This window comes from Flexivirga meconopsidis, assembly GCF_026162425.1.
Taxonomy (GTDB): Bacteria; Actinomycetota; Actinomycetes; order Actinomycetales; family Dermatophilaceae; genus Flexivirga; species Flexivirga meconopsidis.
This window is the reverse complement of sequence record NZ_JAOBQJ010000002.1, coordinates 1-115,103: the sequence shown is the minus strand read 5'-3', so window position 1 is coordinate 115,103 and position 115,103 is coordinate 1. Positions and strand designations below refer to the sequence as shown.

The following is a 115,103-nucleotide window of genomic DNA, read 5'->3' as shown; positions in this document are numbered from 1 at the left end:
CGGCCGGGAGGCGGCGGCATACGACCGCTTCGTGGGTGGCCGGCGGACGACCGAGACCGCAGCCGAACCCGCTCTCGACACCGCAACTCGGCTCACCGTGCGCGACGCGGTCGAGTCCTTACCCGAACGACACCGGCTGGCCGTGCTGCTGCACTATTTCGCCGATCTGTCGGTCGCACAGGTGGCCAGTCAGGTCGGCAAGAGCGAGGGCGCGGTCAAGCGGGACCTGTATGACGCCCGCCGGCTGCTCGCGCAGTCGCTGGAGGCGGTGCGGTGAGCGAGGAGCCAGAACCCTCCGCGCACGGTGACAGCGTCGCCGAGTTCTTCGCCGAGCAGCGCCGGCAGGTGCCCGCCGAGCCCGGCAACGAACTCGACTGGCAGCGCATCGTGCGCGCGTCCCGGCGTACCGCGCGGCGACGCAACCGGGTCCTCGCGCTGACCGGGGCCGCCGTGGTGGTGTTGGCGCTGTTTGCGATCTGGAGCTGGCAGCGCGAGCCACTCGGTGGCTCGGACGTGCGGCAGGGTCAGGCGATCGCAGGCAACACCGACACGATGCCGACCGGCCGCAGCAGCGGCGAGGGTCAGACCGTGTCGCCGGCGCAGAAGCCGTTCAAGGTGCCGGAGACCTTCACCACCTGGTCGGTTAGCAACGCCGGGCAGGGCACGCTCTATGCGCTGGGTTCGCAGGGTTGCCAAGGCAGCGTCTGCCCGGTGCTGTTGCGGTCGGGCACTGACGGCACGTCCTGGACCGCGGTGCACAACTTCGACAGCACCGACATGTCCGGTGCGACCGGCACCGACGTCCAGCAGATCCAACCCGAGCGTGCCATCACCCAGACCCGATTTGCCACGCCCACAACGGGTTACGTCTTCGGCGGTGACCTGTGGGTGACCCGTGACGGCGGCGCGAGTTTCACCAAGATGTCCCACCCGGGCGGCACCGTGCTCGACGTCGAGATCTTCAACCAGCAAGTTGTCGCGCTGACCTCCGACAACTGCGCGCAGGGGGTGTGCAACGGCCCGATCTACGTCAGCACGTTCGCCCCGTCGGCCACCACCATCGCGGGCGCGGACGCGACGTTCACCCCGAGCACGCCGGTGCGGGCCGGAGACGTCACGGTGCAGAACGGTCAGGTCGTCCTGCAGCTGACCACCGGCGAGGGCAGGTCACCGCTGCCCCCGATGCGCCTGGACGGCGACCGGCTGACGGCCCTGACGGCGCCGCCCGCCTGTGGCCGGTCCCAGCTGCAGGCGGTCACTCCGGCGACCAACGTGTCCGACTCCCTGCTGCTGTTCGCCCTGTGCGACCCGCAACAGGCCGGCAGCTCCACGTCATACACGGTGGTCCGCAGCCGGGACGGCGGCCGGAGCTGGGCGAGCGTGTCGACCGGTTCGCTGACCCTGCCTCGTCTCGGTCAGGTGTGGCTCGCGGCGGCCGATGACAAGCACCTGGTCGCCTCCTCCGGCGGCCCGCGTGACACCTCGGGCGTGCCCGCGGGCAGCGGCGCCGGCAGCCTGGTCGTCTCCGACGACGGCGGCGAAGGATGGGCGCCGGCACGCGGCGGGAGCAACCAGCCGGTTCCGTCGACCGGCTTCGACTGGACCGCCAGCGCGGGTGCGGGCTATTTCTACGCGGTGCCCCGCACCACAAGTGCGTTCTGGATGACCTCCGACTACGGGGCGCGGTGGCGTCTGGTCAACCCGCCGGCATGACCCGGATGGTCGCCGTCAGTCCGGACAACCCTGGCATGCTTCATTCATGACCGGGTACCCGCGCGACTGGGAGGCCGACGTCGTGCTCCGGGACGGATCGGTCGCACAGATCCGACCGATCCGGCCCGGTGACGAGCAGACCCTGCAAGAGTTCCACGATCGGCAGTCGGAGGAATCGATCTACCTGCGGTTCTTCGCCCCGCTGAAACACCTGTCGGATCGGGACGCGCAACGCTTCGCCAACGTGGACTACCGCGAACGCGTGGCGCTGATCGCGGAGTCCAGCGGCCGCATGATCGGCGTCGCGCGCTACGACCGATTGAGCGGACCGGACAGCCCCCGGGCCGAGGTTGCCTTCAACATCGCCGACGACTTCCAAGGGCGCGGCGTGGGGTCGGTGCTGCTGGAGCACCTCGCCGCGATCGGTCGCGAGGCCGGTGTCCAGGAGTTCGTCGCCGACGTCCTGCCGCAGAACAACAAGATGATGTCGGTCTTCACCGAGGCCGGGTACGCCGTCGACCGCCGGTTCGACGACGGTGTCATCGCGCTGTCCTTCCGGATCGAGTCGACCGAGCAGTCCCGGGCGGTGCGCGCCGCCCGCGAGCAACGCGCCGAGGCGGTCAGCATGCACTCGTTGCTGTCGCCCCAGACGGTGGCCGTGGTCGGTGTCAGCGAACGCGCAACCGGCCTGGGCCGCGAGGTGTTCGAGCACCTGCAGGCCGGCGGCTTCACCGGTCGGCTGTATGCCGTGGGAAGTCACGCCCACACCGAACTGCCAGGGGTGAAGGTCTACCTGAAGGTTTACCAACTGCCCGAGCCGATCGACCTGGTCGTCATCGCTGTCCCTGCCGAGCACGTGCTCGAAGTCGTCGCCGAGTGCGCGGCACACCGGGTGAAGGCGCTCGTGGTGCTGTCGTCCGGATTCGCCGAGGCCGGCCCCGAGGGCGAGCAGCGGCAGGCCGAACTCGTGCGCCTCGCCCGCCGGCACGGGATGCGGGTCGCCGGGCCCAACTCCTTCGGGGTGATCAACACCCGCGCCGAGATCCGCCTCAACGCCTCACTCGCCCCCGAGATGCCGCTCGCCGGCCGCTTCGGGCTCTTCGCGCAAAGCGGTGCGCTCGGCATCGCGGTGCTCGACTTCGCCGACCGGCGGGGGCTCGGCCTCACCGACTTCGTGTCGACCGGCAACCGCGCCGACGTGTCCGGCAACGACGTCATGCAGTGGTGGATCGACGACGACGCCACCCAGGCGGTCGGCCTCTACCTGGAGTCGATGGGCAACCCGCGCAAGTTCTCCCGGATCGCCCGGCGGCTCGCGATGAGCAAGCCGGTGATCGTGGTGAAGTCGGGGGTGTCGTCATACGGCGTGCCGCCCGGGCACCGGGTGCGCCCGACGCTCACCTCGCCGGACGCCTTCTCCTCGATGCTGCGGCAGGCCGGCGTGATCCGGGTGGAGAACCTGCACCAGCTTTTCGACGTCGCCCAGCTCGTGGTCAATCAGCCGGTGCCGTCCGGGCCGCGGGTAGCGATCGTCGGCAACTCCCATGCACTCGGGGCGCTCGCGGCGGACGCTGCGGTCAGCTGGCGGCTGGAGGTGACGCACGGCCCGGTAAATCTGCCGGCCTACACCGGGGCCGAGCAGTTGCAGGAGGCCGTGGAGGCGGCGTTCGCCGACCCTGACGTCGACAGTGTCATCACCGTGATCATGCAGCCTGGCATTGTCGAGGGCATTGTGCTCGCACGGGCGCTCGCCGAGGTGGCGGCGCGCCACGAAAAGCCGTGCATCACAACGTTTCTCGGCATCAACGGCATGTCGCAGGAGCTGTCGGCGCAGGCCGATGACGGCACCCGCCGGTTCGTGCCGTCATACCAACTGCCGGAGGACGGGGTGCGCGCGCTGGCCGCGGCGACCCGGTATGCCGAGTGGCGCGCCACCGATCGAGGCACCCCCGTCACTCCCGACAGCGTCGACCGGCCGCGCGCCGAGGCGCTGGTCGACCGCGTGCTGGAGGGCTCGCCCGACGGGCGCCCGCTGCGACCGGAGGAGGTGCGGGAGCTGCTGTCGGCATACGGGATCGAAGTGTGGCCGCAAACCCCCGTCGGGTCCGCGGACGAGGCGGTGGCGGCGGCCGACGCGATCGGCTACCCGGTCGTGGTGAAGTCGGTGTCGCCGCTGGTGCGCACCCAGCCGGTGACCGCGCTGCGCGCGGACCTGCGCCGGCCCGACGCCGTCCGCGAGGCGTTCACCGCGCTGGACGAGCGGCTGGCGCCGCTGCACGCCAATCGGCTGGTGGTGCAACGTATGGCGACACCGGGCATCCCGTGCATCGTCGCGACGGGGGAGGACCCGCTCTTCGGTCCGGTCGTGCGGTTCAGCCTGGCCGGAGCACCGACGGAGGTGATGGGCGACATCGCCTACCGGATTCCGCCGCTGACCGAGGTCGACGTGCGCGAACTCATCAGCTCGGCCAAGGCCGCGCCCATCTTGCGCGGTCGGGGCGGCGGCCCGGCCGTGGACCAGCAGGCGTTGGAGGACGTGGTGGCACGCGCGTCGGTGCTCGCCGAGCAGTTGCCCGAGGTGGCGTCACTGGAGCTCAACCCGGTCAACACCCATCCCGGCGGGCTCGATGTGCTCGGCGCCTCCGTGGTGGTCGCGCCGCCCGAGTCGCGCACAGACTCGGGCAGGCGTTCGCTCCCGATCGCCTGACAACTGCGACAATGGTGCTCATGTCATCGACCAGCAAGCAGATCACCGGGTCGGTCCTGCCGGACCGACTCCTCGCCGACATCGAGCAGGCCGGCTACTTCCCGGCGCTCGTGGCCGACGTGGTCGCGTCCGCGGTGGGCGTCGAACCGGTGGACTCGCATCTGGTGCACGCCGAGACCACGATCGACAACGAGACCGTGCGCCGGCACGTCACGGTGTTGGTGCTGACCGCCACCCGGCTGGTCATCGCGCACGCCGACGACCACGCCCCCAACCCGGAGTCGCCGGTCGCGCACCTCGGGTCGGTCGCGACCGCGACCAGCGAGACGGTGCCGCTGTCTTCGGTGCGGGGTGTGATGCTCGCTCACGTGGTGGCGCAGCCGGAGGGATACTCCGCCGGCGCTCTCGGTCGCGAGGTGACGATGACGATCTCGTGGGGTTCGGTGTCGCGGGTCGACCTGCTGCCGGCAACCTGCGGAGACCCCTCGTGCGATGCCGACCACGGTTACGAGGGTTCGATCACCGGCGACGACATCGCCCTGCGAGTCAGCGCCGACGCCGACGGTGACTCCAACCTCCGGCAAGCGCAAGCGTTTTCGTCGGCACTGTCCGCAGCGATCGGGCGGTGAGCCGCGACGCGCTCGCCCCGTCATACGACGCGGGTGGGCTGGCCGGCGTGCTGCCGCGGGTCGCGGCCTCCCTGGGTGCGCTCTCGCTGCCCGAGCACTGGCAGCCGGCCGACGCACTGCCGCCGGCCCGGCAAGCGATCGTGGTGCTGGCCGACGGATTCGGCGCCGAGCTGCTGCGCCGCCGGTCCGGGCACGCGCCGTTCCTGCGCGCGGTGCTCAATGACCAGCCCGACGACGTCCCGCGGGCGCTGACCGCGGGCTTCCCGTCGACGACCGCCACCAGCATGGGCACTTTCGGCACCGGGCTGCCGCCGGGCGCGCACGGCCTCGTCGGCTACCAGCTGCGGATCCCGGGCACCGACCGGCTCTTCAACGAACTCGACTGGATCGACGGTCCGGATCCGCTGCAGTGGCAACCACATCCGACGATCTTCGAGCGCGTCGCGGCGGCGGGAACGCCGGTCACCATGGTCGGCCCGGGCAAGTTCGACGGATCCGGACTGACCCGTGCCGCGCTGCGGGGAGCCCGCTTCGCCGGCGCGCGCGACCTGCCGACCGCGGTCGACGCCGCGCTCGCGGCCGTGCGTGCCGACGACCGGTCCCTGGTCTACCTCTACTGGGGTGCCATCGACAGCACGGGCCACCAATTCGGTTGCGAATCCTGGCAATGGGGTGACGCGGTCGAGGCGTTCGACGGTGAGATGCGGCGGCTCGCGCGCAGCCTGCCGGGCGGCACCTCGCTCACCGTCACCGCCGATCACGGGATGATCGACCTGCCCGACTCGGCCAAGGTCGACGTCGTCGACGAGCCGGAGCTGACCGACGGTGTCGCGATCGTCGGCGGCGAGATGCGCGCCGCACACCTCTACTGCCGGCCAGGCGCGGCCGCCGACGTACACGCCGCGTGGGAGACGCGCTTCGGCGACGATGCGTGGGTGATGAGTCGCGAATCAGCGGTCGCGGCAGGACTTTTCGGCTCGGTGGCCGACAGCGTGCTGCCCCGCATCGGCGACGTGGTGGTGGCCATGCGGGGCGTGGTCGGTGCGTACGACTCACGGGTCATGCGTCCACGAGTGTCGTCGCTCATCGGGCAGCACGGGTCGCTCACCGACGCCGAACAACTCGTGCCGATGATCCACCTGCGCGCACATTAAGGTTGCCGGTCGTGGCTGAACTCCTCTTCTTCTCCGGCACCATGGACTGCGGCAAGTCGACGTTGGCCCTGCAGATGGAGCACAACCACCGGGCCCGTGGTCGTCGCGGTCTGGTCTTCACCAAGCACGACCGTGCCGGTGAGGCCGTGCTGTCGTCGCGTCTTGGCCTTTCACACGCCGCGCTCGAGGTGCACGACGACCTGGACTTCTGGGATTTGGTCGTCGAGCAGGCGACCGGAGGCCGGGTGATCGATTACCTCATCTGTGACGAAGCGCAGTTCTACACCGCGGTGCAGGTCGAGCAGTTGGCCAAGCTGGTGGACGAAATGCACATCGACGTCTACGCGTTCGGCATCACCGCCGACTTCCGGACCGAGCTTTTCCCAGGATCCCGCCGGCTCATCGAGCTCGCCGACCGGATCCAGGTGCCGCAGGTCGAGGCCCTGTGCTGGTGCGGGCGTCGCGCCACCCACAATGCCCGAGTCGTCGACGGTGACATGGTCGTGGAGGGCGAGCAGGTCGTGGTCGGGGACATCAGCGGAGGAAGCACCGCCACCGTCGAATACGAGGTGCTGTGCCGCCGGCATTACATGCGGCGGATGACCTCTCACGCGGCGCGGGCCCAGGCGGCCTCGCCCGAGGTGCTGCCGTTCGACCTGGACCTGTGCCCGTTGCCCGGCTCCGGGCGGGACGCGGCCGACGCGTCGTCCGACGAGAGTCGGTCCGGCTTGGCATGATGGACGCATGAGTCGCGACGGTCTGTCCGGTCGGCAGCGCCGACGTGCGGAGCGGGATCGCGCGTTCACCGAACCGATCCCCGACACGCCGCGCACCCGGCCGATGCCGCCGCGACCGCGCGAGCGGGCGCAGGACCGGTACGACGCACCACCGCGACGGGTCCAGCCACCGCCGCGGACGCCGCCTGCGTCATACCCGAACGGCGAGGCGCCATACGAGGCGACGGGCGATAAGGCAGCCGACACCGCGCCCTCGGTGCACTCGCGCGCCGACACCGCGCGGGCCGCCGGGCGCGGGGTGAAGCGCGGCGCCGAGGCGATGGCGAAGTTCACCGCCGCCGCGAGCAAGGGCACGGTCCGCGCGGCGCGCAAGGCCAGTGAGGCACAGGGCGCGGGGGAGAGCGGACTGGCCCGGCTCATCCAGGTGCACGCGTTCAGCTCCGCCGGAGACGCCGCGGTTGCGATCGGGCTGGCCGGCACGGTGTTCTTCTCGGTCTCCTCGGCGCAGGCCAAGGGGCAGGTGCTGCTCTTCCTGTGCCTGACCATGCTGCCGTTCGCGATCGTCGCACCACTGATCGGGCCGTTGCTGGACCGCTTCCGGCACGGCCGGCGGTGGGCGATCGGCGCGACGCTGGCGATCCGGGCCTTCCTGTGCTGGGTGCTCGCGCAAGCGGTCGACGACGGATCGGCGTGGCTCTTCCCGGTCGCGTTGTGCGTGCTGGTGTCCTCCAAGGCCTACCTGGTGACCAGGTCAGCCGCGGCGCCCCGGCTGTTGCCCGAGCAACTCACCCTGGTGAAGGCCAACGGCCGGCTGTCGCTGGCCGGTGTCGTGGGGGCCGGGGTGGCGGGTGCGCTGGCCGGTGCGGCGTCAGCGGTCGGCGGTGCCTCCTGGGCGCTGCGGGTGGCCGCGCTGCTCTTCGCGGTCGGCACGGTGCTGGCGATCCTGCTGCCGCCGCGGGTGGACTCCAGCGTGGGTGAGAAGCCGGCGCCGCTGGTCGGGCTGGCGACGGGCGCGGCTTCCAGCCGCGGCATCGGCCCGGCCGTGGTCACGGCACTGCGGGCCAACACCGGCCTGCGCTGGTTGTCCGGATTCCTCACGATCTTCCTGGCGTTCCTGGTGCGCACCCACCCGTTCCCCGGCTGGGAGGACCGCAAGACGCTCGCGCTCGCCCTCGTGCTGGGCGCCGCGGGTGTGGGCAACTCGGTCGGCACCGTGATGGGTGCCGCGCTGAAGATCGCCTCCCCACGGGTCATCGTGCTGGCGACGCTCGTCGCCGACGCAGTGATGGTGGTGATCGCGGCGGTGCACTTCTCGGTGGTGACCGCGGTTGCGGTCGGCTTCGTCGCCGGCGTGGGGCAACAGCTCGGCAAGCTGGCGCTTGATTCGCAGATTCAGGACACCGTCCCGGAGCACATGCGCACCAGCGTGTTCGGCCGGTCGGAGACCCTGCTGCAGTTGTCGTGGGTGATCGGCGGCATCGTGGCCGTCGCCATACCGACCAACGCCGAGGTGGGCATGATTCTGGCCGCGGTCGTGCTGGTCGCGTGGGCGAGCGCCGTGCTGATCTGGAACGCCGGCCGGTCGATCCCGGTGCCGGCCAAGGTCCGTGCTGCCGCACCGGCAGTTCGGCACCCCGGACGCCCGCCGCGTGCCCGGCCGCCGGAGCCGCAGCGCGCCGATGAGCATCACGCGTCGTACGACGTGTCCTACGAGGACAGCGGGCGCGAGCCGTATGCCGACGAGGCCGAAACGATCGGCCTCCGGCGCAGCGAAATCGCCGATCACCGGCTGCCGGGGTATGACGCGCAGCGGCGCGATCGTCGCTGAGGTTGGACCGCTCAGTCGCGGCCCGGCCGCCGGCCGAACATGATGTCGTCCCAGCTGGGCACGCTCGGGCGACCCTTGCGAGCAGCACTCGGACGGTCGGGAATGGCCTCGACCTCATCGTCGTGCGGCTGCGCGACCGGTGCCGGCTCCGTGTCCGGTTCGAACGTCACGGCATCCCGGTCGTCGTCCGGTGCGATGTCGTCAACGGCGACGACATCGTCGGCTTTGTCGGCGTCCGCGTTGTCGGCGTTGTCGACGGTCGCCTCGGCGACGGCTTCGCCCGAAGCACTCGCATCGGGCGCACCGGCACCTTCGGTGTCCTCGGCCGGCTGCACGTCGCTCAAGTCGAGGTCGGCGAACATGTCCGCGGTGCCGGTCACCGGATCGTGGCCGAGCTCCTCGGCCTTCGGCGCCTCCGGTCGGGGGTGCGATCCCGCGGGCGGCGGCCTACCGTCGGTGTCGAGTTGCTCGGGCGGCGCGGCGTCGGCGGGGAACTGCGCGGACTGCGACTGGCGCCCGCGGCTCTTGCGGCGGCGCCCCTTGGTGCGTTCACGCATCGCAGCCATCAGGTCGACGGTCTCGGCGTCGGCCGTCGCCGACAGGCCGGCGTCGGCATCGCGTCGGTCGTGCGCCCGGCCGGCCGGGTGCACGGGCACTGCGGTGGCCGAGCTGGTCGTCCCGCCGCGGACCGTGCGGACCTTCGGCGCGGGCGCGGCGTCGAGTCCGCCTTCGGCCTCGACGTCGTACACCGAACTGTCGCGCACCGGCGCGGCTGCCTGCAACGGACCTGGCGAGGTCTCGTCCTCACCGAGCCAGCGTGCCTCGTCGTCGACCGGTGTCAGGGTGCGGCCGTCGATGCCGAAACGCCATGTCGCGTGCCGCAGTTTGCCGCCGGCGGGGAAGCTGCACTGCACGGTCCAGTCCTGGTCGCTGCTGCGCCAGGAGTCCCAGGTCACGTCGTCGGCGTCGACGCCACGACCGTCGAGCCGGCGCTCGATCCGCTCGCCGAAGGTGCCTTCCTCGCCGCGTCGCGCGGTCGCGTCGGCTACCAGCACCGCCCGGGCCAGGCCGGCGACGTAGTCGCGCTCGGCGCGGATCGGGGCTTCGTATCGGGAGACCTTTTCCACGGTCCAGCCGGACCGTTCGGCAACGTCCTCCAGGGACAGCCCCGAACGCAGCAACGTTTGCACGTCGCGCGGCCGCAGCTCGACCTGTTCGGGTTCGGGCACGCCCGCGTCGGCGAGGGCCCGCGAGCGGTCCCGCCGGATGGCGGCGCGCAGCTCCTCGGTGATGCGCAACTGCGACCGCTCGCCCTCGTCGTCGACGAGCAACAGGTGTTCGCCGTCCTCATGGACGCCGGTCAGGCGCAACTCCCGCATGTGCGTTTCTCCCAAATAGGCCAGTCCTAGCAACCGCAGACCACCATGCCACGCAGGCGCGCGATGGCTCCGCAGGGCGCGCCGAAACCGCGTCCCCGACTCGTCGTAGTCTTCACGGTAGACGCTCCGCGTCCACCCCCAATCTGTGCCCGCAAAGGAGTCCCGCCCCATGTCGTCGCCGATCGCCGAGCCACCGGACGCCACCAAGGGCGACGGCGAGGTCCCGGCGCGCCCGGCATCCCCGGCCGACCCGGTTACCGAGGGCGCGCTCGACCCCGAACCGGCGACCGAGGACGAGGGCCTCGCGGTGCGACCGTATGACGCGATCGTCGTGCTGTCGTTCGGCGGTCCGGAGTCGACCGAGGAGGTCATGCCGTTCCTGCGTCGGGTGACCGCGGGACGCGGCGTGCCGGACGAGCGTCTCGAAGCGGTTGCCGAGCACTACTACGCCCGGGGCGGCAAAAGCCCGATCAACGATCAGACCCGCGCGCTGCAGCAGGCACTGCACGCCGAACTGCGCCGGCGCGGAGTCGCCACCCCGGTGCTGCTCGGTAACCGCAACAGCGAACCGTTCCTGGTCGACACGCTCCGACAGGCGCAGGATGCCGGCGCCCGGCAGGTGCTGATCGTGACGACGAGCGCCTATGCGTCATACAGCTCGTGCCGGCAGTATCGCGAGGACATCGCGGCCGCGCTCATCGAGTTGGCCGACGAGGACCGGCAGCTGGCGGTCGACAAGATCCGGCAGTATGCCACTCATCCCAGCTTCACCCGGGTGAACGCTCGGCTGGTCACCGAGGCGGTCCGTGGCTGCGGCCAGCCCGACGACGACAAGCTCCGGGTGGTCTTCGTGACGCACTCGATCCCGGAGGCGATGGACGACACGTCCGGCCCCGGCGACGGCGAGGGCAACCTCTACGAGCACCAGCACGACGAGATCGCGCACGTCATCCTCGACGAGGCGGGTATAACCCTCGACCGCAACTTGAGTGGCGCGCTGGTCTACTGCTCGCGCTCGGGGTCGCCCAGCCAGCCCTGGCTGGAGCCGGACGTCAACGACCATCTGCGCAGCCTCGCGGCGCAGGGGGTCACCGACGTCGTGGTCGCGCCGATCGGGTTCGTGTCCGACCACATGGAGGTGGTGCACGACCTCGACACCGAGGCCGCCGCGACCGCCGCAGAGGTCGGGCTGAAGATGACCCGCGTGCCGACGGTCGGCACCGACCCCGAGTTCGTGATGGGCCTGGCCGACCTGGTCGAGGAGCGGGCCGCTCAGGCCCGCGGCGAGCAGGTCGAGCTCGTCGGCTGGCCGGGCGCGCCGATGCCGCCGATCTGCGCCGCCGGGTGCTGCCCCAACCTGCGCGCCCACAAACCCGCTGCCTGTGGAATGGACTGACGACGTGGACACCACCCCCGCCCCTTCGGAACTCGTCGCGCTGGAGCAGCTGGCCTGCGACCTGGCGCTGGAGGCCGGTCGGCTCATCGTCGACGAACGCCCGGACCGGCTCGGCGTCGCGGCCACCAAGAGCACCGCGACCGACGTCGTCACGGTGATGGACCAGCGCAGTGAGGAGCTGCTGCGGACCCGCCTGGAGCAACTGCGCCCGGACGATGGGCTGCTCGGCGAGGAGGGCGGTTCGCGGCAGAGCCGATCCGGCATCACCTGGGTGGTGGACCCGATCGACGGCACCGTGAACTACCTCTACCAGTTGCCGGCGTATGCCGTGTCGGTCGCCGCCTGCGTCGGGGACGTGTCGGTGTCCGGCGGCTGGCGGCCGGTCGTGGGCGCCGTCGTCAACCCGATGACCGACGAGCTGTTCCATGCCCGGCAGGGTGGCGGTGCGCACCTGCGGCATGCCGGTCGCTCCGCGCAGCTGTCGGTGAGCAACCAGACCGACCTTGCGCTGTCGCTGGTCGGCACCGGCTTCGGGTATGACGCAGCCAAGCGCCGCAAGCAGGCCGCGCTGGTCGGCGAGCTCATCGACCAGGTGCGGGACATCCGGCGGGCCGGCAGCGCTGCGCTCGACCTGTGCTCGGTCGGCGCCGGCCGCCTCGACGCCTACTACGAGTCGGGCCTCAACGCCTGGGATCAGGCGGCGGGACGGTTGGTCGTGACCGAGGCCGGCGGCGTGGTGGTGGGTCGTTCCGGGGGTGCCCCCGACGCGGACCTGGTGCTGGCCGGTTCCCGGGCGTTGGTCGACCGACTGGCTCCGGTGGTGGACGCCCGCCCGCTCGGCTGAGGACCCCGACTGAGCCAAGGCCCGACCCCGCGTGTCGGGGCCGGCCGCCGATGGGGCACAATCGCCGCCGCTCGGGCACAAAATCGGCCGGTCTGGCGTTATTGCGCCCAAGGACATCAAACGACGCGCCCGGGCAGGCATGAGTGGGCGGACGAGGAGACGGGAAAACCAAGCAATGGCAACAGATTACGACGCTCCACGTAAGTCGGACGACGACATCGACAACGACTCCATCGAGGAGTTGAAGGCACGCCGGGTCGACAAGAACACCGCAAGCGTCGATGTCGACGAGACCGAGCAGGCCGAGGGCTTCGAACTTCCGGGAGCCGACCTCTCGGGCGAGGAACTGTCGGTGCAGGTGATTCCGCGTCAGGCGGACGAATTCACCTGCTCCAAGTGCTTCCTGGTGCATCACCGCAGCCAGCTGGCCAAAGAGGTCGGCGGGCTTCCGGTCTGCACCGAGTGCGCGGCCTGACCGTGCAATCAGTGCGTATGCCGGTGCGGCAGCTCGATCCCGGGCTGCCGCTGCCGTCATACGCCCGGCCGGGTGACGCCGGCGTCGACCTGTACGCCCGGGTGGGCGTCACGTTGGCGCCGGGGCATCGGTCGCTGGTGCCGACCGGCATCGCGATCGCGATCCCGGAGGGCTACGCCGGGTTCGTGCACCCACGATCCGGGCTGGCTGCCCGGCACGGCGTGACGACGCTCAACGGGCCGGGGACGGTCGACGCGGGCTACCGGGGCGAGGTTCAGGTCAACCTGATCAACCACGACCCGCGCGAGTCGTTCACCATAGAGCGCGGCGACCGGATCGCGCAGTTGGTGGTCCAACAGGTCGTGGCGGTGCAATGGGAGCCGGTCGATTCGCTTCCGGACAGCGTCCGGGGTGAGACTGGACACGGAGCAAGCGGCGGCTTCGCCGGTCGCTGAAGGCAAGAACAACAAGACAAAGGGGCACAACGCATCGTGGGACTTTTCCGACGCAAGGCCAAGGACAGCGGCGACCAGACCGCGGTCGCCCAGGTCGATGACGTCGACGCCGCCACCGATGACGACGCCGAGGTGACCGACGCCGAGTCGGTGGACCAGGTCACGGGCGACACCAGCGACACCGACGAGTCCGCAGACGACGCCGCCGACAGCGCGCCGGAGGGACGTCTACCGCGCCCTCACACGGTGGACCGGTCGGAGGGCCCGTTCGATCGTGCCGAGGTCGACGACCTCGACTCGCGGCTCGACTTCGGCTCGCTGGCGATCATTCCCGAGTCGAGCATGGAGATCCGTCTCGACGTCGACGAGTCCGGTCAGGAGATCACTGGCATGACCGTCGTGCAAGGCGAATCCGCCTGCCAGTTGCAGGTTTTCGCCGCCCCGAAGAGCAGTGGTGTGTGGGACGACATCCGTGACGAGATCGCCGACAACCTGCTCGGTGGTGGCGGCACCGCGGAAGAGAAGCTCGGCCCGCTCGGCATCGAACTCCACTCCCGGATGCCCACCCGCGGCCCGGACGGCCGCACCACCTACGCACCGGCCCGGTTCGTCGGCGTCGACGGGCCCCGCTGGTTCCTGCGCGCGGTGCTGTCCGGGAACGCCGCGATCGACGAGGCCGCGGCCGAGCCGCTGCTGGCGTTTCTGCGCCGCAGCGTCGTGGTCCGCGGCACCGAGGCGCGCGCGCCCCGCGAGATGCTGCCGCTGCAGATCCCGCAGGAGGTGCTGGCGCAGGCCGAGGAGACCCCGGCCGACCCGAATGCCAAGCCGGATCAGACCGGCGACAAGTCCGACACCGCCGACGACTTCAAGCCGTTCGAGCGTGGCCCGGAAATCACCGAGGTGCGTTGAGATGAGTTTGAAGACCTCGTTCGGCAAGGTTGCCGACCGGTTGACCCGGTCGGAGACCTCGCTGGAGCGGGACGAATTGCGCGAGGCAGCCAGGAAGCACGGCGCCACGCCGATCTGTGACGCCACTGACCGGTCGATGGCGTCTTGTTGCGGCACCGTCCGCAGCGTCAGCCTGCGGCCGCGCAGTGGCACGGTCCCGGCCATGGTGGTCGACCTGGACGACGGCAGCCGGACGATGAACCTGGTGTGGCTGGGCCGTCGCCGGATCGGCGGCATCGAGCCGGGTGTCTACCTGAAGGTGAAGGGCCGGGTCACCTATCTGAAGGGTGTCCCGACGATCTTCAACCCGGCATACGAGATCAAGCAGGATCGGTAGGACCTACTCGCCGGGCGAGTGGGTGCGGATCTGGTCCGCCGGGCGCCCGGTGAGCACCGCGCCGAGCGACTGCTCGGCCTCCGGTGTCGCAAGCAGCAGCAGTTCGTCGAGCGCCTCGATCGCGTCATACGGGCTGGGCGGGATCGGCACCTCGTCGCGGATGATGCCGACGAGCACGCACTCCGGCGGCAACTCCAGCTGTCCGACCGCGACGCCGACGTTGGGGCTGTCGGCGGGCACGGTGATCTCCACCATCGTGGCCTTGCCCTGCTGGAACTGAAACAGCCGGACCAGGTCGCCGACGCTGACGGCTTCCTCGACCAGAGCGGTCATCAACCGAGGCGTCGAGACCGCGACGTCGACACCCCACGCCTCGTCGAACATCCACTCGTTCTTCGGGTTGTTCACCCGGGCCACGGTGCGGTTGATCCCGAACTCGGTCTTGGCCAGCAGCGACACGACCAGGTTGACCTTGTCGTCGCCGGTGGCGCAGACGACCACCTCGCAGTCCTCGAGCCGCGCTTCGCGCAGCGTGCTGATCTCGCACGCGTCGGCAAGCAGCCAGGCCGCATCCGGCACGGCACGGGTGCGCGCCTCCTCGGCGTACTTGTCGATGATCAGCACCTGGTGACCGCGCAGGATCAGCTCCCGGGCGATCGACCGGCCGACGCTTCCCGCGCCGACGACAACAACACGCATCTGACGATTCTCCTGGTCAGTCGTCGACTGGTTTGGGGGCGGTGAGCAGGTCCTCGATATCGGCCGCCCGGTCGGTCGGCAGCATTAGGTGCAGCAGGTCGCCCTCCTGGAAGACGGTGTCAGCGCCCGGCAGCATCCCGTCGCCGAGGCGCGTCAAGTAGGCCACCCGGCCGCCGGTGCTCTCCTCGATGCGGGTGAGCGGGCTGCCGACCCAGCTCGGGTGCGGCGGGATCTCGGCGAGCATCACCTTGCCGCTGGCGTCGGTGTGCAGCGGCAGCGCGCCTTGCGGCAGCAGCTTGCGCAGCACCTGGTCGCTGGTCCACCGCACCGTGGCCACCGTTGGTATGCCGAGGCGTTCGTAGATCTCGGCGCGGCCCGGGTCGTAGATGCGAGCCACGACGTGCTCGACGTCGAACGTCTCGCGGGCGACCCGCGCCGACAGAATGTTGGAGTTGTCACCGCTGCTGACGGCCGCGAACGCGTAGGCGTCCTTGATGCCGGCCTGGATCAGCGTCTCCCGGTCGAATCCGACGCCGGTGACACGACGGCCTTCGAACGACGGACCGAGCCGCCGGAACGCCGACTCGTCACGGTCGATGACCGCGACTTCGTGGCCGTGCTTCTCCAGGCTCAGCGCCAACGTCGAGCCGACCCGGCCGCAGCCCATGATGACGAAATACACGTCGGAAAAGTTACCGGACCCGGCGGGTCGTTCGTGCCCCGGCTAAGCGGCGGGCAACTGGGCGGCCCGCACGTGCGGCGACGCGAGCGCACGCACGACCAGCAACAAGGTGAGAACGGCCAGCAGCACGATCCCCGCACTGGGCGAGGCGATCGCGGCGCTGCCCGCGACGACGAGGTAGCCCGCCGGCTCGAGGTTGAGACCGAAGTAGAGCGGAGCCAGGAGTCGTCCGGCGACGACATCCCCGCCCGTTTCCTGTCGGATCTTGGCGCGCAGCTTCGCGTAACCGGTGAGCAACGGACCCATCGGCCCGGTGGACACGCCGGACATCGCGCAGCACACCACGAACACCCAGGCGAACGGGACGAGCGCCGCGACGATCTGGAGGCAGGCGGCCACTGCGGATCCCAGGACGGCCACCGCAATGGGCGCCCGCGTGCCGCGCTCCCGGATCCACACGCCGAGCCGGGCTCCGACGAAGAGTCCGCCGAGGTAGCCCGCCATCGCAAAGCCGTACGTCGACGCCGGCCAGCCGTTGCGTTGCACCAGCAACACCCCGCCGACGGTGATCGCGCCGCCGCCGGCCATCGAGGCGACCGACTGGAGCGGATAGGTGCGGATCAGCGTGTGCTCGCCCTTCAGCACCGCCAGGCCCTCGCGCAGGCTGGGACGCGACTCGGCCTGCATCGGCGGTGGCTCCGGCGCCAGCCGTCGCACCCGGGTGAAAATGCCGAACGTGGCGAGGCATCCGCCCGCCCAGCAGGCCGCGGTGACCCAGCGCTGGTCGTCGGCGGCGCCGAGCAGGAAGCCGGCGGTGACCGAACCGGCGGTCTGACCGACCCGTACGACGAGCCGCTCGGCGTCGTTGGCGGCCGCGACCAGTCGCTGCGAACCGGACAGGACGGTTATGTAGCTCTCGCGCGCGGGATCGTGGTAGCCCATCGTCGCGTCGGCCAGCACCCCGATGACGGTCACCACAAGCAGGGTTGCGGTCTGCGACGGCGCCGGCTGCACGGCGAACGCCAGCCACCCGGTCGCGATCAGCAAGCGGGCCAGGCTGGTGGCGATCAACACCTTGCCCGCGCCGAACCGATCGGAGGCAATGCCGCCGAAAAGGAACAACCCGAGTGCCGGCAGGGTGCCGAGCGTCATGATGACGCCGTAGACGAACGGGCTCGCGTTGGTGCCCGCGACCCAGCCGAGGGTGACCAGCCAGAGTGCATCGGCGAACGAGTCGGTGCCGACGCCGCTCAGGAACCACCGGATGCTGCGGACGCCGAAGGCCTCCTGCACGCTGCGCGGGACCACGATGTTCCACCACGAGGACCGCGAAGCGGTCGGGGTGGGCGTCGTCACGCCGGGAGCCTAGGGCTTTGGCGTCATACGCCGCGCTGCGTCATACGCGGCCCTGTGGACAACCCGGGAAGCCGGGGGCTCGCACCCGCCCGCCGAACCGTCGCCGGAAGGTAATGAACCGGCGCACCGGGAAGCCTCGCGGTCGCCGTACACTCTCGCGTTGTGTCTGTGACAGGTCGCGCGGTCAAGCGCCTCGTCGTTGGTCGCGCGATGCGCAGCGACAGACTCGGCGAGACGCTACTGCCCAAGAAGTTGGCGTTGCCGATCTTCGCCAGCGATGCGCTGTCGTCGGTGGCCTACGCGCCGGACGAGATCCTGCTGACGCTCGGCCTCGCCGGGGGCAGCTTCGCCTTCACCCACTCCTGGCAGATCACCATCGCCGTGGTGTGTGTGATGGCCGTGGTCGTCGCGTCCTACCGGCAGAACGTGCATGCCTACCCCTCCGGTGGTGGTGACTACGAGGTCGCCACCACCAACCTCGGCCCCAAAGCGGGCCTGACCGTCGCGTCCGCGCTCCTCGTCGACTACACCCTCACCGTTGCGGTATCGGTGTCCTCGGGTGTGCAGAACGCCGCATCCGCGGCACCGTTCCTGCACGGCCACGAGGTCGAGGTGGCGGTCGCGCTGATCGTCGGCCTGACCGCGATGAACCTGCGCGGCGTGCGCGAGTCCGGCTCGTTCTTCGCGGTGCCGGTCTACTTGTTCATGCTAGGCATCTTCGCGCTCGCGATCGTGGGGGTCGTGCGCAAGCTGCTCGGGGACCTGCCCGCCGCGGAGAGCGCGAAGTTCACGCTCGCGCCACAGCCGGACATGGACACGCTGTCGCAGCTGGCGGTGATGTTCCTGCTCCTGCGTGCGTTCTCCAGCGGTTGCGCGGCGCTCACCGGTGTCGAGGCGATCTCCAACGGTGTGCCGGCCTTCAAGAAGCCGAAGAGCCAGAACGCCGCGACCACGCTGCTGCTGATGGGCGCGATCTCGGTCACCATGCTGATCTCGATCGTCACCCTGGCCAACTGGACCGGCATCCACATCCAGGACCCGGACCGCCCCGGCACCCTGCTGCTGAACGGCAAGCCGGTCGAGAACTACAACGAGGACACCGTGCTCGGCCAGTTGGCGCACGCGGTCTTCCAGGGGTTCCCGCTCGGCATCATCTTCGTCTCGATCGTCACCGGCGTGATCCTGGTGCTGGCCGCCAACACCGCGTTCAACGGGTTCCCGGTGCTCGCCTCGATCCTGGCGCGTGACGGCTGGCTGCCCCGTCAGTTGCACACCCGCGGCGACCGGCTCGCCTACTCCAACGGCATCCTGATCCTCGCCGGTGCGGCCACCCTGCTCGTCGTGGTGTATGACGCAGAGCCCACCCGGCTCATCCAGCTCTACATCGTCGGGGTGTTCGTCTCCTTCACGGTCAGCCAGACCGGCATGATCCGGCACTGGAACCGGCTGCTCGCCACCGAGGAGGACGCGGGCGGGCGGCGCAGGATGAAGCGGTCCCGCATCATCAACGGGGTGGGCGCGGTGATGGCCGGCACGGTGCTGGTCGTCGTGCTGCTCACCAAGTTCACCCACGGCGCCGGGTACGCCGTCGCGGCGATGTTCGTGTTGTTCCTGTTGATGGTGCAGATCCGCCGTCACTACTCGCATGTCGGCAAGGAGCTGTCGCTGGCCGAGGGCATGGATGACCAGCTGCTGCCGTCCCGGGTGCACGCGATCGTGCTGGTCTCCAAGCTGCACAAGCCGACGATGCGGGCGCTGGCCTACGCACGAGCCACCCGGCCGTCGGTGCTGGAGGCGGTCACCGTCGACGTCGACCCCGACGAGACGACCGCGTTGCAGGAGGAGTGGGAGCGTCGGGAGATCCCGATCACTCTCAAGATCATCGCCTCGCCATACCGAGAGATTACCCGCCCGATCATCAACTACGTCAAGGCAGTTCGTCGGGACAGCCCGCGTGATGTGGTGATGGTCTACATCCCTGAGTACGTCGTGGGCCACTGGTACGAGCAGCTGCTGCACAACCAGTCCGCGCTGCGGCTGAAGTCGCGGCTGCTCTTCACCCCCGGAGTCATGGTGGCGAGCGTGCCGTGGCAGCTGCACTCCAGTCAGGGTCAGGAGGGACGCGTCGACGGCCCGGCACCGGGTGCGGTGCGGCGCGGTCGATGAGCGCGCCCCAGCGCGGTCGTGGTCGACGTGATCGACGTCGGCCCAGAAGCCGTGCCAGTCAAGGGGATTCGCTGCTCGGACAGCGACTGACGCTCGACATCGAGGATGTCGCGCAAGGCGGTCACTGCGTTGCGCGGCATGACGGCCGGGTCGTCTTCGTGCGGCATTCCCTCCCGGGGGAGCGGGTCGTCGCCGAAGTCACCGACGGCGGCACCGGGTCCCGCTTCCTGCGCGCCGACGCGGTCGAGATCCTCACGCCTTCGCCCGAACGCCGCCCCGCACCATGCGTGTATGCCGGGCCCGGTCGCTGCGGCGGATGCGACTGGCAGCACACCTCCGCTCGCTTCGGGCGTGAGCTCAAGACCCGCGTGGTGCGCGAGCAGCTGCGCCGGCTGGCCGGCATCGACTGGGACGGTGAGGTCGAGGTCGTCCCGGGTGACGAAGATGGTCAACGCTGGCGCACGAGAGTCGAATTCGCGGCCACCCCACGAGGCCGGATCGGCCTGCGGCGTCATCGCTCGCACGATGTCGTGCCGGTCGACGACTGCCTGATCGCCGTGCCGGAGGTCGCCGCCACCGGGCTGCTCGGTGAGGTGGTCGAGACCGGAGTGACCGGCGTCGACGTCGCGGTCGACTCGTCCGGGGAGGTCGTGGCGATCGACCTGCCCGTCGTCGACGAGGTGCCGAATGTCACCGAACGCGTGCAGGTTCCGGCCGGTGAGCGCAGCTTCGCGGTGTCCGCGCGCGGCTTCTGGCAGGTGCACCCGGGCGCGGCGAGCACGTTCGTCACCGAGGTGCTCGACCGGCTGCGACCGCAGCCGGGGGAGCGGGTGCTCGACCTCTACTCCGGTGTCGGGGTGTTCACCGCGTTCCTGGCCGATGCCGTCGGCACCGACGGCCGGGTGCTCGGCCTCGAAGGTGACGCCCGCGCGGTGCAGGACGGCCAGGCCAACCTGGCCGGACTGCCGCAGGCGAACCTGCAGCGTGCCGACATCGGCCGCGACGGGTGGCAGGCCGCGATCGACGAGCGCCTCGACCGGGTCGACCTGGTCGTGCTCGACCCGCCGCGCACCGGCGCCGGCCGCGAGGTGATGGAACAGCTCGCCGCGCAGGACCCCCGCGCGATCGCCTACGTCGCCTGCGACCCGGCCGCTCTCGCTCGTGACCTCTCCTACGCCGCCGACGCCGGCTACCGGGTGGCCTCGCTGCGGGCCTTCGACGCCTTCCCGATGACGCACCACGTGGAGTGCATTGCGGTGCTCGAACCCAGTGCCTGATTTCCCAGCCGCCGAATTCATCGGATGTAACTGCCACCTCCTGGCCGCCGGCGCACTACCGTCGGCATCATGCGAGGAACCCTGATCCGATTGCTGGCAGCCGGTGCGGTGCTCGGGACGGCGGCCGTCACCCCGCCAGCGGCGCACGCCGACACCGCGGGCCCGCGGCCGACCATCCCGGTGATCTCGCCGACACCGCAGTCCATGACGCGCTCGGGCGGACACGTCCAGCTGGCCGGCGCGGTGCAGCTGGTCACCGACCACGCGACAGATCCGGCCGCGAAGAAGGCGTTGCTGCAGGTGCTCGCCGATCACGGCGTGCGCGACGTCAGCGAGGTGGCACCAGGCTCTGAGCAAGTCGGCGCGGTCACGATCCGCCTCGGCAACGCTCGCCCCGACATACGAAAAGCGTTGGGGGAGACCGAGATTCCCGGCAGGGACGAAGGGTATGCGCTCGTCAGCGGTGGCCGCGACATCACGATCGGTGGTGCGGACGGAGCCGGCCAGTTCTACGGCGTGCAGACCTTCCGGCAGCTGTTCATGACGCCGAATGCCCGCGCCGTGGCGCAGGTGCGGGTCAGCGACTACCCCGCGATGCCGCTGCGCGGCGCGATCGAGGGTTTCTACGGGCAGCCGTGGTCGCAACAGGCGCGCCTCGACCAGCTGGACTTCCTCGGCTCGGTCAAGGCCAACACCTACATCTATGCGCCGAAGGACGACCCCTATCACCGCGACCAGTGGCGCACGCCCTACCCGGCGGACAAGCTTGCCGAGCTGCAGGCGCTGGTTACCCGCGCTAGCGCCAACCACGTGCGCTTCACCTTCGCGGTGTCGCCGGGCAATACGGTCTGCCTCTCCAGTGCCGCCGACCGCGCGGCGATGAAGGCCAAATTCCAGCAGCTGTATGACGCAGGCGTGCGCGCCTTCTCCATCCCCTTCGACGACATCAACTACACCAAGTGGAACTGCGCCGCCGACCAGGAGAAATACGGAGCGCCCGGCCGCGGGTCGGCCGGCGCCGCGCAGGCCGACTTCCTCAACGACATCCAGCGCACCTGGATCGACAAGCACGACGGCACGTTCGCGCTGCAGACCGTGCCCACCGAGTACAGCGACCTGGCCGACTCGGCATACAAGACCGCATTGCGCACGAAGCTCGACCCGGCCGTGGTCGTGCAATGGACCGGCACCGACGTGGTGCCGCCGAGCGTGACCAACGACGATGCCGAGCAGGCGGCGGCCAACTTCGGCCGCAAGGTGTTCCTCTGGGACAACTACCCGGTCAACGACTTCGGTCAGACGAGCGGGCGGCTGCTGCTCGCGCCCTACGCCTACCGCCAGGCGGGGTTGTCGGATCATCTGGCCGGCGTCGTCGCCAACCCGATGAACCAGGCCTACGCCAGCCAGGTCGTCGAGTTCGGCGCCGCTGACTTTGCCTGGAACGACACGCAATACGACGCATCACGCAGCTGGGCCGCCGCGATGTCGGCACTCGCGGGCGGCGACCCGAAGGTCGCGTCGGCGCTGCTGGTGCTTGGTGACATGGAGCATGCGGCCCCGACGTTCGGTCCGAAGCTGTGGCAGCCGCAGGCGCCTGTGCTCGCGGCGAAGATCGACGCCGTCAACGGGGCGACCGGCGCGCGGCGCACCGCCGCGCTGCGCGACCTGCGCGCCTATGCCGTGCGCATCGAGCAAGCGCCGGCGATCATCCGCGGGAGCAAGATCGATCCAGGGTTCCTCACCGATGCCGGCTCGTGGCTGGATGCGATGGAGCACTGGGGTGCGGCGTTGGTAGCCGCGGTCGACGGCGACCGCTCCGCCGCACGGCGCGAGATGGACGCGGCTCGCGCCATACGCGTCGATCCGTCGCCCAACCGCTGGGGTTCGGTCGAGCCCAAGGTCGGCGACGGAGTGCTCGACGTGTTCGTCCAGTCGGTGATCGACTCCGCCGACCAGGGTTGAGCGCGGGCGGCGAGGTGGGAGAATCAGCCTCGGTGGTGGTCGCAGCGCGGCCGGCGAGCAGTTAGGTTCACCTTCACTGACTGGCGCAGGGGCCCTGTGATTCACTTATCTTGACGTCAAGATAAAATGCTTGGTGAAGCAAGAAGAGACTGACGAAGGAGTCGGCGTGAGCCCCAGCACCAACAGTTTCGGAGCGCAGGACACCCTCACCGTGGGTGGGGAGTCCTACGAGATCTATCGCCTCGACAAGGTCGAGGGCAGCAAGACCCTGCCGTTCAGCCTCAAGGTGCTGCTGGAGTGCCTGCTGCGCACCGAGGACGGCGCCAACATCACCAAGGAGCACATCAACGCGCTCGGTCAGTGGGACGAGACCGCCCAGCCGAGCACCGAGATCCAGTTCACGCCAGCCCGCGTGATCATGCAGGACTTCACCGGCGTGCCGTGTGTGGTGGACCTCGCCACCATGCGTGAGGCCGTCGCCGACCTCGGCGGCGACGCCAAGAAGATCAACCCGCTCGCGCCGGCCGAGATGGTCATCGACCACTCGGTGATCATCGACGTCTTCGGCCGCCCGGACGCGTTCGAGAAGAACGTCGAGATCGAGTACGGCCGCAACAAGGAGCGTTACCAGTTCCTGCGCTGGGGTCAGACCGCGTTCGACGACTTCAAGGTGGTGCCCCCGGGCACCGGCATCGTCCACCAGGTCAACATCGAACACCTGGCGCGCTCGGTGATGACCCGGGAGAACGCCGACGGGGTCAACCAGGCCTACCCCGACTCCTGCGTCGGCACCGACAGCCACACCACGATGGTCAACGGCCTCGGCGTGCTCGGCTGGGGCGTCGGCGGCATCGAGGCCGAGGCGGCGATGCTCGGCCAGCCGGTGTCGATGCTCATCCCGCGCGTCGTCGGCTTCAAGCTGACCGGCGAAATCCCTTCCGGCGCAACGGCAACCGACGTCGTGCTGACCATCACCCAGATGCTGCGCGAGCACGGCGTGGTCGGCAAGTTCGTGGAGTTCTACGGCGACGGTGTCGCCTCGGTGCCGCTGGCCAACCGCGCCACGATCGGCAACATGAGCCCGGAGTTCGGCTCGACCTGCGCGATCTTCCCGATCGACGACGTCACCCTCGACTACCTGCGCCTCACCGGCCGCACCGACGAGCACGTCGCGCTCGTCGAGGCCTACGCCAAGGAGCAGGGCCTCTGGCACGACCCGAGCGTCGAGCCGCGCTTCTCCGAGAAGCTCGAGCTCGACCTGTCGACCGTCGTGCCGTCGATCGCCGGCCCGAAGCGCCCGCAGGACCGCATCGTGCTGGCCGACGCCAAGCAGAAGTTCGGCCTGGACGTGAAGAACTACGGCGTCGAGGGCGACTTCCGCGAGGCGCAGGTGACGCCGCCGGAGGGTCCGGCATACGGCCTGAAGGACGGCGCGGTCGTCATCGCCTCGATCACCAGCTGCACCAACACCTCCAACCCGTCGGTGATGATGGCCGCCGCGCTGCTGGCCAAGAACGCCGTCGACAAGGGCCTGACCGTCGCGCCGTGGGTGAAGACCTCGATGGCGCCGGGTTCACAGGTCGTCACCGGCTACTACGAGAAGGCCGGCATGTGGCCCTACCTGGAGAAGCTCGGCTTCTACCTGGTCGGCTACGGCTGCACCACCTGCATCGGCAACTCCGGACCGCTCAACGAGGAGATCAGCCAGGCCGTCCAGGAGAACGACCTCACGGTCGTCTCGGTGCTGTCCGGCAACCGCAACTTCGAGGGCCGCATCAACCCCGACGTGAAGATGAACTACCTGGCGTCGCCGCCGCTGGTCATCGCCTACGCGCTCGCGGGCACGATGAACTTCGACTTCGACAATGACGCGCTCGGGCAGGACCAGCAGGGCAATGACGTCTTCCTGAAGGACATCTGGCCGACGCCGGACGAGGTGGAGTCGACGATTGCCTCCTCGATCGACCGCGACATGTTCATCAAGGACTACGCCGACGTCTTCGCCGGCGACGAGCGCTGGCAGTCGCTGCCGACGCCGGAGGGTGACACCTTCGAGTGGGACGGCGAGTCGACCTACGTGCGCAAGCCCCCGTACTTCGACGGTATGGCGAAGCAGCCCTCGCCGGTCGAGGACATCAAGGGCGCGCGGGTGCTGGCCAAGCTCGGCGACTCGGTGACCACCGACCACATCAGCCCGGCCGGTTCGATCAAGGCCGACAGCCCGGCCGGCAAGTACCTGTCGGAGCACGGCGTCGAGCGCAAGGACTTCAACTCCTACGGCTCGCGTCGCGGCAACCACGAGGTCATGGTGCGCGGCACCTTCGCCAACATCCGGCTGCGCAACCAGCTGCTGGACGGTGTGGAGGGCGGCTTCACCCGCGACTTCACGAAGGACGGCGAGCAGTCGACGATCTTCGACGCCGCGGAGAACTACGCCAAGGCGGGCACTCCGCTGGTCGTGCTCGGCGGCAAGGAGTACGGCTCGGGCAGCTCGCGCGACTGGGCCGCCAAGGGCACCCGGCTGCTCGGGGTGAAGGCCGTCATCGTCGAGTCGTTCGAGCGCATCCACCGCTCCAACCTGATCGGCATGGGTGTGCTGCCGCTGCAGTTCCCGCAGGGACAGAACGTCGAGTCGCTCGGGCTGGACGGCACGGAGACCTTCGACATCACCGGGGTCACCGCACTGAACGACGGCGGTGACGTGCCGGAGACGGTGCACGTGACGGCGACCAAGGCCGACGGTGCGAAGGTCGAGTTCGACGCCGTGGTGCGCATCGACACCCCCGGTGAGGCCGACTACTACCGCAACGACGGCATCCTGCAGTACGTCCTGCGCTCGCTGGTCGACTGACGAACGCGCCTGACACAGGCCAAGATTCGGCGCCGCGGTGGCTTGACCACCGCGGCGCCGCTTTGTTGCGCGCGCGGTTGGTAACGAATTAGTCACAGCCGCGAGTGTGTCGGCCAACACTGGCCGGTAACCCGTCACAGTTACCGCCAGCGAGGATGTTTGTGACGGGGGTCACATGCAACTCCGCGACCCCGTCCCATCCGTCAGTGCGGTGTCGTCAACCCCCGCACGATCCTCGGTCAGGAGCAACGTGCTCACGATCTCCGATCTCAGCGCGCGCTACGGGCGCTCGGTGTCCGCCTTGCGCGGGGTTTCCTTCGAGGTGCCCGATGAGTCGATCGTCGCGGTCCTCGGCAGCAACGGTGCCGGCAAATCGACTCTGCTGCGGGCGATTTCGGGCACGCTCGGTCTGCATGGTGGGCAGCTGACCAGCGGCCGGATCAGCCTGGACGAGCAACGCCTCGATCGCCTGGACCCGGCTGCGGTCGTCCACCGCAAAGTGCTGCAGGTGCCCGAGGGGCGGCAGGTGTTCGGCCGGATGAGCGTCGAGGAGAACCTGCGCGCCGGTGGCCTGGCCACCGAGCCGGGCAAGCGTGCCGCCGCGCGCGCTGCGGTGCTCGAGCTCTTCCCGGTGCTCGGCCAGCGACTCGACCAGGCGGCCGGCCTGCTCTCCGGTGGTGAGCAGCAGATGCTTGCTATCGGCCGAGCCATGATGGCCGAGCCGCGGCTGCTATTGCTGGATGAGCCCTCGCTCGGACTTGCGCCCCAGATGATCGAGCGGATCGGTGAGGTGATCACCGAGATCAACGGCCGCGGCACCGCCGTCCTGCTCGTCGAGCAGAACGCAGCGATGGCACTGCAATTGGCGCATCAGGCCGTCGTGCTCGAGGTCGGGGAGCTCGCCCTCGCCGGAGGCGCGGCCGAGCTCGCGGAGTCCGAGGACGTGCAGCGTCTCTACCTCGGCGGTCAGCTGGAGGCCGACGACGAGCCCGTCCGGCCGGCCCGGGTGCGGCGCACGCTGGGGGTGTGGCAAGGATGAGCGCCGACAGCGCGACAGATCAGCTCGACGACCTGCCCGAGCGCAACGTCCAGCCGCTCGAGATCGACGGTGTGACAGTTGGTTTCGGTGGCATCACGGCGTTGGACGACGTCTCGTTCACGGTGCAGCCACGGACGATCCATGCGCTGATCGGGCCGAATGGCGCGGGCAAGTCGTCGTGCTTCAATGCGATCACCGGTGTCTATCCCGTGCGTAGCGGGCGGATGCGGCTGGGCGATGTCGACCTGACCGGCAAGTCACCTCATCAGGTCACCCGACTCGGCATCGGACGCGCCTTCCAGAACATCGCCCTGGTGGGGGAGTCCAGCGTGCTGGACAACGTCATGCTGGGGCGGTACAGCCTGACCCGCGGCGGATTCCTGTCCTACGGGCTGCGCGCACCGTGGACCATGCGCGCCGAGCGGCGTCATCAGGACCGGGCGGCCGAGATCTGCGACTTCCTCGGCATCGGGTCGCGGTTGCACCAGCGGGCGGGTTCGCTGCCCTACGGCGACCAGAAGCGGGTCGACATCGCACGGGCGCTGGCGGTCGAGCCGACGGTGCTGTTACTCGACGAGCCGGCGGCCGGCATGAACTCGGCGGAGACCGCCGAGCTTGCCGAGCTCATCGAGCAGATCCGGCACGGGCTCGGCATCTCGATCCTGTTGGTCGAGCACGACATGGGACTGGTGATGGGCCTCGCCGACCGGGTCACCGTGCTCGACTTCGGCAAGCACATCGCGGACGGGACGCCGGAAGACGTGCAGCGCGACCCCGAAGTGGTGCGTGCCTACCTCGGCACCACCGCGGACCGAACCGGTGAGAAGGAGGAGCGGGCATGACGACGTTCGTGCAGGCGATCGTCAACGGCCTCGGCGAGGGCGCCGTATTCGCTTTGCTGGCATTGGGTTTCGTGATCATCTACAAGGCGACTGAGACGGTGAACTTCGCACACGGGTCGCTGGCGCTCTTTGGTGGATACGTCATCTACCGGGCCAAGGAGCACCTGCCGTGGTTTCCGTCCGTCGTGATCGGGGTGGTCGCCGCGGCTCTACTCGGCCTACTGATCGAACGACTGCTCCTGTCGCGGGCGAAGAACGCGACACCGGACAGTCTGGCGATCCTGACGATCGGCGTCGACATCGTGATCCTCACCGAGATCACCCGGCGCCTCGGCACCGCCGCGGCGCCGTTTCTCGGCGACCCCTACGACTCCAAGCCGATGCACCTTTTCGGGGCGACCGTCTCGCGCACCTATGTCGTCGCGCTGATCGTGGCACTGCTGCTGATCGGACTGTTCTTCGCGGCCTTCCGCTACACCAACTGGGGCCTTGCGATGCGCGCCCAGGCGGAGAACCGCGAAGCGTCCGCGCTGATGGGCATCCGCAGCTGGCGGGTGACCGCGAGTGCCTGGCTGGTCGGTGGTGGCCTGGCAGGGATCGCGGTGATCTTCTTGGCCACCAACGACATTGGCGGCGGGTCCGGTCTGCTGGCATCGCACACCGTGGCCTTTGCGGCCTTCCCCGCGGCGGTGCTCGGTGGGCTGACCTCGGCCGAGGGCGCGGTGGTCGGCGGCCTGCTCGTGGGGCTCACTGACTCGATCGCATCGCAGTATGTCGATCTCAACTTCGCCAGTGTGGCGGTCTACCTGGTGATGCTCCTCGTCCTGGTCGTCCGACCTGCCGGACTCTTCGGAAGGGTGGAACAAGCTCGTGTCTGAGGCAGTCGAAGCGCCAGTCGTCACCGCGCGTCGCGACCACGAAACTGTGCGCACCGCAGTCAAGTACGCGTTGATCGTCGCCGCGGGCATCGTGGTGTGGCTGCTCCCGGCATACGTGAAGAACGAGTGGCTGGTCGTGCTCATGTGGATCATGACCGGGGCGGTCGGCGCCATGGGGCTGACGATGCTGGTCGGGCAGGCCGGCCAGCTGTCGCTGGCGCACACCTTCTTCCTGCTTGTCGGCGGCGTCGCCTATGCGGTCTTTGCCAGCAAGGGCACCAGCGAATACATCGGATTCGGTTTGCCGACACTGCTTTCCGCGGTGCTCGCCGTCCTGGTCAGCGCCGCGGCCGGTGCGCTGTTCGCGCCGATCTCCGGACGATTGCGGGGCATCTACCTCGGCGTCGCCTCGCTCAGTCTGGTCTTCCTCGGCTTCTGGCTGGCCAATCAGTTGCCGTCGCTGGCCGGTAGCGCCTCGAGCGGTCGCTATGCGCCGTCGCTGAACTTCTTCGGCTTCGACTTCGGGGTGCAGACACCCTCGCTCTACGTGCTGAACGTGCCGATGGGCCAGACCGAGCGCACCTTCTGGTTGTTCGCGGCGCTGACCGCGATCGCCTACGCCCTCGGCCGCGGCGCGATGAACGGCAGAGTGGGGCGCGGCTGGCGTGCGGTGCGTGACAACGAGGCGATGGCCGCAGTGATGGGCGTCTCGGTCGTGCGGCAGAAGGCGATGGCGTTTGCGATCTCCTCGGCATACGCAGGTCTCGCGGGCGTGATGACCGTCTGGTGGTACTCCGGGCTGATGAAACCGGACGAGGCGGTCGACCACGGCACCTACAGCACCACGGTCGCGATCTCGTTCCTCGCGATGTGCGTGATCGGCGGGCTGGGGTCGCTCGGCGGCTCGGTGATCGGCGCGGCTCTGGTCTTCGGCCTGCCGCTCGCGCTCCCGCTCATCCGGTCCGAGGACACCGTCAGCGCCGGTGGCACCGCGTTCACCCCGGTCGTCATCACCAACCTCATCTACGGCGCGCTCATCGTGCTCATCGTGATCTTCCAGCCACGCGGCCTCGCCGGGCTGTGGGATCGGGCAATCCGATTGGTGCGCCGATGAATTCGCCCCGTCATACCTCCAGGAAAGGACTGCGAACATGCGGCTGAAGCGACTGACCACCACTGGACTGGTCACCACCTGCGCGATCGGGCTCGCGCTCAGCGGCTGCAGCGTGAAGGACCCGGAGGCCGGCGGCATCGGCGGTGGGGGCGGTGGCGCCCGCGGCATCAAAACCGACGTCGGCGTCACTGCCGACACCATCACGCTCGGCGCGATGACCGACGAGTCCGGTGTCTTCAAGGTGCTCGGCCTCGGCATCACCCAGGGCAATCAGATGTGGGCCGCCGACGTGAACAAGTCCGGTGGCATCTGCGGTCGCAAGATCAAGATCGTGCCGGCCGACACCGGGTATAGCGCGGAGAAGGCCGTGCCGCTCTACAACCAGCTCAAGGGGCAGGCGCTCGGGCTGGTCCAGCTGATCGGCTCGCCGATCCTCGCGGCGCTCAAGAAGCCGATGGTCAACGACAAGATGGCGGCCATTCCGTCGTCGTGGGCGTCGACCAACCTCGACGTGCCCAACGTCGTGATGGTCGGGCCGACGTACGACGTCGAGATGATCAACGGGCTGAGCTATCTGCAGTCGCAGGGCAAGATCAAGAACGGCGACACGATCGGTCACATCTACGTCGACTCCGAATACGGCAAGAACGGTCTGCTCGGCTCGAAGTACTACGCCAGCAAGCACAAGATGAATGTCGTGCAGGCGCCGGTGAGTTCGACCGCCAGCGACCTGACCTCGGCCGTCACCAAGCTGAAGGGTGCCGGCGCGAAGGCGGTGCTGCTGACCACCACGCCGGCGCAGACCGCCTCGGCGGTCGGTGTCGCCAAAGCGCAGGGTTTGACCGTGCCGTTCTACGGCAGCGGCCCGACCTACACGCCGCAGTTGCTCGACACCCCGGCCGGATCTGCTTTGCTGTCAGGGCAATTCCTCACCGACGCCCTGATGGTGCCGTGGAACAGCACAGTGCCGCAGGCAGCCTCGATCCGATCGCAGTGGACCAAGGCCAACCCGAAGGGCGAGCCGACGTTCGGCCCGATCCAGGGTTACGTGTTCGGGCTGGTGTGGGGTCAGATCCTCCTGCAGGCGTGCTCCGACGGCGACCTGACCCGGGCCGGAGTGCTCAAGGCGGTGCAGAAGGTCTCGGTCGACACCCGCAACCTCACCGCTTCGCTGGACTTCACCTACCCGGGCCAGCCGTCCACGCGGGCGCAGTTCCTGATGAAGCCGGCACGGGTGCCGGGCGGACTCGACCTGGTGCAGCCGCAGGCGTACGTCTCGCAGGAGGCGCTCAGCTACAAGACGCCGTTCCAGAAGTAGCCGCGTCGGCTCACGCGGCGCTGAAATCCTTCGCGCCGTAGTCGGTGATGAGCGACGTGATCAGCTGCGTGTTGAGCTTGAGCGTCTCCGGGGAGATGTTGTCCTTGGTGTCGCACGCCTGGTGATAGCACGGGTCGAACGGTGCGCCGGCGGTGCCGCCCCACTTCTGGGCCTGCGCCTCGGTCTTGTTGCCGAGGTAACCGCTGATGATGCCGGTCGTCGTCAGGCCCTTGGTGTAGAACGGCCCGTGGTCACTTTGAACTCCGAGGAAGGCTTGCTCGGTCTGGATGCCGCGGTCGGCATACCACTTGCTGATGTCGGCGTTGATCTGCTCACCGTTCTTGTTGTCCTCGTAGACGTAGTAGCCGGGGTTGGGCGCGGCGATGCCGTCGAAGTTGAGGTAGCCCTTGAAGGTCGCCCGGTCGGCGGCGGACATGGTGTCGACGTAGTAATTCGACCCCTTCATGCCGCGCTCCTCACCGCCCCAGAAGGCGAGTCGGATCGTGTTGCGAGGCTGTGCGTCCGCGGTCGCGGCAGCCGCCGCGAGCAGCCCGGCGACGCCGGTGGCGTTGTCGCTCATGCCCGGACCCTCCGGGACCGAGTCGTAGTGGCCGCCGAGCATGACGACATCGCCGGTGGTGCCTTTGCGCTCGGCAAAGATGTTCTCCTCGGTGCCGGACAGGAAGGGGAACGACTGTGTCGACACCTCCCAGCCCGCGTCGGAGAGTTGCTGCTTGATGTACGCCGCGGTCGCGCGCGACCCCGGCGAGAGCGCGGCCCGGTTGCCGCCGTTGTCGTCGGCGATCTGCTGCAGCGCGGCGATGTGCTGCATCGGGTCGACGGTCGGGGTGCCGGCCGGGGTGCCGGTCGCCGGGGCGGAGAACGCCGCGGGTACGGCGAGACCGACGGCGGTGGTGGTGGCAGCGGTGACAACAGCGAGGCGGGCTGGACGACGCATGGGAGAGCTTTCTTCCGGGTAGGGAGGTGGCCTGACGTGACGGAGGTTACGTTTCGGTCAGGCGTCCAACCAAGAGTCATCGGATCAATTCTGGGTGGAAGAACAGCCAGCAGAATGCCGGGGCCGGGGAAATCTTTGTCGTTCTTTGACCCAGGACGGTTGTCATTTCCGAGAGGGTGAGGGCGAGCGACCACCGTCGATCAGAGGAGTCGAGAAATGTCCGAGCGTTCGCTGCAGGCCGTATGTCGTAACATCGCACTCAGCCGACGGCAGTTGTTGGGAGGCAGTGTGGCGGCGGGGGGAGCATTGCTGTTCGGTGCAAGCAGCGCGGATGCCGAGGGAAGGTCGCGTCGCTCGCGGCCGGGGCGTCATACCAAGGTCGCTGCGGGATCGCCGCGCCACATCCGGCTGCACCGATTTGCCGGGAGCGGCTGCTGGGCCTCCGGCACTCGGGATGGCGTCACGGTGGGCTCTGCCGGGCTGCGCATCGGCACCCCGACCGGGACCATCGAGTATGCCGATCCGGTGCCGGCCGGATCGCCGAAACGCACCTACGACGTCGCGAGCTGGGTCTCGCCGATGCAACGCAGCGGGTTCGCGCTCACCGAGCTGATCGCGTCGTGGAACGTCGACACCCCGAACGGCACCTGGGTGCAGATCGACGTGCGTGGCCGCGCCGAGAACGGCACCCAGACCGGCTGGTTCGTGCTCGGTCGCTGGTGCCGTAACGACCCCGACCAGGGCGGTGCCATCCGGCGGACCTCGGTCGACGGGCAGGGCACCGACTACGCGACGGTCTGGACCGACACGCTGCACCTGCTGAACAACCACACGCTGACCGAGTTCCAGTTGCGGGTGCAGCTGATGCGCGCCCAGGGGTCGAGCGTGACTCCGACAGTGCGCTCGCTCAGCGCGATGGTCTCTGCGCTGCCCGACGATGCGACGGTGCCGGTGAGTGAATTCACCCTGGGGCGCGAGCGGATCCTCGACGTGCCGACGTACTCGCAGGAGGTGCACGCCGGTCACTACCCGCAGTGGTCGGGCGGCGGGGAGGCCTGGTGCTCGCCGACCTCGTCGTCCATGGTGCTCGCGTCCTTTGGGCTCGGCCCGAGCAAGTCCGACCTGTCTTGGGTGCAACCGCCGGTCGACGGACAGGTCGACTATGCGGCGCGCAACACCTTCGACTACACGTATGACGGGTGCGGCAACTGGCCGTTCAACACCGCGTACACCGGCAGCTACGGCCTGTCGACGTTCGTCACCCGGCTGCGCAGCCTCACCGAGGCGGAGGCGTTCATCGCGGCCGGGATTCCGGTCATCACCGCGGTTTCGTTCGACGAGAGCGAGCTGGACGGTGCCGGCTACTCCACGGCCGGCCACCTGATGGTGCTCGTCGGGTTCGCCGCGAACGGCGATCCGGTGATGAACGACCCGGCGTCCCACCTGAAGCCGGACGACGCCCAGGTGCGAGTGACCTACAAGCGGGCGCAGTTCGAGAACGCCTGGCTCCCGAGCAGCGGCGGCACGGTCTACATCAACCACCCGGCGAGCGTGCGACTGCCCAAGGCGCCCTGGGAAGCCAACTGGTGACGTTGTCGGTCAGCTGAGCGCGAGCGTCAGCGGCAGGGCCACGGTGACTGCCGCACCGATGACGGCCGCGATCGTGTCGAGCCGACGCCACGGTGCCGGCTCGGCCCAGGTGCGGCGTGTCGCCGCGGCGAAGCCGCGCGCGTCCATCGCCATCGACAGTTGGGTGCCGCCGCGCAGCGCGGCGACGAGCAACGCGAAAGTCATGCTCGCGGCCCACGGGATCCGGGCCAGCGGGTTGCGACCCGGCCCGGTGCCACGTGCCCGGCGGGTGCGGTCGAGCTGGTCCCAGACCTGACCGAGGGAGGTGAAACGGGTGAGTGCCGCCGTTGTCGCAGCGACGAATCTGCCTGGCAGTCTTACCCGTTGAGCGAGCTGGTCGCCCAGTTGCGTCGGGTCGACCCATGCCGTCAGCAAGGCACCCGGGGTGGCCAGCACGAGCACCCGGAGCGCGGCTATGCCGGCGTTGTCGGCCTGATTGCCGCCGAGCAGCCAGGTCGACCAGAGCACCGACACCGCGGCGAACGCGACGAAACCCAACCGCCAGAGGACCCCCTTGGTCCACGGCACGAAGACCCCCGCCAACACCGCGTATGACGCAAGCACGATCAGCGCGTGCGGCGTCGTCCGCACCAGGAGTGACCCAAAGACCGGCAGCAACCCCAGCACGAATAGCACGAGCGGATTGGCCTGTGGCAGAAGCCGTTTCACGCTGCGGCCTGTCTGCGAGCCACGGCGATCTCGGTGTCGGCCAGCGCGATCAGATCGGTGTCGTGGGTGGCGACCGCCACCGTCGCCCCGGCCGCCGCCGCGGCAGCACACCAGCCGGCGACCGCGGCCCAGGTCTGCCGATCCTGCCCGACCGTCGGCTCGTCGAGGAACATCGCGGCCGGACGGTGGGCGAGCGCGGCGACCAGGGCGACTCGGCGTTGCTCGCCGCCGGACAGTTGGTAGGGGTTCGCGCCCCCGAGGTCCGACAGGCCGATGAGCTCCAGCAGTGCGTCGACGTCGACACGTCGCCCGAGTTTGCCTGCGGTGAGCGAGATTTCGTCGCGGACGGTGCGCGCGAGGAAGCCGTGCTCAGGGTTCTGCGGCGCCCATCCTGACGCCGCCGCCAGTTGGCGGGAGCGACGTCGCGAGAACGGTGGTTGGGCTCCGGTGATCGTGCCTGCGCTCAACGGTTGCAACCCGGCAAGGGCGGCCAGCAGCGTCGACTTCCCGGCTCCGGACGGTCCCGTGAGGGCGGTGATCGCGCCGGCCGCGAGCCGGGCGGAGGTGTGCTCGAGTGCGCGGGTGCGCACCGTGCCACGCAGCGTCCGCAGCTCCAGGTCGACGGTGATCGAGTCCGCGTCGAGATCGGCGCCGGGGGAGTCGGCTGCGACGAGTTCGGCAGGCACGTCGAGGGGAGCCGGGGCTACGGCACCCGGCATCCACACGCCGGCACGCAGCATGCGCTCGTGCTCGGTGCGGACGAACGCATCCGAAGTGGTGTCCGCGATCACCGCGCCGCGCTCGAGCACGACGACGCGGTCGACGTGCGGCAGCCAGGGACCGATGCGGTGCTCGACCACGAGCATTGCGGCGCCTGTGGATTCGGCGGCGCGCACGATGGCTTCCCGCACGGTGGTGGCGGTCTCGTCGTCGAGCATGCTGGTCGGCTCGTCGAGCAACAGCAGACCGGGCCGCACGGCGAGCACACCGGCCAGCGCGAGTCGCTGCAGCTCACCCCCGGAGAGGGCGGCCGTCGACCGGGCGGTCGGGTAACGCAGCCCGACCGCGTCGAGGCACTCGTGCACCCGCGACCAGATCTGCTCGCGGGGGAGCGAGAGGTTCTCCGGGCCGAAGGCGACCTCGCGGCCGATGGTCGCGGCCACCAGGGAGTCCGCCGGGTTCTGCAGCAACAGACCCGCAGGGCCGTCCACCTCGACCCGGCCCGACAGGTCGCCTGCGACGGTCGTGCCCAGCGCCCCGGCGAAAGCGCGCAACACCGTCGATTTGCCGGCGCCGCTGCCGCCGGCGAGCAGCACGCGTTCGCCCGGAGCGACCGTCAGGTCGAGGTCGGCGATGACCTGCTGTTTGCGGCCGAGCGGCCGCCAGCCGAACCCTTGCAGACGTGCGATCGGTGGCGCAGCCCCCGTCATACCGAACGACGGTCGTGGAACTCCCGGCCCGGGCCGAACGCGTCGAGCGCGCCGGTCGAGGCGAGTGCGCGCACCAGCAGCCAGCCGCCGATGCCCGCGACGACCGCGCCGGACACCGCGAAGAAGCCGAGGTAGGCCAGCTTGTAGTTGAACGTCCAGTAGTCGTAGTAGGACTGCCACTCGTAGAGCACGACCTCGAATGCCGCGGCGAGCGTGCCGGCAGCGGCGGCGATCGTCGGTCCGAAGCGGCGGTAGGCGAAGACCAGGAAGACCAGCTCGGCGCCGATGCCCTGCAGGAAGCCCGACACCATCACACCACCGCCCCACTGACTGGTCAGCAGGTATTCGACATTGGCGCCGATGAGCTCGGTGACGAGGGCTGCCCCGGGACGCCGTACGACGAGCCCGCCCACGACCCCGCCGAGCAGCCAGGGGCCGGACAGCAGGCCGGCGGACGGGGGAAACCCGAACGCCGACAACGTGCTGAGACCGGCGAACGCCTTGCCCCAACCCCAGAAGGCGACGCCGATCGCCACGCCGAGCGTGACCACGGTGACGATGTCGATGGTGCGGTAGGCCAGCAGTGATCGCAGGCCGGACCGGCCGGTCTCGGGCGCGCTGACAGTAGCCATGGTGACTCCCTTCGCCGGTGCTAACCGGAGCAGGTTCGAGGGTCTGCGGCGAACCGCACTCTCAGCGCCGAAGCGCTCCCCTGTCTGTGCAAGATGTGTTTTGCCAATCTAGCAGCGGGTAGTTCCTGCCGGCGGACACGGGCAACCTCCCGCGCCCGCCGTGCGTCTTCCTTGAGCCGGTCGGAAGGCCGCGTAGACTCGACCGACGCTTTAGTTCGTGACCGAAAGGGCCAGGAAGACCAGTGGGACTGCTCGACTCGATTTCGTCACCCCGTGACCTGCGGCGTCTCTCGGCCGATCAGCTGGAGGAGCTGGCCGGTGAGATCCGTGACTTCCTGGTCGAGTCGGTGTCCCGCACCGGCGGTCACCTCGGTCCCAACCTCGGGGTGGTCGAGCTGACGATCGCACTGCACCGCGTCTTCGACTCCCCGCGCGAGAGCATCGTCTTCGACACCGGTCACCAGTCCTACGTGCACAAGCTGCTCACCGGACGACACGACTTCTCCAAGCTGAAGAAGAAGGACGGGCTGTCCGGTTACCCGTCGCGAGCCGAGTCCGACCACGACGTCGTGGAGAGCTCGCACGCGTCGTCGTCGCTGTCCTGGGCGGAGGGCATCGCCAAGGCGCGGGTGATCGCGGGCGAGCCGCAGCGTCATACGGTCGCGGTGATCGGCGACGGCGCATTGACCGGTGGTATGGCGTGGGAGGCGCTCAACAACATTGCGGTCGAGCGGGATCTGCCGCTCGTCATCGTGGTCAACGACAACGAGCGCAGCTACGCCCCGACGATCGGTGGCCTGGCCGACCACCTGGCGGCGCTGCGCACCACCCGCAGCTACGAGCGGATGCTCGACTGGGGCAAGCACGCGCTGCAGGGCACCCCGGTCGTCGGCGAGCTCGTCTACGACACGATGCACGGGGTCAAGAAGGGCATCAAGGACATCGTGGCCCCGCAGCAGGGGATGTTCGAAGACCTCGGCATCAAGTACCTCGGCCCGGTCGACGGGCACGACGAGCCCGCTGTCGAGCAGGCGCTGCGCCGGGCGCGGGCCTATGGCGGTCCGTGCATCGTGCACGTGATCACCCAGAAGGGCCGGGGCTATCAGCCGGCACTCGACGACACCGCCGACCACATGCACGGCATCGGCAAGATCAACCCCGAAACCGGTTTGCCTTTCGAGGTTTCCGGTCGCATCTGGACCGACGAGTTCAACGACGAGCTGGTCCGGCTCGGTGCCGAACGGCCGGACCTGGTGGCGATCACCGCCGCGATGATGATCCCGGTCGGGCTCGACGGATTCGCCGCTGCCTACCCGGACCGGGTGATCGACGTCGGCATCGCCGAACAGCACGCGGTGACGATGGCTTCCGGGCTCGCCTATGGCGGGATGCACCCGGTCGTCGCCATTTACGCGACCTTCCTCAACCGAGCGTTCGATCAGATGTTGATGGATGCAGCACTGCACAAGGCGGGCGTCACGTTCGTGCTCGACCGGGCCGGCATCACCGGCTCCGACGGGCCGTCGCACAACGGCATGTGGGACATGTCGATCTGCTCGATCGTGCCGGGGCTGCGTCTGGCCGCGCCCCGCGATGGTGATCAGGTCAAGACGCAACTTCGCGAGGCCGTCCTGGTGGACGACGCGCCGTCGGTGCTGCGCTTTCCCAAGGGCGACGTGGCCGACCCGATCGAGGCGGTCCGCACCGAGGGCAGCCTCGACGTGCTGCACGACGCCGACGACCCTGACGTGCTTGTCGTGGGGGTCGGCGCGATGTGCCCGACCGCGTTGCAGGTTGCCGAAAAGCTTGCGGCCCAAGGTCATTCGACGATGGTGGTCGACCCGCGGTGGGTCCTTCCGGTCTCGCCCGACCTGGTGCGTCTGGCCGGCACCGTGCGCCACGTCGTCGTCATCGAGGACAATCTGGTGACGTCCGGGATCGGAGCTGCAGTCGGCCATGCGCTGCAGCAAGCACGGGTCGCCGCGCGGCTGCACACGTTCGGTGTGCCGAAGGTGTTCCCCGACCATGCGTCGCGCGGTCAGGTGCTCGAGGCGATCGGGCTGACCCCCGACGTCGTCGGCACCGAGCTCATCGCGCGCCTGACCGCCGCCGAGTGACCACGGGCGAGCAGCCCACCTCGCAGCTGTGGCAGTCGGATGCGTGGCGCCGCGAGGCGACTCGGTGGATTGACGAGGCCCTTGAGCGACGCGGTGTCGTGCGGGTGCCGGTCACACCTCGGCAGCCGAGGGTGCGGGCCTGGTCAACGCAATTGGTGGTCGACACCACCGACGGGCGTCGCATGTGGTTCAAGGCGTCGTCGCCGAGCACATCGCCGGAGCCCGCGATCTACCGATCGTTGGCGGCGGTCGCGCCGGACCGTGTCCCGGAGATGTGGGCCGGTGACGACGAGCACGGCTGGCTGCTGATGGCGGATCAGGGGCCGCTCCTGCGTGAGGTCGCCGACGGTGACTCGATCGTCGGGCTCTGGTCCGGGGCGCTGCGGCGTTATGCGCGGTTGCAGCGGGCCACCGTCGAGGTCGTCGACACCCTCGTCGACGCCGGCGTACCCCATTGGCAGCCGGACGATCTGGTGTCGTGGTGGATGACCGGGCGGGGCGCCGGCCACCGCGAGACGGAGCGACCGTTGCGGGAGGCCGCTGCCCGGCTGTCGTCCGTCGGGCTGCCGTCGACGATCGAGCACAACGACCTGCACGCCGGCAACGTCTTCTGCGCCGACGGCTCGGCCGGTGCCATCCACGACTCCCGGTTCTTCGACTGGGGTGACGCGTATGTCGGAAACCCGTTGGGATCACTGCTGATTGCGCTTGCCGGCCCGGCATACCACTTTGGCATGCCGGCCGACCCCGAGCGCGACGGTCGGCTGGTGCGGGCCTATCTGTCGGTATGGGCGGATCTGGTGCCGAGCAGCCGGCTGCAGGCCGTGCTGCCAGATGCACTGCTGATCGCGCGGCTGGCGCGGGTGCGCGCCATGGAGCGGGCGCTGGAGCGCGCGACGTCGGCGGAGCGGGCCGAGTGGACGCCGCGGGTGATCGACACGACGGTGCGCGACATCGTGCGGGAGACGACTAGCTGAGGCCCATGCCGCGACGCCCGGTCTCGTTGAGCTCACTCTCGGTGAAGCGGCCCTCCCAGTCGCGTTCGTAGTGCTCGGCGGGGAAATCGGCGGGACTGTCGCCGGAACGGAACGCCTCGCGGACCGAGGCTGCGTAACGCGCGTTCTTGGGGCACCACGGCGCGGCCGGGATATACATGACGTTTCCCCAACCCTGTTGATCCACAACAGAATCCACGCCGTGCACCAGGTCGCAGTGCCACCACACGGAGTCGCCCGCCTGCACGTCGGGTATGCCGCAGGTCGCTTCCATCAGCAACGGGTGCCACTTCCAGTTGACCGGGAACGCGCGGCCGATGTCGACTCCGCACATCTCCTCGCCCGGCACGTCGTCCAGCAGCGGCCGCAGCATGAGGTAGGCCATCGCCTCCGGGATCGGGACCGCGTGCAACACGCCCTGGTCGTGCGCCATGTCCGACAGCGCGGTCCAGCCCTGGAAGGTGCGGAAGGCCGAGCACATGGTGCTGCCCGGGTATTGCGCGCCGTCGGTGCGGTGGGCCGCGTCCCACGGGTCGTAGCTCTCGACGTCGCCGTCGAAGAGGTGCCGGAAGGCCTGCTGATAGCTCTGGGTCATCCAGAGGTCGAGAGTGCCGGGGTCGAGGTGGGTGCCGAGGCCCGCGGAGTCCGCGCCCGGCGGCCGGCGGCGAATGCGGTCCGGGTAGAGGCTGTCGCGGTCGGGGTCGAACCACGTGCGCCCCTCGGAGTCGTGCTTCCAGACGCTGTTGAGGAAGGCCTGCACGGTGGCCATCCGGTCGCTCTGCCGGGCTTCCATCTGCGGGTGTGACCAGTAGATGGGGTAGATCTCGGGGGCGGAGTCGACGCTGTCGAAGAAGTCGTCGCCCGGGCCGCGGTAGTGCTCGAAGAACTCGTTGCGCTCGACGTAGTCGACGATCTGGGCGTCCCAGGCGAGTGCCTGCTCGCGCGGGAAGTGACCGCGTATGACGGCGCACCCGCGCCGGCGGACCTGGTCGCGTAGTCCGTCGAGGTCCTTGCCGTCCGCGATCTGGTCGAATTCGATGATCGGCCAGGGGTTTTCGCCTCTGTCGCGCAGCTCGTGCAGCTCGGCGACTCGCGCCTCGACGGTTCGCTCGATGACCTCGAACACTTCCTCCGGAGTGCGCCCCGATGCCTCGATCCGGCGACGGAGGGCGTGCTTGACGTGTCGGACGGCACCGGCCAGATCGGCGGGCGGCTCCTCCCAGTGCGGCAGGGCAGGCTGCGAAGTTGTCGAGGTCATGCGTCGTGTCCTTTGTTAGGTGCCCTTACAAAAAGCTAAGATAGGCGTGCTGGACCGGACCCCGCAAGCCGATGAAGGGATGCCCCGTGGTGGCGACTGCCGGACGAGACGTGGTGCGCGCGCTCACCGACGAGCGTGTCGTGACTGCGTTGATCGATCGCGGCGCGCAGTCGCGCGCCGACCTTGCGGCGGCTGCCGACGTCTCGCGGCCCACCTCGTCGGAGAGTGTGCGGCGGCTGGTCGAGCTCGGGGTGGCGCGTGAGACGACGCAGGCGCGGCAGGGTGCGGGCCGGGCCGGCAACCTGGTCGACCTCGGCCCGGCGGTCGGCACGGCGCTCAGCGTGGTGGTCGCTCCCGACGGCGTGACCACCGAGGTGCTGGACGTGCGTGGCCAGGTGGTGGCCGCACGGCGGATCAACCTGCGTGGCACGGCGATGCGGCCGAGTGCTGCCGTGCGGCGGGCCCTGCGTGGGCAGGGCGGCGGTCCCTATGTCGCCGCGACGGTGAGTGTGGCCGATCCCGTCGATCGCACGACGGGACGTGCGGTGGAGCTCGCGGATGCGCCCTTCCTCACCGGGTCGCTCGACCCGCGCAAGCTGCTTGCGGGCCTGGTGACCGGCCCCATCGAGGTCGACAACGACGTCAACTGGGCGGCCCGTGCCGAGCTGGCCGCGGGTGCGCCCGACGATTTCGCCTACCTCCACCTCGGCGAGGGCCTCGGTGGCGCGATCGTCAGCGACGGCGCGATCGTGCACGGCGGCCGCGGGCTGGTCGGAGAGGTTGCGCACATCGTCGTGGCGGGTCCGCGGGGCAAGGCGATGCCGCTCACCGAGGTGTTTGCCAAACTTGGTCTGCGTCAACATGATTCGACGGCCGTTGACGTCTCTGCGGTGCTGCGCCTGCTCGATCGTGACCCGGGCCGGGTGGTGCGGGCGCTCGCCGGCGTGGTTGCCGGAGTCGTTGCCTTCGCGGACCCGAGCGAGCTGGTGATCGGCGGCCCGTGGGCTGTGCCGGTGGTGGCGCCGCTGCGGGCGGAACTCTCGTCATACCCGAGGGAGGTGGTGGTGCGCGAGGCGCGGGTGCCCGACGACGCACCATCGCGCGGGGTGCGCGACGGTGCGATCGCGTTGCTGCGAGAGCGTGTGCTGGAGCAGGTGCGTGGCACGCTGGGGCCATGAGCAGGACTGATGTGTCGACGGTCGCCTTCCCGCCCGGTGACCTGCCATCGGGGCGGGTGGCGAAACGGGCGCTCTTCCTGCCCGGGCGCGCTTATCCGGTCGACGCGCCACTGCTCTTCTGGACGGCGTCCGCGCTGGTCCGCGACGGGTGGACCGTGCGGGGCGGTGCGCTGGCAGCCCCCGGAGGACGCCGATACTTACGGATCCCGCTGTCGCGCAGGCGCTTTCGTCATACCCGGTGGAGCAGCTGGTGGTCGGCGGCTCCGCGGACTCGCTGTGGCCGGCGGGCACCACCGTCGCCGGCCAGACGATGTATGTCGAGGGCGCCGACCACGTGATGCACCGCGGCGGGCTCCGCGAGTCGGCCGGGTTGCACGTCGACGTCGCCGAGCGGGTGGTGGAGTTTGCGAAGCAGTTGGGCTGACGGAGCTTACGTGCTCGCTGCGTCTTCGGCATACGCGCTGCAGGCGGGGCAGCGGGTGAGGAGGTCATGCCGGCAGTCGATGACGTGCGTCAAAAACTGTTCGGTGCGCTCGAGTGCGATCCGCTGTTGCCGGACGCGACGCAGTTGGTGGGTGATGGCGGTGGCGCGGCCGGGCGCACCTCGGTGCAGGACCTTCCGGATCTCGGCAAGGCTCATCCCGATTCCCTGACAAGCCTGCAGGATTCGCAGACGGTAGAGATGCTCCTCGGTATAGATGCGGTGCCCCGAAGTGCTGCGACCGGCGACGACGACGCCCATGTCGTCCCAGTGCCGCAGCACGTGGATCGGTACGTCGAGACGCTGCGCAACTTCCCCGATCTTCATGAGTGCATTGTGCATCTTGACCTCAGGTCGACCTCAGGTTCTAGCGTCCAAGCCATGGAAACGTCCCTCCCCGCCCTCCCGGATCGCGAGCTGTTGCTCATCGACGGCGTGAGCATTGCGACCTACCTCCTCGAGCCGGAGGGAGCGGCTTCCCGCGGCGACGTCGTGATCTGCCATGGCACCCCGTGGTCTGCGCGCATCTGGGCGGGGCTTGCGTCATACCTGAGTCGGAACTATCGGGTGTTGCTCTGGGACATGCCCGGATATGGCCGTTCGACAATGGATTCCGCGGTCTCGGTCGACCTGGCGTCGCAGATGCGCCGGCTCGCGACGTTGGTTGAGGTATGGCGTCTCGATCGCCCGCACGTTGTGGCGCACGACATCGGGGGAGCGGTCGCGCTGGGTGCGCACCTGCTGCACGGAAGCGCTTTTCGCTCGCTCCACTTCTGGGACATCGTGACGCTCGATCCATGGGGCTCACCGTTCTTTCGGCTGGTTGCCGAGCACCCGGAGGTTTTCGTTCAACTGCCCGAGGCTCTCCATGCTGCCCTGGTGAGGGAGTACATCTCCGGTGCGGCGGCCAAGCGGCTCTTGCCGGCGTGGCTGGAGGCGTTGGCTGAGCCATGGCTCGGCCAGGTCGGTCAACCGGCGTTCTATCGGCAGATCGCCGCGCTCAGTGCGGAGCACACCCGGCCCGTCGCTGAGCGGTTGGCTGAGGTGGGGTGTCCCGTGCGGATCGGTTGGGGTCGGCAAGATCCGTGGATCCCGCTTGATCAGGCCTATCGGCTGCAGGGTCTGCTGCCGCGGGGTGTGGATGTGGTGGAGGTGCCGGATGCCGGGCATCTCGTCCCGATCGAAGCACCGCAGGAGGTCGAGCGTGCGGTAGCGAACTGGCTCCTCGGTGGCGCGTCCAGGGCGTCCTGAATCTGCCCGGATGTTGTCCACATCCCCGGCGGGGCGCTGGGCGGATGTGGATAACTTGAGTTCGCGAAAAGTGTTGGAAGACAGGGAAATTGGGCGTATAGTCGAACACATGAGCGATGCGCTGGTGGCTGCGGACATGGGATCAATTCCGATCCCGACGGAAGACCTGCGTCGTGTCATCGCCAGTCTGCCGGCAGTGGAGACGACGTCGGATCCGCAGGATTGTCTCGCGCTGATCCGGACGCTCGAAGAGCTCAAGAATGTCGCGTCGACGGTGCAGGCATCGCTGACGGTGAACGTGCACGATGCCCAGCTCGAGCGGGATCGGGCTCGCGGGCTGTCCGCGGCGGACTCCGCGCGGGTGACAGGGCAGCAGATCGCGTTCGCACGGCGCCAGTCCCCGCACCGCGGATCCCGGCTGCTTGGTCTTGCGCGCGCGATCACGCACGAGCTTCCGGCCACGCGGGGCGCGATGCGGCGGGGTTTGGTCGGCGAACACCAGGCGTTCATCGTCTGCCGCGAGACCTCGCATCTGCGCCGAGATCACCGCCAGCAGGTGGATCGGCACGTTGCGAAACACCTGGGCCGGGTGTCCGACCGCCGGCTCGAGCAGTTGGCGCGCGCCCGCGCCTACGAACTGGATCCGGGCGGGGCGGTGACTCGCCGGGCCAACGCGGAGCACGACCGATACGTCAGCCTCCGCCCCGCACCCGACTGCATGACCCTCCTGACCGCGCTGCTCCCGGTGAAGGACGGCGTCGGCTGTTATGCAGCCCTGAAACAGGCTGCGGATGCGGCGCGCCCTGAGGGTGACGAGCGAGGACGTGGCCAGGTGATGGCCGACACCCTCGTGGAGCGTGTCACCGGCCGCGCGCCGGCCGACGGCGTCGACGTGCAGGTCAAACTGCTGGTGCCGCTGGCGACCCTGATCGGGGCAAGCCCGGACGCGGCCGTCCTGGACGGTTTCGGCCCGATCCCGGCCGACCTCGCCCGAGAGATCGTCGCCCATCCCGACGGCGAGCGGTCCCGGTGCTTCCTCCGGCGCATGTTCACGGCGCCCGGCACAGGTGAGCTGGTCGCCATGGAGTCGCCTGCCCGGGTCTTTCCGAAGCTCCTCGCCGAGCTGATCGCCGCGCGCGACCAGCTGTGCCGAACACCGTTCTGCGGAGCGCCGATTCGGCATACCGACCACATTCTCCGACACGTCGACGGTGGCGTCACGAGCTACGACAACGGGCAGGGCCTCTGCGAACGCTGCAACTACGTCAAGGAGCACCCGGACCTGCGGGTCACCGGCGATGCCACGCGGACGATGGCGAGCACGGCCGGCTTCGACATCGAGTCGCGACCGCCGCCGTTGCCAGGTCGGCCGGTTTCGCCGATTCAGCCGAACGGACCTCGCACACTAGCTCCACCGTCGATGGTGAGTGCCTGACCGGTGATGTATGACGCCGCGTCCGAGGCGAGGTAGGCAACACACTCAGCGACCTCGCTGGCGCGGGCGAGGCGCCCCAGCGGTATCTCGTCGGTCTCAGGCTCGGTGTTGCCGCTCGCTGTCGTCGCGACGGCTCCGGCAGCCACGACATTCATCCGGATGCGGTCCCGGGAGTATTCGGCGGCCACCGTTTTGGCCAGGCTGATGAGGCCGGCCTTCATCACGCCGTACGAGGTTCAGTTCGTAGACGGTGTCCCAGTCCTCGTCGCAAGGCGGAAAACTCTTCGGCCATCACCGAACCGACCCGGACCTACCGTCAACGGCATGGAAATCGATGAGACTCGGACCGACGACCCGGGCGCGGCCGTTGAGCGCGCCACAGCCCGCGTGCTGGAGCTCGCGCGCACCTGGATCGCCTGGGACGGCACTCCGCGAATGGCCGAGGACGGCGCCCGGATTTTCACACCGCACAAGGCAATTCGCCGCTACGGCGACCACCTGGTCGACCACCTGGCTCAGGTGGAGGCTCTGCTCGCGGGAGTGCCGACCCGCCCGAACGGCTGGTACGAAAGCGCGATCACGACCACGGCCGACCTCGCCCGGTTCACCGAGGTCGACCTGGTCGAGGCGACCGAGCGACTCACTCGGTTGTCACGCACCTTCCGACTCCGGCTGCTCACGGCGGGGCCGGGGGAGTGGGATCGGCCGCGCGGCGCCGACTGGACGCTCCGCGAGATCGCCGACCACGTCGCGGACCCCTGGTATGCCGAGCAGGTCGGCGACCTCGTAGACTGTGATTAATCGACTCGTCACAGTCCCCGCCGCGAGTTGGTGCGCATGTCGAGCTTGCTCCATGCCCAGCCCACAATCTGGCTGATCGGCGGGGCGACCGACCAAGAATGTAGCTTTTTCATGAACTCTTTCGCCGAGCTCGGCGTGCCCGCACGCCTGGCCGAAATCCTTGCGGCACAAGGGATTACCAACCCGACGCCGATCCAGGCAGCAACGCTGCCCGACTCCCTCGACGGGCGCGACGTGCTCGGCCGCGGGCGCACCGGCAGCGGCAAGACCTACGCCTTCGCGCTGCCCGTCGTCGCACGCCTCCAGGCGCAGCGCACCAAGCGCACGCCGGGCCGCCCCCGCGCACTCATCCTCGCGCCGACCCGTGAGCTGGTCACCCAGATCCAGGCCGCGATCACCCCGTTCGCCGACGCCGCACAACTCAACGTGCTCACCGTCTTCGGCGGGGTCGGACAGAACCCGCAGGTGCGCGGTCTGCGCGCCGGCGTCGACATCCTCATCGCCTGCCCGGGCCGGCTGGAAGACCTGATCGCCCAGGGACACTGCTCACTGGACGCGGTCGAGATCACGGTGCTCGACGAGGCCGACCACATGGCCGACCTCGGCTTCCTGCCGGGTGTACGCCGGTTGCTCAAGCAGACTCCGCGCGACGCTCAGCGGCTGCTCTTCTCCGCCACGCTCGACAAGGCGATCGACGTCCTGGTGCGGGAGTTCCTGCGCAAACCCGTGACACACGAGGCGGATTCGCCCCAATCGCCGGTCGCCAAGATGCGCCACCACGTGCTGCACATCGACCGCGAGCTGCGCATCCCCGTCGTCGCCGACCTTGCGTCGGCGCCCGGTCGCACCGTCGTCTTCACCCGCACCAAGTACGGCGCCAAGGCCCTCGCCCGGCAACTCAACAAACGCGGGGTGCCCGCCGTCGAACTGCACGGCAACCTTGGTCAGGGCGCCCGCACCCGCAACCTCGACGCCTTCCACTCCGGTGCCGCCTCGACGCTGGTCGCCACGGACGTCGCCGCCCGCGGCATCCACGTCGACGACGTCGCGCTCGTCGTGCACGCCGACCCGCCGGCCGAGCACAAGGCCTACCTGCACCGCTCCGGTCGCACCGCCCGAGCCGGCGCCGAAGGCACCGTGGTGACCCTGATGACCGACGACCAGCGCGGCGACGTGCGCAGCCTCACCAAGGCCGCCGGCATCAACCCCACGACCACCAAGGTCGCGGCGACCGACCACCCGGTGCTGCGCGAACTCGCGCCGGGGGAGCGGCAGCTCGTCGAGGGTGGCTTCGTCGTGCCAGGTCAGGCGCCGGCCAAGCCGAAGGCGGGCGGGGGAAACGCCAAGCGCCAGAACGGTGCTGGCCGCCCGCAGCGCAACCGCAACAACGGTAGGTCTCCCAAGGGCGGCGGTGCCGGCGGCAAGTCACGCTCGCGCGGCGCCGGCGGACACTCCGCGGCCGCGTTCAGCTCACGCCGCGGTCGCTGACCTCAGTCCCACTGACCTCGTTGCTGCAGCACGTTTTTCAGCGTGTCGGCGCGATCTGTGATGAGCCCGTCGACGCCGAGGTCGAGCAACCGGTGCATGTCGTCGGGCTCGTCGATCGTCCAGACGTGCACCTGCGTGCCGTCCGCGTGAGCCCGCCGCACCATCCGAGCGGTGACCACCGGCACCGGCCCGGCGCCCTGCGGCACCTGCAGACAGTCGATCCCCGCCAGGGAGTTCATCCCCAGCACGAATCGGGTGATCACCGACTGTCCGCCGGAGGTCGCGACCGGCTTGGACAGCCGGCGCAGCACGGCACGACGCCGCTTGTCCGAGAACGACGCCACGCACACCCGGTCGTGCGCACTGTGCCGCTCGATCGCGTCGGCCAAGGGAGCTACGGCACCGGCTGACTTGCAGTCGATGTTGACCCGCAAGTCCGGCCAGGAGTCCAACACCGCATCGAGCGTCGGAATCTCGTGCGTGCCAGCGATTTTCGCCTGTCGCACGGTCGACCACGGCAACTGGGATATCTCGCCCGAGCTGTCGGTTACGCGGTCCAGCTTGTCGTCGTGGAAGGCGAGCAGCACTCCGTCGGACGTGGCGTGGACGTCGGTCTCGACATACGAAAAGCCGAGATCGACGGCTGCGCCGAACGCCGCCAGCGAGTTCTCCGGCGCACCGCGGCCGGTGAAGCCGCGGTGCGCCATGGCGATCACGCCGAGGTGATCGAGGTACGGAGTGATCACGCGCGGAATCGAGCCATCAAACTCAGATGTCCCGGAAGGTCTGGATGTTGGCACCCAGCTTGTTGAGACGGGTGTCGAGCTGCTCGTAACCGCGGTCGATCACGTAGATGTTGCGCAGGACCGAGACCCCGGGAGCCGCGAGCATCGCCAGCAGGATGACCACGGCCGGCCGCAGCGCGGGCGGCGACATGACCTCCGCCGACCGCCAACGGGTCGGGCCTTCGATCAGCACCCGGTGCGGGTCCATCAGCTGCACCCGCACACCGAGCGGGGTGAGCTCGGTCAGGTAGATCGCGCGGTTCTCGTAGACCCAGTCGTGCAGCGTGGTCGCGCCGTTGGCGTACGCCGCGATCACCGCGAAGAACGGCAGGTTGTCGATGTTGAGGCCTGGGAACGGCATCGGGTGGATCTTGTCCTTCGGCGCCTCCAGCGGACCGGGCTGCGTGGTCAGGTCCACCAGCCGGGTCTTGCCGTTGTCCGAGACGTACTCCTCGCCGAGGCTGTACTTCATCCCCATGCCCTCGAGCAGGGTCAGCTCGATCTCCATGAATTCGATCGGCACCCGGCGGATGGTGATCTCCGACTCCGTCACGACCGCGGCCGCGAGCAGTGTCATCGCCTCGATCGGGTCCTCGGACGGGTGGTACTCGACGTCCTTGTCGATCTCCGGCACACCGTGCACTCGCAGCGTGGTGGTGCCGATGCCCTCGATGCGCACGCCGAACTTCTCCAGCATGAAGCAGAGGTCCTGCACCATGTAGTTGGGGCTGGCGTTGCGGATGACGGTCTCCCCGTCATACAAAGCCGCTGCGAACAAAGCGTTTTCGGTGACGGTGTCGCCGCGCTCGGTGAGGATGATCGGCTTGCGCGGACGCACCGACGAGTCCACCTTCGCCTCGTAGTAGCCGTGCGAGGCCACCACGTCGAGCCCGAACGCCTGCAATGCGTGCAGGTGCGGCTCCACGGTGCGCGAGCCGAGGTCGCAGCCGCCCGCGTTGGGCAGCTTGAACCGGTCGAACTGGTGCAGCAACGGCCCGAGGAACATCAGGATCGTGCGGGTACGACGCGCCGCTGTCTCGTCCATCGCGTCCAGGTCGAACTGTGCCGGCGGCACGATCTCCAGATCACTGCTGTCCGGCAGCCACCGGGTTTTCACCCCGATCGAGGTCAGCACCTCGGTGATGCGGTTGACCTCCTCGATGCGGGCCAGGTTGCGCAGGGTGGTCTTGCCCTTGTTGAGCAGGGCGGCACACAGGCACGCGACCGCGGCGTTCTTGGAGGTGCGCACATCGATCTCGCCGGACAGCTTGCGGCCGCCCTCGATGCGCAGGTTGAGCGGGGTCGACGAGGCGACCGCCACGACCTCGGTGTCGAGCGCCTCGCTGATGCGGGCCAGCGTCTCGAGACTGAGGTTCTGTTTGCCCTGCTCGATGCGCGCCACGGCGCTCTGTGAGGTCTGCAGTGCCTCGGCCAACTCGCTCTGGGTGAGCTTCTTGTGTCGTCGCGCATCGCGGATCAGCGTGCCGACGCGGACCAGGTAGTCATCGGTCATGTCGAGAAGTGTAAACCACATATGAGATTGAGATGGCCCTGCGACATGGGTCGAATGTCACAGGGCCGTCTCGAAATATCTCGCTAGTCGCCCCGGGGTATTTTCCGCGGGCGTTCGGCGGAGTGTATGACGGGGCTCACGCCTCCGGCACGCTCGCCACGCCGATCGGCAGGAATCGTGACCCGGTGACCTTCTCGGCGATCCCGGTGCGGTCCAGCAGCGGGGTCACGCCGCCGTTCCAGAACGGGAAGCCGGCTCCGGTGATCATCGCCAGGTCGATGTCCTGCGGTGCCTGCACCACACCTTCGTCGAGCATGCGGCGCACCTCGTCGGCCAGTGCCTCCAGCGCCCGCTCGCGCACCTGCTCGGCGGTGAGCACGACCGGGTCCGCCGGTGCCTCAAAGAGCTCCAGCACCTTGGGGTCCAGCTTGCCGTCGCTGCCGTAGAAGCTGGGCAGCTTGGCCTCGACGACCTTCGCCAGGTTGGGCGACGCAGCGAACCGGTCGGGGAACGCCGCGGCCAGCGTCTCGCTGTTGTGCAGCGCGATCGCCGGGCCGACCAGGCTGATGAGCATGAACGGCGGCATCGGGGTGAGCCCCGCGAACGCCTGCTCCACGACCTCGATCGGCGTGCCCTCGTCGACGATGCGCCCCGACTCGCCCATGAAGCGGCCGAGCAGCCGGTTGACCACGAAGGACGGGCTGTTCTTGACCAGGATGCTGGTCTTGCCGAGGCTGCGCGAAGTGGCGAAAGCCGTTGCGAGAGTGGCGTCGTCGGTCGCGTCGCCGCGGATGATCTCCAGCAGCGGCATGACCGCGACCGGGTTGAAGAAGTGGAAACCGACGACCCGCTCGGGGTGCAACAGGTCGGCCGCCATCTCGGTGATGTCCAGCGAGGACGTGTTGGTCGCAAGCACGCACTCGGCCGGCACCGCCGCCTCGACCTGCGCGAAGACCTGCTTCTTGACTGACATCTCCTCAAAGACCGCCTCGATCACGAAGTCGGCGTCCGAGAACGCGGTGAAGCCGTCCGCCGAGACCGACCCGGTGACCAGAGCCTTGAGTCGGTTGCTCGCGTCAGGGCTGAGCCGGCCCTTGCCGGCGAGCTTGTCGATCTCGTCGTGCACGTAGGCCACGCCCTTGTCGACCCGCTCCTGGTCGAGGTCGGTGAGGACCACCGGCACCTTCAGCTTGCGGGCGAAGAGCAACGCCATCTGGCTGGCCATCAGGCCGGCGCCGACGATGCCGACCTTGGTCACCTTGCGGGCCAGCGACTTGTCCGGTGCACCGGCCGGCCGCTTGGCGCGCTTTTGCACCAGGTCGAATGCGTAGAGGCCAGAACGCAGTTCGTCGCTCATGATCAGGTCGGCGAGCGCCTGGTTCTCGGCCTCGAACGCCTCTTCACGGCTCGCAGTGCGTGCCAGCCGCATCAGCTCGATCGCCTTGTATGCCGCAGGCGCCGCCTTACCGGTGCGCCCGTCCGCGTCCGCGGCCGCCTTGTCCAGCGGGCCCTCCCAGGCCGCCTCCGAGGTGTCCACGGTCGCGCGCTCGACCTGCTCGGTGCCGGCGATCACGCCCGCGGCGAAGGCGAGCGAGTCCTCGAGGAACGTCACCGGCTCGATCAGCCGGTCGGCGAGGCCCAGCTCAAAGGCGTTCTTGCCCTTGATCATCCGGTTCTGCGACAGCGGGTTGGTGACGATCAGCTGCGCGGCCTTCTCGGTGCCGATCAGGTGTGGCACCAGGTAGGTGCCTCCCCAGCCCGGCACCAGCCCGAGGAACACCTCCGGCGTGGCGTATGCCGGCACGTCCGAGGAGATTGTCCGGTAGTCGGCGTAAAGCGCGATCTCGACGCCGCCGCCCATGGACGCACCGTTGATGAACGCGAAGGTCGGCACCGGCAGAGCGCTGATCTTGCTGAACGTCTCGTGGCCGAGCCGGGCGATCTCCAGCGCCTGGTCGCGCGCGGTGATCGCGGGCACCGCGGTCAGGTCGGCGCCGACGGCGAAGATGAACGGCTTGCCGGTGATGCCGACGCCGGCGATCTCGCCGGCCGCGGCCCGCTTGGCCGCCGCATCGAGCGCGGCGCCGAGCTCGCGCAGGCCGGCGGCGCCGAACGAGTTGGGCTTGGTGTGGTCGAAGCCGTTGTCCAGGGTGATCAGCACGAAAGTGCCTGCGCCGCCGGGCAATTGGATGTCGTGGGCGCGGGCGTGGGTGACGACCTCGTCGACCTCGGGCAGTGTGGTGGTGGTCATCAGGCGGCCCCTTCCGTGTCGGCGCTGACACTGCTGACGTAGTCCTTGTGGTGCGGGTTCTCCCAGATGACCGCGCCCCCCATGCCGATGCCGATGCACATCGCGGTCAGGCCGTAACGCACCTCGGGGTGCTCGGCGAACTCGCGGGACAGCTGCGTCATCAGGCGCACGCCGGACGACGCGAGCGGGTGACCGGTCGCGATCGCCCCGCCATACGGGTTGACGCGCTCGTCGTCGTCGGCGATGCCGAAGTGGTCGAGGAAGGCGAGCACCTGCACGGCGAAGGCCTCGTTGAGCTCGAAGAGCCCGATGTCGTCGATGGTCAGGCCGGCGTTCGCCAGCGCCTTCTCGGTGGCCGGCACCGGACCGATGCCCATCACCTCGGGCTCGACCCCGACGAAGGCGTAATTGACCAGGCGCATCCCGACCGGCAGCCCGTGCTCGGTCGCTGCCTGCTCGGAGGCGAGCAGGCAGGCGGTCGCGCCGTCGTTGAGGCCCGCGGCATTGCCGGCGGTGACGTTGCCGTGCGGCCGGAACGGCGTCTTCAGCTGGGCGAGGTCGTCGACGGTGGTGCCGGGGCGCGGCGGCTCGTCGGTCGTCGCCAGGCCCCAGCCCAATTCGTCGTGCCGGGTCGCCACCGTGACCAGGTCGGGCTGGATCTTGCCCTCGTCATACGCCGTGGCCAGCTTGTCCTGGCTGGCGACGGCGAAGGCGTCGCAGCGCTCCTTGGTGATCTCCGGGAAGCGGTCGTGCAGGTTTTCGGCGGTCTCGCCCATCACCAGCGCGGACGGGTCGACCAGCTTCTCGGCGATGATCCGCGGGTTGGGGTCCACGCCCTCGCCCATCGGGTGCCGGCCCATGTGCTCGACGCCGCCGGCGATGCCGATGTCGTAGGAGCCGAAGGCGATGCTCGAGGCGGTGTTGGTCACCGCGGTCATCGCGCCCGCGCACATGCGGTCGATGGAGTAGCCCGGGGTCGACTTCGGCAGTCCGGCGAGCAGGCCCGCCACCCGGCCGAGGGTCAGGCCCTGGTCGCCGATCTGCGTGGTGGCCGCGATCGCGACCTCTTCGACCTTGGCCGGGTCGAGGTCGGGCTGACGGCGCAGGAGTTCACGAATGCATTTGATGACGAGGTCGTCGGCGCGGGTCTGGGCGTAGATGCCCTTGTCGCCGGCCTTGCCGAACGGCGTGCGGACGCCATCGACGAAAACGACCTCGGAGAGCGTGCGGGGCACGATGCCTCCCGAAGATGAGACGAGTTGACGCGCTCGACTCTAACCGCTTTGTTACTCGTCAGTAGCGGCGGGTTCGGTGGGCGCCTCGAGCAGCAGCGGGGTGACCAGGTCGACCTGCCACTGCCGCGCGCCGAGCTCGGCCAATCGATCGCGAATCACGTTGTCCACGAAGGGTTCCGGGGGAGTCCACAACACTCGCCGCAGCGTGTCCGGCGTGATGAGGTTCTCCAGCGGGACGTGTTGCTGCTCGGAATATTCGCTCAGCCGCTCCCGCACCCAGGCCAGCCGCGCCGCGGCCTCCGGGTTGCGATCCGCCCAGGCTCGCGGGGGTGGCGGCGCGTCATTGCGCACGGTGGCGGGCGGCAGCTTCTTGTCGGGCAGCGCGGCCACCGCGGCGATCGCGTCGAGCCAGTCTTGCTGATAGCGGGTCAGTCCGCGGTGCGCGATCCGGCCACGACTGCGACTGCGCGACGACGAGCGGGCTGAGGCACCGACTTCCTGCAGCTCCTCTGGCGTGGCCGGGGCCCGGTTGGCGAGCTCGACGATGATTGCGTCGGGCAGCACTCGGCCGGGTGCGGTGTCGAGGTCGCGGGCGATCCGGTCGCGAGTCAGCCACAGCTCGCGGACCCGCGCGATCGCCCGCTTGTTCTTGATTTTGTGCATGCCGGAGGTACGACGCCACGGCTCCGCACGCTGCGGCGGGCCGGTGAAGTGGGTCAGCGCCTCGAAGTCCTGCAGTGCCCACTCCAGCTTGCCCTGCTGCTCCAGGTCGGCCCGCAGCCGGTCACGCACCTCGACCAGCACCTCGACGTCCAAGGCGGCATACGTCAGCCACGGCTCGGGCAGCGGTCGCGTCGACCAGTCGACCGCGGAGTGTTCCTTGGCGAGCGTGATGCCGAGGTAGTGCTCGATCACCGCGGCGAGGCCGACCCGGGGAAGGCCGGCGAGGCGGGACCCCAGCTCGGTGTCGAACAACGCCTTCGGGTGCATGCCGACCTCGGCGAGGCACGGCAGGTCCTGGGTCGCTGCGTGCAGCACCCACTCGGCATCGCCGATCGCCTCCTGCATCGGCGAAAGATCAGGCAGCGCAATGGGATCGATCAGGAAGCTACCGGCACCCTCGCGGCGCAACTGCACCAGGTAGGCACGGTTGCCATACCGATATCCGGCAGCCCGCTCGGCATCGATCGCCACTGGCCCGGTGCCGGCGGCGACCGCGTCCGCGGCAGCCTGCAGGTCGCGCTCGTCGGTGAGGACGTCGGGGACGCCGTCGGCCGGCGCCGTGAGGACCGGGTATGCCGGAGCTTCGTCGCCTGTGTCGGGGCTCTCGCTCATCGCCGCTGGCCGGGCAGGGCGACCACGCCCTCCGGCAGCGGCGGCAGACCGGCAACGGTCGACAACAGCGAGGTCCACGCGGCCAGGTGGGTGCCGAGGTCGGGGCCCACCGGAGTCCAGGACGCCCGGATCTCCAGCTCGACGGTGGTCGCGTTGTCCGCGAGCGAGCCGAAGCCCTCGGAGACCACTCGGGTCACGGTGCCGGCCTCGGCACGGAACTCCGCGCCGCCGTCGCGCAGGCAGTCCACGAGCCAGCTCCAGCCGACCTCACCGAGCAGCGGGTCGGCCCCGGTCTCGGCCTCGAGCTCGGCGCGGGCGAAGGTGACCACCCGCCAGGCGCCCTCCCAGGGGTCCGGCAGTGCCGGGTCGTGCAGGACGACGAAGCGGCCGGTGGCGAGTTCGTCGTCGTCCTCGGCCGGCCCGCCGAGCACGTCGGCGGTCATGGCGACGGAGTATGGCGCGATGCGGCCAGGAGCCGGCGTCTCGGTCAGCCGCAACTCCGGACGCAGGCGCACAGCCTGCAGCGCCTCGACGGCGCGAGAGAAGTCGAGCGCGGCGTCCCCACCCAGGTTTCGTGTGCCCACAACGGCAAGCGTAGGTCGTACAAGCCTTCGATGGACGGACCTTTCGGCGCCCGGCGGGTCGCGTGCGACGATGCGGTCATGCGAGCGAGGGACACCACCTGATGGGCGTGGTTTTCGCCCTCGCGTCCAGCCTGGTGTGGGGCACGGCGGACTTCTTCGGCGGCCTGTTCACCAAACGCATCGCGGCCCTGCGGGTCGTGGTCCTCTCCCAGTGCGGCGGCCTGATCGCGATGTCGCTGCTGATGATCGTCGAGGTCGCGCGCAACGGCTGGTCCGGCGGCCCGTGGTGGCTGTGGGGCGGGCTGTCGGGACTGGTGGGCGGCCTCGGGCTCTGCTGCTTCTATGCGGCGCTGTCCAGCGGGGTGATGGGCGTCGTCTCGCCGATCGCCGCCCTCGGCGCGGTCGTTCCGGTGGCGCTCGGCCTGCTCACCGGCGACCGGCTCAGTCTCGTCGTCGGCGTCGGTCTGGCGCTCGCGCTCGCCGGCGCCGCCCTGGCGTCCGGGCCCGAGCTCTCCGGCGCGGCCAGTCGCCAGTCGGTGCTGCTCGCGCTCGCGGCCGCGCTCGGGCTGGGCCTGTCGCTGTACTTCCTGCACCAGGCGTCGGGCCACGGGGTCGTGCCCTCGCTGTGGGCGATGCGCGTCGCCAGCGTCAGCGAGCTCGCGCTGGTGTGGCGGTGCTGGCCCGGGGGAGTGCCCGGCGGCCGCGCGCAGGCCCGCGTCATACCTCTGCTGATGCTGGTGGGCTGTGGTGACCTCGCCGCGAACGGCCTCTTCGCGATCGCCTCGACACACGGCGCGGTGAGTGTGGTCAGCGTGCTCGGTTCGCTCTATCCGGTGACGACGCTGTTGCTCGCCGGGGTCTTCCTGCACGAGCGATTGCGTCCGGTGCAGCTGGTCGGCGTCGCGCTGGCGCTCCTCGGAGTGATCCTCGCCGTCTCGTGATCGCGGCTCGTGCGAGGATCGAGGCCGTGACCCAGCCCCCCGGCGATTCGGCCGACCCGAAAGACAGCGACCTGGTCCGTGCCGCGCGCGGACTGCCGACGACGCGCACCCCGGTGTGGTTCATGCGCCAGGCGGGCCGGTCGCTGCCCGAATACCGGCAGGTCCGCGCCGACGTGCCGATGCTGCAGGCGTGCCGGACACCGGAGCTGGTCTGCGAGATCACCCTCCAACCGGTCCGCCGGCACAAGGTCGACGCGGCGATCTTCTTCAGTGACATCGTCGTGCCGCTCGCGGCGGCCGGCGTGGACGTCGACATCAAGCCCGGCGTCGGACCGGTCGTCGCATCGCCGGTGCGCACCAAGGCCGACGTCGACGCACTGCCGGAGCTGGACGTCGACAGCATCGGTGACATCGCCGAGTCGGTGCGCCTGATCACCGCCGAGCTCGGCGGGACCCCGTTGATCGGCTTCGCCGGTGCGCCGTTCACCCTGGCCAGCTACCTCGTGGAGGGCGGCCCGTCGCGCAACCACGAGCACACCAAGGCATTGATGTATGGCGAGCCGGACGTGTGGAATGCGTTGTGCGCCAAGCTCGCCCGCATCTCCGGCACGTTCCTGCGCACCCAGGCGGAGGCCGGGGCGAGCGCGATCCAGCTCTTCGACTCCTGGGTCGGCGCCCTGTCACTGCGGGACTACGAGCGGTTCGTGCAGCCGCACTCGGCCGCCGCTCTCGCGGCCGTCGAGGGGCTCGACGTCCCACGCATCCACTTCGGGGTCGGGACCGGTGAGCTGCTCGCCGCGATGGGCTCTGCCGGCGCCGACGTCGTGGGTGTGGACTTCCGGGTGCCGTTGGACGAGGCGGCGCGTCGGGTCGGACCGTCATACAGCCTGCAGGGCAACCTCGACCCGGCGCTGCTCTTCGCGCCGTGGGAGCCGCTGGCGCAGCAGGTGGAGGAGATCCTCGCCGCCGGCCGCGCCGCGCGTGGTCACATCTTCAATCTTGGCCATGGGGTGCTGCCGGACACGGATCCGGGTGTGTTGAGCGCAGTCGTGGAGCTCGTGCACGAGAAGTCGAATCGTCAAGCTTAACAACCGAATACGGCAGGAAGAACTGCACGAGCGGGCCGATTGCGACCGCGTAGAGCACGGTCCCGATGCCGACCACGCCGCCGAGGAGCCAGCCGACCGCCAGCACGCTCAGCTCCAGGCACGTACGGACCAGCCGCAGGCTGAGGCCGGTGCGGCGGTGCAGCCCGGTCATCAGTCCGTCGCGCGGACCCGGGCCGAGCTGGCTGCCGATGTAGAGCGCGCCGCCGAGTGCGTTGATCACCAGTGCTGACAACAGGAACGCGATCTGGGTGAGTAGACCGTGCGCGGTGGGCACGACGGCGAGCGCGAGATTGGTCGCGATCCCGATCCACACGGCGTTGGCGATCGTGCCGAGGCCGGGCCACTGACGCAGTGGGATCCAGAGCAGCAGCACCGGGAAGCTGACCAGGATGACCGCGGTGCCGAGGTCGAGACCCAGGTGCTCGGCGACGCCGTAGTGGAAGACGTCCCACGGGTCCAGCCCGAGTCCGGCGCGCACGAAGATCGCCATTGCCGCGCCATACAGGCTGAGGCCCACGAACAGCTGCGCAAGCCGCCGTGGGAGCCGGCCCGCGGTGAGTTGCTGGCGCGGGGTGAGGGAGGCGAGCTTCGGGGTCATGCCCAAAGCGTCCCGCGAAGTGGCCTTGCAGAAAATAGCCACTTGGCGAAGAGTGGCCTCATGGCTCCAACTCTCAGCGCACATCGGCTCGCGATGATGCTCGGGTCGCCGGAGGGCGACGGGCCGGCCTACCGCTGGCTCGCCGAGACCATCCGGGCCTTGGTGAGCGACGGACGGTTGGTGCATGACACCCGCCTGCCGAGCGAGCGAGAACTGGTGGCCGCACTCGGTCTCAGTCGCACGACCGTCACCCGGGCCTACGGGTTGTTGCGCGACCAGGGCTATGCCGAGGCGCGGCACGGCTCCGGCACCCGCGTGGTGGTCCCAGGCGGTCCGGTTGCCGGTGGCGGCGAGCCGATGCCGTCCGCGCTCGGACCGTTGTCCGCACTGCCTGCCGGCGCCATCGACCTCACGTGCGCGGCGCCTCCTGCCGCCCCGGGATTGACTGCGGCGTATGCCGATTCGGCACCCAGACTGGCTCGCTACACCAGTGGCGCGGGCTACTTCCCGCTGGGCGTGCCGGAGCTGCGGGAGGCAGTCGCCGAGCGCTTCACCGCGCGCGGTGTGGCGACCTCGCCCGATCAGATCATCGTCACCACCGGTGCACTCGCAGCATTGGCGACGGTCTTCCGGGCGCTGCTCGACCGCGGGGACCGGGTAGCACTGGAGAGCCCGACCTATCCGAACTCACTTGCCACACTGCGGCATTCGGGTGCCCGACCAGTCGCGGTGCCGGTGCTGACCGGAGAGGAAAGCGTCGCCGGCCTGCGGCAGACCCTGGACTCGGTGAAGGCGATGCTGCTCGTGCCCGACTTTCACAACCCGACCGGTCGGCTCCTCGACGACGCAGCGCGCGCCCGTCTGGCGGGGGAGTGGCGACGAGCCGGAGTGGTCGGCGTGGTCGACGAGACGATCGCCGAGGTCTGGCTCGACGGCACTCCGGACGTCCTGCCGATGGCGGCGCACGATCCCGACTGCGTCACGGTCGGCACTGGCTCCAAGACGCTGTGGGGCGGCCTGCGGGTCGGCTGGATTCGTGCTCCCCACAAGCTCGTCGGGGCGATCGCGACCGCCCGCCTGACTCTCGACATGGGCGCACCCGTGCAGGAACAGCTGGTGACAGCATCGATGATTCGCGATCACGGCGGCCTGCCGGTGGATGCTGCCGACTGCATGCGCGAGTCTCGGACAGCAGTCCTCGCACTGCGCGAGGCCCTGCCGGACTGGTCGGTGACGGTGCCCCGCGGGGGACTGCTGCTGTGGTGGCGGCTGCCGGCCGCGCGTTCGTCCGCCCTGGTGCGGGCCGCCGCGGAGCGAGGAGTGCGTATGGTGCCCGGCTCGGCATTTGCCGTCGACGGGCGCGGTCTGGAGTCGTTCGTCCGCACGCCCTACGCACTGCGGGCCGATGAGCTGCACGAGGCGGTGCCACGTATCGCCGCCGCCTGGCACGCGGTCGCGGGGTAGTACCGACACAAGGACTGTCCGTAACAGTCCCGCGCGCACGCGCCGCCGGTTGGTGAGACGCTGGTGCCGTGGCACGTATCGCGATCATCGGTGGAGGCATCACAGGTCTGAGCGCCGCGTTGGAGGGGGCGGCATCCGGGCACGAAATCGTGGTGCTGGAGGGTGCGACCCAGGTGGGCGGAAAGCTACGGCTCGCCGACGTTGCGGGGCACTCGGTCGACGTCGGTGCGGAGTCGATGCTGGCTCGACGTCCGGAAGCGCTCGAGTTGCTCGCCGACCTCGATCTCGCGCCGGTGCACCCGGCGCCGGTGCACGCGTCGATCTGGAGTCATGACGAGCTCGTGCCGATGCCGACCGGCACGATGCTCGGCGTGCCCGCCGACCCGGCCGGCTTGCGCCCGCTGCTCTCCGAGGCCGAGGTCGCCCGCGCGGCCTTGGAGGAGCCGGTCACGGTCGCCGCGGATCTCAGCGTCGGGGACCTCGTCGAAGGCGCGCTCGGCGCTGCCGTCGTGGACCGGTTGGTGGAGCCGCTGCTCGGTGGGGTCTATGCCGGACATGCGCGTCGCCTGTCCGCGCAAGCGTGTGCGCCCGCGCTCTTCGCGGTCGCGCAGCGCGGCGAGTCCCTCACCGAGGCGGCTCGCGCGGCGGCTCGGCGGGCCCGCGGGTCGAACGCCGGGCCGGTGTTCGCCGGTCTGCGCGGTGGAGTCGGTTCGTTGCCGGCGCGCATCGTGGAGGCACTCGAGGAGCGACACGTACAGGTGCGCACCGGTGCCGTCGTTCGCGAGTTGTCACGCCGGCCACAGGGCTGGCAGGTCGTCGTGGGCGAGACCCGCGCGCCGGAGACGCTCGAGGTCGACGCGGTCGTGCTCGCTGCCCCCGCTCGACCGTCCGCCCGACTGCTACAGCAAGTCGCGCCCGCAGCGAGCGCACTACTGAGCGACGTCGACTATGCCTCGATGGCGATCGTCACGTTTGCCTTCGCCGCCGCCGAATCCGCAGCATTGGCAGGAAGTTCCGGGTTTCTGGTGCCGCCGGTCGAAGGTCGCACCATCAAGGCGTCGACGTTCAGCTCAAGCAAGTGGCCGTGGCTGGCCGACGCGGCTCCGGGCGTGGTCTTCGCGCGGGTGTCGGTGGGTCGGCAGGGGGAGGAGGCCGACCTGCAGCGGTCCGACGAGGAACTCGCGACGGACGGCCTGGCCGACCTGCGGGCCGCCGTGGGCGCGGTCCCCGACCCGATCGACGTGCACGTCCAGCGGTGGGGCGGTGCACTGCCGCAGTACGCCGTGGGTCACCCCGACCGGGTGGCCAGAGTGCGGGCAGCCGTCGCCGAGTTGCCCGGTCTGGCGGTCGCCGGCGCGGCATACGACGGGGTCGGCATCCCGGCCTGCATCGGCTCCGGCCGGCGGGCGGCGGCGCAGGTGCTCGACCACCTCGCCGGCGTCCGACCCGCGCGCGGGACAATGGGGGCATGAGCGACGACCAGCGACTGCGACCGGGTGCCAAGGCGATCAACGAGATCAACGACACCGTGCGCTACACCATGTATTCGGTGTTCCGCGCGGCACGCGAGTTGCCGGCAGATCGTGGCGAGCTGATCGCCGGCGCCGAGCGGTTCCTGAAGGAGCTGTCGGCTGACGACGTCGTCGTCCGGGGCACGTATGACGTGGGCGGCCTGCGCGCCGACGCGGATCTGCTGATCTGGTGGCACGCGCCCAGCATCGAGCCGCTGCAGGCGGCATACCACGGTTTTCTCGCCACTGAGCTCGGCCGTCACTTCGAGCCGGTGTGGTCGAACGCGGCGGTGCACCGTCCGGCGGAGTTCAACAAGTCGCACGTGCCGGACTTCCTGGTCGACCCCGATCCGAAGAAGTACCTGTGCCTCTACCCGTTCGTGCGTTCCTACGAGTGGTATCTCCTGCCCGACGCCGAGCGGCGCACGATGCTGAAGGACCACGGCCTGGCCGCACGCGACTATCCGGACGTGCGTGCCAACACGGTGCCCGCGTTCGCGCTCGGCGATTACGAGTGGCTGCTCGCCTTCGAGGCCAATGAGCTGCACCGCATCGTCGACCTGATGCGCGATCTGCGCGCGACCGAGGCGCGGCGGCACGTGCGCGAGGAGACGCCGTTCTTCACCGGACCGCTGACGCCGATCGGCGACCTGGTGCAGCGGCTGCGCTGAGCACAGCCGCTGCGCGTGGTCACTCCTTCGGGTCGAGCTTCAGCGACACTGAATTGATGCAGTAGCGCTGGTCGGTCGGGGTGTCGTAACCCTCACCCTCGAAGACGTGCCCGAGGTGGGATCCGCAGTTGGCACAACGGACTTCGGTGCGCACCATGCCCATCGACCGGTCCGCGATCAACTCCACGTTGTCGTCCTCGGACGGCGCGTAGAACGACGGCCAGCCGCAGTGACTGTGGAACTTCGTGTTGCTGCGGAAGAGTTCCGCGCCACACGCGCGGCAGGTGTAGACGCCCTCGGTTTCGGTGTCGGTGTATTCGCCGGTGAAGGGGCGCTCGGTGCCGGCCTGGCGCAGCACGGCGTACTCGGCCGGTGACAACTGCTCGCGCCACTCCTCGTCGCTCTTGGTGACGTTGTATGCCGTCTGGTCGGTCATCGCACACTCCTTGAAGTCGGCCGGTGAAGTCTTTCCAGGTGTATCAACAAGGGGCCTCCCCAGGACGTTCCCGGGGAGGCCCGCTTGCGATGCGGTGGGACTACTGCACGCGCACGACCTGCGGGTCGTGGTCGGAGTCCTGGTCGTAGAACTCGGAGTTGGTGTGCACGATGTCGTACGACCACTTCTTGCCGAAGCCCTGGCTGATCAGGATCTGGTCGAGCACCTGGCTGTTGCCCTGGTAATCGTAGGTGTAGCGCTCGCCGACCGGCAGCGTGCGCGGCAGGTCGGTCAGGGCGGTCTTGCCCGAGCCGACCAGGATGTCCGCGGTGCGGCTGAAGTCGAAGTCGTTGAGGTCGCCGAGCACCACCACCTGGGCGTTCTTGTCGGCCGCCAGCAGGTCATCGACGAAGCCGCGCACCACGGTCGCCTGGGCGTTCCGCTGGGTCTCGCTGCCCCGCACTGGCGGCTGGAAGCGACCCATGATCGAGTCGTCCCCGCCCTTGGAGTTGAAGTGGTTGGCGATCACGAACAGCGGCTTGCCCTGCCACTCGAACTGCCCGACCAACGGCTTGCGCGAGTCGTCCCATGCGGGGTTGGTCGGGTCGATCCGCCCGGGGGAGAAGGTGATCGAGGTCTTGGAGTTCTTGCCGACCACCTCGGTGGAGTTAGTGGCGGTGCCACCGTCCTTCTGCACAAAGCTCATCCCGCGGTCCGAGCGGTAGATGAACACCTGGCGGATGTTGCCACCCGGCTGGCCGCCATCGGTGCCGTCTGCCGGGTTGACCCACGTGGCCTGGTATGACGGGCCGCCCGCGGCCGCGATGGCCGCGATGAGTTTGTCGCTGGTCGCGGTCGAGTCGACCGTGCCGTCGTTGGCGGAGCCGCTGTTGTCCTGGATCTCCTCCAAGGCCACGATGTCCGGCGACTGCAGGTTGTTCACGATCTGGCCGGCCAGCCGGTCGTACTTGCTCTGCGGGTCGGACGGCGCCAGGTTCTCGACGTTGAAGGTCGCGATCGCGGCTTCCTTGGTCGACTGCGCGGACGTGGTCTCGCGCTGCAGACCGCCCGACTTCAGGCCGGGCACCTCGGTGGCCATCAGCACGAAGTTGCCGAAGTTGTAGTCGAGCACGCCGACCGTCGCGCCCGGCAGGCTGTCACCGACGTTGGCCGGTGCCATCGCGCCCTTGGGCAGCAGCGAGTCGCTGAGGATCAGCCGCATCGCGTTGGGCGTCTCGTAGCTCTTGTAGAGGATCCCGCCGCGCGGCGTGTTGGTGACGCCGGTGGTGTTGCCCGGGATGATCGGCGTCTCGCCGTACTTCGTCGCGGTCGGGCCGACGACCCGCGCGTCGTCCTCCTGGATCCGCATGCCCTCCAACGACTCCCAGAAGTCGAGCGCGTTCTTGGTCGGGTCCAGGGTGAGCCCGGCGGTCTCCACGTTGCCCGGGTTGCCCGACTCGACGACCTGCGCCGGCGGGACATGCCCCGGCGAGCCGACGACGACCGGTGCGGGCAGCGCGTTGCCGGAGCTGTTCACGGTGACGGTCGGTGCGGTCAGCTCGGTGGTGGTCAGGTTGCCGCTGCCGCTGCTGCCACCAGGGCGGTATTCGGTCACCTTGCCGGCGACCGTCACGGCGTCACCGACCTTTGCGGTGCTCCCGCCATACACGTAGAGAGCGTCGCTGGTGCGCGGGTCGTCATCCGGTGTCGCGGACTGCATCCAGAAGCCGGAGCTGCCATTGACCGCGGTCACGATGCCGCGCACGTCCTTGACGTTCTTGCCGGCCAGTGGCGACTGGAACGAGCTGCCTTGCACCTGCTCGATCGTTGCCGGTTCGCCGGTGGGCGGCGGAGGAGTCGTGCCGCCCGAGCCGCAAACACCTTGGGGCGCGGACGAATTCAGCGGGGCGGGTGCACCGGAGACGAAGTCGCTCGCGTTGTTGTCGGTGTCGGTGCAGCCCTTGGTGCGAATGTCGGACAGGGTGTTGGACATCGCCGGTGCCGGCGATTCCTCGACATATGACGAGGTCACATTGCCGTAGCCGACGGTGTCGACGGTCGAGCCGCCCTGGGTGAGGACGACGCTGCCGGCGGTGGCGGACATGTTCAGCGTCCCGGTCGCGTCCGGGGTGGGCAGGGCGGCCGCGGAGCCGCTGCCGGCAGCCTCCTGCACCAGGAAGTGGCCACCGGGGGCGATGGTGCCGGTGAGGGCGGTGCTGCCGCCGCTGCCCCCGCTCGCGGAGCGGTAGGTGAGCGACCAGCCGGACAGGTCGACCGCGGACGAGCCGGTGTTGTAGAGCTCGATGTAGTCGTTCTGGTAGGGCGCGCCGCTGTTGCCGCCCCCGCCATACACGGCGGAGATGACGACGTTCGACGAGGCCGCGTGAGCGGCGGGGGCGGCCAGGGTGACGGCGCCGGCGCCGCCGAGGGCGGTGGCGGCAAGCAGCGTGACGAGACGCACGCGGGCAGACCGGTGGGACATGAAGAACCTCTCGGGGGATGCGTTCTCTAGCGGGTGACGGAGCGGTACGACCATCGGACTTTACGGACTGCGATGGCCCGATGGGGCCGTGTCGCGTGACGTGTCCTTGAACGTCCGGCGAAAAGCGCGCCTCGCCCGTGAGCTCTCGGCTTTCTGTGAATTCGCTGACAGGATGGCGAAGGTGCGAGCACTATCTCTCCCATGAGTGACCAACCTTCGTACGGCGAGCAGCCTCCACCCGGTCAGTCGCCGTACCTGCCGCCGGACCAGTCGCAGTACCAGCCATATCCGCCTCCGCAGCAGTTCGAGCAGCCGCAGTACGCGCAACCGCAGTACGGACAACCCGGGCAGTGGCAACAGCAGCCGCCGTACGCGCCCCAACCAGCGGCGTCGGTCGTCGCTCGTTCGATCGGCTGGGTGATCGTCGGCCTTGGGGTGCTCGGTGTGATCGGTTCGGTGCTGCCATGGGCGAACGGCCCGTTCGGCATCAGCGTCAGCGGGACCGACGGCGACGGTGGCCTGACCCTCGTGCTGTTCCTGGCCGCGGGCGTGCTCGGTGTCGTCCGCGGACTCGGTCGCTGGATGCTCGGAGCGGCGATCGTCGCTCTGGTGATGGGCGCATTGTGCTCGCTCACGGCCCTGATCGACATGGGTGACCTTGCCGATTCCGAATTTGCCTCGGTCGGTGGCGGCCTCATTTTGGTGCTGCTCGCCGGGCTCGGCCTGATCGGTGCCGGCGTGTTCGGGATCGTTCGTCGCCGCTGAGTCTGCCGCACGGCATAGCTTTGGAGGTATGGCGAAAACCCCTGCAGCCGAGGTGGCGGCCGGCGACCGCGACGTCCGCGTGACCAGCCCCGACCGCGTCATCTACCAGCCCACCGACCGCACTCCTCAGATCACCAAACTCCAGGTCTGCCAATACTTTGCAACTGTGGGTGACGCGATGATGCTGAGCATCGGGGAGCGGCCGACCGCGATGGAGCGCTGGCCGGACGGCTGGCGCGAGGGGATGCGGCTCGCGGTGGGACCCAAGGATCGCGACGCCGACGGCTTCTATCAGAAGCGGTTGCCGAGGGGAGCGCCCGATTATGTCGAGACGGTGCCGATCACCTTCCCGAGCGGGCGCACCGCCGACGAGCTGTGCCCGACCGAGCCGGCGTCGCTGGTCTGGGCGGCCCAGATGGGCACGCTGGTCTTCCACCCGTGGCCGGTCCGCCGGCCCGACGTCGATCACCCCGACGAGTTGCGCATCGACCTCGACCCGCAGCCGGGCACCGGGTTTTCCGACGCGCAGCGCGTCGCTGGTGTCGCCAAGGAGCTGCTGGACGAGCTGGGGTTACGCGGCTATCCGAAGACCAGCGGTAACAGGGGGATTCACATCTACGTGCGGATCCGGCCGGAGTGGACCTTCGACGACGTGCGGCACGCCGCGATCGGCTTCGGCCGCGAGCTCGAGCGCCGAGACGGCGGCGTGACCACTGCATGGTGGAAGGAAGAGCGCGGGAAGCGCATCTTCGTCGACTTCAATCAGAACAACCGCGACCGCACCATCGCCGGCGCCTGGAGCCTGCGGGCGCGCCCCGGTGCGCCGGTCAGCACGCCGATGACCTGGGCCGCGATCGCAGCGGTCAAGGACCCGGCGGACTTCAACCTGCTGACGGTGCCGGACTACCTGTCCGACGGCAACCCGTGGGCCGACATGGACGACGAATCCTATTCACTGGCACCGCTGCTCGACCTCTGGGAGACGCTGCCCGGCGGCGAACTCAACTGGCCGCCGGACTACCCGAAGCAGCCGGGCGAGCCGCCGCGCGTGCAGCCCAGCAAAAAGGTCGCCGAGCACTGGGACGCCGACGGCAACCGGATCGAGCAGTAACGCTCAGCGCAGCACTTCCCCCAGGTCGTATGCCGGGGCGCGTTCGACCTGCGACAGCTTGCACGACTCGGGGTCACGATCGGGGCGCCACCGCAGGAAGCCGACGCCATGCCGGAAGCGGGCGCCCTCCAACTGGTCGAACTTGACCTCGACCACCTTCTCGGGCCGCAACCGCACGAAGGACACGTCCTTGTTGCTGCTGAAGCGGGACCGGTCGGTCTCTCCCTTCAGCGCGTCCCCGGCGTCGTCGGTCTCGACCAGGGGAGCGAGTTCGTCGATCAGCTCCAGCCGGCGTTTCGCGGTGAACGACACGATGCCGCCGACGTTGCGCAGGTGGCCGTTGTCGTCATACATGCCGAGCAGGAGTGAGCCGACACCGTTGCCGCTCTTGTGGATTCGATAACCGATCAGCACCGCCTCGGCGGTGCGCGAATGCTTGATCTTGAGCATGGTCCGCTTGCCCGGCTGGTATGACGACAGCTTCGGTTTGGCGACGACACCGTCGAGGCCGGCACCCTCGAAGCGCGAGAACCAGTCCTCCGCCACCGCAGCGTCGTCGGTCACCCGAGTTACGTGGAACGGCGCCCCGACGCCCCGCATCGTCGCCACCAGCGCCTCTCGCCGGTCCTCGAATGCCGCGTCGAGCAACGACTTGCCGTCGACCACCAGCGCGTCGAAGAAAATGATCTCTGCCGGCGTCTCCTGCGACAGCTTGGTGATCCGCGACTCCGCCGGGTGGATGCGCTGCCCGAGCGCCTCGAAGTCCAGCCGCGCCGCACCGTCGGCACCGGAGCGCACGACGACCTCACCGTCGAGCGCGCACCGGTCGGGCAGCTGGTCGCGCGCGGCCGCCACCAGCTCCGGGAAGTAGCGGGTCAACGGCTTGGATCCCCGTGACGCCAGCTCGATCTCGTCGCCGTCCCGCAGCAGGATGCAGCGGAAGCCGTCCCACTTCGGCTCGTAGAGCATCCCGCCGTCGACGCTGTCCGCGGCGGGCACCTTCGCAGTCGCCTTCGCGAGCATCGGGGTGATCGGCAACTCCAGTGGCAGGTCCATGGCGCCATTCTGCCCATGTCCCTGAGACGATGGCGGGGTGCCGAGCCGAATGCCCCTCGCTGTTGCGCCCACCGTCGCCGCCGCGGCCGGGGGAGCGGCGGTTGGCGCCGCCGGCTACTTCGTCCGGCAGATCCTGACGCCCGAACTACCGGTCGACGAGCTGCCGGTGCTGGGCATCGACCGCGACCGCATCGTGCTCGCCCGGACCGACGAAACCGTGGCACCGGGGCGGTATGGCCTGTGGCAGAACGGTTTCCACACCCACGCGCGCCTCGGTGAGGTGCTCGATGTCGGCGATCGGGAGGTCGTGCGCGAGCTCGACGGAGTCGATTTCGGGACGCTCGACACCGGGCTGGCAAGGATCAACGGCTACTACTTCTGCGGTCCGCCGGCGGACTCACTCGGCGTGCACATCGACGAGATCGTGCTGGACCTGCCGCTCGGCCCGATGCCGGCATGGCTCGCCGAGGCCGCTGGCAGCGACCGCTGGGCCGTGCTGGTCCACGGTCGAGGCGCTCAACGCGGCGAGTGCCTGCGCGCCGTACCCACCCTGCAGTCGCTGGGCATCAACTGTCTGATCCCCAGCTACCGGAACGATATTGGCGTGCCAGCGTCTCCCGACGGCCGCTACCATCTCGGCCTGTCGGAGTGGGAGGACATCGAAGCCGCGCTGTTGTATGCCGTGGAGCGCGGCGCCCGCGAGGTGCAGCTGTTCGGCTGGTCGATGGGCGGCGCGCTGGTGCTGCAGTTACTCGATCGGTCGTGGCTCGCCGACGTGGTCAGTCGGGTCGTGCTCGACGCCCCCGTCGTCAGCTGGCCGGCGGTCTTCGACTTCCATGCGGACCTGAACAACCTACCCGCTCCGATCGACCGACTGGGTCAGCTGCTGATGCGCAGCCCGATGCACCGACTGGTGGCCGGGCTGGGTGAACGACTCGACCTGCGACGCACCGACTGGGTAGCCCGATCCGGGGAGCTCCGGGTGCCGATCCTGCTGATCCATTCGCAGGTCGACGAGTTCGTGCCGTTCGCGCCGTCGGCGGTGTTGGCAGCGGCGCGTCCGGACCTGGTCCGGCTTGAACCCTGGGACGTGGCGCGACACTGCCGCGAGTGGAGTGTCGACCCGGCGCGGTGGGAGCGGCTGGTCGCCGAGTTTTGCGCGGACTGAACGAGATTCGACCGAATCTCAGTCGACCTGCCATCGGCCGATAAAGGTCCCGTCCTCTTCGAGCATCGACAGCAGCGTGAGCGGGCGGTCCATTGCCGGGCCGTGCGCGATGCGCGGACCGTCGCCGCCGACGAGCATCGGAGTCCAGGTCAGGCACAGCTCGTCGATCACGCCCTGCGCGAGCGTCTCGCCGGCGATCGTCGGGCCGCCTTCGAAGAGGATGCGCTGGTAACCCTTTTCGCGCAGCTCGTCGACCACCTCGGAGAACGGGCGATCCGCGGATGATCGTACGGCCAGGACCTCGCCCCCCTTATTGGTGCCGACCTCGGGTGGCACCTGGCCGGACGCGCTGAGCACCGCCAAGGCGGGATGGTCCGGCCGTCCCGCACGCACCTTCGTCCACCGGGGATCAGTGACCGCCGCGTCATAGTGCTCGGCACGCACCGTGCCCGACCCGGCGACGATCACGTCCGCCCAGGCGCGCAGCAACTGGAACACCCGGTTGTCCGGCGGCGTGTTGATCGATCCCGCACGGTTGTCGTCACCGGTCGCCGAACCATCAATGGTGGCAGCCATGTTCAGCCGTACGAGTGAAGGATTGGTGGAAGCCCCGGCATACAGCGCGATCAGGTCGTCGTCGCTCAGCCCGGCACCGGCCGACAGTAGTTGTCGCATGAACCCATGCAACACCATGTGTGCGACGATGTGGCATGGCCAAGAAGGATGCGAAGAAATCGAAGAAGAAGTCGAAGAAGAGCGACAAGCCGAAGGCGTCGATCGCGGACCTGCTGCGCGTCAAACCCGGCTTTCAGCTCGCCGACGTCGATCCTGCTGCCACACCTGGGTTTTCGGGTGACAAGAAGGACGCCGAGAAGGCGATGGCGGCGGTCCGGGACGAGATCGACGACCTCCAGGAGCGGCTGTATGCCGGGGGTCGCGACGGCGACGGCCCGTCGATCCTGCTGGTCGTGCAGGGCATGGACACCGCAGGCAAGGGCGGCATCATGCGCCACGTCGTCGGCACGGTCGACCCGCAGGGCGTGAAGCTGCACGCGTTCAAGGCGCCGACCGCCGAGGAGCGGCGCAAACCCTTCCTGTGGCGGATCCGTCGCGAGCTGCCGGACCCTGGTTACATCGGCGTGTTCGACCGCTCGCACTACGAGGACGTCCTCGTCGTGCGGGTGCACGATCTCGTGCCGCCGGCGACCTGGAGCCGCCGCTACGGGCAGATCAACACCTTCGAGCGCAGTGCGAATGCCAAGGGCATCCACATCATCAAGGTGATGCTCGACATTTCGGCGGATGAGCAGAAGAGCCGGCTCGCCGAGCGCCTCGACCGCCCGGACAAGTACTGGAAATTCAATCCGGGCGACATCGACGAGCGTGAGTACTGGGACCACTACATGGAGGCCTACCAGGCGATGCTCGAGAAGACCTCGACAGACGAAAACCCTTGGTACGTCGTACCTGCCGACCACAAGTGGTATGCCCGCCTCGCGGTGCAGCAGCTGCTGCTGGACGGGTTGCGGTCGCTTGACCTGCAATGGCCGAAGGCCGACTTCGACGTCAAGGCGCAGCAGAAGAGGCTCGCCGCGACCTGATGCGGCTCGGCTGCAGGTGGTCGCGGTCAGTCGTGCTCCGCGACCGCCTGCAGCACGATCACCGACCTGCTCTCCACCGAGATGTTGTCGCCCGAGGTGTAGCTGCGTTCGGCGTCGACCTGTTCGGGGTCGCTGGTGTGCAGTGCGATCGCCCACTGACCGTCGTGCAGGTCTTTCGGCACGGTGAAGTCGACGCTCTCGTGATGTCCGTTGAAGAGCAGCAGGAAGTGGTCGTCGATGACCTCGCGGCCCTTCTCGTCCGGGGTGAGGATCGCGCGCCCGTTGAGGAAGACCATCAGCGCTCGTGCGTAGCCGTTGCGCCAGTCGAGCTCGTTCATCTCCGTGCCGGAAGGGGAGTACCACTCGATGTCGCCGACATCGCTGGCCCCGCCGTGGTGCGCATCGCCCTCGAAGAAGCGTCGGCGCCGGAAGGTCGGGTGCTCCTGCCGCAGCGCGATCACGTCTCGGGTGAAGTCGAGCAGCGACTGCTCCTGGTCGTCGAGTTGCCAATCGACCCAGGATATTTCGTTGTCCTGGCAGTAGACGTTGTTGTTGCCCTGCTGGGTGCGGCCGAGTTCGTCGCCGTGAGCGAGCATGGGCACGCCCTGGCTGAGCAGCAGCGTCGCGATGAAGTTGCGCTGCTGGCGGTCGCGGAGCGTATTGATCTGCGGGTCGTCGGTCGGGCCCTCCACACCGCAATTCCAGGATCGGTTGTGGCTCTCCCCGTCGCGATTGCCTTCGCCGTTGGCCTCGTTGTGCTTCTCGTTGTAGGACACCAGGTCGCGCAGCGTGAAGCCGTCGTGCGCGACGACGAAATTGATCGAGGCGATCGGTCGACGGCCGGAGTGGGCATAAAGATCGCTGGAACCGGTGAGACGCGAGGCGAACTCACCGAGCGTGGACGGCTCGCCCCGCCAGAAGTCGCGAACGGTGTCGCGATATTTGCCGTTCCACTCGGTCCACAACGGCGGGAAGTTGCCGACCTGGTAACCCCCGTCACCGAGGTCCCACGGCTCGGCGATCAGCTTGACCTGGGAGATGATCGGGTCCTGCTGGATGATGTCGAAGAACGCCGACAGCTTGTCGACCTCGTGGAACTGCCGCGCCAACGTCGCGGCGAGATCGAAGCGGAAACCGTCGACGTGCATCTCCTGCACCCAGTAGCGCAGTGAGTCCATGATCAGCTGCAGCACGTGCGGGCTGCGCATGAGCAGACTGTTGCCGGTGCCGGTGGTGTCGTAGTAGTGCGACTTGTCGTCGTCGACCAGGCGGTAGTACGCCGCGTTGTCGATGCCCCGGAAGGCGATCGTCGGACCCAGGTCGTTGCCCTCGGCGGTGTGGTTGTAGACGACGTCGAGGATGACCTCGATGTTCGCCTCGTGCAGCGCCTTGACCATCGCCTTGAACTCGGTGACCTGCTGACCGTCGGTGCCCGAGCTGGCGTATTCGTTGTGCGGGGCCAGGAAGCCGATCGTGTTGTATCCCCAGTAGTTGCGCAGTCCCTTCTCCTGCAGGGTGGCGTCCTGCACGAACTGGTGGACCGGCAGCAGCTCGACCGCGGTGACGCCGAGCCCGGTGAGGTGGTCGATGATCGCCGGGTGCGCCATCGCGGCATACGTGCCGCGAATCTCCTCCGGCACGTCCGGGTGAGTCATCGTGAGGCCCTTCATGTGGGCCTCGTAGATCACGCTGTCGTGATACTCGTGCTGCGGCGGGCGATCGTGGCCCCAGTCGAAGAACGGGTTGACCACCACCGACAGCATCGTGTGACCGAGCGAATCGTCCTCGTTGAACTCGTCAGGGTCGTCGAAGCGATAGCTGAACAGCGCTTCGTCGCCGTCGATCTGACCGTCGAACGCCTTGGCGTAGGGGTCGAGCAGCAGCTTCGCCGGGTTGCACCGGTGCCCGTTTGCCGGGTCATGCGGGCCGTAGACGCGGTAGCCATACCGCTGACCGGGTTGTATGCCGGGCAGATACGCGTGCCAGACGTGTCCGTCGACTTCGGACAGCGGAATGCGCGTCTCGGCGCCGGACTCGTCCACCAGACAGAGTTCGACGCCGTCGGCGATCTCGGAGAACAACGCGAAATTGACGCCGGTGCCGTCATACGTCGCGCCGAGCGGGTAGGGCTTACCGGGCCAGATGTCCATGAGGACACGAAGTCTATGCGTGCTCGTCCCGCGCTCCGAACCGCGTGACGGATGTGACACACGGGACAGGCGAACACCTATGAGGTCCACAGGTTTTGGCCATTCCGCCGATACCGTGGCTTGAGTGAGTGACGAGGCCGGCCGGGCGAACGAGGCGCGTTCATGGGAGTGAAGGCCGTCGCGCGACGCGAATTGTCACGGGTGCCAGGTGGTTTGGCCCTCGCGCGGTTGGTGCTGGGGACCATCCGAGTCTGCATGCGCTACCGCGTCACGGGTCTCGCCGCCGAGTCCGGCTTCTTCGCGCTCCTGTCGTTGCCGCCGCTGATCTTCGGGCTGCTCGGTGCGGTCGGTTACCTCGGCAAGTGGCTCGGTCCCAACGCGGTCGGTCAGGTCACCACCAACATCGAGACGTATGCCGCGCAGTTCCTCACCGAGCAGAGCCTGCGCGATGTGCTGATGCCGACGATCAACTCCGCGCTCGGCGCCGGACGGCCGGACGTGATATCGGTCGGCTTCCTACTGTCACTGTGGTCCGGGTCACGGGCGCTCAACGTGACGATCGACACCGTGTCGATCATGTATGGCCAGGGCGGCCACCGAGGGATCATCGGCACCCGGCTGCTCAGCCTGTCGCTCTATCTCGCGGGCCTGGTCTTCGGGGCCATCGTCATACCGCTGATCGTGATCGGGCCCGATCTGCTCGCCAGTTGGCTGCCGCCCGGCCTGCGCTTCCTGATGACGTTCTACTGGCCGCTGGTCGGTGGCCTGACGATCCTCAGCCTGGCGACGCTGTTCTACATCGCGACGCCGTCCAAGACGCCATGGGTGCGGGACATTCCCGGCGCGACGCTCACGCTGGTGATCTGGGTGGGGGCGTCGATGGCGCTGCGCTGGTTCCTCGGGCGCTCGATGGGTGACGCGAGCACCAGCATCTACGGGCCGCTCGCGGCGACGATCGTGGTGCTGACCTGGCTGTATTTCCTCGGCATCGCGGTGTTGATCGGTGCGGCGATGAACGCCGCGTCGGTGCGTCTTTGGCCTCCGCCGGAGAAGGTCACAGTGCGGGACCGAGCGGCCCAGTGGATCGGCGACGGGGTGAACAAGGGCGTGAACCGGTTGAAGGACGGTGGCGTCGCCGACCTCGCGCCGTTGCCGCGGCTCACCGCCATACGCGGAGGAGCGGCGGACTCCCGTCGCAAGCCGGCAGAGCAGCCGCTGCCCGCCGACACGACCGCCGACGAGGCGGGTTTGGATTCGCGCCGCGCTATCGGATAACGTTGCGCAGCACGCACCGCAGCTCGTCTGCGAGCTGCAGGCGGACATAGCTCAGTTGGTAGAGCGCAACCTTGCCAAGGTTGAGGTCGCCGGTTCGAGCCCGGTTGTCCGCTCCACGGTGGAGTGGCCGAGAGGCGAGGCAACGGCCTGCAAAGCCGTCTACACGGGTTCAAATCCCGTCTCCACCTCCAGCATCGTTTTGCCAGTACGACGCAGGCCTGGGCGCCGCGTCGGCGAACTCCATCTGCACGGTCGCATTCGCCGACCCGTCGAGTCCGGTCGCTCACCATTTCGCCGGCGATACCTGTTTCCGTCTCGATGATCTCGCCGACGATGTTGCTCGCGAAAGCGACACAGAGTCACCCGTTTTGGATGTTGGGCGGAGAGTGGGATAAAGTTCATCTCCGTTGCCCCGGCTGCCAAGGCCAGGGTTACAGGCGGACATAGCTCAGTTGGTAGAGCGCAACCTTGCCAAGGTTGAGGTCGCCGGTTCGAGCCCGGTTGTCCGCTCTGCGGTTGTCATATCGCATTGGACGATTGGCGCAGCGGTAGCGCGCTTCCCTGACACGGAAGAGGTCACTGGTTCGATCCCAGTATCGTCCACCAGCTCGAAACTGCCCCTGACCTGCGGAAACGCAAGGTTAGGGGCTTCTCAATTTCGGGGGTGCACTACTTCTGCGCTACTTGGGGACATCGGATCTCAACGACGTCGGCTGGATCGTGAGCCGTTCCTCGGCGGGAACACGTCCGAGTCCGCAGCGGAGACTGATGCGCTGATCTTGCCCGCTGTGGGTACCGCCCAACGAGCAGGCCATCTCCAACGGATCCCTTCGCTACTGGCTCAAGGTCGAAGTCCCGCGGCGACGCTTGCGCGTCCGCGATGTGCACCCTACTGACCCCGGTTCTCGGTCTGGCTGGACCGAACCCGAAGGATTGGGTGGATCGCCGCGCAGATGGCGGCCGGACCCACGATGCGCTACGAGCCGGGCGCGCTGCTGGGATGCCGATGCGGCGGCGAAACTGCCGCGGCCTACCGTGACAGGGCTGGGCTCGCGAGGGCTTTCGCCTTAAGGCCTTCCCGGCCCAGCATCCGGAACCGACTACGCGGCGGTATGACGCCTGTCCTATACGACCTTGCGACGGAAACTGCTCCTCCATTCATCGAGTGCCACCACAACGGCCCAGGCCACGCGCCAGCGCCTTCACTGACTCCGACTCGTGCTCGCCGATTCGAGACATGGACTTCGTTTGTGCTCAATTGGTCTCGGGGCCAGGAGTTTCGCTGCTGGCACGCTAGTTCAGCGCCACGGTGAAGCGGCTGCCTTGAGCGCGCATAGCCTCTAACCGGTGAATCCCGTTGATCACTTAGCCAGCCGTAGCGCAGATCGGCTCGACGAGGAGAGATCCAAGCGCCCATCGGTCGTCGGCTGCCCACGCGTGGGAGATGCGCTCGATCTGGTCCGTGTCGGGGAACGCGTCCCGTGCGAACAAGTCGAGTGCCGCGCGGTTAACGGTTGGGCCAGTCAACGCGCGCCGCCAGTGCTCGAGTTGACTCACGGTAACTAGCTTCCGCTCGAGCCTGGTTCACATCGATCACTACCCATCGTGCGTCGAGCCCGTGCCTGCGGCTTTGACCGGCTCATAGATGCGGCGCGCAACCACGGCCTTTGCACACGAGTGAGACCCCGCTGGGGCCGCGACGACATCACCGTCGTGCTCAATATCGGCCGGGTCGACTTCATAGAGATACGTATTCGGCTGATTCCAAGGCATCGTTCCGAGCACCTGCAGCGGATCGGAACCGTCGATGCGCGAGACATAGACACGATCGTCGCGATACCAGGAATACATCCTGTAGTTTTCGTCGGGAGCGAAGGTGCGGGGTCGCTTGCCGGTGACAGTCGGCGGGAGTACTTCGGCTCCGACTGCAAGGTCCGTGGGCGAACTGTGAAGCCACATGAGGACAACCTAGAAGCTGACGCTGACAGCGCGCCGGAGGGCCATGGATGCGCGGTTTCGGTGGCAGCATGCGTCCTCGGTGGAACGCCACACGTTCAGACGCCGCGCCAAGACCTCGATCCCCAGCTTCATCAGTTGCCGCCGATACGATGGCCAGGGAGAAGCGCCCCGAGCCGGCGGTGCACTGGGCCACAAGGGGGAGAGCATGTCGACCGTCGCGAACCGAAGGTCCAGCCTCAACGCGGCCAAGGGGGCGAAGGACGGCATGACTGCCCGGTCGAAGAGCGGCTCGACGAACCTGACCGCTCCATGCGACACGCAACCGTGCCAAAGGCGACAGGTGACGCGGCAGGTCAGGGAGCGAGGAGGCGATCGTGGCCAAGGGTGACAGCCTCCCGACCGTGTGGGAACGGCCAGCACACACCATGGTCAAGCATGACATCTTGGTCCGCTACCTCGGTGCGTGGTTTGCCATCTTCGGGCGCAGCCCCTATCACTCGAGCGTCAATATTCTGGATGGGTTCGCTGGACCCGGACAATACGCGAACAATGAACCTGGCTCGCCGGTGCTGACACTGCGGGCGTTGCTCGATCATCAGGCGTTCGCCGGCTTCGGCGACACCCAGTTCACGTTCGCGTTCAATGAGTGGGACAGCGAGCGGTTCGCCTCATTGCAGACCGTCCTCGCCGAGCTTCAGGCAAGCCGAACGCCTTGGCCGAAGAACATAGAGGTAAAGGTCGAGAACCAGAACTTTCAGGAGTTGGCGCGCGGCATCCTCGATTCAATCCCGTCCGGTCACCAGCTCGCGCCGACCTTCGCCTTCATCGATCCGTTCGGGTACAAGGACGTCCCGATGTCGTTGATCCGCGACCTCGTCAGCCATCAGTCCTGCGAACTGTTCATCTACTTCGACTTCAACAGCGTCAATCGGTTCGCGAACGCGGGCAACGTCGACCCCCACTTTACTGCGCTGTTTGCTTCCGACGAGTACAAGAACGCGCCCCCGAAGGATCAGGGTCGTGCCGAGTTCATCCACGATCTCTACGAGCGGCAGCTGCGCAAGGAGTGCAACTTCGCCCACATCTGCAGCTTCAAGATGGTCACGAGCACCGGGCATACCGGCAGTTACCTCTTCTTCTGCACGCGGAACGACCAGGCCTACAACAAGATGAAACAGGCGATGTGGGCCCTGGCCCCAGGTGGTGGTTACGAGTTCGATGACAGGCTCGCGGGTCTCCAGGTCCTCTTCGGCGACGAGGCCAACACAGGCCCGCTTCAGGACGAGTTGGCTCAGCACTTCGCTGGCCGGACCGTGCCGGTTCAAGAGATCATCGACTACGTGATCACCGAGACGCCGTTTCACAGCGGTCAGGTCAAGGTGAAGACCCTCAAGCCGATGCAGGCGGCCGGGCGCATCTCATCGCCCAATCAGAAGAGGAAGGGCACGTTCCCGGATGGGACTCGCATCGAGTTTCCCATCCTGGGCGACTAGAGCTTGTCTAAGCCGGCTCCACGGCCAGTTGCGGCATATCGTCCCAGGTGCGGCCTTCGAGTTGCCGTCCGTTGGCCTTCGGTGTCCGGCCTCCCCACTGCTTGAAGAAGAAGGACACTCCGGCCCGAACACACTGGTCGCGGATGTCCTCGACCCAGGCCGGGTCCATCGGCCGCGCCCGCGGCCCCGATTCGCCGCCGGCGATCACCCAGTCGATGCTCTCGAGGTCCAGCCCCGGTAACGCGGTGAGGAGCGGCTCGCACGACAGGAACCGCGTGGCTGCCGGGACCATGCGGAGGTGGTCGATCCGGTCGGTGACGTCGAACGACTCCACCGACACGCCCATCCAGAGGTTGTCCGGCCAGTCGAGTCTGTCGGAGATCCTCGCTGTACGGTGCGCGCGCTTGGTCAGCACCTGGTAGGTGTGCTGCGGCGTCTCGCGGATCACGTCGAAGACGTCGCGGATGAAGTCGAGCGGCACCTTGGCGTGGAAGAGGTCGCTCATCGAGTTCACGAAGACGACCTTTGGTGTGCGCCACTTCAGCGGTTGTTCCAGTGCGCGTGGATGGATCGTGACGCCGAAGCCGGGGCCGGAGGTCCTGGGGTCGCCGTCGTTCTGGTACTTCTCCGCGCCCATCGCCTTGAGGCGTTTCGCCAGCGCCAGTGCGTAGCAGTTGTCGCACCCGGCGGCGACCCGGTCACACCCGGTGACGGGGTTCCAGGTGACCTCGGTCCACTCGATCGCGCTATTCGTGGCCAACGACTTCACCTCTTCCTTCTGTGAGCGTAGCCGCCACGACGGGGCGACCCGACCTGAACCACCGCACGCTTCAAAAATCTCATCAGACACACGCGTCACTGCCGCGCGATGCCGATCGTTTCATCCGGCGCAAACATGCTCTTGCCCATGACGGCCGAGTCTGAATCCGACTCCACTGTCGCTCACGCGGCGATAGGACGCACTTTCACGGGGGCGAAGATCGCGGCATGTGGGCTTTTCTTCGGAGCGCTCCAGAGGCACGGGCCGGGGTGTCGCAACGACTGGGTTTGGACACCCCACCCGACACAGTAGTTTCAGTTGGCCCTAGCCCCACGATCATTGCTCTATTGGCTGACGACGAGCACTGCCTCGTAGGACTCGGCGCTGCGCTCGTAGACCGTGACAGGCGGGTGGATGTCACGGACGAACGCACGGCCTATCTCGATCGAGGCGGACACGGGGGCTGAAGCAATCAGGTGCCAGCGCCTAGCATTTGAGAACCGCGCCTCGGCTGTCGCTAGCGCGGCTCGCCACTGCTCGCCGAAGTTGACCAGCGACTGCTCGTGGGAGAACAGCGTCGGGCTAGGGGCCTCGTTGATGGGTCTGACCTCAATAATCGGCTGCCCCTCCAGCACATCACTGAAGACAGCCCGATTCACCTCGCTAGTCAGCGGGCAGACCAGCACGACGTGTTCGGCGGAGGTGTCCTCGTCGGACGAAATGACCTCAAACTCGACGGGAGCGCGTTGGTCGCTCCATGACCAGCCGACGAACTGGTCGCGGTGCTTTTGAAAGAGGCGCGTCGGTGTCTTGTCGTCCAGGCGCCAGCCTAAGTAGACGAGTAGCGGTACTGGGGCGATGGCAAACACTGATATGTGTTTGACGTCGCCGGTGTGGATGGCCTGTCGCACCTGGGTGATGGCGTCGTCGATCGTTTGCTGGGCGGCGTCCCAGAACCCACGGCCGCCGACAGCGCCGTTGATGCGGCAGCTGAAGTCTCCACTCCGCTGGGTCTCGACCAGCCCGAGGTAGTTGACTGCCAGAAGCGTCTCGGCGATCTCGCGCTGCGAGGCCATGGCGAGCGAGCCGCGTATGGTGCAGCCGACTCGCAGTGCCGCGGTTCGCGTAAGTCCGCCGTTCTCTGTGACCATCTCGATGCGCCGCTCGAACGACTCCTTGATCTGCCGCAGCTTCTCTGGCGGGAAGAAGTCGATGTGGTCGGGGTTGTCGATGATCTTGTGACAGTCATGGCATAGGAGCAGCAGATTCTCCTCGGCCTCAGTGTCATCGACCCCGTCATTGTCTCTACTGCGCGGGGAGCCGTCGCCGCCGGTGGCGCCGATATTGTGCGCCAGCTCGGCCAGAAGCACCGAGTGAAGGTACGTCCGCTGGTCGCCGAGGAGGCGGCGGTTGCAGATCGTGCATCGTCCAGCGGTGCGTGCCCACAGAGCGTTGCGCACCGATTCTTTGATGCGGTCTCGCTTGACGGTGGTGTCGCGTTCATCGGGGGACAAAGTCGACTGTGGCTCAGCCATTGGACAGCCCCGTCTCGATGGGATCTGCGACCGGCACAAAGTGTCGCAGCGGGCCAGCCTCACCGTGGGGCAGCGAGATCAGGTGCGTTCCCGACAGTGGGTCGCCCGATGCGAGGTGTGAGCCCAGGATGCTGGTTAGACCGCCTGCCACGCCACTCAGGTCAGCGGCGGATCCGTGGAACGTCGGCGTCGAGCAGCCGCGCGTCGGGATGATCTCGTCGGAGTCAGCCTCTGAGCCCCACAACTCGTGGAACGGCTCCAAACTGCCGTCAGCATTCACCATGTGACCTGCCTGCCGGTCGATGGTGAGGCAACCGCGTGATTCCGGCGGCATCGAGATTGTGAGGATTCCCTGCGTTCCGGTTCGCACGTCGCAGGCGATCTGCGCCAGGATCGGGCGACCGGCGGTCGCGGCGGCGGCTTCGAGCACGCGCCCGATAGCCACGCTGACGGTTGCATCGATGACCACATCGGCGTCGGACCATTCAGAGAGTTCCGGCATGTTGCCGTCGCAAGCCGTTACCTCCACGACATCACTGATCGCCCGTAAACGCGCGGCAAGGGCCTCCGCCTTCGAGTCACCGACGTCGGCCTCGGTGAAGTTCTGGCGGACCAGGAGCCCCCCGGTGATGCGGCCGGGGTCGCAGAGCACAACCTTCTTCGCGCCCGCGCGAACGACGAACTCGGCGACCCACGATCCGAGACCACCGCAGCCCCAGACGTGCACGGTCTTGTCAGCAAAGGCAGCGACCGGCCGCGTCGAGTCACGCCGGGTCGTGACCTCGGGGCGCTCGTCGGAGACAGGGAGCCACTCCACGTCCGTGCCGGACTCACTCTTGGCCGGGTCGATAGTGATGATGGAACTCCTCTTCGCGCTGTCTCGGGCCAGCGCCCGGAGTCGGTCGGCGGCGGGCCCAGGAAGGCTGGCGACGAGCAGGTGCGGCGCTCCGCCGGTGGGGTGAGGGACCGCGATCACGATGCGCTGTGCTGTGCCGTCGGGCTTGCGGATCGCGCTTGCGCCCGCGGCGGTTAGGAACGGCGCCGCAAGACCCGTCAGCCTACGCACCTTGGCGAATGCGTCGCCAGGTGCGGGGTAGCCCGCATACGAGTCCTCGATGACACTCAGGAGCGAAAGGAGTGTGTTACCCACCCCCAACGGCAGAGCGGCGTCAAGTTGCACGACTGGCACATGCTCGGCAACCGTGCTGCCCACGGCTCGGTCGCGGTCCAGCGTCAGGTCGTAGCGAAGCGGGGTCCGCTGGATGAGCCAGCCGTTTCGGACAAGTCGGCCGCCGGGCAACGGGCGGCGCACGACCACGCTCGGGGCACCGTCCGTCTCGTGAAGCACTCCGCCGACGGCGTGGTAGAGCGCGGTCTGGGCGTCGAAGCGTCCAGCAGCGGCGTCGCCAAGCCACTCGATCAGTCGGTCGACAAGGCCGCCAAAGCCGCCGGCGGGGTCCCATTCACGCGACGCGTCGAGGTACAGACACAGTCGGGTGCCCTGTAGCACGTGGGCATGATTGAGAAACCGCAGGTGATCGACGTCGATACGCGGCGGCACGATGTCGGACTGACCCACGCTGACTTGAAACTCTTCGTGGTCAAGCAGGCGCAAGCCGCCATCGACGCGCTCGATGCCAGCGGTGCGCACACGCATGCGAAGCTGCATCATCCTGCCGCTGTATCGAGGTTTGCCGATCATCTCGACCTCGCCCGGGTACGCCAACGCGAAGGCGGTCAGGTCCCCGAGGACTCTGGCCTGCCACTCGCTAGTGCGCCTCTTACTCACGCCGCACTCCACGCAATCACCCGGCGCGACCGGAGTGCTTCACCGTCGACGCCGACACCGCAGCCCCGGCGCTGGAGACGCTGCTGAACTTGGTCGATCCCGAGGAGCCAGACGACGAGCCGGAGCCTTTGGGGGCCTTGAAGCCTTCGCCGAACAGTGTCTGCCACTTCTTCACGCTCTCGTCGAAGTCCTCCTCGTCGTAGGCGGCCTTGATCTCGGCGGCGTGGGCGTGGATGCGGTTCCGGAAGTGGGCGTAGGTTTCCTGGGTCCAGCGGTGGTCGAAGGAGGTGCCGGAGCCGGATGGATCCATGATGGTCGGCTTGGTAGGGCGATCTTGGAGCCACTCATCGAGGTCGGAGACGATGTGGAGCAGCGCTGTCGGCAGGTCGCCGTAGTAGCCATTGTCGAGCACTTTCCGCCACGACTCGACCCGCTCGCCGAGCAGCGTCGTGACCAGGATGGACTTCGTGCCCGTCCAGGAGTTCTTGTGGTCGCGCAAGAACTTCATGATCCGAATGACCTCACGCAAGCGCTTGTTGGCGATGGCGTCCTTGGTCTTCATCCACTCGGTGAAGCCGTCGGTGTCGGTGCGCTCCCACTTGTTGTCGTCGCGGTTGATGATCCACTGCGTCCCGTCCGCGCGCAGCACGAACGGGACGATGTCGACGTGCATCGCGTTCTCGGCGTAGTTAACGTAGACGCATCGGCACTTTCGTCCGTGTGGCATGCCCTTGTAGGGCGAGGTCTTGTGGAGGACGTTGTAGATCGCGTTGCCGTACTTCTTGAGGTCGTCGGCCCAGTCAGGGTCCTCGACCATCTGGATCATGAAGTCGCCGTCGAAGGCGTTGCCGTTGACCGGCTTGATGATCGTCCGCTGCGGCCAGGAGCCCTGGGGGATCTTCTTCTTGATCAGGGGCTTGAGTTCTTGGTCGTCCTTCAGGCACTGGTAGATCGAGTCGACCCGGCTGCTGAGCAGATCGACCTTCCACTGGGGCAGGTTGACGGTGTTGTCGAGGAAGTTCTTGAAGTAGTCGGTGTGCTTCACGATGCGCCTCCGGGGGTCGTCGGGGTGCCGGGCTCGTCATCGGTGCCGGGCAGAGGATTGGGGATATAGCGGGTCGCCGTGTGCGCGGCGAACCGCTCGGTGAATAAGGGACTCAGGAGCCGGCTCTGGCCGGCAGCCAGGCCGGCCAATGACTTTGGACTGGCCCGATCGAGCGTGAAGACGTTGCCGGGAACCAAGGCGTCGAACCGAACGAAGTCGTCCTTGCCGACGAGATGTGCGGCAGTGCCCTGAGCCCCGCGAGTAGCAGCGGTGACCATGAAGTTGGCGGCGGGCTTGGCCCAGTTGATCCAGCCACCGGTGTCGAGATGCTCAGCGTGCTTGGCCCGCTGGTCGACGGTGCCGACGTTCAACACCCGGATGGCTTCCAGGCTGACGTCGAGCATGCTCACGGCCTCGCCGACAGCGACGACCGAGGGATTGTTGGCCCAGACCCCGCCGTCGACGAGTCGCCGCCCGTCGACATGAGCGGCCTCGAAGAACGTCGGGGCCGCTGTTGTCGCCATCGCCACGTCGACCATCGAGATCCTCCCGTCGCGGCACAAACGCGGGTGGTGGGGCGTCTTGAAGATGCGCACCTCGGCGCGCTGCACATCCCACGACGGAATGATGAGTCGCTTTGTGCTCTGACCCAGCAGCTGTGCTCCGAATACCTCAGTGAGAGCCTCGCGCAAGACCGAGCTGGAGTAGGCCGGCCCGATCGCGTGCGACCCAAAGCGCCACGGCGCTCGACGTGAGCGAGGGAAGACCTGTTCGACCCGGTCGGTGTATTGCTCGACGATTTCGGCGGGAGTCAACCCGGCTCCTAGACCAAGCGCGAGTATCCCGCCGGCCGAGGTCCCGGCGATCAGGTCGAAATGGTCGGCGATGCGCACGCCCAAGTCAGCTTCGAGGCTCGCGAGCACGTGGGCGGTAAAGAGCGCCTTCGCGCCGCCACCGTCGAGTGCAAGCACCTGGAAGAGCTCGGGACCCGGCGGCGATGGCGACTGCGCACTGGGATGATCGGGGTCATTGGACACGGTCGTCCTCCTGGGTTCGTCATCGGACGACGAGGACCTCGGGCGCCGGAAGATGTGATCTCCGAGACAGGAACGCGGTTCTTCTTCCGAAGACGCCACTCCCGACCTATGCTGGCGAACGACCAAGTATCACCGCGCAGGTCCTGAGATCAGACATCGCTCTGGCTCAGGGCCTTCGTGCTGTCTGGCTGAGATCGCTTTTGACCTCCTCTATAGAGTACCGGCGACGACCGACAACTTCGTCCCGATTCGGCCCCTGAACCACAGCGATGTAGTTATCCGCAGTTGGGCCAGGCCAATTGCCACATCTTGTTCAGACTCCGAGACTCGTCGCCCTAGATGTGCGGACTGCCGCCATTGGACCGCGACGGCCGTAAACGCTCCCGCCCTGCGCCACGGGAGTCCCTCTTTCCGTAGGTTATCCACAAGAAGGGCGTTCAAACTTCTACTTGGCGGCTCGTGATCGACCTCAATCTGAGGTGGGATTTATCGCGTCTAGGCGGGCGGAATCGGCATTGACGACATTGGTGTTCAGACGCCGGCGACGTAGGCGGTGAGGAAGTGGACGCCGTGGCGGTCGAGGTTGCCGCGGGCTCGGTCGTAGTGTTCGGTGGTGCGCGGGTCGGCGTGCCATGCCAGGATTTGTGCGTCTCGTAACGGGACCGCCGGCCTCCAGGGCGTTGGTGATCGCCGCATGGCGAAGCGAGTGCGGGCTGCCGCGGGATCGCGGCGGCTTTGGCGATGCGGGTGACCATCCGGTAGACGTCGCGGCGGTCGAAGGGTTTGCCCGGACTGCGGCAGAAGGATGAGGCGCCCGGCACACGCGAATCGGAGATGCTGGGTAATCCTGAACGCGTGCCGACACGGTGCGTGTATCGGGTTGCCCGATGAGGTGGGTGACGATGGCTAGACTGCGTGGACAGCCTGCCATACCCGGGTCAGGATCAGACTCGTCCGCCGAAGGAGGTCAGGCCATGGCAACGAACGATCAGCTCAAGGCGCTCGTAAAAAGCCATGCAGATGGTGACGACCCTCAGTTCTACGCGATCGCCATGCAAGTCGCCGCGAAAGCCGCACGCTCAGGACAGTCGAAGTTCGCCCGGGACCTCCGCGACCTCGTAGACGACCTGCGCAAGCGAACCTCGGCGTCGTCACGTGTCGCGGCCGTCGTGCCCGTTACCCAGCCTCGTGGCGAATTGAGTTCACTGCTGACCGTCAGCTACCCGGACGCGCGCCTGGGCGACCTTGTCCTGTCTGACGATCTGGGTGCACGTCTGAGGCAGGTCCTGCTCGAACAACATCAGCGGGACACGCTCGCTCATCACGGACTTCGTCCCGCTCGGCGGCTGCTGCTGATTGGGCCGCCCGGTACTGGTAAGACCTCGACTGCGCGTGTGCTGGCCGGTGAGCTGGGACTGCCTTTGTTCGCGATTCGCTTGGACACGATTATCACCAAGTTCATGGGGGAGACCGCGGCGAAGCTTCGGCTGATCTTCGATGCACTCGTCGAGACGCGGGGGGTCTATCTGTTCGACGAAGTAGACGCGCTCGCTGGCGACCGCGCTGCAGCGAACGACGTCGGTGAGATCCGTCGAGTCCTGAATTCGTTTCTTCAGTTCCTGGAAGAGGACGCCTCGGAGAGCGTGATTGTCGCGGCCACGAATCATCCGCAACTGTTGGACAACGCGCTGTATCGGCGATTCGACACGGTCATGAATTTCGTGCTCCCCGACGACGCGAGCGCCCAAGCCGTTATCAAGAACCGGCTGGCGATATTTCACATCAGCAACCTGAGCTGGCCGCGCGCAGTCGTAGCTGCCCGCGGCCTCAGCCATGCCGAGATCGCGACCGCCGCAGAGAACGCCGCAAAACGCAGTGTCCTCGCCGGTCGAACAAGGATCCTCACCGATGATCTGGTTGCGGCCCTTGAGGAGCGGCCGCGTCTCACTGGTCAGCGTGACGAGAGCGTATAAGTGGCATGGCTGCACGTGATCGTCCACACATCGTCGTGCCCGCGTTGCCGAGCTCGGAACCCTTCACTATTCCCACGGGCGGAGGAGGCACCGACGGTTCAGGGTTCTCGCAGGATCGAGGTCAACACGGCTCAGCCCTTGTCCAGCAGTATGAGGCTTCGCTAGCGGCTCCGGTCGACGCGCCAGAGGTCTCAGGGACCTATATCTCGTTCGTCTCGTTTCCCGGCCTCGAACTGGCCCTGGAGAGTCTAGATGTGCAGCGCTCCGGCGAGCAGCCCGAGCTCGTCGCAGTCCGGGAGGCCGATTCTGTAGACGGCGCCGTCCAGGTCGCGACTGTTTACATCCCGGACGGTAAGAAGGAATATTTCCTCAAGCGGCTGACCCAATACCTCGAGTCATCCGGCGAGGACAAGGTACGCAACGCAAACCTGGTCGATGGAATCCAGTCCATCCGCCGAGCCACGATTCGGGAACTCTGGACCGACTCTGACGCGACCTACCCCACTGACTCGTCAGATACCAGATGGTGGGAGGTGTGGCTGCGCCAACGCGACGGCAACGAGCTGAGCCGGTTCACTGAGTTCGTCACCGCGCAAGGCCTCCGCACCAGCGACCATTACCTCGGATTCGGTGAACGAACCGTCGTGCTGCTGAACGCCACGGCGGACCAGCTCGCCGAGGCCTTCCACTCACTCGACGACATCGCCGAACTGCGGCAGCCTCACGACGTCGCAAGCTTCCTCACCGAACTGCCCGCCGCGGAGCAGGCCGAATGGGTCGACGAGCTCCGTCAACGGCTTCGTCCCGCATCAGCCAGCGCCCCCACCGTGTGCATCCTGGACACGGGTGTGCAAGACGGACATCCGCTGCTGACCGACTCGATCGCCGCCCCAGACCTCCACGTTGCGGATCCGCTCTGGCAACTGCCGCCCGTGTATGGGCACGGGACCGAAATGGCGGGACTCGCTCTCTACGGCGACCTCCACGGCGCCGTGCTCGACATCAACCCGCTCGAGCTCCGTCACCGCCTCGAATCCGTGAAATTCCTGCCCGACCGAGGAGACAACGATCGGGACCTGTACGGCGCCATCACCGCTCGCGCAGTCGATCAGCCCGAGATTCAGGCCGTGGATCGTCCGCGGGTCTTCATGCTCGCCGTCACCGCGCAACGTTCGAGACCCGCCACCAGGCAAGAAGATTCAAGGGCGGCTCCTGCTCCCGAAGCGGGCAAGCCGACCTCCTGGTCCGCATCGATCGACGCGTTAGCATTCGGCCGCGCCATCGACGACGCCGACCCCAAATTCACCTACCTCGATCGCGATGAACCCAGACGACCGAGACTATTCATCATCTCCGCGGGCAACATCCGCGACGTCCTCGGCACCGACGACCACCTCAGCCGCAGTGACCTTGAGCCCGTTGAAGACCCCTCCCAGTCTTGGAACGCACTGACCGTCGGCGCATACGCCTCCCACGACGACATGTCTGGGGCAGCTGCCGGTTTCGCTGGCTACCACCCCATCGCCCCTCGCGGCGAACTCTCCCCGGTCAGCCGTACTTCGGTCGTGTTCGATCGCAAAAAGTGGCCGTTCAAACCCGACGTTGTCGCCGACGGCGGAAACGTCGCCGCCTCACCGGACAAGACCGACGTGGACACCCCACCTAATCTCGCGCGCTTGACCACGCGCTTCCGCACACTCGGCGAAGGCTTCTTCACGACAACCCGCGATACCTCCGCAGCCACCGCCTCCGTCGCTGCGATCGCCGCCGACATCTACGCCGCCTATCCTGGCCTGCGCCCCGAAACCGTGCGGGCGCTGATCGTCCACTCGGCCGAGTGGACCGATCCCATGCGCGCCCGCTTCGACGCCGAATCGAGCAAAACCGCGCTCACCGCGCTGTTGCGGCGCTACGGGATGGGCGTGCCTGACTCGGGCCGAGCCCTCTACAGCGCCACCGACGCACTCACTCTCGTCGCCGAAGCGCGCATTCACCCGTACCAGCGTGAGGGTGCGAGTAACGCGGGCAAGACTCGTGAGATGAATCTCCATGAGCTGCCGTGGCCAATTCCCCAGCTCGAGGCTCTCGGCGCCGCGAGGGTTCGGATGCGCGTGACTCTCTCGTACTTCGTGGAGCCGAACCCCTCCAGCCGCGGATGGACCGGCCGCTACATCTATCCTTCTCATGGACTTCGGTTCGCGACCCGGCGACCCGAGGAAAGTGTGGACTCGTTTCGGCAACGTATTAACACTCGCGCCCGCATCGACGGCGAGAAGCCGCCGAGCCGCGACACCGAACCAGGGTGGCTGTTCGGCACTAACCAGCAGCAGGCTGCAGGCTCGCTCCATACCGACATCTGGTCCGGTACTGCCGCCGCCCTTGCCAGCAAGGGAGCCATCGCGGTCTATCCGGTCGCAGGCTGGTGGAAGAACCGCGCGAAGGACGACCAAAGTGATCAGGGCGTCGACTACTCCCTCATCGTCAGCATCGAATCACCCGAGGTCGACGTCGACCTGTGGACCCCCGTCTACCAGCAGGTCGAGCCATCTATCGAGATCACCACCTAACGCAAGATCGTCAGCCGGCGACGACGGGGACTAGAAGAAGGACGACCGTTACCCGGCGGTGGGGGACGCCCTTTCTGGGCGGTAGGCAGCAACTTTCGGACGATGGTGGTCGTCCTTAGGAGTCACAGCCATGCCGAACCACTGACCAGGTCTTGACCAGGTCTGCGGAACGTTGTTGCACGGTTCGTTCAGATCTCGGACCGTAGTCGGCGACGAACCGTTCGTGTCATTTCTGCAGTGGAGGACAGCGCACGTCATCCCGGCCGCGATCTGCCGGACGATCGAACTGAGGCTACGGGGACGGGCCGGCAGTCTGTCCACCAAGATGTCGACTCGATCGTCGACGAGGACCACGGCAACGCGACCATCAGGTTGTCTTGTGCGCGAGTCATATGAGGTGTTACGCCGTTGGAATGAGGACCATGAGCCGATCGACGTCGGCAGGGTCAACGCGAAGTACGCGAGGTCCGCTGCGGTAGGCGGGCAGTTGGCCGGCGGCGATTCTGCGACGCAGGGTTCGGATGCTCAGGCCGGTCCGCTCAGCCGCGTCGGACAGCGTCTCGAACTGGCGGCGGGGTGTTGTGGGGGTAGGCATACTGTTCTCCTTTCAAGTTACATAAGGACAGATGGCGCCTCTGGCGGTCACACGCGAGGATGGAGATTTGTGGGCATGTGGTCGACGGCCTCGTGGACCGTCAATGGCTACTCGCATCGCGCCGAATACTTCGGCCCCTGGTCACTGGAACAAAGGTGAAAGCGCGACGACTTGGCAGCGGAGAACCCGAAGTCTGCTCAGCCGGTGCCCAACGGATGTCGACGAAGCTCCAGCGCAGCGGTCACCGGTCCAACCAACGAGTGACGACCCAACCCGTGCGAGGGCGCACCAAACGAATACGATCCCATCGTGTCCGGTCATTCACCATTGCGTGCGGAAGCGCTGCGTGACGCCCGGGTGAACGCTGGTTTGACCCAGCATCAGCTGGCTAACCGGATTGGCGTTGCTGGGGGAGAGCGGGTGTCCCGCTGGGAGCTGGGTACGTCCACGCCGACGCCGGCGATCCTCAGCAAGCTCGCGAAGGTTCTCGGGGTCCGGATTGCGGACCTACTTGTGGATGCCGACGGGCCAGCCGATTTGCGGCTGCTGCGGCTGGAGGCCGGCTACGGCTCGCGAGAGACTGCGCGTCGCGCGCACTTGGCGGCCGCGACATATATCCGGTGGGAGGCAGGGGCCTTCAGTAGGATGCCGGCTGACGCGGAACTGACGCCGCTGGCCCGTGTGCTCGACGTCCGCCTGAAGGTATTACGTGACGCGCTAGAAGAGTCTCGGCGGCGGCGCGGGGTTTAGCTGCCCGAAGAGTTCACGTCGATCGTCCAGAGCGCGGCTGTCGTCGAGTTGTCCAGCAGCATCGGTTGACTGGTCACGTTGACGGCCGCCCACTCTGTATCAGTGCCTCGCAGGCGGATCGACCGTGTGACCGCGCCGTCGACCAGGCGGTTGAGATTGTGCACCACTTCGGCATCGTCTGGATGGAAGATGTCGATGCCCGGCACGGCCCAGTCGATCGACGAGGGCGGTGAATCGACCCACTGGATGATGTGGCCGGTGCGGACATCGACGATCGCGCGATGAGTGCCCGATTCGGCGGCAGCGTCCAGAACTCGACGCTCAAGGACAGCGAGGTGTGGTGCCTGCGGGACGTCGTCCGCGGGGCCGATGTCGTGGGTGATGCCGTGTAGGACGATCTGTGGGCCGTCCTGGGTATCGTGCCGCAACGCTCGGCAGGAAAAATGGGCTGCGCGCCGATCGCCGTCGTCGCAGACGACTGTCCAGATTGCCTGGTGTTCGGTGCCGGGCTCGGACTGCACGATCTTGGCCAACGCCTCGGAGGCATCCGGTCCGGCAGTAAGTCGAGTGAAGGCCTCACCCATGGCTCGCTTGGTGCGCCGCTGCTCCACGGGTTGGCGGTACAGATCGAGCAGCTCGTCGGATCCGGCTACCTCGAAGCTGCTGAGATTGAAATACCACGCGCCGGCGATGTCATGCGGGAGGGCTGGCCCAGCGTCGCCCGGGCCTCCCAGCCATAGCCAGGCGCCGTTCACCTGGCCGTCGTACGCGCTGAGCGGATGAGCCAGACACCGGCGGCCGGCGGAAGTGGTCACATCGTATGGCTGCGCGGCCGCAGTGACGTGCTCGAGAGCCCTGTGCGCCATGGCCAGGGACGTCCGGCTACGGGCAAAAAACTTGTCCAACGGCACCATGCTCCGGGGCCTGGAGCCAAGGCCGACCAGCGTCGGTGGCTTGAGGCCGAACGTCTCGACAAGACACCATTCAGGCCCGGACATCGCTGCACCCCCAACGTCAGATACGCGGAAGTCGAGTGTAACGACCAGCGGCGCGCGCAAGCAGAGCCGCAACCCGGGAATCCGGCCCGGCGTAAATGATGCGCGAGCCGCGTTGCTGGCCGCGCACGACAGCGCGAGCGATGTCGTCTGCCGACGACCGTGCGACGCGGCGGTCGAAGCTGGCCACCCGTTCCGTTGGATTCTCGTTCTCGGCGAAGCTGCCGTTGCGCAGGATGTCGGTATGCACGCCGCCGATGAGGGCCGTACTGACGCGGACCCCAGCGCCGTCCTGATCCAGCTCGTTGGCCAGGGTGCGAGTAAACCCATAGACACCCGCCTTACTGGCGACATACGACGCGTGGCGGGGAACCGCAATGCTTTCGATCGCGCTGGACGCGGTCACGATGCTGGAGCCGCGTTCGAGGTACGGCAGGCATGCGTGCACGGTGGCGATTGTGCCGATCAGGTTTATGTCGATGACTCGCACCAAGTCCTCGAAGGTGCTCTGGAGCACCGTTCCTGTATGCATAACGCCCGCGAAGGTAAAGACACAGTCAAGAGCCGGTGCTTTTTCAACCCAATTTGCGAGGTCGTGTCGGTAGTCCGTGGCCGTGACGTCCAACGGCGCGACCACCGCTTCACACGGCAGCTCCGCGGCCAGTGCATCGAGCGAATTCCTATCTGTGTCAACGAGAATCAAGGACTCGTAGGTGCCAGCGAGACATCGTGCAAGGGCGCTGCCGATGCCCCCGCTCGCGCCGGTGATGAGGGCGCTACGAGGCTCTGCGCGCATAGCGCGATCGAACCTGTGCGGGGTAAAATCTCGCTGCCGCTCACGTAGGTGAGATCGGCTCTGCGCCTGATGTTTCGGCCGGAGTCCTGAGCTAAAAAAGTGGTGCCTCACGGGCACTGCATAGCACGGCGTTCCCTCTCGGGGAAGGCGCCGGAGGGACTAGAGCATGTCGTCGAACAGCTGGCGCGCACTCCAGGGGGGAGGGCGCTGCATCAGCAATCCAGGACGCCATCCGCATTCCACGGTGGGCAGGCTGCTACCCGCACATCGTCATCCAGGTTCTGCGGCATATCGCCGTGGACGACGTCATGGTGGTTCGCAGCGACGACGACCAGATCTGCGTGGCGATGCCGTTGCAGCCTGATCTTGCGGACCAGCTCACGGCAGCTCGCCCGAACGTGGCGGCGCGAGGGCGAGACCTTCGAACTGCGGTTGGGGTCGGCGTCCCGCGCAGAACTCCACGAATGGAACGACCTGATCCTTGCGGCGGAGCACGCCGAGGTGCTGGCCAAGCGTCTTCGGCGCGCATCACCGGTGGCTATTCGACGGCCGGCGCATCGTGCTCAGGCAGGGTGAAGAGGCGGCGGAACCCATGACGCCGCGCGGAAGGGAGGCTCTGGTGGCACAAGAGCGACACGAGGTTGTGGACGAGCACCTTCCAAAAGTCATAATGCACTAGTGTAAGTGCATCGATTTGAGCCGACGTGACCGCCAGGACCCCTCAAACGGACCTTCTGGCAGGCGAGACAACAAGGAGACCGACATGACGAAGGCGATGCGGATGGCAGGCGCGACCTTGGCTATGGGGAGCGTGCTGCTGGCCTCTGCGTGCGGGAGCAGCGACGGCGGCAAGGCGCCATCGACGACCGCCACGCCGTCTCCCGGCACCAAGTCGTCAACGACCCCTCCGAAGCCGGCTAGCTCGTCCACAACAACGAGCGCTGACCCATTGGCGAAGAAGAAGGCAGCGGCCACCGCGGCGGTGGTCGCGTTCTGGAAGAAGGTCGACGTTCTCGAGACCAACCCGAAGGGCGACTTGACGAGTCTTGATCTCGTCGCGCGCGGCCAGCAGCTCGCGCAATGGCAGTACAACATCGGTGCCGAACGGCAGCGGGGCGAAACAGGAGAGGGCTCCTTCCGAGTTCTGCACCCGGTGGCGTCGAGCACCACCGATCCCGCGACTTATCGCGTGAATGCGTGCCTTGACGGAACCAACTTCCACTTGGTGAAGAAGTCTGGCAAGCCTGTGTCGAGGCCGTCCGGTGCGCCTCACCGAGTGGAGTACCGGTACGGCGTCACGCAGGATCCCAAGACATTCAAGTGGTACGTCACCACAGAGAAAGTCCTCGGGAAATGCTGACGCGCACACGAGCGGGTGCACTTGCGGCTGGGGTCTCGGTTGCGTTCGTCGGACTCGCGACCCCAGCTGCGCACGCTGCCGGCGGAGTGAAGTGCCCGCCCGGGAGCGTGTGGGATCCCACCTCACAGACCTGCGTGATCCGCGTAGTGGTTCCACCGACGCAGCCGCCGAGCCCAGGTCCGCCGACGCCTACCCCGCCAGGCAAGAAGCCGCCCAAAAAGGGGAAGGGAAAGTGCGAGAGCAGCGTGACTGGCAAGGAAGTTCCGTGCTCCAAGGGCGATGCGTGGTGGTCGCCGTCGAAGCAGTGCTACGTGAGCGTTGCCAAGCCGCAACCGGCGAAGTCTGACCCCGCGTGGCAGGGGCACAAAGACGGCACGATCTACCAATGCGACCTGATTACGTCTCGGTTCTTCTTCTGGTCTGCGACGCAGCCGGATGGGCCGAAGGCACCGCCTGACCCGGTGCAGTTGGCGCGCGAAGCGGTGGCCGCGATGGGATTGAAGGCGATCACGATCGGGATCGTCCCGGGTAACGAGCCGGGCAAGGTCGGGCTGGTCGGGCTGCCGCAATGGATGTGGGTGAAGAATCCGACTCCGAATACCTTCGGGCCGATCACCAAGAGCGTCTCCGCAGCTGGATACACCGTGACAGCGATCGGCAAGGTCGACCGCGTCGTGTGGAACATGGGCGACGGTCAGACCATCACCTGCGATGGTCCGGGCACGCCGTACACCGCAGCGACAGGCAAGGCGAAGTCCCCGACGTGCGGGCACAACGAATACACCAAGCAGGGCAGCTACACGGTTACGGCGACGAGCTACTGGACGATCACCTGGTCTGGCATCGGTCAGACCGGCACGATCCCGGTCACCACGGCCCGCAGAACGACCATTCGAATCGGCGAGGCCCAAGTGCTCACGAAGTGAGCGGTATCCAACGGAACACGGACTGACTGGGGAGACAGCAGCCATGGCAATTGCACCAACAGACGAGCAGCGCAGCGCGCGCCGCCGCGACCAGGGGACCAAGGATCCCGAGGACGCGATCGGACCCGCGGCTTCGAGTGACACCGTGGCGCCGCCGCCGAAGATGCGCCGGCGACCACTGCTTATCGCCGCATCGGTGGCTGCGGTCTGTTTGGGGGCGTTGCTGGCCGTGATGGCTTTCACGTCGATGAACTCCGCGAAGGAAGTCCTCGCGGTGCGATCGACGGTGCACCGCGGCGAGGTGATCACTCGTGGTGACGTGATGATCGTCCGCGTGGGAGTGGACCCCGGGCTGAAGCCGCTGCCAGCATCCGAACTGAACAATGTGGTCGGAAAACGCGCGGCGATGGACATCGCCGCGGGCGGGCTGGTCACCGGTGACGAGATCACCTCGAGCGTGGTGCCGGGTGCAGGTCAGAGCGAGGTCGGGATCAGCCTGGCGTCCGGTGCTCTTCCGGCCAACGGGCTGGAGAACGGCGACGATGTCCGGATCGTGCTGACACCTGGCCAGCAGGGGCAGTACAAGGCCGACTCGATACCCACGGACGTCGCCGCGACCGTAGTCGGCGTCTCGAACGGCGGCTCGAACGGGCAGAAAGTGGTGGACGTGCTGGTCCCCGAGGACCAGGCGCCCGACGTGGCATCGATGGCTGCCACTGGAAAGGTCGCTCTCGTCCTGGACTCGCGAGAACACTGAGCCATGGCGATCATCGTTCTCACCTCAGCCTCGGGATCGCCCGGCGTGACGGCTACCGCCCTGGGCTTGACGCTGACCTGGCCGCGTCCAGCTGTGCTGGTCGAGGCAGACCCGACTGGCGGCAGTGGACTCCTGGCGGGTTACTTCCACGGTGAGGTCGCCCACTCTGGCGGTCTCATCGACTTGGCGGTGGCGCACCGCGAAGGCAACCTGGCGCAGTCCCTGTGGTCTCAGATGGTGCCCATCCCGGGTTCGAACGCGCTGCTGCTTCCCGGGGTCCGCAGCCACGCTCAAGCGCGCAGCCTGACGACGTTGTGGGGCCCCCTCACGAGCGCACTACGCGGGCTGGGGCGCAACGGTCAGGACGTCATCGTCGACGCGGGCCGACTCGGCCTGGAAGGCGCGCCGGGGCCATTGATGATGGGCGCAGATCTGGCGTTGCTGACGATGCGGACAACCCTGCCGGCGCTATCGGGTGCCAGGTCCTGGGCCGAGTCACTGCGCGAGGAGTTCGAGAAGATCGGTTCTTTGCCCCGGCTGGGCACCCTGCTGATCGGGGAGGGGCAGCCATACGGCGCGCGAGAAGTTCGCAAGGTCCTCGGACTGCCCGTCATAGAGAGCGTTCCGTGGGATGCCGCTGGCGCCTCCGTGTTCTCCACCGGCGCTAACCGACCGCGCAAGTTCGACAACTCCGGCCTGGTGCGCGGCTTGCGCGCGACCGGGGCAGCGATCCAGGCAGCGATCGAAAGCAACCGCGCCGACCTTGAGGTCACCAAGAATGTAGGGAGCCCCGCATGACCCAGTCGAACCCCTGGGTGTCCGATCCGGATGACCCGACAGACCCCACCTCCTTGCCGCTCTTCGCCGGCGACGACGGCGCGGACACGGATAAGCCGAAGACCGGCCGGGCGCGGTCATCGTTTTCGCTGGGAGAGGAGTCGCATGACCGCCCCGCCTACATTCACGCAGTCGACCAACCACGATCGGATGACGACTCGACCGATGCCGGTCGAGGGCGTCAAGCAGGCAGATCGGCACGACGACGCAAAACCGGCGCGAACGCGCACGACGGCATCGACTGGGGGCTGGTCGCGGCATTCCGGAGCCAGGCATCAGAACAGCTCAGTGCAGCGATCGGCAAGGACCGCACGCTCGATGAGCAAGCCCAGGAGGAACTCGGCCGCTCGATCATCCTTGAGCTGCTGGAGAGCGAGGCCGCTGAGGCGGTCTCGGCCGGGCGCCAGTCCTGGTCCCTGGACCAACAAGACGACATGGCCGACGCGATCTTCAACGCACTCTTCCGGCTGGGACGGTTCCAGCCGCTGGTCGACGACGAGACCGTGGAGAACATCGAGGCCTATGGTCACGATCACGTGCTGTTGCTGCACAGCGACGGCCGGATCGAACCGGGCCCACCGGTCGCCGAGAGCGACGAGGAACTGATCGAGTTCCTCACGTTCCTCGGCAGCAAATCCGGCAGCGGGCGACCCTTCTCCGAGGCGCAACCCCGGCTGCACATCAACCTGCCTGGAGGAGCGCGGCTTGCCGCAGCCTGCTGGAGCACCAACCGGCCGACGGTGGTGATCCGCCGGCACCGCGTGCGCGACACCGACCTGCGGGAATTGGCCGCGACCGGGATGCTCAGCGACCTGCAAGCCGATTTCCTCGAAGCAGCCGTCAAGGCCCGCCTCAACATCATCGTCGCCGGCCCGCAGGGCGCAGGAAAGACAACCATGGTGCGCGGATTGTGTGCGTCGATCGACCCATGGGAAAAGATCGGCACCTTTGAGACGGAGTACGAGCTCTTCCTAGAAGAGATGCCCCGGCACAAGCGCGTCATCGCCTTCGAGTCCCGACCGGGATCGGGAGAGGTGGGCATCAACGGCCGACAGGCCGGCGAAGTGACCCTCGACGACCTGCTCATCGACAGCTTCCGGTTCATGCTCGGACGCACGATCGTGGGCGAGGTCCGTGGCCCGGAGATCCTGTCGATGATCAAAGCGATGCAGTCGACCGCCGGGTCCATCAGCACCACCCACGCGGCCAACGCGAAAGCCGCGATCAGGAAGCTGGTTACCTGCGCGATGGAAGCAGGAGCGCACATCTCCGACGGGTACGCGGTGAGCGCGGTGGCCGGACACATCGACCTGATCGTGCAGCTGCACTACCAGCCCGGTGCCCAGGAGGGGACCGACCAGGAAAAGCGGCCGCAGCGATGGATCTCTGAGATCGTCTCGGTCGAGCCTGGGGAAGAAGCCACCGGATATGCGACCCAGCATGTGTTCCGGCCGAAATTTGGCGGGCCGGCGGTCGCCAGCGTGCTGCCGGAACACATCCGAGGGGTGTTGGATGAGCACGGATTCGACACTCGCGCCTTCGAGAACGAGCGCCGGATCCATGGAGGCGAAACCTCATGACCGCCCTGGTCTCTGGCCTGGCCGGTGCGCTCATCGTGGCCGGCGTGCTGGGCGCTGTGCTGGGTGTGCGGCCCGCGCCAGAGAAGCCACCTGCACCAGCCTGGACGCACCTCCCCTTGGTGGCACGGCTGGGTCAAATCTCCCCTAGAACCCGGGTGCTATTGCTGGTCGGGGCTGGTGCAGGTCTCATCGTGGCGGTCGTCACGGGATGGTTCATCGCGATCCTCGCGGTGCCCGCGATCATCGTCGGACTTCCGATGCTGCTGACTGCACCTCGCGCGGCTTCCGAAATCGAGCGGCTCGAAGCGATGGAGGAGTGGACCCGATCACTGTCCGGGGTGCTCACGGCCGGTGTCGGCCTCGAGCAGGCATTGATCGCAACGTTGCGGTCGACGCCGGACGCCATACGCCCGGAGGTGAACAGGCTCGTCGCGCGACTCGGCGCCCGATGGGGTACTGAAGACGCCCTACGGGCATTCGCCGACGACCTCGACGACGCCACAGGAGACTTGGTGGCCGCCAACCTGATTCTCGGGGCTCGGCGCCGCGGGCGTGGCCTGGCCAACGTGTTGGAATCACTGGCCGAGTCGGTGGCTGCCGATGTGCGGGCACGCAGGCAGATCGAGGCCGACCGCGCCAAGCCTCGCGCGACAGCCCGCTGGATCACCTTGATCACCGTCGGGGTGCTGGCGTTCCTGGCACTCACGGGACGCTACGTCGCACCGTACGGATCACCCTTGGGGCAAATCCTGCTGGTCGTGCTGTTGAGCGCCTACGTCGCCACCTTGATCTGGATGCGCACGATGACCCGCGGCGCAGCTCTCCCACGCTTCATCGGGATGCAGACTGGGGGATGGAAAGCATGATCACGGGACTGCAACTGGCGCTGGTCGGTGGTGGATTCATCGGCCTCGGCCTGGCATTGCTGGTGTGGCGGCTGGTGCCTGCTCAACCTGACCTCGGGGACGCCCTGGAACGTCTCTCCCCGGACCAGCCGCGTCGCGTCCGTGATCGTGCCGAGACGACCGCGCAGCCGGCGGACACGCGTGAGCGGGTCGGGCAGTGGGCGCTCAAGACGTTCCCGCCCGGCGCGTGGGCCCGCACCCCACACAGGGAGCTGGCGCTGCTGCGGATGCCGCTGACCCGCTTCTACGGCGAGAAGGTTCTGTTCGCCCTTTTCGGCCTGGTTGTCCCGCCGTTGTTGATGAGCTTCTTCGCGGTGATCGGACTGCGGCTGCCGTTCGTCATCCCGGTCGTTGCGACGCTCGTGTTCGCCGGGGTGATGTTCTTCCTGCCCGACTACAACGCACGCGACGACGCCAAGAAAGCCCGAGACGAATTTAACCGGGCGCTGGGCGCGTACATCGATCTTGTTGCGCTGGAACGTAATTCAGGGTCGGGGTCCCGGCAGGCGATGGAAGTCGCGGCGGGTGTCGGCGACAGCTGGGTGTTCCGCAGGCTGAGCGAAGAACTCACCCGGTCACGGTGGTCGGGCGAGGCGCCCTGGGAGGCCATCAGGGCGCTGGGGCACGAGCTCGGCTTGACCGAGCTGGAGGACCTGGCCGACATCATGCGGCTGTCCGGGGAGGAAGGAACTCAGATCTACACCCAGCTGCGCGCCCGCTCGGCTTCGATGCGGACCGCGATGCTCAACTCCGAACTCGCCAAGGCCAACGAGGTAGGCGAACGGATGAGCATCCCGATGAGCTTGCTCGGGGTGATCTTCATGGCATTGCTGATCGCGCCGGCGCTGCTGCGAGTAGTCGGGGGTGGCAGCTGATCGGACCTATTGCCCCGCCACACCAGACCAACCGAACTGAACCGTCACCACACCGGGCCACCGGCCACTAACTAGAAGAAAGGCACAAACCATGATTCAGCTCATCGCCACTTTGCACACTCTCGGCGCACGCATGCAGAACAGCCTCGACGAGGCCCGCATCACCATGCGTGACAACCAGGAGGAGGGCTCGGTCTCGATCGAGTCCGTTGTCTGGGCGGTTGCCGTGATCGCGATCGCCGGCATCGTCGTGACAGCCATCACCGCCTATGTCCGCAGCAAGTCCGGCGACATCAAGTAGACGGACCGGACAGACCAATGACCAGGATCGTCACGCTGTTGCGCACCCGACTCGGTCGCCGAGTCGGGGCGGAACGCGAACGCGGATCGAGCTCCATCCAGATGATTGTGCTCCTGCCTGCGCTCTTCACGGTGATGTTCCTGGGCATGCAAGCCGCACTCTGGTTCCATGCACGGTCCGTCGCGATCGCTGCGGCACAAGAAGGTGCACGCACTGCCGGTGCGCAGAACGGGTCCGCGGCGGCCGGGATCAGCGATGCTGCCTCTTTCGTCAGCGATGCCGGTGGCAGCGATGTCCTCGCCGGCGTCCACGTCAGCGGCGGCCGCTCCGGAAACCGGGCAACGGTCACCGTCAGTGGGACCTCGATGAGCATCATCCCTGGCTGGACCATCACGGTGCACCAAAGCGCCACGGTGCCGGTGGAAAGGCTCACCCGATGAGCTGGCTACGCATCCGTCGCGATCCGGAGGAGGGCTCGGCCGCCATCGAGGCAGCCATCGCGGTGCCAGCGTTCATGCTCTTTGTGCTGTTGGTGATCTTCGGCGGCCGGGTCGCGATGGCGCACCAAGCGGTGCAGTCAGCAGCAGCCGAAGCCGCCCGGACAGCATCACTGGAACGGACCGAAGGAGCCGCACAGGGCAGCGGGGCCAGTGGTGCGGCGGCAAGCCTGACATCACAGGGCCTGCACTGCATCTCGCAACAGGTCGACGTCGACGCCTCCGGTTTCGCCGCTCCGGTGGGGACGCCGGCCACCATCCGGGCGACGGTTCGCTGCACTGTCGACCTGTCGGACGTGTCCGTGCCTGGTGTTCCGGGGTCGATGACGATCACCGAGACGATGACCAGCCCGCTCGACACATACCGGGAGAGATGATGCAGATGGGCAAGAAGCAGCATCAGGGACTCGACCGCGAACGCGGTTCGGTAACCATCTTCATGGCCGCGGCGGCCTTCGTGATGATCGTGCTCGTAGGTCTGGCCGTCGACCTCGGCGGGCAGGTCGCTGCTCAGCAGCGCGCCCGGGATGTGGCCGGCCAGGCCGCACGTGCAGGCGGCGAGCAGGTCCTCGGTGGGCCCGCTGTCGAGGGCCAGGGTGCCCAGATCGACACCAATGCAGCGGCAGCCGCTGCCCGCAGCTACCTGGCAGCGGCCGGAGTAGACGGCACGGTTGCGGTCACGAGTAACGACACCTTGGTGGTGACGACCTCGCAGAACTACCAGACCAAGTTCCTGTCGGTCATGGGGATCGGGAGCCTGCACGTCACCGGCCACAGCAGCGCGCGTCTGATCCGCGCGCAGAATGGAGTAGCCCGATGAGAGGCATCCGCGCCCGGCTCGCCGGACTGTTCGCCACCTTGCTGATCCTGGGCATCATCATCGGGTTGCCCCTGGTGCTGCTTGCCGTGGGAGCCAGCCCGGCGCACCTGTCGGTGCCGACGCTCGACGGCATCAAGACCGCATTGACCAACCCCGACGACGGCACTCTCGCCCTATCTGCCGTCAAAGTCATCGCTTGGGTGGCATGGGCGTTCCTGACGGTGTCGATCGTGCTGGAGATCTTCGCCCGCGCGAGAGGAGTTCGAGCACCGCAGCTGCCCGGCCTGCGCATGCCGCAGTCGGCCGCCAAGGGCATGGTCGGCATGGCCATTCTGCTGTTCACCGCCTCGCCGGTCACCGCTCAGCTGGCCAACGCCGCCCCGCTGCCCGCGTCGCAGAACGTGACGGCCTCCTCTGTCGCCCACCCGGGCAGCAAGTCCGCCCCGCAGGCCAAGGGCACGAGCCACGGGCAGCAGGCCACCACGCCGGCAGCCACCCACACGGTCAAACACACGGTGCAACCCGGAGAAACCTTGTGGTCCATCGCCCGAGATCACCTGGGTTCGGGCGAGCGATACACCGAGATCGCCGCGTTGAATCACGACGTGCTGGGCAACAAGCCAGGCTTCTTGAAACCCGGCTGGACCCTCCACTTGCCGGCACCCGCGGGGCAGACGTCAACGAGTGAGCACACCGTGACCGTGCACGCCGGGCAGACCTTGTCCGGGATCGCGCAAAAGCAACTCGGCGACGCCAACCGATACCCCGAGATCGAAGCGGCCTCGAAGGCGATCGTGCAGCCGGGCGGCACCCACCTGACCAACCCCAACCAGATCGGCGCAGGATGGACGCTGGTCATCCCTGGCTCAACGAGCAGCGATCACGTCAAGCCCGTGATCACCAAACACACGGCGCCAAAGCATGCGCCCGCACCGAAACACAGTGCACCGAAACACAGTGCACCGGCGACACCACCTGCGGTCCCGGCTCCTACCCATCAGGCGCCCGCACCGAAGGCCACGCACGAAACCCCAGCGCCGTCGCAAACGCACAGCACGCCGACGCCGACACAGTCCGCGGATCAGCAGACCGTTCCGCACGAGGCCCAGCTGGACCAACAGCACGCGAGCAGCGCGCCCTGGATGCTGACCGGCCTCACGGGCGCCGGCGCGATCCTGGCGGGTTCGGCGTGGCTCACGCTGCGCCGGCGTCGTCGCACCCAGTTCCGAGCCCGCCGTCCGGGGCGCACGATCGCCGTACCGGAGCCCGAGCTGGCACCGGTCGAGAAGACCATCACCGTTGTCGGTGCGACGTCGGCTCCCACGGTCGAGCAGATGGACACGCTGCTGCGGAGTCTGGCGGCCCACGCCACAGACGCCGGGTTGGCACTGCCGCCGGTCGCCGCGGTTGAACTCGGCACCACACAGATCGTGGTGCACCTGAGCAGCCCGAGCTCCCTGCCCGAGCCATGGGAAGGCACCGACGATCGGCTGCACTGGGTGTGCCCGGCTGATGGCCTTGCCGGTGTGCCCGCCGACCTGGACCAGGACCAGCCTGCGCCCTACCCGCTCCTGGTCACGATCGGTTCCAGCGACGATGACCGCGTGTGGCTGCTCAACTGCGAGGACCTCGCCGCGATCAACCTGACGGGAGACGCCACCTACGCGCGCGACTTCGCCCGGTACCTCGCGGCAGAACTCGCGCTGAACCCGTGGTCGGCCGGCGTCACGGTCGACTGCATCGGCGTTGCCAGCGAAGTCGCCGGGCTGAACCCCGAGCGGGTCCGCTACCACGACGCGTCCGGTGACGCTGCCGCGGAGGCCGTCGCCGATGCCGTGGCGATGATCGACCGCGCCGAAGCGCAACAGGTCGACGTGGCAACCGGCCGCGGCAGCAAAGCCGATGACGATGTGTGGCCCGCCCGGCTTCTGCTGGTTGATGCCGACCGGACTGCGGATCGGAAGGTCGTCGACCAGCTGCTCGACCTGGTCGAGCAGCACAGCGGAAAGACCGGCACCGCGATCGTGGTGTCAGCCACGCAGAGCGAAGAACCCCCGACTGGAACCGTGCTCAACCTCAGCTCCACCGGGCGGCTGACGATGCCTCGCGCCGGCCTGGACCTGGTGGCGGTCGGACTGACCGCCGACGAGGCCAAGGGTTGCGCCACGCTGTTCGCGAACAGCGAGGTCCTCGATGACGTCGAGATCCCGGTCGACAAGGACGCCACCGACGGATGGCGGTCGTTCACCAATGAGGCCGGCGCGCTGCGGGAGGAGCACACTAAGCCGCGCGAGGACCGCGACGACGAGACAGCCGAGAGCGTGCTTGACGCCGAGGACGCCGATTACGTCGCCGCGGCCGCGACGACCGAAGAAGACCTGAAAGCGCTGGCCCCACAGGTCCCGGCCCAGGTCCGGGCAGACATCGAAGCCGCCGACCCGACCCTCGATGACGACGTCACGGCCTGGTTCAACGACGATTGTCCGTTGCCGCGTCTGACTCTGCTGGGCCCGATCCATGCACGAACGCACGGCTCCGCCGTGGCGGTGGCCAAGCGCAAGCCCTACGCCACCGAGCTGCTGGCGTACCTGGCAACACGGCCCTATGGTGCGACCCCGGCCCAACTGGCTGAGGCGTTCGACCTCACCGAGGGACGGGCCCGCAGTGACATCAAGATGGTGCGCGACTGGCTTGGGGTGAACCCACGCACCGGCAAAAAGCACCTGCCGAACGCACGCGAATCGGCAGCAGCCAAATGCCGCGGCGTCGGGGTGTACGAGGTGGAGGACATCCTGGTCGACATCGACCTGTTCCGCAGGTTGCGCGCCCGAGGTGAGGCCCGCGGCGGGAGCGAGGGCATCGCCGATCTGCTACGTGCCCTCCAGCTGGTCGACGGTCGGCCCTTCGATCAGATGCGCCCCGGCGGCGGAGAGTGGTTGGCCGGTGGCGACCGGATCGATCACCACATGAACGCCGCCATCGTCGACGTCGCGCACATGGTCACCACCTCGTGCTTGGAATCCGGAGATCTTGTCCGTGCCCGGGCGGCGGCCGAGATCGCCACCGCTGTCGCACCCGACTCAGAAATCGCCAAGCTCGACCTGGTCGCCGTGTTCGAGGCCGAAGGCCACCGAGCCGACGCCGAGCGGATCCTGCGCGACGAGGTCTGCAACCGGTCAGACGACGGTGGGGCACCCGTCGAGCTGTCCGAGCGGACCGAGGCGATCATCCGTAACCACGAGTGGCTCAACCCGGACCGGGCGGCCAGCTGATGGCCGCCGAACGGTTCGACCCGACGTCCGAACGGGCAGCGGTCGCGGTGCGGGTCCGCAGGGTCAGCGGCGATCTCACCGGCCAGCGCGATGTCGACGCACTGGTCAACACGTGGAACCGCAACTACATGCCACGCTGGTTTGCTGTACCCAAGCGGGGTCAGCAGGGCACTGAAGCGACATACCGGGACAGGACCATGGGAAGCAGCTCGCCGGCGCCGGATTGCTTCTCTCCGGCGGGTGCGTGGTCACCGATGCGGGCGAGCTGAGCACAGACCTGAAGCTCATCCACGTGGCCGGACTCAACCTCCGATGGAGAGCCACCGAGGCCACCATCCAAACATCGGTTCACTCGGCCATCCGGGCGGCAAGCATCTACCGGATGCAGCGCATCGCGATGCCACTGATCGGGGCAGGGTCGGGCGGCCTTGATCGGGCGACCTCATTGCGGTGCATCAAAGAGACGCTGAGTGAGTACAACGTTGGCGACCCACTCGAGGTGCTGGTCGTCGAACCCGACCGGAATGCCTGAAGCTCGACGCGGCGAGCATGGCAAATGACGTCACACCCAGCACAGACGATGGCCTGACCTGCGACCCGATCGCCAGGCCAGACCCTGATCGACATTGGAGCTCGGCACCATGGCACAGCCTGCGAACGAACCGGAACCCGAACACGAGGACGACGTGGACGCTATTGGAGGTGGGCGATGAACGTCAGCGCCGGCCAGGGAAAAGGGCCATTTGACCCGGGTGACGTCGAGAAGCCGACGCAGGACGTGGTGACGCACCTAGCGCTGTTGGTGCCGGGCATCGGTCCGGTGACCGTGGACCGTCTGGACGGGCACGCCCTGCGACTGGAACGACGCGACGTGGTGCTGTTCTCCCGGTACTCCGGTCGGCTCGAGCTCCTGGACCCGGCTGCGTTGTCGCAGGGCTACGACGCCAACGGAACGCTTACCGTCGTCGACGACAGCGGTACCCGGTATGTCTTCCCGTCCGGTGGCTGGCCGGGCATCAGGTTCACCGTGACTGAGGCACGGTCAGCACGAGTTGGTGGCAACGGCTCGGGAGGTGGCCGGTGATGGGCGGCCGCGGAGTCTTTGATCTCGGCGGACTCGCTCCGCAGCCCGACGAAGCCGAACAGCTGCAGATCCTCGCCGACGCCGGGATCAGCGCCGAGGCCGTAGATCTGGTGGTGCAAGCCCGCATTACGCACGAGCACGAGCGCGCGCTTGAGGACGTCAGGGTGTTGCGGGCGGCAGAGAATGCGCTCTACCGGCATGCCGACGTCGGCATGCCGGTACCCGAGCAGGACCGGTGGGACAAAGGCACCAAGGTCACCGAGACGGACGATTCTGGCGCCCGGCGGATGCTGGCCGCGGCGATCGCGTCGGCCGAGACCACAGCCAGCGCCGTCGACACATCGGAACAAGTCGCGCAGACGCGCAGCGCAACGATCGGCGGTATGTGCCGGCGCGAGGCCGAGGGGAAGCACGCGGACAACCTGCAGTTGATCGATGGCGCGCGACCGCGCGGGCGCACCGGCACATGGATGTGACGCCGGCGCCACCGATAAGGAGTGCCCGGTATGACAATTTCCATTGAGGGGGGGGAAGCCCATGGCACATCACGATCATCAGAGTTCGGCAATGCAGCCGGGTAAGGGACACTTCCAGGTCGCGCACGAGTGGCTGACCGGGAGGGTGGAAGATCCCCGCAGGCTGGATCCTTTGCTGGAGGATCTGGTCGCGTTGTCGTACGCCGATCCGGGGTCGAGGAACAACGGAACAGTGGTTAGCGGTAGCCGCTGCCTGCGGCGGCTGGTAACGGTGCTGTCACCAGCCGCAATCAAACTGATTCGTACGGGGTGATGACGTCAGTCGTCTGACGGACTGCCTTCGGGTTCTCCGGCGCGTTTGACCGCGCGGTAGACGGTGGAGCGGCCCACATTGAACAAGTCGGCCAGCTCGGCCGAGGTGTGCTTGCCACCGCGCCACAGCTCAACCAGGTGCGCCTCCTGGGCGGCCTTGAGCTTGGGTTCCTTGCCCCGCAGCCGGCCCTTGGCCTTGGCGACCTTCATCCCTTCCCTGGTGCGCATCCGAATTAGGTCCGACTCAAACTCAGCAATCATCGCCAGAACGTTGAACAGCAGCCGGCCGACGGGGTCCGTCGGGTCGTGCACGGAGCCGCCGATGTTCAGCTTGACCTCGGCGGCGGTGAGTTCTTCGACGATGTTGCGGGCGTCGGTCAAGGACCGGGCGAGCCGGTCCAGTTTGGTCACGACGAGGGTGTCGCCGGTGTGGCATGCGGCCAGGGCCTCGCGTAGCCCGGGTCGAGCTCGGTTGGTGCCGGTCAGGCCGTGGTCGACGTAGATCCGTTCCGGCTGTACCCCGAGGGCCTCGAGCGCGTTGCGTTGGGCGGTGAGGTCCTGGTCGTCGGTGGAGCAGCGGGCGTACCCGACGAGCATTCTGGCCATCCGGTGACTGTACCGGTTGAGCGGCCTTCACCGGGCATTAAATCGGGCGGGTCTTACGGGATTGACTGATCGCTGGGGCTCTGCGAAATCGACGGCATCGCGGATCCACTGGGATGTGTTCCGTTGAGGGTTCCTGTTGCGGCGACTGACCGGGAGCCCGGAACATGCCTCTGGCCAGCTCGCCCGGCCGGTCTCGTCGTATCTGTCCGAGCGACTCGCTAACGGGTCCAGACGTGATTGATGGCGAGTGACCGCGCAATACTGGATTCCCTCGACACCGAAGCCGGCTCGACGATGAGGAGCGCTTGATGACAGCACAGACAGAGCTGCAGGATCCCTCAGCGGGCAGGTCGGAGTGCTGGTGCTGTGGCGTGGTCGAAGACCCAGATCGGTTCGTGCACCTCGGCAATCATCCTGAGGTGACGGTGTGCACCCGATGCGCCCATTCGCTACACACCTGGGCTTGGGAGTTGGAAGATCAGGCCAAGACGGGGCCGGCTGTCCGCGCGCGGGATGCGTTTCGAAGGCTGCGCGCTCACGGTATGGAGCACGGGTGGCATCACAATCGGGTCATCGGCAAGCCGCTGCGCTGGCTGGGTAAGCATCTGCCGTGAGCCACATCTACCGAAGCTTGAACCGGAGCGTTAGCTGGGCGGCGCAGTGCAGCTACGCCAGCGCTTCGATCGCGGCGAGGTAGGCCTCGCTGTAGGTGGGGAATTGGGCGACCTGGTCGCGGAGCGCGTCCAGCGGGATTCCGACGCGGATGGCCAGTGCGGCTTGGTGGATCCATTCGCTGGCGAGTGGGGCGACGGCGTAGGCGCCGAGGAGGCGCTGCTCGGTGGCGTCGGCGACGAGGCCGAGGGTGCCGCGTGGTTGCTTCTCGTACGTCCATGGGCGGGCGATGCTGTCGGCGAGGTCGAGTTCGGCGGTGAGGATGTCGTGGCCGGCGGCCTGTGCGGCGGCGGCGGTGATGCCGACGGCCGCGATTTCGGGGTCCCCGAATACGACGCGGGGGATGCCGTCGTAGCGGGCGGTGTGGGTGTGGCCGAGGATGGCGTCGACCGCGACCCGGGCTTGGTACATGCCCACGTGGGTGAAGGGCATGACGGCGGTGACGTCGCCGACCGCCCACAGACCCTCGCCGGCGCGGCACGAGCCGTCGACGGGGATGGCGCCGCGCTCATCGACGGTGATGCCGGTTGCCTGCAGGTCAAGGTCGGCGGTGCGAGGGCGGCGGCCGGCGCCGATGATGATGACGTCAACCCGCAACTGGGTGCCGTCATCGATGGTGACGACGGTGTCGCCGCCTTCTCGGCGGGCCTGGCGAGCGGTGCGGGAGGTGTGGATCGCGACACCGGCCTCGCTCAGCTGCGCGGCGACGAGTTCGCCGACGCGTGGGTCTTCGCGGTCCAGGATCCGGTCTGCTGATTGCACGATGCTGACCTGGGTGCCGAACCGGGCCAGGAAGGTGGCCAGTTCGACGCCGACGGCGCTGCCGCCGATGATCAGCGCGCGGGCGGGGATGTCGGTGAGGGTGGTCGCTTCCCGGTTGGTCCACACCGGCACGTCATCGAGTCCGTCGATGGGCGGGATGATGGGTTCGCTGCCGGTGGCGATGACGATGTTGTCCGCGCTCAGCTCCCGACCGGCGACGGTGATCGTGCGGGGGCCGGTGAACGTGGCGTGGCCTTTGATGACGGTGACGCCCCGATCGGCGTAGCCCTGCACTTGGTCGGTGTCATCGAGGTGGCGGACCATGTAGTCGCGGTAGTCGCGCAAATCGGCCCAGTCCAGCTCCGGGGTGCTGACGCCTTGGGCCCGCTCGGCCTCAGTGTGGACTTCCGGGGCCCGCAGCAGCGTCTTGGACGGGATGCACGCCCAGTAGGCGCATTCCCCGCCGATTAACTCGGCTTCGACTACGGCCACCCGTTGACCGCCGGCGTGGAGCCGGCCGGCCGCGGATTCCCCGGCCGGTCCGGTTCCGATCACGATGGCATCAAATGATTCAGTCATGTCTAGCGGTCTCCTCGGTGCTGGTCGCGCTGGCGGTTGCTAGCGGGCGCGGGTGGTGGCCGACGCGAGGGTCGGGTGGCGCCAGCGCGGGTGCTGGGCCGTGGATGCTGGGCTATGGGTTAGGCGCAGCAGGAGGTGGGCAGTTGCTCGCCCGGCTCAAACAGCTTCGCGGCGACGCGCAGGCTTTCAGCCATCGTCAAGTAGGGCGCCCACGCGTCGGCCATCTGATGCACAGTCATCCCGGTCTTGATCGCGTAGGTGGCGGCGAGCATCAGCTCACCGGCGCCCTCGGCCGCGGCGTGCACACCGAGGAGGCGACCGGTGGTGGCGTCGGCGACCAGCTTCACCGCGCCCAGGGTGTCGAAGTTGACCAGCGCCCGGGGTACGTCGGCCAAAGCCAGGGTGCGGCAGGCGCACGTGTAGCCGGCGTCCAGGGCCTGCTGTTTGCTCAGCCCGGCTGAGGCCAGCTGCGGTCGGGTGAACATGACCGCTGGCAGCCCGGTGTAGTCGACGTGATCAGTGGCGCCGAAGGCGTTGGCCGCCGCGACCCGGCCTTGCGCGGCGGCGACGTAGACGTACTGCGGGCCGCCGGTGACATCGCCGGCGGCGAAGACGGCCGGGTTGGAGGTGCGCTGATGCTCATCAACGACGATGAAGCCACGCTCGTCTGTCTTCACCCCTGCCGCGGTCAGGTTCAGTGCCGAGGTCCGCGGGGTGCGCCCGGTCGCGATCAGCACCTGGGCGGCGCTGATCCGTAGGCCGGTGTCACTCACTACGGTCACGCCCGCCGCGACGGCCTCGACCGCGCGGGCGCGGTGTTCCACGAGGCGGATGCCGTCGCGGGTGAAAGCCTCGCGCATCACCTGCCGAAGTTCCGGTTCCGCAGCCGGGGCCAGCCGCCCCAGCAGGGTGACTTTCACGCCCAGGCCGGCGAACAGCTGGGCTTGTTCCATGCCGACGTAACCGCCGCCGATGACCAGCAGCGACTCGGGCAGCTCGGTGAGCTCCATGGCCGTGGTCGAGGTCAGGTAGCTGACATCCTCCAGCCCGGGCAGATCCGGGCGCTGAGGTTCGGCGCCGGTGGCCAGCAGGACCGCGGCAGCAGGGAGGGGGCGCCCGTCGACGGTGAACACGCCGTCCTGGTCGAACGCGGCGGTCCCGGAGCGGACTTCGAAGCCGTAGGCATCAGCGACCGCGGCGTACTTGCCCTGCCGCAAGTGCGCGACCAGCTCGTCCTTCTGGCTGATGAGGGCTGCCAGGTCCACCGGCCCGGCGGAGGTGGGCGCCCCGGCGTAGGGGTTTGCAGCCGCGGCGGCGCGGTGGCCGGAGATGTGCAGCAGGGTCTTGCTGGGGACGCAGCCGACATTGACGCAGGTGCCCCCGAGAGTGCCGGCGTCGACCAGCAGAACGGTCTTGTCGGCCTGGCGGGCGCTGATCGCGGCGCTCATCGCCGCTCCGCCGGATCCCACCACTACCAGGTCATATTCGGTGTCAGTCATTCGTAGTGCCCTTCTTTCCAGTTGCGTGCCCGGCGGCGGGTGTAGCTAACGGGGTGGGAGTCAGATCCCATTCGGCGACGCTCACCTGCGTCACCGGGGTCCCGTGCGGTGTTCGGGGCTGAGGCGCTGGGCGCCGGCGCGGGGGCGCAGCAGTCCTCCTCTACCGATTCGACGGTGTGACCCTCGACCGTGCAACGATCGCCAGCAACGTGGCTGTTGTTCCGGCTGGCGCGGGCCGCCACGGCGACAGCCAGGACGAGGGCAAGGGCCACCCCGGCCGTCACGGCGGCCTGGCCGGTGTGGGCTTGCAGCCAGGTCGACGTAGCTGCGGACCACCGGTCGATGCTGGGCAGCCCGTGGCCGACCCGGGCCCGGCCGGTGACCGCCGGCCACCAGTACACCGCCACGTAGGCGCCGGTGATCACCAGCAGGCCTGCGGTGATCCGGGCCTGTTGGCGGGCCAGGGCCCGGACCCAGCGGGTCAGCGCGGCGCCGGTGAGTGCCGCTGCGGCGGACAGCACCAGCAGCAGTGCGATGGAACCGGCGGCGTATGCGGCAAACACCCCGAGTTGCCCAACGAAGCCGGTGGTGGCCTGGGCTTGGGCGATCACGGCCAGCAGCACTCCGAAGGTGCAGGCCAGCGACGCCGCGGCGTAGCCGACTCCGAACAGCGCCCACCGGGCGATACCGGTGTGCGCGCCCGGGTCACCGAGGGTTGGCAGTCGAAGCCGCAGTTGCGGTCCGCGGCCGATGAATCCGACCAGCCCCAGGATGATCAACAGGAGTCCGACCCCGAATCCGAGCCACGGGGCGGCGCGGATCAGCTGATGCGCGCCGGCGCTGATCGCTAGGCCTGCGGTGGCCAGAGTCGCGGCGAACCCGAGCGCCAGGGCTGTCCCCACGCCCAGGGCATGACCGAGCCGGCGGCTCAGCGGCGCGTCAGGCTGATCGGCAAGGGTGTGGGTGAGGTAGGCCGGTAGCAGCGCGAACCCGCACGGGTTGAGGGGGGCGAGTAGGCCGCCGGTGAAGGCGAGCGTGAGCAGCCCGTTCACGATGAGTGCGCGACCGCGGCGGTGATCGCGTTCGCGGTGGGGTTGACCGCGCGGTAGGTGACTTTGCCGGCCGGGTTGATGACGATCACGCTGCTCAACGCGGAGACCTGGTACTTGCCGGTCAGGGCCGCCTTCTCATCGACCACGGACGGCAGGTTCTTCGCGTTGACCGAGCTGAGGAACCCGCTCAGGTCCCGGGGCGCCACCCCGGGGTCGAGGTCCACGGCCAGGAAGGTGGCTTTGTCACCGCTGGTGCGGGAGGCCTGCGCGACAGCCTTCGCCGCGGCCGAACAGTCCGCGCAGCTGATCGAGATGAACACCAGCACGCTGGGTTTGCTGCTGGGCACGCGCACCGTCGAACCGTTGATAGTCCTCAGGGCGGTGCTCACCGCCGGGGCCGCGCCGGAATGTGGCCCCGCCGCAGCTGACGGGGTCTGGGGGCTGCTTGCGGTCGACGTGGCGCCGCACCCGGTAAGGACTGCTCCCGCGGCGAGCATGACGAGCCCGGCACTGGCGCGGCGAGTCATGCTGCTCCTGCGGTTCACCGTGTCCTCTTTTCCACGAGATTGGAGGGTTCGTCCACAGGGTGCGTCGGGAAGTTGTCCCCACCGGCCTTGGTGCGGGTGTGCGGCGGGCAGCACTCATCCGAGCCGGCAGCACCGCCGTGGACGCTGCGGCGGTGGTGGCGCGCGAGAGTGAAGCCCGCAGCGGCCACCACGAGCACCACGCCGGCGGCAATCAGCCACGGGCTGCGCACCGCCCCACCGGTTACCGCCAGCGCACCACCAGCCAGCAGCGCCGGGCCGGCACAGCACAGCACCACCACACCAGCAACCCCGAGCATCGCGAACATACCAGCCGACGACGACTGACGAGGCTCGTTCATCACTGCACTTCCCGTTGTTCTGACGCGGCCGGGATCCGCACGCATGCCGCCAACGCTGCGGCGTTGTCCGCGGCCAACGACCGCGCCAACATCACCAAGTCAGCCACCCGCGGGTCGACCACCTTGTAGTGGGCGTAGCGACCCTCCCGGCGGAGCTGGACGTAACCGCAGTCGGCCAGACATGCGAGGTGGCTGGACACGCGGCCTTGGGACAAGCCGACGAACCCGACACAGTCACTGACGGTGTGTTCCTCGGCGAGCAGGAACTCCAGCAGCCGCAGCCGCGTCGGGTCAGCCAGCGCCCGGAAAAACTTGGCCACCATCTCCACCCCGCTATCAGTCTCCGGCAGGAACGCCAGACCCAGATCGGATGTGCTTGTCACAAGATCACCCCTCAAATTTCCTATTCGCTTCAACGGATATAACTGTACTATGCTCATATCCGTTAAAGCAAATAGGTACATGTGAAAGGACCGTCCGTGATGACGTCTCAGGTCGAACAACTCAGCGCCCGGCTCGACGCGGCCTTCGACCGCACCGGCTCCACGGCCGATCTGCGCACCCTGACCCAGCCGCTGCTGAACTGCTAACCGCCGGGCAACCCGTCAGCGCAGAACAGCTCGCCGCGGCCACCGGCCGATCCGTAGCACAGATACACGCAGCGCTGCCGAACCTGCCCAGCATCGAACTGGACGCGCAGGCCCGAGTGATCGGCATGGGCATCACGCTCACCCCCACGGCCCATCGCTTCGAGGTACAGGGCACCCGCCTCTATACCTGGTGCGCGCTGGACACCCTCATCTTCCCGGCCCTGATTGGCCGCACCGCGCACGTCACCTCCTCCTGCCACGCCACAGGGGAACCCGTCCGGCTGACCGTCAGTCCCGACCATGTCTTCGACATCACCCCAGCCGACGCCGTCGTCTCTATCGTCACCCCAGATGACGTCTCCGCCGTCCGCACTTCCTTCTGCAACGAAGTCCATTTCTTCGCCTCCCCAGAGGCCGCCGCCCCGTGGCTCGCCGAACATCCCGGCGCGACCGTCCTGCCCATCACAGACGCGTTCGCCTTGGGCCAGGGCATGGCCGCGAACCAGTTCACCTCCCAGCCCCCGGCCTGCTGCTGAACGCCGCATCGAGCAGTTCGCCTGACGACCTCGGACGTTCAAGTCTCGATAGAGGATCCCCTTACGGGGCGATATCAGGACTCGTCGCCGTCGCGTGTGTCCGGGTCGCGCAGGGGTCGTAGCCCGGCAGGCGGCTGGCTGGTGAAGGCGTAACGGCCCAAACAGTTGAGGTGTGCGTATCCGAGCGGAGAGAGCCGGGCGATGTCTTCCTCGCGCACCGGGTGGCCGTCGTCGCGCAGCTGCTCGACGACGGCGTCGAGGTAGCGGGTGTTCCACAGTACGACCGCGTTCAGGACCAGGCCGAGTGCGGCGAGCTGGTCTTCTTGGCCCTCGCGGTAGGCCTGCCGGATCTGGCCGCGGTTGCCGTGGCAGATCTTGCGAGCCAGCGCGTGCCGGGATTCCTGCACCGTCAGCTGGCGGTTCATGCGCCGCTGATAGGTCCCATCGACCGGGTCTACCAGCGCCAGGAGATGCAGCGTCTTGGCGATCCGGCCGTACTCGATAAACGCCTGCCCCAGCGGGGTAGGGTGCCCGTCGCGGCCGAACATCCGCACCAGGTCGTAGGCGCGCACCTGATCGGTGACCAGTGACCCAGCCACCCGCAGCACGTCCGGCCACTGGGTTTCGATCTTGCGCACATTGATGGTGTGCCGGGCGATCTCCTCCAGCGGGCCGTAGTCGCCGATGGCGGACTGCTCGGGCGACAGCGCCACGCCGGCGGGGAGCGGGTCGGGCAGCGGCCCCCGCCAGTACCGCTGATCGGGCAGGTCCGCGAAGCGCGGCGCGAACCAGTAACCCAGGATCGCGAACAGGCCAAAGACCATGTCGCTGTACGAGGCGTTGTCCGTGGTCACGATCTCCGGTTTCGGTCCTGCGTCCAGGTTCAGCAGCGCATCCAGGATGAACAGCGAGTCCCGTGGGGTCCCCGGCACCACCATCTGCCCGATCCCGGCGACCTGGTCGTTGACCGCATTCAACCAGGTGATCCCGCGCTTGTGCCCGAAGTACTTCGGCGAGGGCCCGGCGTTGATCGTGCGCACCGGCACCACGAAACGCAGCCCGTCGACCGAGGCCAGCAACCCGCCGCCCCAGGCGCGGGCGATCGGGACCTGGGCCTGCGCATCGATGAGGACGGCGTTGGCGGCGGCGTGGTTGTCCGCGCGCAGGTAGTACTGATCGACGTGCGCCAGCCGGGCACGGGACAACGCGCCGTCACCGGGCTTGATCACCGGAGTCAGCCCCACGTTGCAGGCCTCGGCGACCAGCAGCGCCGCCACCGAGACCGGCAGGTCCTTGGCCCGGGTCGAGGCCCCGACCAGGTGCGTGTAGGAGTGAAGGAACCCCGTCCAGGCGTGCACCTCCAGCAGCAGCTCGGGCAGATCTACCCGGGGCAGCATCGCCTGCGCCGTGCTGCGTAGCCACCGGAGGCTGGCGGGTTCGCCGAGCGCGTCGAGGTGATCGACGTGCACCCGGGCCCGGCCATCCGGCCCGGCCACGACCCGGGCGCGGGTGTCCTCGCCGGCCTCACCGAGGCGGGCAGCGGTCTGCTTCCACGCTGCGTCCAGGGTGACCAGCTGGCGGGCGAGCACCACCGGTGCCGGTTCGGTCAGGCCAAGGCCAGCCAGTACGTCCGCACTGACCGCGTCCCATCGCTCACCTTCCAGCAGCAGAGCCCGCGGGTCAGCCCAACGGCGCGAGGGTGTAGCGAACACGTCTCGTCGGCCCAGCGCCCTGTACAGCTGTTCCAGCACGCACACCACGTACGCGTCCCGGTCCACGCAACCGTCCGGCAGACCGGGCGCGTGATGCACCGCTCGTTGCCAGGCCGGGCTGACCAGGTCAGCGTCAATCTCATTCTGTTCCAACGGTTTCTGTGTCACCCGACGACGAGCCAGCTCCGGCAGCCTGCGGACCGCCGCCAGGATCCGTTCACCACCGGGCGCGGCCTGCAACGCCACCGACTCACCCAGCAGGTTCAGGAACGGGCGCACCGTGTTGTACCGGCCGGCAAGCGCGGCACGCATCGCCGCCTCGGCCGATCCGCCATCGTCGGGTACCAGCTCCTCGACAATCTCGATCGCCTCGGCCACCACGATGCGTGGCGCGACCGCCTCCAGGGCCGACCACAACGACGCGACGTCAACAGGCCCGGTCGAGGCTTCAGCTGCCGCGAGCTGTTCCAGCAGCGCCCGGCCGGCCCGGGCGATCGTCCTGGACGCCTTCTCCAGGCGCGGCAACCCGGCAAGCCGCTGCTCGGCCGAGGCGCGCCGGGCCGGACTGAACAGCCGGGTGGCCATCAGCAACGCGAACAGATCTAACGTGTCATCGACCGCGGTCGCCTCCAAATGAGCGACCACCGCGACCAGGGTCGCGGTCCGCTTCGGCTCACTCAGGCGCGCCAGCGCGGTGGCCTTGCTGCCCAGGCCAGTCCGGGCCAGCGCCTGCAGCCGGTTGGCCGGGAGGTCCGCCACCTCGACCAGACCCACCCCCAGCTGCGCGATCTGCTCGGCACGCTACAACGCCCGCACCATTTCCGGGCCCGAGCTGCGGCGCGGCGAGCGACGCAACTCCTCCAACACCGAGAGCCGCGACCCCTCCGGAACCTTCAACAAGTCCACCAGCCGCCGGGGCAAACCCGCATCCGCGCGAGACGCCGACTCCGCCATCACCGTGTGCAACCGAACCTCGGCGTTCTCGCGGGCCGAAGCCACCTGCCGGGTCAGCACACTCACCCCCGGCAGCAGCACCCGGCGCCGCCGCAGCCACGCCACCGCCTGATCGAACAAGGCAACCGGCCCCTCAGCCTGCGTCCACGCACGACCCGCGAGGAACCGCGCGAACTCCTGTGCCACGGCCTGATCCTCGAACGTGCGGTAGCCATACGCATCGCGGATCTCCCAGGAGTGCTCGTACGCCGTCTGAGGTCGCTGGGCGTACTTCTTCACGCACGACGGATCATCGATCCCCAGCTGCTCGGCCACAAGCTCGACCGCAGCCCACGGCACCAGCAGCGGATCCTCCAAGAAGCGGCCCACCGAACGCAGCGTGCCCAACTGCACCGCGAAGCCCAGACGCTGCGAATCTGATCGACGGCGCGCAATCAGATCCCGATCGGCGTCATCAAGGTAGAAGAACCGCTCGACCTCAGCCCGCGACGGGCTCCCGACGAAACACCCGTACGCGGCAACCTGCTCATCGCTGAGGAACTCCACCGGCATGAATCACGACGGTAGACCCCCCGGCCACCACCACACAGGCGAGCTGCCACCCTCCGCCCAATCGCGGCTACCGCTAACCACTGTTCCGTTGTTCCTCAACCCCGCGATCTCGCCGTGCAATTGGCCGGGTTGGGACTATCGCAATTTCGGTGTTTCTGGTCCGTGACACGCCCCATGGTTGGGGCGGGACCGGAGTAGTAACGCATGACACTGCAGGACGTGAACAACAGCAACGAGGAGCCGGCAGGGACGCGACCT

100 protein-coding genes, 4 tRNA genes, 1 pseudogene and 1 riboswitch (1 of these 106 running past the window's edge) are annotated in these 115,103 nt (G+C 68.0%); of the genes and pseudogenes, 65 read left to right on the top strand and 40 right to left on the bottom strand.

Annotation, left to right across the window (positions count from 1 at the left end; genetic code table 11):
* The 7 genes in view from N2M23_RS05910 to N2M23_RS05880 are tightly spaced (at most 46 nt apart) and all read left to right on the top strand, a layout consistent with a single transcriptional unit that may run on beyond the window.
* Positions 1-277: the 3' portion of an RNA polymerase sigma factor gene (locus N2M23_RS05910; protein WP_265444021.1), read on the top strand. It extends 230 nt beyond the left edge of the window; only the last 277 of its 507 coding nucleotides appear in the window; its start codon lies off the left edge, out of view; its stop codon occupies positions 275-277.
* Positions 274-1,713 (top strand): WD40/YVTN/BNR-like repeat-containing protein, encoded by a 1,440-nt coding sequence (locus N2M23_RS05905; protein ID WP_265444019.1) that lies wholly within the window; start codon positions 274-276, stop codon positions 1,711-1,713. Before N2M23_RS05910 ends, N2M23_RS05905 begins: the two co-directional genes overlap by 4 nt.
* A 46-nt stretch (positions 1,714-1,759) precedes the next feature.
* Complete coding sequence (locus N2M23_RS05900; RefSeq protein ID WP_265444018.1) at positions 1,760-4,420, top strand: bifunctional acetate--CoA ligase family protein/GNAT family N-acetyltransferase; 2,661 nt, start codon at positions 1,760-1,762, stop codon at positions 4,418-4,420.
* A gap of 20 nt (positions 4,421-4,440) precedes the next feature.
* Positions 4,441-5,049: a DUF5998 family protein gene (locus N2M23_RS05895; RefSeq protein ID WP_265444016.1), complete on the top strand. Its 609-nt coding sequence runs from the start codon at positions 4,441-4,443 to the stop codon at positions 5,047-5,049.
* Positions 5,046-6,203 carry an alkaline phosphatase family protein gene (locus N2M23_RS05890; protein WP_265444015.1) on the top strand — a complete coding sequence of 386 codons (1,158 nt, stop codon included), beginning with the start codon at positions 5,046-5,048 and terminating at the stop codon, positions 6,201-6,203. Before N2M23_RS05895 ends, N2M23_RS05890 begins: the two co-directional genes overlap by 4 nt.
* 11 nt (positions 6,204-6,214) lie before the next feature.
* A complete protein-coding gene (locus N2M23_RS05885; protein WP_265444013.1) occupies positions 6,215-6,940 on the top strand; it encodes a thymidine kinase in 726 nt (241 codons plus the stop codon).
* 7 nt (positions 6,941-6,947) lie between these two features.
* Positions 6,948-8,768, top strand: a complete 1,821-nt coding sequence (locus tag N2M23_RS05880; protein WP_265444012.1) for an MFS transporter — start codon at positions 6,948-6,950, stop codon at positions 8,766-8,768.
* 11 nt (positions 8,769-8,779) lie between these two features.
* Here the strand turns inward: N2M23_RS05880 and sepH are convergent, their stop codons facing one another.
* Positions 8,780-10,147 carry a septation protein SepH gene (gene sepH / locus N2M23_RS05875; protein ID WP_265444010.1) on the bottom strand — a complete coding sequence of 456 codons (1,368 nt, stop codon included), beginning with the start codon at positions 10,145-10,147 and terminating at the stop codon, positions 8,780-8,782.
* A gap of 169 nt (positions 10,148-10,316) precedes the next feature.
* Here sepH and N2M23_RS05870 point away from each other — a divergent pair, with 169 nt between their 5' ends.
* The 6 genes from N2M23_RS05870 (at position 10,317) to N2M23_RS05845 (ending at position 14,602) form a co-directional block, all read left to right on the top strand.
* Positions 10,317-11,543, top strand: a complete 1,227-nt coding sequence (locus N2M23_RS05870; RefSeq protein WP_265444009.1) for a ferrochelatase — start codon at positions 10,317-10,319, stop codon at positions 11,541-11,543.
* A 4-nt stretch (positions 11,544-11,547) separates the two neighbouring features.
* Positions 11,548-12,387, top strand: a complete 840-nt coding sequence (locus tag N2M23_RS05865) for an inositol monophosphatase family protein (RefSeq protein ID WP_265444008.1) — start codon at positions 11,548-11,550, stop codon at positions 12,385-12,387.
* A gap of 175 nt (positions 12,388-12,562) precedes the next feature.
* Positions 12,563-12,862 carry a DUF4193 domain-containing protein gene (locus N2M23_RS05860; protein ID WP_171155043.1) on the top strand — a complete coding sequence of 100 codons (300 nt, stop codon included), beginning with the start codon at positions 12,563-12,565 and terminating at the stop codon, positions 12,860-12,862.
* A gap of 17 nt (positions 12,863-12,879) precedes the next feature.
* Positions 12,880-13,317 (top strand): dUTP diphosphatase, encoded by a 438-nt coding sequence (dut, locus tag N2M23_RS05855; RefSeq protein WP_265444005.1) that lies wholly within the window; start codon positions 12,880-12,882, stop codon positions 13,315-13,317.
* 36 nt (positions 13,318-13,353) lie between these two features.
* Positions 13,354-14,226, top strand: coding sequence for a DUF3710 domain-containing protein (locus N2M23_RS05850; RefSeq protein WP_265444004.1), 873 nt, complete (start codon positions 13,354-13,356; stop codon positions 14,224-14,226).
* A gap of 1 nt (position 14,227) precedes the next feature.
* Positions 14,228-14,602 carry an OB-fold nucleic acid binding domain-containing protein gene (locus tag N2M23_RS05845; protein WP_265444002.1) on the top strand — a complete coding sequence of 125 codons (375 nt, stop codon included), beginning with the start codon at positions 14,228-14,230 and terminating at the stop codon, positions 14,600-14,602.
* Between the two features lie 3 nt (positions 14,603-14,605).
* On the opposite strand, the gene N2M23_RS05840 is transcribed toward N2M23_RS05845, so the two are convergent.
* From N2M23_RS05840 to N2M23_RS05830, 3 genes are read right to left on the bottom strand one after another with little or no spacing between them, the layout of a single operon-like run.
* A complete protein-coding gene (locus N2M23_RS05840; protein ID WP_265444001.1) occupies positions 14,606-15,301 on the bottom strand; it encodes a potassium channel family protein in 696 nt (231 codons plus the stop codon).
* Positions 15,302-15,317: 16 nt separating this feature from the next.
* Positions 15,318-15,983, bottom strand: a complete 666-nt coding sequence (locus tag N2M23_RS05835) for a potassium channel family protein (protein WP_265443999.1) — start codon at positions 15,981-15,983, stop codon at positions 15,318-15,320.
* Between the two features lie 42 nt (positions 15,984-16,025).
* Positions 16,026-17,339 carry an MFS transporter gene (locus N2M23_RS05830; protein ID WP_265443998.1) on the bottom strand — a complete coding sequence of 438 codons (1,314 nt, stop codon included), beginning with the start codon at positions 17,337-17,339 and terminating at the stop codon, positions 16,026-16,028.
* A gap of 162 nt (positions 17,340-17,501) precedes the next feature.
* Here N2M23_RS05830 and N2M23_RS05825 point away from each other — a divergent pair, with 162 nt between their 5' ends.
* The 9 genes from N2M23_RS05825 (at position 17,502) to N2M23_RS05785 (ending at position 30,786) form a co-directional block, all read left to right on the top strand.
* A complete protein-coding gene (locus tag N2M23_RS05825; protein ID WP_425270187.1) occupies positions 17,502-19,505 on the top strand; it encodes an APC family permease in 2,004 nt (667 codons plus the stop codon).
* The gene (locus N2M23_RS05820) at positions 19,502-20,782 is read left to right on the top strand and encodes a class I SAM-dependent RNA methyltransferase (RefSeq protein WP_265443996.1); all 1,281 of its coding nucleotides are present in this window, start codon (positions 19,502-19,504) and stop codon (positions 20,780-20,782) included. The genes N2M23_RS05825 and N2M23_RS05820 overlap by 4 nt, the downstream gene beginning before the upstream one ends.
* A gap of 69 nt (positions 20,783-20,851) precedes the next feature.
* Entirely contained in the window at positions 20,852-22,744 is a 1,893-nt protein-coding gene (locus tag N2M23_RS05815; RefSeq protein ID WP_265443994.1) for a glycoside hydrolase family 84 protein, read from the top strand.
* Positions 22,745-22,910: 166 nt separating this feature from the next.
* Positions 22,911-25,595 carry an aconitate hydratase AcnA gene (acnA, locus tag N2M23_RS05810; RefSeq protein ID WP_265443993.1) on the top strand — a complete coding sequence of 895 codons (2,685 nt, stop codon included), beginning with the start codon at positions 22,911-22,913 and terminating at the stop codon, positions 25,593-25,595.
* A 250-nt stretch (positions 25,596-25,845) separates the two neighbouring features.
* Positions 25,846-26,634, top strand: coding sequence for an ABC transporter ATP-binding protein (locus N2M23_RS05805; protein WP_265443991.1), 789 nt, complete (start codon positions 25,846-25,848; stop codon positions 26,632-26,634).
* Positions 26,631-27,476: an ABC transporter ATP-binding protein gene (locus N2M23_RS05800; RefSeq protein ID WP_265443989.1), complete on the top strand. Its 846-nt coding sequence runs from the start codon at positions 26,631-26,633 to the stop codon at positions 27,474-27,476. Before N2M23_RS05805 ends, N2M23_RS05800 begins: the two co-directional genes overlap by 4 nt.
* Entirely contained in the window at positions 27,473-28,354 is an 882-nt protein-coding gene (locus N2M23_RS05795; RefSeq protein WP_265443987.1) for a branched-chain amino acid ABC transporter permease, read from the top strand. Before N2M23_RS05800 ends, N2M23_RS05795 begins: the two co-directional genes overlap by 4 nt.
* Positions 28,347-29,468: a branched-chain amino acid ABC transporter permease gene (locus N2M23_RS05790; RefSeq protein WP_265443986.1), complete on the top strand. Its 1,122-nt coding sequence runs from the start codon at positions 28,347-28,349 to the stop codon at positions 29,466-29,468. The genes N2M23_RS05795 and N2M23_RS05790 overlap by 8 nt, the downstream gene beginning before the upstream one ends.
* 37 nt (positions 29,469-29,505) lie before the next feature.
* Positions 29,506-30,786, top strand: a complete 1,281-nt coding sequence (locus tag N2M23_RS05785; protein WP_265443984.1) for an ABC transporter substrate-binding protein — start codon at positions 29,506-29,508, stop codon at positions 30,784-30,786.
* Positions 30,787-30,796: 10 nt separating this feature from the next.
* Here N2M23_RS05785 and N2M23_RS05780 read toward each other — a convergent pair whose 3' ends face one another.
* Complete coding sequence (locus N2M23_RS05780) at positions 30,797-31,744, bottom strand: M20/M25/M40 family metallo-hydrolase (RefSeq protein ID WP_265443983.1); 948 nt, start codon at positions 31,742-31,744, stop codon at positions 30,797-30,799.
* A gap of 216 nt (positions 31,745-31,960) precedes the next feature.
* On the opposite strand from N2M23_RS05780, the gene N2M23_RS05775 reads away from it, so the two are divergent.
* A complete protein-coding gene (locus N2M23_RS05775) occupies positions 31,961-33,334 on the top strand; it encodes a peptidase C39 family protein (protein WP_265443982.1) in 1,374 nt (457 codons plus the stop codon).
* Positions 33,335-33,343: 9 nt separating this feature from the next.
* On the opposite strand, the gene N2M23_RS05770 is transcribed toward N2M23_RS05775, so the two are convergent.
* From N2M23_RS05770 to N2M23_RS05760, 3 genes are all read right to left on the bottom strand, one after another.
* Positions 33,344-34,042, bottom strand: coding sequence for an energy-coupling factor transporter transmembrane component T (locus N2M23_RS05770; protein WP_265443981.1), 699 nt, complete (start codon positions 34,040-34,042; stop codon positions 33,344-33,346).
* On the bottom strand, positions 34,039-35,472 hold the full coding sequence (locus N2M23_RS05765; RefSeq protein WP_265443979.1) for an ABC transporter ATP-binding protein: 1,434 nt from the start codon (positions 35,470-35,472) through the stop codon (positions 34,039-34,041). Before N2M23_RS05765 ends, N2M23_RS05770 begins: the two co-directional genes overlap by 4 nt.
* Positions 35,469-36,104, bottom strand: coding sequence for an ECF transporter S component (locus tag N2M23_RS05760; RefSeq protein ID WP_265443977.1), 636 nt, complete (start codon positions 36,102-36,104; stop codon positions 35,469-35,471). The genes N2M23_RS05765 and N2M23_RS05760 overlap by 4 nt, the downstream gene beginning before the upstream one ends.
* Positions 36,094-36,196: riboswitch (TPP riboswitch) on the bottom strand. (Overlaps the previous gene by 11 nt.)
* 150 nt (positions 36,197-36,346) lie before the next feature.
* On the opposite strand from N2M23_RS05760, the gene dxs reads away from it, so the two are divergent.
* Positions 36,347-38,221 carry a 1-deoxy-D-xylulose-5-phosphate synthase gene (gene dxs, locus N2M23_RS05755; RefSeq protein WP_265443975.1) on the top strand — a complete coding sequence of 625 codons (1,875 nt, stop codon included), beginning with the start codon at positions 36,347-36,349 and terminating at the stop codon, positions 38,219-38,221.
* Positions 38,218-39,198, top strand: a complete 981-nt coding sequence (locus N2M23_RS05750; RefSeq protein ID WP_265443973.1) for a phosphotransferase — start codon at positions 38,218-38,220, stop codon at positions 39,196-39,198. Before dxs ends, N2M23_RS05750 begins: the two co-directional genes overlap by 4 nt.
* Here the strand turns inward: N2M23_RS05750 and N2M23_RS05745 are convergent.
* The gene (locus N2M23_RS05745) at positions 39,191-40,474 is read right to left on the bottom strand and encodes a DUF1479 domain-containing protein (protein WP_265443972.1); all 1,284 of its coding nucleotides are present in this window, start codon (positions 40,472-40,474) and stop codon (positions 39,191-39,193) included. The genes N2M23_RS05750 and N2M23_RS05745 overlap by 8 nt on opposite strands.
* A gap of 86 nt (positions 40,475-40,560) precedes the next feature.
* Here N2M23_RS05745 and N2M23_RS05740 point away from each other — a divergent pair, with 86 nt between their 5' ends.
* On the top strand, positions 40,561-41,652 hold the full coding sequence (locus N2M23_RS05740) for an ROK family transcriptional regulator (RefSeq protein ID WP_265443971.1): 1,092 nt from the start codon (positions 40,561-40,563) through the stop codon (positions 41,650-41,652).
* A gap of 238 nt (positions 41,653-41,890) precedes the next feature.
* On the top strand, positions 41,891-42,076 hold the full coding sequence (locus tag N2M23_RS05735) for a hypothetical protein (protein WP_265443970.1): 186 nt from the start codon (positions 41,891-41,893) through the stop codon (positions 42,074-42,076).
* A 6-nt stretch (positions 42,077-42,082) separates the two neighbouring features.
* Here the strand turns inward: N2M23_RS05735 and N2M23_RS05730 are convergent, their stop codons facing one another.
* A complete protein-coding gene (locus tag N2M23_RS05730) occupies positions 42,083-42,460 on the bottom strand; it encodes a MerR family transcriptional regulator (protein WP_265443969.1) in 378 nt (125 codons plus the stop codon).
* Positions 42,461-42,514: 54 nt separating this feature from the next.
* On the opposite strand from N2M23_RS05730, the gene N2M23_RS05725 reads away from it, so the two are divergent.
* Together N2M23_RS05725 and N2M23_RS05720 are read left to right on the top strand one after the other, a co-directional pair.
* Positions 42,515-43,384, top strand: a complete 870-nt coding sequence (locus N2M23_RS05725; protein WP_265443967.1) for an alpha/beta fold hydrolase — start codon at positions 42,515-42,517, stop codon at positions 43,382-43,384.
* Positions 43,385-43,493: 109 nt separating this feature from the next.
* On the top strand, positions 43,494-44,819 hold the full coding sequence (locus tag N2M23_RS05720) for an HNH endonuclease (protein WP_265443965.1): 1,326 nt from the start codon (positions 43,494-43,496) through the stop codon (positions 44,817-44,819).
* On the opposite strand, the gene N2M23_RS05715 is transcribed toward N2M23_RS05720, so the two are convergent.
* Complete coding sequence (locus N2M23_RS05715) at positions 44,768-45,040, bottom strand: SDR family oxidoreductase (protein WP_279671914.1); 273 nt, start codon at positions 45,038-45,040, stop codon at positions 44,768-44,770. The two genes, N2M23_RS05720 and N2M23_RS05715, sit on opposite strands and share 52 nt — an antisense overlap.
* 103 nt (positions 45,041-45,143) lie before the next feature.
* Here N2M23_RS05715 and N2M23_RS05710 point away from each other — a divergent pair, with 103 nt between their 5' ends.
* A complete protein-coding gene (locus tag N2M23_RS05710; RefSeq protein WP_265443963.1) occupies positions 45,144-45,620 on the top strand; it encodes a hypothetical protein in 477 nt (158 codons plus the stop codon).
* A gap of 111 nt (positions 45,621-45,731) precedes the next feature.
* On the top strand, positions 45,732-47,108 hold the full coding sequence (locus N2M23_RS05705) for a DEAD/DEAH box helicase (protein WP_265443962.1): 1,377 nt from the start codon (positions 45,732-45,734) through the stop codon (positions 47,106-47,108).
* A 2-nt stretch (positions 47,109-47,110) separates the two neighbouring features.
* Here the strand turns inward: N2M23_RS05705 and N2M23_RS05700 are convergent, their stop codons facing one another.
* The 6 genes from N2M23_RS05700 to N2M23_RS05675 all read right to left on the bottom strand — a co-directional run bounded on the left by N2M23_RS05700 (position 47,111) and on the right by N2M23_RS05675 (position 54,811).
* Complete coding sequence (locus tag N2M23_RS05700) at positions 47,111-47,854, bottom strand: glycerophosphodiester phosphodiesterase family protein (RefSeq protein ID WP_265443961.1); 744 nt, start codon at positions 47,852-47,854, stop codon at positions 47,111-47,113.
* 22 nt (positions 47,855-47,876) lie between these two features.
* Entirely contained in the window at positions 47,877-49,406 is a 1,530-nt protein-coding gene (locus N2M23_RS05695; protein ID WP_265443960.1) for a helix-turn-helix domain-containing protein, read from the bottom strand.
* 136 nt (positions 49,407-49,542) lie between these two features.
* Complete coding sequence (locus N2M23_RS05690) at positions 49,543-51,657, bottom strand: 3-hydroxyacyl-CoA dehydrogenase NAD-binding domain-containing protein (RefSeq protein WP_265443959.1); 2,115 nt, start codon at positions 51,655-51,657, stop codon at positions 49,543-49,545.
* The gene (locus N2M23_RS05685) at positions 51,657-52,892 is read right to left on the bottom strand and encodes a thiolase family protein (RefSeq protein ID WP_265443957.1); all 1,236 of its coding nucleotides are present in this window, start codon (positions 52,890-52,892) and stop codon (positions 51,657-51,659) included. Before N2M23_RS05685 ends, N2M23_RS05690 begins: the two co-directional genes overlap by 1 nt.
* A 51-nt stretch (positions 52,893-52,943) precedes the next feature.
* A complete protein-coding gene (locus N2M23_RS05680; protein ID WP_265443956.1) occupies positions 52,944-54,227 on the bottom strand; it encodes an HRDC domain-containing protein in 1,284 nt (427 codons plus the stop codon).
* A complete protein-coding gene (locus N2M23_RS05675) occupies positions 54,224-54,811 on the bottom strand; it encodes a DUF3000 domain-containing protein (RefSeq protein ID WP_265443954.1) in 588 nt (195 codons plus the stop codon). The genes N2M23_RS05680 and N2M23_RS05675 overlap by 4 nt, the downstream gene beginning before the upstream one ends.
* A gap of 101 nt (positions 54,812-54,912) precedes the next feature.
* Here N2M23_RS05675 and N2M23_RS05670 point away from each other — a divergent pair, with 101 nt between their 5' ends.
* Both N2M23_RS05670 and hemE read left to right on the top strand, forming a co-directional pair.
* Positions 54,913-55,752, top strand: a complete 840-nt coding sequence (locus tag N2M23_RS05670; RefSeq protein ID WP_265443952.1) for a DMT family transporter — start codon at positions 54,913-54,915, stop codon at positions 55,750-55,752.
* A gap of 26 nt (positions 55,753-55,778) precedes the next feature.
* Complete coding sequence (hemE, locus tag N2M23_RS05665; protein ID WP_265443951.1) at positions 55,779-56,840, top strand: uroporphyrinogen decarboxylase; 1,062 nt, start codon at positions 55,779-55,781, stop codon at positions 56,838-56,840.
* On the opposite strand, the gene yczE is transcribed toward hemE, so the two are convergent.
* On the bottom strand, positions 56,746-57,459 hold the full coding sequence (yczE, locus tag N2M23_RS05660; RefSeq protein WP_265443950.1) for a membrane protein YczE: 714 nt from the start codon (positions 57,457-57,459) through the stop codon (positions 56,746-56,748). The two genes, hemE and yczE, sit on opposite strands and share 95 nt — an antisense overlap.
* 60 nt (positions 57,460-57,519) lie before the next feature.
* Here yczE and yczR point away from each other — a divergent pair, with 60 nt between their 5' ends.
* The 3 genes from yczR (at position 57,520) to hemQ (ending at position 61,105) form a co-directional block, all read left to right on the top strand.
* Positions 57,520-58,923 (top strand): MocR-like transcription factor YczR, encoded by a 1,404-nt coding sequence (yczR, locus tag N2M23_RS05655; RefSeq protein WP_265443949.1) that lies wholly within the window; start codon positions 57,520-57,522, stop codon positions 58,921-58,923.
* Between the two features lie 68 nt (positions 58,924-58,991).
* A complete protein-coding gene (gene hemG, locus N2M23_RS05650) occupies positions 58,992-60,395 on the top strand; it encodes a protoporphyrinogen oxidase (RefSeq protein ID WP_341870581.1) in 1,404 nt (467 codons plus the stop codon).
* On the top strand, positions 60,392-61,105 hold the full coding sequence (hemQ, locus tag N2M23_RS05645; RefSeq protein ID WP_265443947.1) for a hydrogen peroxide-dependent heme synthase: 714 nt from the start codon (positions 60,392-60,394) through the stop codon (positions 61,103-61,105). Before hemG ends, hemQ begins: the two co-directional genes overlap by 4 nt.
* Before the next feature lie 19 nt (positions 61,106-61,124).
* On the opposite strand, the gene msrB is transcribed toward hemQ, so the two are convergent.
* Both msrB and N2M23_RS05635 read right to left on the bottom strand, forming a co-directional pair.
* Positions 61,125-61,541: a peptide-methionine (R)-S-oxide reductase MsrB gene (msrB, locus tag N2M23_RS05640; RefSeq protein ID WP_265443946.1), complete on the bottom strand. Its 417-nt coding sequence runs from the start codon at positions 61,539-61,541 to the stop codon at positions 61,125-61,127.
* A 100-nt stretch (positions 61,542-61,641) separates the two neighbouring features.
* Positions 61,642-64,023: a lamin tail domain-containing protein gene (locus N2M23_RS05635; RefSeq protein ID WP_265443945.1), complete on the bottom strand. Its 2,382-nt coding sequence runs from the start codon at positions 64,021-64,023 to the stop codon at positions 61,642-61,644.
* Positions 64,024-64,224: 201 nt separating this feature from the next.
* Here N2M23_RS05635 and N2M23_RS05630 point away from each other — a divergent pair, with 201 nt between their 5' ends.
* Together N2M23_RS05630 and N2M23_RS05625 are read left to right on the top strand one after the other, a co-directional pair.
* Positions 64,225-64,788: a hypothetical protein gene (locus tag N2M23_RS05630; RefSeq protein WP_265443944.1), complete on the top strand. Its 564-nt coding sequence runs from the start codon at positions 64,225-64,227 to the stop codon at positions 64,786-64,788.
* A 28-nt stretch (positions 64,789-64,816) separates the two neighbouring features.
* Positions 64,817-65,899 (top strand): DNA polymerase domain-containing protein, encoded by a 1,083-nt coding sequence (locus tag N2M23_RS05625; protein ID WP_265443942.1) that lies wholly within the window; start codon positions 64,817-64,819, stop codon positions 65,897-65,899.
* 3 nt (positions 65,900-65,902) lie between these two features.
* Here N2M23_RS05625 and N2M23_RS05620 read toward each other — a convergent pair whose 3' ends face one another.
* Positions 65,903-66,955, bottom strand: coding sequence for an ATP-dependent DNA ligase (locus N2M23_RS05620; protein WP_265443940.1), 1,053 nt, complete (start codon positions 66,953-66,955; stop codon positions 65,903-65,905).
* 49 nt (positions 66,956-67,004) lie between these two features.
* On the opposite strand from N2M23_RS05620, the gene N2M23_RS05615 reads away from it, so the two are divergent.
* Positions 67,005-68,123, top strand: coding sequence for an alpha/beta hydrolase family protein (locus N2M23_RS05615; protein WP_265443938.1), 1,119 nt, complete (start codon positions 67,005-67,007; stop codon positions 68,121-68,123).
* Positions 68,124-68,141: 18 nt separating this feature from the next.
* Here N2M23_RS05615 and N2M23_RS05610 read toward each other — a convergent pair whose 3' ends face one another.
* Entirely contained in the window at positions 68,142-68,798 is a 657-nt protein-coding gene (locus N2M23_RS05610) for a dihydrofolate reductase family protein (RefSeq protein WP_265443936.1), read from the bottom strand.
* 35 nt (positions 68,799-68,833) lie between these two features.
* Between N2M23_RS05610 and N2M23_RS05605 the strand changes: the two genes are divergently transcribed.
* Complete coding sequence (locus N2M23_RS05605; RefSeq protein WP_265443935.1) at positions 68,834-69,724, top strand: polyphosphate kinase 2 family protein; 891 nt, start codon at positions 68,834-68,836, stop codon at positions 69,722-69,724.
* A gap of 26 nt (positions 69,725-69,750) precedes the next feature.
* Here N2M23_RS05605 and glgX read toward each other — a convergent pair whose 3' ends face one another.
* The gene (gene glgX, locus N2M23_RS05600; RefSeq protein WP_265443934.1) at positions 69,751-71,874 is read right to left on the bottom strand and encodes a glycogen debranching protein GlgX; all 2,124 of its coding nucleotides are present in this window, start codon (positions 71,872-71,874) and stop codon (positions 69,751-69,753) included.
* Positions 71,875-72,036: 162 nt separating this feature from the next.
* Here glgX and N2M23_RS05595 point away from each other — a divergent pair, with 162 nt between their 5' ends.
* From N2M23_RS05595 to N2M23_RS05575, 5 genes are all read left to right on the top strand, one after another.
* Positions 72,037-73,149 carry a YihY/virulence factor BrkB family protein gene (locus tag N2M23_RS05595; protein WP_265443933.1) on the top strand — a complete coding sequence of 371 codons (1,113 nt, stop codon included), beginning with the start codon at positions 72,037-72,039 and terminating at the stop codon, positions 73,147-73,149.
* A gap of 40 nt (positions 73,150-73,189) precedes the next feature.
* A tRNA-Gly gene (locus N2M23_RS05590) sits at positions 73,190-73,265 on the top strand.
* Position 73,266: 1 nt separating this feature from the next.
* Positions 73,267-73,340 (top strand) — tRNA-Cys (locus N2M23_RS05585).
* Between the two features lie 246 nt (positions 73,341-73,586).
* A tRNA-Gly gene (locus tag N2M23_RS05580) sits at positions 73,587-73,659 on the top strand.
* A 21-nt stretch (positions 73,660-73,680) separates the two neighbouring features.
* Positions 73,681-73,755 (top strand) — tRNA-Val (locus N2M23_RS05575).
* 990 nt (positions 73,756-74,745) lie between these two features.
* Here N2M23_RS05575 and N2M23_RS05570 read toward each other — a convergent pair.
* Positions 74,746-75,108 (bottom strand): hypothetical protein, encoded by a 363-nt coding sequence (locus tag N2M23_RS05570; RefSeq protein WP_212755431.1) that lies wholly within the window; start codon positions 75,106-75,108, stop codon positions 74,746-74,748.
* A 374-nt stretch (positions 75,109-75,482) separates the two neighbouring features.
* On the opposite strand from N2M23_RS05570, the gene N2M23_RS05565 reads away from it, so the two are divergent.
* Positions 75,483-76,601, top strand: a complete 1,119-nt coding sequence (locus N2M23_RS05565) for a three-Cys-motif partner protein TcmP (protein ID WP_171155132.1) — start codon at positions 75,483-75,485, stop codon at positions 76,599-76,601.
* Between the two features lie 7 nt (positions 76,602-76,608).
* Here N2M23_RS05565 and N2M23_RS05560 read toward each other — a convergent pair whose 3' ends face one another.
* The 5 genes from N2M23_RS05560 to N2M23_RS05540 all read right to left on the bottom strand — a co-directional run bounded on the left by N2M23_RS05560 (position 76,609) and on the right by N2M23_RS05540 (position 82,767).
* Entirely contained in the window at positions 76,609-77,361 is a 753-nt protein-coding gene (locus N2M23_RS05560) for a DUF5131 family protein (protein ID WP_171155134.1), read from the bottom strand.
* A 344-nt stretch (positions 77,362-77,705) separates the two neighbouring features.
* On the bottom strand, positions 77,706-78,896 hold the full coding sequence (locus tag N2M23_RS05555) for an SAVED domain-containing protein (RefSeq protein ID WP_265443931.1): 1,191 nt from the start codon (positions 78,894-78,896) through the stop codon (positions 77,706-77,708).
* Entirely contained in the window at positions 78,889-80,685 is a 1,797-nt protein-coding gene (locus tag N2M23_RS05550; RefSeq protein ID WP_265443929.1) for a ThiF family adenylyltransferase, read from the bottom strand. The genes N2M23_RS05555 and N2M23_RS05550 overlap by 8 nt, the downstream gene beginning before the upstream one ends.
* 16 nt (positions 80,686-80,701) lie before the next feature.
* Positions 80,702-81,730, bottom strand: a complete 1,029-nt coding sequence (locus tag N2M23_RS05545; protein ID WP_265443928.1) for an SMODS domain-containing nucleotidyltransferase — start codon at positions 81,728-81,730, stop codon at positions 80,702-80,704.
* Positions 81,727-82,767, bottom strand: a complete 1,041-nt coding sequence (locus N2M23_RS05540) for a CBASS cGAMP-activated phospholipase (protein ID WP_265443927.1) — start codon at positions 82,765-82,767, stop codon at positions 81,727-81,729. The genes N2M23_RS05545 and N2M23_RS05540 overlap by 4 nt, the downstream gene beginning before the upstream one ends.
* A 974-nt stretch (positions 82,768-83,741) precedes the next feature.
* Here N2M23_RS05540 and N2M23_RS05535 point away from each other — a divergent pair.
* Both N2M23_RS05535 and N2M23_RS05530 read left to right on the top strand, forming a co-directional pair.
* Positions 83,742-84,740: an AAA family ATPase gene (locus N2M23_RS05535; protein WP_265443926.1), complete on the top strand. Its 999-nt coding sequence runs from the start codon at positions 83,742-83,744 to the stop codon at positions 84,738-84,740.
* Between the two features lie 5 nt (positions 84,741-84,745).
* On the top strand, positions 84,746-87,307 hold the full coding sequence (locus tag N2M23_RS05530; protein WP_265443924.1) for a S8 family peptidase: 2,562 nt from the start codon (positions 84,746-84,748) through the stop codon (positions 87,305-87,307).
* A 400-nt stretch (positions 87,308-87,707) separates the two neighbouring features.
* On the opposite strand, the gene N2M23_RS05525 is transcribed toward N2M23_RS05530, so the two are convergent.
* Positions 87,708-87,902 (bottom strand): helix-turn-helix transcriptional regulator, encoded by a 195-nt coding sequence (locus tag N2M23_RS05525; RefSeq protein ID WP_265443922.1) that lies wholly within the window; start codon positions 87,900-87,902, stop codon positions 87,708-87,710.
* A 309-nt stretch (positions 87,903-88,211) separates the two neighbouring features.
* On the opposite strand from N2M23_RS05525, the gene N2M23_RS05520 reads away from it, so the two are divergent.
* Positions 88,212-88,652, top strand: a complete 441-nt coding sequence (locus tag N2M23_RS05520) for a helix-turn-helix domain-containing protein (protein ID WP_171155148.1) — start codon at positions 88,212-88,214, stop codon at positions 88,650-88,652.
* On the opposite strand, the gene N2M23_RS05515 is transcribed toward N2M23_RS05520, so the two are convergent.
* Entirely contained in the window at positions 88,649-89,650 is a 1,002-nt protein-coding gene (locus N2M23_RS05515) for a GAF domain-containing protein (RefSeq protein WP_171155149.1), read from the bottom strand. The genes N2M23_RS05520 and N2M23_RS05515 overlap by 4 nt on opposite strands.
* Positions 89,651-89,666: 16 nt before the next feature.
* Positions 89,667-90,443: an SDR family NAD(P)-dependent oxidoreductase gene (locus N2M23_RS05510; RefSeq protein ID WP_171155150.1), complete on the bottom strand. Its 777-nt coding sequence runs from the start codon at positions 90,441-90,443 to the stop codon at positions 89,667-89,669.
* Between the two features lie 763 nt (positions 90,444-91,206).
* On the opposite strand from N2M23_RS05510, the gene N2M23_RS05505 reads away from it, so the two are divergent.
* From N2M23_RS05505 to N2M23_RS05435, 15 genes are all read left to right on the top strand, one after another.
* Positions 91,207-91,803: a hypothetical protein gene (locus N2M23_RS05505; RefSeq protein WP_171150739.1), complete on the top strand. Its 597-nt coding sequence runs from the start codon at positions 91,207-91,209 to the stop codon at positions 91,801-91,803.
* A gap of 311 nt (positions 91,804-92,114) precedes the next feature.
* On the top strand, positions 92,115-92,729 hold the full coding sequence (locus N2M23_RS05500) for an ATP/GTP-binding protein (RefSeq protein ID WP_171155151.1): 615 nt from the start codon (positions 92,115-92,117) through the stop codon (positions 92,727-92,729).
* A gap of 43 nt (positions 92,730-92,772) precedes the next feature.
* Positions 92,773-93,486 carry an SAF domain-containing protein gene (locus tag N2M23_RS05495; protein WP_265443916.1) on the top strand — a complete coding sequence of 238 codons (714 nt, stop codon included), beginning with the start codon at positions 92,773-92,775 and terminating at the stop codon, positions 93,484-93,486.
* Positions 93,487-93,489: 3 nt separating this feature from the next.
* Positions 93,490-94,284 (top strand): hypothetical protein, encoded by a 795-nt coding sequence (locus N2M23_RS05490; protein ID WP_171155153.1) that lies wholly within the window; start codon positions 93,490-93,492, stop codon positions 94,282-94,284.
* Positions 94,281-95,903: a TadA family conjugal transfer-associated ATPase gene (locus N2M23_RS05485; RefSeq protein WP_171155155.1), complete on the top strand. Its 1,623-nt coding sequence runs from the start codon at positions 94,281-94,283 to the stop codon at positions 95,901-95,903. The genes N2M23_RS05490 and N2M23_RS05485 overlap by 4 nt, the downstream gene beginning before the upstream one ends.
* Positions 95,900-96,769: a type II secretion system F family protein gene (locus N2M23_RS05480; RefSeq protein ID WP_171155157.1), complete on the top strand. Its 870-nt coding sequence runs from the start codon at positions 95,900-95,902 to the stop codon at positions 96,767-96,769. The genes N2M23_RS05485 and N2M23_RS05480 overlap by 4 nt, the downstream gene beginning before the upstream one ends.
* The gene (locus N2M23_RS05475; RefSeq protein WP_171155159.1) at positions 96,766-97,683 is read left to right on the top strand and encodes a type II secretion system F family protein; all 918 of its coding nucleotides are present in this window, start codon (positions 96,766-96,768) and stop codon (positions 97,681-97,683) included. Before N2M23_RS05480 ends, N2M23_RS05475 begins: the two co-directional genes overlap by 4 nt.
* 91 nt (positions 97,684-97,774) lie before the next feature.
* Positions 97,775-97,984 (top strand): hypothetical protein, encoded by a 210-nt coding sequence (locus N2M23_RS05470; protein ID WP_171155161.1) that lies wholly within the window; start codon positions 97,775-97,777, stop codon positions 97,982-97,984.
* A 17-nt stretch (positions 97,985-98,001) separates the two neighbouring features.
* A complete protein-coding gene (locus tag N2M23_RS05465) occupies positions 98,002-98,424 on the top strand; it encodes a TadE family protein (RefSeq protein ID WP_171155163.1) in 423 nt (140 codons plus the stop codon).
* Positions 98,421-98,858 carry a TadE family protein gene (locus N2M23_RS05460; RefSeq protein ID WP_171155165.1) on the top strand — a complete coding sequence of 146 codons (438 nt, stop codon included), beginning with the start codon at positions 98,421-98,423 and terminating at the stop codon, positions 98,856-98,858. Before N2M23_RS05465 ends, N2M23_RS05460 begins: the two co-directional genes overlap by 4 nt.
* 5 nt (positions 98,859-98,863) lie before the next feature.
* Entirely contained in the window at positions 98,864-99,301 is a 438-nt protein-coding gene (locus tag N2M23_RS05455) for a TadE/TadG family type IV pilus assembly protein (protein ID WP_171155167.1), read from the top strand.
* Entirely contained in the window at positions 99,298-102,573 is a 3,276-nt protein-coding gene (locus tag N2M23_RS05450) for a LysM peptidoglycan-binding domain-containing protein (protein ID WP_265443911.1), read from the top strand. The genes N2M23_RS05455 and N2M23_RS05450 overlap by 4 nt, the downstream gene beginning before the upstream one ends.
* Before the next feature lie 223 nt (positions 102,574-102,796).
* A complete protein-coding gene (locus N2M23_RS05445) occupies positions 102,797-103,105 on the top strand; it encodes a macro domain-containing protein (RefSeq protein WP_246241811.1) in 309 nt (102 codons plus the stop codon).
* Between the two features lie 177 nt (positions 103,106-103,282).
* Positions 103,283-103,657 (top strand): hypothetical protein, encoded by a 375-nt coding sequence (locus N2M23_RS05440; protein WP_171155173.1) that lies wholly within the window; start codon positions 103,283-103,285, stop codon positions 103,655-103,657.
* Complete coding sequence (locus tag N2M23_RS05435; RefSeq protein WP_171155175.1) at positions 103,657-104,133, top strand: hypothetical protein; 477 nt, start codon at positions 103,657-103,659, stop codon at positions 104,131-104,133. The genes N2M23_RS05440 and N2M23_RS05435 overlap by 1 nt, the downstream gene beginning before the upstream one ends.
* Positions 104,134-104,451: 318 nt before the next feature.
* On the opposite strand, the gene N2M23_RS05430 is transcribed toward N2M23_RS05435, so the two are convergent.
* The 7 genes from N2M23_RS05430 to N2M23_RS05400 all read right to left on the bottom strand — a co-directional run bounded on the left by N2M23_RS05430 (position 104,452) and on the right by N2M23_RS05400 (position 110,884).
* Positions 104,452-105,051 carry a recombinase family protein gene (locus N2M23_RS05430; RefSeq protein ID WP_171155180.1) on the bottom strand — a complete coding sequence of 200 codons (600 nt, stop codon included), beginning with the start codon at positions 105,049-105,051 and terminating at the stop codon, positions 104,452-104,454.
* A gap of 666 nt (positions 105,052-105,717) precedes the next feature.
* Positions 105,718-107,064: a dihydrolipoyl dehydrogenase family protein gene (locus tag N2M23_RS05425; RefSeq protein WP_171155184.1), complete on the bottom strand. Its 1,347-nt coding sequence runs from the start codon at positions 107,062-107,064 to the stop codon at positions 105,718-105,720.
* A gap of 119 nt (positions 107,065-107,183) precedes the next feature.
* The gene (merA, locus tag N2M23_RS05420; protein WP_171155186.1) at positions 107,184-108,563 is read right to left on the bottom strand and encodes a mercury(II) reductase; all 1,380 of its coding nucleotides are present in this window, start codon (positions 108,561-108,563) and stop codon (positions 107,184-107,186) included.
* Positions 108,560-109,615, bottom strand: a complete 1,056-nt coding sequence (locus N2M23_RS05415) for a cytochrome c biogenesis CcdA family protein (RefSeq protein ID WP_265443909.1) — start codon at positions 109,613-109,615, stop codon at positions 108,560-108,562. Before N2M23_RS05415 ends, merA begins: the two co-directional genes overlap by 4 nt.
* On the bottom strand, positions 109,612-109,968 hold the full coding sequence (locus N2M23_RS05410) for a TlpA family protein disulfide reductase (RefSeq protein ID WP_265443908.1): 357 nt from the start codon (positions 109,966-109,968) through the stop codon (positions 109,612-109,614). Before N2M23_RS05410 ends, N2M23_RS05415 begins: the two co-directional genes overlap by 4 nt.
* 188 nt (positions 109,969-110,156) lie before the next feature.
* Positions 110,157-110,501, bottom strand: a complete 345-nt coding sequence (locus N2M23_RS05405; protein ID WP_265443907.1) for a hypothetical protein — start codon at positions 110,499-110,501, stop codon at positions 110,157-110,159.
* Complete coding sequence (locus N2M23_RS05400; RefSeq protein WP_265443906.1) at positions 110,501-110,884, bottom strand: ArsR/SmtB family transcription factor; 384 nt, start codon at positions 110,882-110,884, stop codon at positions 110,501-110,503. The genes N2M23_RS05405 and N2M23_RS05400 overlap by 1 nt, the downstream gene beginning before the upstream one ends.
* Before the next feature lie 200 nt (positions 110,885-111,084).
* Between N2M23_RS05400 and merB the strand changes: the two genes are divergently transcribed.
* The gene (gene merB, locus N2M23_RS05395; RefSeq protein ID WP_265445083.1) at positions 111,085-111,627 is read left to right on the top strand and encodes an organomercurial lyase MerB; all 543 of its coding nucleotides are present in this window, start codon (positions 111,085-111,087) and stop codon (positions 111,625-111,627) included.
* 74 nt (positions 111,628-111,701) lie between these two features.
* Here the strand turns inward: merB and N2M23_RS05390 are convergent.
* A pseudogene (locus tag N2M23_RS05390) lies at positions 111,702-114,845 on the bottom strand (Tn3 family transposase).
* Between the last annotated feature and the right edge of the window lie 258 nt (positions 114,846-115,103).

What these genes read in the sequence shown, in the direction of transcription:
- N2M23_RS05900 (WP_265444018.1), top strand. Translation starts at nt 1,760, where the DNA reads ATGACCGGGTACCCGCGCGACTGGGAGGCCGACGTCGTGCTCCGGGAC.
- N2M23_RS05895 (WP_265444016.1), top strand. Translation starts at nt 4,441, where the DNA reads ATGTCATCGACCAGCAAGCAGATCACCGGGTCGGTCCTGCCGGACCGA.
- N2M23_RS05880 (WP_265444012.1), top strand. Translation starts at nt 6,948, where the DNA reads ATGAGTCGCGACGGTCTGTCCGGTCGGCAGCGCCGACGTGCGGAGCGG.
- sepH (WP_265444010.1), bottom strand. Translation starts at nt 10,147, where the DNA reads ATGCGGGAGTTGCGCCTGACCGGCGTCCATGAGGACGGCGAACACCTG.
- N2M23_RS05870 (WP_265444009.1), top strand. Translation starts at nt 10,317, where the DNA reads ATGTCGTCGCCGATCGCCGAGCCACCGGACGCCACCAAGGGCGACGGC.
- N2M23_RS05860 (WP_171155043.1), top strand. Translation starts at nt 12,563, where the DNA reads ATGGCAACAGATTACGACGCTCCACGTAAGTCGGACGACGACATCGAC.
- dut (WP_265444005.1), top strand. Translation starts at nt 12,880, where the DNA reads ATGCCGGTGCGGCAGCTCGATCCCGGGCTGCCGCTGCCGTCATACGCC.
- N2M23_RS05845 (WP_265444002.1), top strand. Translation starts at nt 14,228, where the DNA reads ATGAGTTTGAAGACCTCGTTCGGCAAGGTTGCCGACCGGTTGACCCGG.
- N2M23_RS05840 (WP_265444001.1), bottom strand. Translation starts at nt 15,301, where the DNA reads ATGCGTGTTGTTGTCGTCGGCGCGGGAAGCGTCGGCCGGTCGATCGCC.
- N2M23_RS05820 (WP_265443996.1), top strand. Translation starts at nt 19,502, where the DNA reads ATGAGCGCGCCCCAGCGCGGTCGTGGTCGACGTGATCGACGTCGGCCC.
- N2M23_RS05815 (WP_265443994.1), top strand. Translation starts at nt 20,852, where the DNA reads ATGCGAGGAACCCTGATCCGATTGCTGGCAGCCGGTGCGGTGCTCGGG.
- N2M23_RS05800 (WP_265443989.1), top strand. Translation starts at nt 26,631, where the DNA reads ATGAGCGCCGACAGCGCGACAGATCAGCTCGACGACCTGCCCGAGCGC.
- N2M23_RS05795 (WP_265443987.1), top strand. Translation starts at nt 27,473, where the DNA reads ATGACGACGTTCGTGCAGGCGATCGTCAACGGCCTCGGCGAGGGCGCC.
- N2M23_RS05785 (WP_265443984.1), top strand. Translation starts at nt 29,506, where the DNA reads ATGCGGCTGAAGCGACTGACCACCACTGGACTGGTCACCACCTGCGCG.
- N2M23_RS05780 (WP_265443983.1), bottom strand. Translation starts at nt 31,744, where the DNA reads ATGCGTCGTCCAGCCCGCCTCGCTGTTGTCACCGCTGCCACCACCACC.
- N2M23_RS05775 (WP_265443982.1), top strand. Translation starts at nt 31,961, where the DNA reads ATGTCCGAGCGTTCGCTGCAGGCCGTATGTCGTAACATCGCACTCAGC.
- N2M23_RS05765 (WP_265443979.1), bottom strand. Translation starts at nt 35,472, where the DNA reads ATGACGGGGGCTGCGCCACCGATCGCACGTCTGCAAGGGTTCGGCTGG.
- N2M23_RS05760 (WP_265443977.1), bottom strand. Translation starts at nt 36,104, where the DNA reads ATGGCTACTGTCAGCGCGCCCGAGACCGGCCGGTCCGGCCTGCGATCA.
- N2M23_RS05745 (WP_265443972.1), bottom strand. Translation starts at nt 40,474, where the DNA reads ATGACCTCGACAACTTCGCAGCCTGCCCTGCCGCACTGGGAGGAGCCG.
- N2M23_RS05730 (WP_265443969.1), bottom strand. Translation starts at nt 42,460, where the DNA reads ATGAAGATCGGGGAAGTTGCGCAGCGTCTCGACGTACCGATCCACGTG.
- N2M23_RS05725 (WP_265443967.1), top strand. Translation starts at nt 42,515, where the DNA reads ATGGAAACGTCCCTCCCCGCCCTCCCGGATCGCGAGCTGTTGCTCATC.
- N2M23_RS05720 (WP_265443965.1), top strand. Translation starts at nt 43,494, where the DNA reads ATGAGCGATGCGCTGGTGGCTGCGGACATGGGATCAATTCCGATCCCG.
- N2M23_RS05715 (WP_279671914.1), bottom strand. Translation starts at nt 45,040, where the DNA reads ATGAAGGCCGGCCTCATCAGCCTGGCCAAAACGGTGGCCGCCGAATAC.
- N2M23_RS05710 (WP_265443963.1), top strand. Translation starts at nt 45,144, where the DNA reads ATGGAAATCGATGAGACTCGGACCGACGACCCGGGCGCGGCCGTTGAG.
- N2M23_RS05705 (WP_265443962.1), top strand. Translation starts at nt 45,732, where the DNA reads ATGAACTCTTTCGCCGAGCTCGGCGTGCCCGCACGCCTGGCCGAAATC.
- N2M23_RS05695 (WP_265443960.1), bottom strand. Translation starts at nt 49,406, where the DNA reads ATGACCGATGACTACCTGGTCCGCGTCGGCACGCTGATCCGCGATGCG.
- N2M23_RS05690 (WP_265443959.1), bottom strand. Translation starts at nt 51,657, where the DNA reads ATGACCACCACCACACTGCCCGAGGTCGACGAGGTCGTCACCCACGCC.
- N2M23_RS05680 (WP_265443956.1), bottom strand. Translation starts at nt 54,227, where the DNA reads ATGAGCGAGAGCCCCGACACAGGCGACGAAGCTCCGGCATACCCGGTC.
- N2M23_RS05670 (WP_265443952.1), top strand. Translation starts at nt 54,913, where the DNA reads ATGGGCGTGGTTTTCGCCCTCGCGTCCAGCCTGGTGTGGGGCACGGCG.
- yczE (WP_265443950.1), bottom strand. Translation starts at nt 57,459, where the DNA reads ATGACCCCGAAGCTCGCCTCCCTCACCCCGCGCCAGCAACTCACCGCG.
- yczR (WP_265443949.1), top strand. Translation starts at nt 57,520, where the DNA reads ATGGCTCCAACTCTCAGCGCACATCGGCTCGCGATGATGCTCGGGTCG.
- hemQ (WP_265443947.1), top strand. Translation starts at nt 60,392, where the DNA reads ATGAGCGACGACCAGCGACTGCGACCGGGTGCCAAGGCGATCAACGAG.
- msrB (WP_265443946.1), bottom strand. Translation starts at nt 61,541, where the DNA reads ATGACCGACCAGACGGCATACAACGTCACCAAGAGCGACGAGGAGTGG.
- N2M23_RS05635 (WP_265443945.1), bottom strand. Translation starts at nt 64,023, where the DNA reads ATGTCCCACCGGTCTGCCCGCGTGCGTCTCGTCACGCTGCTTGCCGCC.
- N2M23_RS05630 (WP_265443944.1), top strand. Translation starts at nt 64,225, where the DNA reads ATGAGTGACCAACCTTCGTACGGCGAGCAGCCTCCACCCGGTCAGTCG.
- N2M23_RS05625 (WP_265443942.1), top strand. Translation starts at nt 64,817, where the DNA reads ATGGCGAAAACCCCTGCAGCCGAGGTGGCGGCCGGCGACCGCGACGTC.
- N2M23_RS05620 (WP_265443940.1), bottom strand. Translation starts at nt 66,955, where the DNA reads ATGGACCTGCCACTGGAGTTGCCGATCACCCCGATGCTCGCGAAGGCG.
- N2M23_RS05615 (WP_265443938.1), top strand. Translation starts at nt 67,005, where the DNA reads ATGCCCCTCGCTGTTGCGCCCACCGTCGCCGCCGCGGCCGGGGGAGCG.
- N2M23_RS05610 (WP_265443936.1), bottom strand. Translation starts at nt 68,798, where the DNA reads ATGCGACAACTACTGTCGGCCGGTGCCGGGCTGAGCGACGACGACCTG.
- N2M23_RS05605 (WP_265443935.1), top strand. Translation starts at nt 68,834, where the DNA reads ATGGCCAAGAAGGATGCGAAGAAATCGAAGAAGAAGTCGAAGAAGAGC.
- glgX (WP_265443934.1), bottom strand. Translation starts at nt 71,874, where the DNA reads ATGGACATCTGGCCCGGTAAGCCCTACCCGCTCGGCGCGACGTATGAC.
- N2M23_RS05595 (WP_265443933.1), top strand. Translation starts at nt 72,037, where the DNA reads ATGGGAGTGAAGGCCGTCGCGCGACGCGAATTGTCACGGGTGCCAGGT.
- N2M23_RS05570 (WP_212755431.1), bottom strand. Translation starts at nt 75,108, where the DNA reads ATGTGGCTTCACAGTTCGCCCACGGACCTTGCAGTCGGAGCCGAAGTA.
- N2M23_RS05555 (WP_265443931.1), bottom strand. Translation starts at nt 78,896, where the DNA reads ATGGCTGAGCCACAGTCGACTTTGTCCCCCGATGAACGCGACACCACC.
- N2M23_RS05535 (WP_265443926.1), top strand. Translation starts at nt 83,742, where the DNA reads ATGGCAACGAACGATCAGCTCAAGGCGCTCGTAAAAAGCCATGCAGAT.
- N2M23_RS05530 (WP_265443924.1), top strand. Translation starts at nt 84,746, where the DNA reads ATGGCTGCACGTGATCGTCCACACATCGTCGTGCCCGCGTTGCCGAGC.
- N2M23_RS05525 (WP_265443922.1), bottom strand. Translation starts at nt 87,902, where the DNA reads ATGCCTACCCCCACAACACCCCGCCGCCAGTTCGAGACGCTGTCCGAC.
- N2M23_RS05515 (WP_171155149.1), bottom strand. Translation starts at nt 89,650, where the DNA reads ATGTCCGGGCCTGAATGGTGTCTTGTCGAGACGTTCGGCCTCAAGCCA.
- N2M23_RS05510 (WP_171155150.1), bottom strand. Translation starts at nt 90,443, where the DNA reads ATGCGCGCAGAGCCTCGTAGCGCCCTCATCACCGGCGCGAGCGGGGGC.
- N2M23_RS05505 (WP_171150739.1), top strand. Translation starts at nt 91,207, where the DNA reads ATGACGAAGGCGATGCGGATGGCAGGCGCGACCTTGGCTATGGGGAGC.
- N2M23_RS05495 (WP_265443916.1), top strand. Translation starts at nt 92,773, where the DNA reads ATGGCAATTGCACCAACAGACGAGCAGCGCAGCGCGCGCCGCCGCGAC.
- N2M23_RS05490 (WP_171155153.1), top strand. Translation starts at nt 93,490, where the DNA reads ATGGCGATCATCGTTCTCACCTCAGCCTCGGGATCGCCCGGCGTGACG.
- N2M23_RS05485 (WP_171155155.1), top strand. Translation starts at nt 94,281, where the DNA reads ATGACCCAGTCGAACCCCTGGGTGTCCGATCCGGATGACCCGACAGAC.
- N2M23_RS05480 (WP_171155157.1), top strand. Translation starts at nt 95,900, where the DNA reads ATGACCGCCCTGGTCTCTGGCCTGGCCGGTGCGCTCATCGTGGCCGGC.
- N2M23_RS05475 (WP_171155159.1), top strand. Translation starts at nt 96,766, where the DNA reads ATGATCACGGGACTGCAACTGGCGCTGGTCGGTGGTGGATTCATCGGC.
- N2M23_RS05470 (WP_171155161.1), top strand. Translation starts at nt 97,775, where the DNA reads ATGATTCAGCTCATCGCCACTTTGCACACTCTCGGCGCACGCATGCAG.
- N2M23_RS05465 (WP_171155163.1), top strand. Translation starts at nt 98,002, where the DNA reads ATGACCAGGATCGTCACGCTGTTGCGCACCCGACTCGGTCGCCGAGTC.
- N2M23_RS05460 (WP_171155165.1), top strand. Translation starts at nt 98,421, where the DNA reads ATGAGCTGGCTACGCATCCGTCGCGATCCGGAGGAGGGCTCGGCCGCC.
- N2M23_RS05455 (WP_171155167.1), top strand. Translation starts at nt 98,864, where the DNA reads ATGGGCAAGAAGCAGCATCAGGGACTCGACCGCGAACGCGGTTCGGTA.
- N2M23_RS05450 (WP_265443911.1), top strand. Translation starts at nt 99,298, where the DNA reads ATGAGAGGCATCCGCGCCCGGCTCGCCGGACTGTTCGCCACCTTGCTG.
- N2M23_RS05440 (WP_171155173.1), top strand. Translation starts at nt 103,283, where the DNA reads ATGAACGTCAGCGCCGGCCAGGGAAAAGGGCCATTTGACCCGGGTGAC.
- N2M23_RS05435 (WP_171155175.1), top strand. Translation starts at nt 103,657, where the DNA reads ATGGGCGGCCGCGGAGTCTTTGATCTCGGCGGACTCGCTCCGCAGCCC.
- N2M23_RS05430 (WP_171155180.1), bottom strand. Translation starts at nt 105,051, where the DNA reads ATGGCCAGAATGCTCGTCGGGTACGCCCGCTGCTCCACCGACGACCAG.
- N2M23_RS05425 (WP_171155184.1), bottom strand. Translation starts at nt 107,064, where the DNA reads ATGACTGAATCATTTGATGCCATCGTGATCGGAACCGGACCGGCCGGG.
- merA (WP_171155186.1), bottom strand. Translation starts at nt 108,563, where the DNA reads ATGACTGACACCGAATATGACCTGGTAGTGGTGGGATCCGGCGGAGCG.
- N2M23_RS05405 (WP_265443907.1), bottom strand. Translation starts at nt 110,501, where the DNA reads ATGAACGAGCCTCGTCAGTCGTCGTCGGCTGGTATGTTCGCGATGCTC.